The 115,343-nt window shown below is 39.7% G+C and carries 84 protein-coding genes (1 of these 84 running past the window's edge); 4 read left to right on the top strand and 80 right to left on the bottom strand.

Going from position 1 to position 115,343, the window contains the following annotated elements; all coding sequences use genetic code 11:
* Positions 1–430: 430 nt before the first annotated feature.
* Both ACY3XC_RS21740 and adhE read left to right on the top strand, forming a co-directional pair.
* On the top strand, positions 431–658 hold the full coding sequence (locus ACY3XC_RS21740; protein WP_179157788.1) for a hypothetical protein: 228 nt from the start codon (positions 431–433) through the stop codon (positions 656–658).
* A gap of 92 nt (positions 659–750) precedes the next feature.
* On the top strand, positions 751–3,354 hold the full coding sequence (gene adhE, locus ACY3XC_RS21745; RefSeq protein ID WP_464870412.1) for a bifunctional acetaldehyde-CoA/alcohol dehydrogenase: 2,604 nt from the start codon (positions 751–753) through the stop codon (positions 3,352–3,354).
* A 97-nt stretch (positions 3,355–3,451) separates the two neighbouring features.
* Here the strand turns inward: adhE and ACY3XC_RS21750 are convergent, their stop codons facing one another.
* The 38 genes from ACY3XC_RS21750 to ACY3XC_RS21935 form a co-directional block, all read right to left on the bottom strand.
* Positions 3,452–4,240: a 5-deoxy-glucuronate isomerase gene (locus tag ACY3XC_RS21750; protein ID WP_464870413.1), complete on the bottom strand. Its 789-nt coding sequence runs from the start codon at positions 4,238–4,240 to the stop codon at positions 3,452–3,454.
* Positions 4,241–4,255: 15 nt separating this feature from the next.
* Complete coding sequence (gene iolD, locus ACY3XC_RS21755; protein WP_464870414.1) at positions 4,256–6,175, bottom strand: 3D-(3,5/4)-trihydroxycyclohexane-1,2-dione acylhydrolase (decyclizing); 1,920 nt, start codon at positions 6,173–6,175, stop codon at positions 4,256–4,258.
* A 76-nt stretch (positions 6,176–6,251) separates the two neighbouring features.
* Entirely contained in the window at positions 6,252–7,718 is a 1,467-nt protein-coding gene (locus ACY3XC_RS21760) for a CoA-acylating methylmalonate-semialdehyde dehydrogenase (protein WP_464870416.1), read from the bottom strand.
* 53 nt (positions 7,719–7,771) lie between these two features.
* Positions 7,772–8,776 (bottom strand): 5-dehydro-2-deoxygluconokinase, encoded by a 1,005-nt coding sequence (iolC, locus tag ACY3XC_RS21765; RefSeq protein WP_464870417.1) that lies wholly within the window; start codon positions 8,774–8,776, stop codon positions 7,772–7,774.
* Between the two features lie 113 nt (positions 8,777–8,889).
* The gene (locus ACY3XC_RS21770; RefSeq protein ID WP_464870418.1) at positions 8,890–9,654 is read right to left on the bottom strand and encodes a sugar phosphate isomerase/epimerase family protein; all 765 of its coding nucleotides are present in this window, start codon (positions 9,652–9,654) and stop codon (positions 8,890–8,892) included.
* A 45-nt stretch (positions 9,655–9,699) separates the two neighbouring features.
* A complete protein-coding gene (locus ACY3XC_RS21775) occupies positions 9,700–10,674 on the bottom strand; it encodes an aldo/keto reductase (protein WP_464870419.1) in 975 nt (324 codons plus the stop codon).
* 83 nt (positions 10,675–10,757) lie between these two features.
* Positions 10,758–11,555: an endonuclease/exonuclease/phosphatase family protein gene (locus ACY3XC_RS21780; protein ID WP_464870420.1), complete on the bottom strand. Its 798-nt coding sequence runs from the start codon at positions 11,553–11,555 to the stop codon at positions 10,758–10,760.
* A 55-nt stretch (positions 11,556–11,610) separates the two neighbouring features.
* Positions 11,611–14,751: an alpha-mannosidase gene (locus ACY3XC_RS21785; RefSeq protein ID WP_464870421.1), complete on the bottom strand. Its 3,141-nt coding sequence runs from the start codon at positions 14,749–14,751 to the stop codon at positions 11,611–11,613.
* 39 nt (positions 14,752–14,790) lie between these two features.
* Complete coding sequence (locus tag ACY3XC_RS21790) at positions 14,791–15,699, bottom strand: metallophosphoesterase family protein (RefSeq protein WP_464870422.1); 909 nt, start codon at positions 15,697–15,699, stop codon at positions 14,791–14,793.
* Positions 15,700–15,721: 22 nt separating this feature from the next.
* Positions 15,722–16,618 carry a carbohydrate ABC transporter permease gene (locus ACY3XC_RS21795; RefSeq protein ID WP_464870423.1) on the bottom strand — a complete coding sequence of 299 codons (897 nt, stop codon included), beginning with the start codon at positions 16,616–16,618 and terminating at the stop codon, positions 15,722–15,724.
* A gap of 128 nt (positions 16,619–16,746) precedes the next feature.
* Positions 16,747–18,435 carry an extracellular solute-binding protein gene (locus ACY3XC_RS21800; protein WP_464870522.1) on the bottom strand — a complete coding sequence of 563 codons (1,689 nt, stop codon included), beginning with the start codon at positions 18,433–18,435 and terminating at the stop codon, positions 16,747–16,749.
* A gap of 33 nt (positions 18,436–18,468) precedes the next feature.
* A complete protein-coding gene (locus ACY3XC_RS21805) occupies positions 18,469–19,410 on the bottom strand; it encodes an ABC transporter permease (protein ID WP_464870523.1) in 942 nt (313 codons plus the stop codon).
* A 41-nt stretch (positions 19,411–19,451) separates the two neighbouring features.
* On the bottom strand, positions 19,452–20,936 hold the full coding sequence (locus tag ACY3XC_RS21810; RefSeq protein ID WP_464870424.1) for a CehA/McbA family metallohydrolase: 1,485 nt from the start codon (positions 20,934–20,936) through the stop codon (positions 19,452–19,454).
* Between the two features lie 105 nt (positions 20,937–21,041).
* Positions 21,042–21,548 (bottom strand): MgtC/SapB family protein, encoded by a 507-nt coding sequence (locus tag ACY3XC_RS21815; RefSeq protein WP_464870425.1) that lies wholly within the window; start codon positions 21,546–21,548, stop codon positions 21,042–21,044.
* A 65-nt stretch (positions 21,549–21,613) separates the two neighbouring features.
* Positions 21,614–22,639, bottom strand: coding sequence for a histidinol phosphate phosphatase domain-containing protein (locus ACY3XC_RS21820; protein WP_464870426.1), 1,026 nt, complete (start codon positions 22,637–22,639; stop codon positions 21,614–21,616).
* Positions 22,629–23,432: a DeoR/GlpR family DNA-binding transcription regulator gene (locus ACY3XC_RS21825; protein ID WP_464870427.1), complete on the bottom strand. Its 804-nt coding sequence runs from the start codon at positions 23,430–23,432 to the stop codon at positions 22,629–22,631. The genes ACY3XC_RS21820 and ACY3XC_RS21825 overlap by 11 nt, the downstream gene beginning before the upstream one ends.
* A 351-nt stretch (positions 23,433–23,783) precedes the next feature.
* The gene (gene lacD / locus ACY3XC_RS21830) at positions 23,784–24,791 is read right to left on the bottom strand and encodes a tagatose-bisphosphate aldolase (protein ID WP_464870428.1); all 1,008 of its coding nucleotides are present in this window, start codon (positions 24,789–24,791) and stop codon (positions 23,784–23,786) included.
* Positions 24,792–24,805: 14 nt separating this feature from the next.
* Entirely contained in the window at positions 24,806–25,732 is a 927-nt protein-coding gene (gene lacC, locus ACY3XC_RS21835; RefSeq protein WP_464870429.1) for a tagatose-6-phosphate kinase, read from the bottom strand.
* Positions 25,729–26,895, bottom strand: coding sequence for an N-acetylglucosamine-6-phosphate deacetylase (gene nagA / locus ACY3XC_RS21840; protein WP_464870430.1), 1,167 nt, complete (start codon positions 26,893–26,895; stop codon positions 25,729–25,731). The genes lacC and nagA overlap by 4 nt, the downstream gene beginning before the upstream one ends.
* 10 nt (positions 26,896–26,905) lie before the next feature.
* Positions 26,906–28,072 carry an SIS domain-containing protein gene (locus tag ACY3XC_RS21845; protein WP_464870431.1) on the bottom strand — a complete coding sequence of 389 codons (1,167 nt, stop codon included), beginning with the start codon at positions 28,070–28,072 and terminating at the stop codon, positions 26,906–26,908.
* Positions 28,073–28,086: 14 nt separating this feature from the next.
* Positions 28,087–28,956, bottom strand: coding sequence for an ROK family protein (locus ACY3XC_RS21850; protein WP_464870432.1), 870 nt, complete (start codon positions 28,954–28,956; stop codon positions 28,087–28,089).
* Positions 28,957–29,200: 244 nt separating this feature from the next.
* Positions 29,201–29,932, bottom strand: coding sequence for a GntR family transcriptional regulator (locus ACY3XC_RS21855; RefSeq protein ID WP_464870433.1), 732 nt, complete (start codon positions 29,930–29,932; stop codon positions 29,201–29,203).
* A 386-nt stretch (positions 29,933–30,318) separates the two neighbouring features.
* Positions 30,319–30,744 carry an RbsD/FucU family protein gene (locus ACY3XC_RS21860; protein ID WP_464870434.1) on the bottom strand — a complete coding sequence of 142 codons (426 nt, stop codon included), beginning with the start codon at positions 30,742–30,744 and terminating at the stop codon, positions 30,319–30,321.
* Positions 30,737–31,645, bottom strand: a complete 909-nt coding sequence (locus ACY3XC_RS21865; protein ID WP_464870435.1) for a fumarylacetoacetate hydrolase family protein — start codon at positions 31,643–31,645, stop codon at positions 30,737–30,739. Before ACY3XC_RS21865 ends, ACY3XC_RS21860 begins: the two co-directional genes overlap by 8 nt.
* Positions 31,646–31,660: 15 nt before the next feature.
* Entirely contained in the window at positions 31,661–32,434 is a 774-nt protein-coding gene (locus tag ACY3XC_RS21870; protein ID WP_464870436.1) for an SDR family NAD(P)-dependent oxidoreductase, read from the bottom strand.
* Positions 32,431–33,246 carry an SDR family NAD(P)-dependent oxidoreductase gene (locus tag ACY3XC_RS21875; RefSeq protein WP_464870437.1) on the bottom strand — a complete coding sequence of 272 codons (816 nt, stop codon included), beginning with the start codon at positions 33,244–33,246 and terminating at the stop codon, positions 32,431–32,433. The genes ACY3XC_RS21870 and ACY3XC_RS21875 overlap by 4 nt, the downstream gene beginning before the upstream one ends.
* Before the next feature lie 25 nt (positions 33,247–33,271).
* Positions 33,272–34,432, bottom strand: a complete 1,161-nt coding sequence (locus ACY3XC_RS21880) for a UxaA family hydrolase (RefSeq protein WP_464870438.1) — start codon at positions 34,430–34,432, stop codon at positions 33,272–33,274.
* A complete protein-coding gene (locus tag ACY3XC_RS21885; RefSeq protein ID WP_464870439.1) occupies positions 34,429–34,755 on the bottom strand; it encodes a UxaA family hydrolase in 327 nt (108 codons plus the stop codon). The genes ACY3XC_RS21880 and ACY3XC_RS21885 overlap by 4 nt, the downstream gene beginning before the upstream one ends.
* Entirely contained in the window at positions 34,752–35,606 is an 855-nt protein-coding gene (locus ACY3XC_RS21890; protein WP_464870524.1) for an amidohydrolase family protein, read from the bottom strand. Before ACY3XC_RS21890 ends, ACY3XC_RS21885 begins: the two co-directional genes overlap by 4 nt.
* A 154-nt stretch (positions 35,607–35,760) precedes the next feature.
* Entirely contained in the window at positions 35,761–36,339 is a 579-nt protein-coding gene (locus tag ACY3XC_RS21895; protein WP_464870440.1) for a YesL family protein, read from the bottom strand.
* Between the two features lie 126 nt (positions 36,340–36,465).
* The gene (locus ACY3XC_RS21900) at positions 36,466–37,647 is read right to left on the bottom strand and encodes a Gfo/Idh/MocA family protein (RefSeq protein WP_464870441.1); all 1,182 of its coding nucleotides are present in this window, start codon (positions 37,645–37,647) and stop codon (positions 36,466–36,468) included.
* A 25-nt stretch (positions 37,648–37,672) separates the two neighbouring features.
* The gene (locus ACY3XC_RS21905; protein ID WP_464870442.1) at positions 37,673–40,042 is read right to left on the bottom strand and encodes a glycoside hydrolase family 95 protein; all 2,370 of its coding nucleotides are present in this window, start codon (positions 40,040–40,042) and stop codon (positions 37,673–37,675) included.
* A 29-nt stretch (positions 40,043–40,071) separates the two neighbouring features.
* Positions 40,072–41,979, bottom strand: coding sequence for a right-handed parallel beta-helix repeat-containing protein (locus ACY3XC_RS21910; RefSeq protein WP_464870443.1), 1,908 nt, complete (start codon positions 41,977–41,979; stop codon positions 40,072–40,074).
* A gap of 78 nt (positions 41,980–42,057) precedes the next feature.
* The gene (locus tag ACY3XC_RS21915; RefSeq protein WP_464870444.1) at positions 42,058–43,710 is read right to left on the bottom strand and encodes an extracellular solute-binding protein; all 1,653 of its coding nucleotides are present in this window, start codon (positions 43,708–43,710) and stop codon (positions 42,058–42,060) included.
* Between the two features lie 61 nt (positions 43,711–43,771).
* Positions 43,772–44,614 carry a carbohydrate ABC transporter permease gene (locus ACY3XC_RS21920; RefSeq protein ID WP_464870525.1) on the bottom strand — a complete coding sequence of 281 codons (843 nt, stop codon included), beginning with the start codon at positions 44,612–44,614 and terminating at the stop codon, positions 43,772–43,774.
* A gap of 65 nt (positions 44,615–44,679) precedes the next feature.
* Positions 44,680–45,651: an ABC transporter permease gene (locus ACY3XC_RS21925; RefSeq protein ID WP_464870446.1), complete on the bottom strand. Its 972-nt coding sequence runs from the start codon at positions 45,649–45,651 to the stop codon at positions 44,680–44,682.
* A 225-nt stretch (positions 45,652–45,876) separates the two neighbouring features.
* The gene (locus tag ACY3XC_RS21930) at positions 45,877–48,177 is read right to left on the bottom strand and encodes a PDC sensor domain-containing protein (RefSeq protein ID WP_464870447.1); all 2,301 of its coding nucleotides are present in this window, start codon (positions 48,175–48,177) and stop codon (positions 45,877–45,879) included.
* 201 nt (positions 48,178–48,378) lie between these two features.
* A complete protein-coding gene (locus ACY3XC_RS21935; protein ID WP_464870448.1) occupies positions 48,379–49,617 on the bottom strand; it encodes an alpha-L-fucosidase in 1,239 nt (412 codons plus the stop codon).
* Positions 49,618–49,809: 192 nt separating this feature from the next.
* On the opposite strand from ACY3XC_RS21935, the gene ACY3XC_RS21940 reads away from it, so the two are divergent.
* On the top strand, positions 49,810–50,832 hold the full coding sequence (locus tag ACY3XC_RS21940) for a LacI family DNA-binding transcriptional regulator (protein ID WP_464870449.1): 1,023 nt from the start codon (positions 49,810–49,812) through the stop codon (positions 50,830–50,832).
* A 112-nt stretch (positions 50,833–50,944) separates the two neighbouring features.
* Here ACY3XC_RS21940 and ebgA (ACY3XC_RS21945) read toward each other — a convergent pair whose 3' ends face one another.
* The 28 genes from ebgA (ACY3XC_RS21945) to ACY3XC_RS22080 form a co-directional block, all read right to left on the bottom strand.
* Complete coding sequence (gene ebgA, locus ACY3XC_RS21945) at positions 50,945–54,154, bottom strand: beta-galactosidase subunit alpha (protein ID WP_464870450.1); 3,210 nt, start codon at positions 54,152–54,154, stop codon at positions 50,945–50,947.
* A gap of 572 nt (positions 54,155–54,726) precedes the next feature.
* Positions 54,727–55,317 (bottom strand): sulfatase/phosphatase domain-containing protein, encoded by a 591-nt coding sequence (locus ACY3XC_RS21950; protein ID WP_464870451.1) that lies wholly within the window; start codon positions 55,315–55,317, stop codon positions 54,727–54,729.
* Positions 55,314–56,171 (bottom strand): sulfatase-like hydrolase/transferase, encoded by an 858-nt coding sequence (locus ACY3XC_RS21955; protein ID WP_464870452.1) that lies wholly within the window; start codon positions 56,169–56,171, stop codon positions 55,314–55,316. Before ACY3XC_RS21955 ends, ACY3XC_RS21950 begins: the two co-directional genes overlap by 4 nt.
* A 43-nt stretch (positions 56,172–56,214) precedes the next feature.
* A complete protein-coding gene (locus ACY3XC_RS21960; protein ID WP_464870453.1) occupies positions 56,215–57,471 on the bottom strand; it encodes an anaerobic sulfatase maturase in 1,257 nt (418 codons plus the stop codon).
* Complete coding sequence (locus ACY3XC_RS21965) at positions 57,407–57,589, bottom strand: hypothetical protein (RefSeq protein WP_464870454.1); 183 nt, start codon at positions 57,587–57,589, stop codon at positions 57,407–57,409. The genes ACY3XC_RS21960 and ACY3XC_RS21965 overlap by 65 nt, the downstream gene beginning before the upstream one ends.
* A 78-nt stretch (positions 57,590–57,667) precedes the next feature.
* Positions 57,668–58,531 carry an ROK family protein gene (locus ACY3XC_RS21970; protein WP_464870455.1) on the bottom strand — a complete coding sequence of 288 codons (864 nt, stop codon included), beginning with the start codon at positions 58,529–58,531 and terminating at the stop codon, positions 57,668–57,670.
* Between the two features lie 107 nt (positions 58,532–58,638).
* On the bottom strand, positions 58,639–59,961 hold the full coding sequence (locus tag ACY3XC_RS21975) for a glycoside hydrolase family 125 protein (RefSeq protein WP_464870456.1): 1,323 nt from the start codon (positions 59,959–59,961) through the stop codon (positions 58,639–58,641).
* Position 59,962: 1 nt separating this feature from the next.
* Positions 59,963–62,671: an alpha-mannosidase gene (locus ACY3XC_RS21980; protein WP_464870457.1), complete on the bottom strand. Its 2,709-nt coding sequence runs from the start codon at positions 62,669–62,671 to the stop codon at positions 59,963–59,965.
* A gap of 15 nt (positions 62,672–62,686) precedes the next feature.
* Complete coding sequence (locus tag ACY3XC_RS21985) at positions 62,687–65,950, bottom strand: glycoside hydrolase family 2 TIM barrel-domain containing protein (RefSeq protein ID WP_464870458.1); 3,264 nt, start codon at positions 65,948–65,950, stop codon at positions 62,687–62,689.
* Between the two features lie 69 nt (positions 65,951–66,019).
* Positions 66,020–67,531: a sulfatase-like hydrolase/transferase gene (locus tag ACY3XC_RS21990; protein ID WP_464870459.1), complete on the bottom strand. Its 1,512-nt coding sequence runs from the start codon at positions 67,529–67,531 to the stop codon at positions 66,020–66,022.
* Positions 67,532–67,652: 121 nt separating this feature from the next.
* The gene (locus ACY3XC_RS21995) at positions 67,653–68,531 is read right to left on the bottom strand and encodes a sugar phosphate isomerase/epimerase family protein (RefSeq protein ID WP_464870460.1); all 879 of its coding nucleotides are present in this window, start codon (positions 68,529–68,531) and stop codon (positions 67,653–67,655) included.
* Positions 68,515–69,408, bottom strand: coding sequence for a sugar phosphate isomerase/epimerase family protein (locus ACY3XC_RS22000; RefSeq protein ID WP_464870461.1), 894 nt, complete (start codon positions 69,406–69,408; stop codon positions 68,515–68,517). Before ACY3XC_RS22000 ends, ACY3XC_RS21995 begins: the two co-directional genes overlap by 17 nt.
* 1 nt (position 69,409) lies before the next feature.
* A complete protein-coding gene (locus ACY3XC_RS22005) occupies positions 69,410–72,505 on the bottom strand; it encodes a beta-galactosidase (protein WP_464870462.1) in 3,096 nt (1,031 codons plus the stop codon).
* Positions 72,506–72,517: 12 nt separating this feature from the next.
* On the bottom strand, positions 72,518–73,546 hold the full coding sequence (locus tag ACY3XC_RS22010; RefSeq protein ID WP_464870463.1) for a family 20 glycosylhydrolase: 1,029 nt from the start codon (positions 73,544–73,546) through the stop codon (positions 72,518–72,520).
* A gap of 213 nt (positions 73,547–73,759) precedes the next feature.
* Complete coding sequence (locus ACY3XC_RS22015) at positions 73,760–75,343, bottom strand: extracellular solute-binding protein (RefSeq protein WP_179157818.1); 1,584 nt, start codon at positions 75,341–75,343, stop codon at positions 73,760–73,762.
* A 98-nt stretch (positions 75,344–75,441) separates the two neighbouring features.
* Positions 75,442–76,353, bottom strand: a complete 912-nt coding sequence (locus ACY3XC_RS22020) for a carbohydrate ABC transporter permease (protein ID WP_179157819.1) — start codon at positions 76,351–76,353, stop codon at positions 75,442–75,444.
* 12 nt (positions 76,354–76,365) lie between these two features.
* Positions 76,366–77,298, bottom strand: coding sequence for an ABC transporter permease (locus tag ACY3XC_RS22025; protein WP_256989004.1), 933 nt, complete (start codon positions 77,296–77,298; stop codon positions 76,366–76,368).
* A 290-nt stretch (positions 77,299–77,588) separates the two neighbouring features.
* On the bottom strand, positions 77,589–79,868 hold the full coding sequence (locus ACY3XC_RS22030; protein WP_464870464.1) for an AraC family transcriptional regulator: 2,280 nt from the start codon (positions 79,866–79,868) through the stop codon (positions 77,589–77,591).
* A gap of 228 nt (positions 79,869–80,096) precedes the next feature.
* Positions 80,097–81,176, bottom strand: coding sequence for a Gfo/Idh/MocA family protein (locus tag ACY3XC_RS22035; protein ID WP_464870465.1), 1,080 nt, complete (start codon positions 81,174–81,176; stop codon positions 80,097–80,099).
* A 130-nt stretch (positions 81,177–81,306) separates the two neighbouring features.
* Positions 81,307–82,095: an endonuclease/exonuclease/phosphatase family protein gene (locus ACY3XC_RS22040; RefSeq protein WP_464870467.1), complete on the bottom strand. Its 789-nt coding sequence runs from the start codon at positions 82,093–82,095 to the stop codon at positions 81,307–81,309.
* A 21-nt stretch (positions 82,096–82,116) separates the two neighbouring features.
* On the bottom strand, positions 82,117–83,328 hold the full coding sequence (locus ACY3XC_RS22045; RefSeq protein WP_464870468.1) for an MFS transporter: 1,212 nt from the start codon (positions 83,326–83,328) through the stop codon (positions 82,117–82,119).
* A gap of 99 nt (positions 83,329–83,427) precedes the next feature.
* Positions 83,428–84,705 carry an alpha-L-fucosidase gene (locus tag ACY3XC_RS22050; RefSeq protein ID WP_464870469.1) on the bottom strand — a complete coding sequence of 426 codons (1,278 nt, stop codon included), beginning with the start codon at positions 84,703–84,705 and terminating at the stop codon, positions 83,428–83,430.
* 26 nt (positions 84,706–84,731) lie between these two features.
* The gene (locus ACY3XC_RS22055) at positions 84,732–85,586 is read right to left on the bottom strand and encodes a sugar phosphate isomerase/epimerase family protein (RefSeq protein WP_464870470.1); all 855 of its coding nucleotides are present in this window, start codon (positions 85,584–85,586) and stop codon (positions 84,732–84,734) included.
* A gap of 58 nt (positions 85,587–85,644) precedes the next feature.
* Positions 85,645–86,637, bottom strand: a complete 993-nt coding sequence (locus ACY3XC_RS22060; protein ID WP_464870471.1) for a Gfo/Idh/MocA family protein — start codon at positions 86,635–86,637, stop codon at positions 85,645–85,647.
* 33 nt (positions 86,638–86,670) lie between these two features.
* Positions 86,671–89,835 (bottom strand): beta-galactosidase subunit alpha, encoded by a 3,165-nt coding sequence (gene ebgA, locus ACY3XC_RS22065; RefSeq protein WP_464870472.1) that lies wholly within the window; start codon positions 89,833–89,835, stop codon positions 86,671–86,673.
* A gap of 242 nt (positions 89,836–90,077) precedes the next feature.
* Positions 90,078–91,346 (bottom strand): anaerobic sulfatase maturase, encoded by a 1,269-nt coding sequence (locus ACY3XC_RS22070; RefSeq protein WP_464870473.1) that lies wholly within the window; start codon positions 91,344–91,346, stop codon positions 90,078–90,080.
* A gap of 64 nt (positions 91,347–91,410) precedes the next feature.
* Positions 91,411–92,790, bottom strand: coding sequence for a sulfatase (locus ACY3XC_RS22075; protein ID WP_464870474.1), 1,380 nt, complete (start codon positions 92,788–92,790; stop codon positions 91,411–91,413).
* A gap of 167 nt (positions 92,791–92,957) precedes the next feature.
* On the bottom strand, positions 92,958–94,541 hold the full coding sequence (locus tag ACY3XC_RS22080) for an extracellular solute-binding protein (RefSeq protein WP_464870475.1): 1,584 nt from the start codon (positions 94,539–94,541) through the stop codon (positions 92,958–92,960).
* 220 nt (positions 94,542–94,761) lie between these two features.
* Between ACY3XC_RS22080 and ACY3XC_RS22085 the strand changes: the two genes are divergently transcribed.
* Positions 94,762–96,984 carry a helix-turn-helix domain-containing protein gene (locus ACY3XC_RS22085; RefSeq protein WP_464870476.1) on the top strand — a complete coding sequence of 741 codons (2,223 nt, stop codon included), beginning with the start codon at positions 94,762–94,764 and terminating at the stop codon, positions 96,982–96,984.
* A gap of 37 nt (positions 96,985–97,021) precedes the next feature.
* On the opposite strand, the gene ACY3XC_RS22090 is transcribed toward ACY3XC_RS22085, so the two are convergent.
* The 14 genes from ACY3XC_RS22090 to ACY3XC_RS22155 form a co-directional block, all read right to left on the bottom strand.
* Positions 97,022–98,080 carry a Gfo/Idh/MocA family protein gene (locus tag ACY3XC_RS22090; protein ID WP_464870477.1) on the bottom strand — a complete coding sequence of 353 codons (1,059 nt, stop codon included), beginning with the start codon at positions 98,078–98,080 and terminating at the stop codon, positions 97,022–97,024.
* 80 nt (positions 98,081–98,160) lie between these two features.
* Positions 98,161–99,138, bottom strand: a complete 978-nt coding sequence (locus ACY3XC_RS22095) for a carbohydrate ABC transporter permease (RefSeq protein ID WP_464870478.1) — start codon at positions 99,136–99,138, stop codon at positions 98,161–98,163.
* 12 nt (positions 99,139–99,150) lie between these two features.
* A complete protein-coding gene (locus tag ACY3XC_RS22100) occupies positions 99,151–100,020 on the bottom strand; it encodes a carbohydrate ABC transporter permease (RefSeq protein ID WP_256988993.1) in 870 nt (289 codons plus the stop codon).
* Between the two features lies 1 nt (position 100,021).
* Entirely contained in the window at positions 100,022–102,298 is a 2,277-nt protein-coding gene (locus ACY3XC_RS22105) for a DUF5696 domain-containing protein (RefSeq protein ID WP_464870479.1), read from the bottom strand.
* On the bottom strand, positions 102,298–104,448 hold the full coding sequence (locus tag ACY3XC_RS22110; protein WP_464870481.1) for a YIP1 family protein: 2,151 nt from the start codon (positions 104,446–104,448) through the stop codon (positions 102,298–102,300). The genes ACY3XC_RS22105 and ACY3XC_RS22110 overlap by 1 nt, the downstream gene beginning before the upstream one ends.
* A gap of 26 nt (positions 104,449–104,474) precedes the next feature.
* Positions 104,475–105,392, bottom strand: coding sequence for a carbohydrate ABC transporter permease (locus ACY3XC_RS22115; protein ID WP_464870482.1), 918 nt, complete (start codon positions 105,390–105,392; stop codon positions 104,475–104,477).
* Between the two features lie 3 nt (positions 105,393–105,395).
* Positions 105,396–106,328 (bottom strand): carbohydrate ABC transporter permease, encoded by a 933-nt coding sequence (locus ACY3XC_RS22120; protein ID WP_464870526.1) that lies wholly within the window; start codon positions 106,326–106,328, stop codon positions 105,396–105,398.
* Between the two features lie 91 nt (positions 106,329–106,419).
* A complete protein-coding gene (locus ACY3XC_RS22125; RefSeq protein WP_464870483.1) occupies positions 106,420–109,407 on the bottom strand; it encodes an extracellular solute-binding protein in 2,988 nt (995 codons plus the stop codon).
* Positions 109,408–109,420: 13 nt separating this feature from the next.
* Positions 109,421–110,539, bottom strand: coding sequence for an ABC transporter ATP-binding protein (locus tag ACY3XC_RS22130; RefSeq protein WP_464870484.1), 1,119 nt, complete (start codon positions 110,537–110,539; stop codon positions 109,421–109,423).
* A 226-nt stretch (positions 110,540–110,765) separates the two neighbouring features.
* Positions 110,766–112,088, bottom strand: coding sequence for an ABC transporter substrate-binding protein (locus ACY3XC_RS22135; RefSeq protein ID WP_464870485.1), 1,323 nt, complete (start codon positions 112,086–112,088; stop codon positions 110,766–110,768).
* A gap of 256 nt (positions 112,089–112,344) precedes the next feature.
* Positions 112,345–113,139 (bottom strand): hypothetical protein, encoded by a 795-nt coding sequence (locus ACY3XC_RS22140; protein WP_464870486.1) that lies wholly within the window; start codon positions 113,137–113,139, stop codon positions 112,345–112,347.
* A gap of 53 nt (positions 113,140–113,192) precedes the next feature.
* Positions 113,193–113,933: a response regulator transcription factor gene (locus tag ACY3XC_RS22145; RefSeq protein ID WP_464870487.1), complete on the bottom strand. Its 741-nt coding sequence runs from the start codon at positions 113,931–113,933 to the stop codon at positions 113,193–113,195.
* Positions 113,934–114,222: 289 nt separating this feature from the next.
* A complete protein-coding gene (locus tag ACY3XC_RS22150) occupies positions 114,223–115,062 on the bottom strand; it encodes a YitT family protein (RefSeq protein WP_179157843.1) in 840 nt (279 codons plus the stop codon).
* Between the two features lie 175 nt (positions 115,063–115,237).
* Positions 115,238–115,343: the 3' portion of an ABC transporter ATP-binding protein gene (locus ACY3XC_RS22155; protein WP_464870488.1), read on the bottom strand. It continues 1,715 nt past the right edge of the window; the window shows 106 of its 1,821 coding nt (coding positions 1,716–1,821); its start codon lies off the right edge, out of view; its stop codon occupies positions 115,238–115,240.

The raw sequence follows: 115,343 nt of genomic DNA on the forward strand, positions 1-115,343 counted from the left end.
GGATAACTAGGTTCGATTACAAACCCCTTGACTTTTTGGCTCAGAGTCAAGAAATCAGTATGGAAAAATTATACTTAGAATCCATATAAAGTAATATTTGTATACCCTTGTGGATATTTTTGCAATGCTAGTGGAAAATCTCCGCTTATTTACCCCGAAACCAGCTCCATTCTGCATTTAAACGGAAAATCTCCGCTTATGTTTTATTTTTGCTGGTTACTCGATTTAGGACAAGACTTCTAAAAGACGTATTTTAAGAAAAGCACCTGATAACGGAACCAATTACACTTGATCCCCCCCTCCTCTTTAGGTAAAAAGTACCATTTTTAGTATATTTGTTAATATTTCAAAGTTTGTTCAATATTTCACAAACCATCATTGGAAATCGGTGTTATTATAAACTTATAAAAGGTTCAAGGAGTGATATGACATGATGGTATGTGAATGGAAATCCTTTTCAACAGATTCTGAAACGTATACACAAGAAACTTTCGAAGAAACTGTTGGTGATGAATTTGAGGCAATGATGTTCAAGGATAACGAAAACATTCCAACTTATATATGGACTGTAAACTTTGTCATCGTTGTAAAAAAATATTCAAAGGTCCTTACTGACATATCCTTTGAAAAGATACCACGAAACCCTGTATGCGAGTAACAATGTAAGTCATATAAATTCTGTTTGTTATTATTTTTTTACAGCTATATGTGAAATATATCACAAAGTTTTAAGAAATTGGAGGAATTAAAATGGCAGTGGCAGAAAAAATGAGCAAGGATATGCAAAGTGTAACTACAATGGTGGATACTTTGGTGGAAAATGGTCTAAAAGCGTTAGAAGAATTCCGCAGCTTTGATCAAGAAATGATTGATTCTATTGTGAAGCAAATGGCCTTAGCTGGTCTTGATCAGCATATGCAGCTTGCAAAACTTGCTGTTGAGGAAACTAAACGAGGCGTTTATGAAGATAAGATTATTAAAAATATGTTTGCAACTGAATATGTCTATCATAATATCAAATATGATAAAACCGTTGGCATTATCAACGAAAACGAACATGAAGGCATCATTGAAATTGCCGAACCCGTTGGCGTAATTGCAGGTGTTACACCTGTAACCAATCCAACATCGACAACAATGTTTAAAGCACTAATCTCTATAAAAACGAGAAATCCAATTGTTTTTGCCTTCCATCCATCCGCACAAAAATGCAGCAGCGAAGCGGCAAGAATCCTTAGGGATGCAGCGATAAAGGCAGGGGCTCCTGAGAATTGCATCCAATGGATTGAAACGCCATCCATTGAGGCTACACAAGCACTGATGAATCATTCAAGGATATCTATGATTCTTGCAACTGGCGGTGCAGGAATGGTCAAATCCGCTTATAGCTCTGGTAAACCAGCCCTCGGTGTTGGACCTGGAAATGTTCCATGCTATATGGAGAAATCAGCCAATATCCATCAAGCAGTGAACGACTTAATTTTATCAAAGACGTTTGACAATGGAATGATTTGTGCATCTGAACAGGCTGTGATTATTGATCAAGAAATTTATTCTCAAGTCAAAAATGAAATGATTGCAAATAATTGTTATTTTTTAAATGAAGAAGAAAAAGAAAAAGTTGAAAAATTAGTTATTAATGAAGTTTCATGTGCCGTTAATCCGAATATTGTTGGAATGGCTGCAAGTAAAATTGCTGCATTGGCAGGAGTAACAGTTCCAGAAAACACAAAAATACTTGTAGCTGAATTAAATGGTGTCGGACCAGGATACCCGCTATCAAGAGAAAAATTAAGCCCAGTCCTAGCCTGTTACAAGGCAAGTAACCTTGAAGAAGGCTTAAAAAGAGCAGAAGAAATGCTAGAGTTTGGCGGGTTAGGACATTCTGCAGTCATCCATTCCCAAGACCAAACAGTAATTAAACAGTATGGCTACCGGATGAAAGCTGGAAGAATCATTGTCAATGCCCCATCGTCACAGGGTGCCATCGGTGATTTTTACAATGCTTACATGCCTTCACTAACACTTGGCTGTGGTTCATATGGAGGAAATTCTGTTTCCACTAACGTTGGTGCGATTCACTTAATCAATATCAAAAAAGTAGCCCAAAGGAATGTTAATATGCAATGGTTTAAAGTTCCAGCCAAAATTTATTTCGAGAAAAATTCCACTCAGTATTTAGCTAAAATGCCGAAGATTTCTAAAGCATTCATTGTAACGGACCCTGGAATGGTGAAACTAGGGTATGTTGATAAGGTACTTTATTATTTAAGGAAACGTCCGGATTATGTTCATTGTGAAATTTTTTCAGAGGTAGAACCAGACCCATCCATTGAAACGGTTATGAAGGGCACCGAAATGATGGCTAAATTCCAGCCGGATGTAATCATTGCTCTCGGCGGCGGGTCAGCGATGGATGCTGCCAAAGGGATGTGGCTGTTCTATGAGAATCCAGAATCTGAATTCTTTGGGTTAAAACAGAAATTTCTCGATATCCGAAAACGAATTGTGAAATATCCTAAGTTAGGTGAAAAGGCACAATTTGTTGCGATTCCAACCACCTCTGGAACAGGTTCGGAAGTAACTTCCTTTTCCGTCATAACGGATAAGGAAGCAAATATTAAATATCCGCTTGCCGATTATGAATTAACACCAGATGTAGCGATTATTGATCCGCAATTTGTAATGACTGTTCCTAAACATATTACGGCGGATACTGGAATGGACGTATTGACCCATGCCATTGAGGCTTATGTGTCTTGTATGGCTAATGATTATACAGATGGACTTGCCATGAAAGCCATCCAGCTTGTATTTGAATACCTGCCAAGAGCCTATCGAAATGGCAGTGACGAATTGGCACGTGAAAAAGTTCATAATGCTTCAACGATTGCTGGTATGGCCTTTGCGAATGCCTTCCTTGGTATCAATCATAGCCTTGCCCATAAGCTCGGCTCAGAATTCCATATCGCTCATGGACGTGCAAATACAATATTAATGCCGCATGTCATTCGCTATAATGCTGCCAAACCGAATAAGTTTACAGCATTCCCGAAATACGCACACTTTGTGGCAGATAAGCGCTATGCAGAAATTGCACGAACACTTGGACTGCCTGCGAATACCACAGAAGAAGGAGTTGAAAGCCTAGTTCAAGCGATCATTCGCCTGGCAAAAGAGCTTGATATCCCAATGAGTATCGAAGCAAATAATATTGAGGCAGACACTTTTGAAAGCAAGGTTGACTACCTCGCAGATAAAGCATTTGAAGACCAATGTACCACTGCTAACCCTAAGCTGCCTTTAGTAACCGAATTAGCTGAAATTTACCGCAAAGCATATAAGGGAGTTTAAAATAGTTTTATGAAAAGGCCGACTTCTCCTTCCTATAAACTGGAAAGAGAGACGGTCTTTTTTTTCAATTCATCAAGAAATTGTAGGGTTTGATGCTTTACTTTTTCGGCCAGATTTTCGCATCCGGTTCTAGAAGCCACTTATGTTCTTCTTCCATCACGCGGTCTGTCCATGGATTGTTTTTGAGATGTCTAATCATCCAGCAGAAATACATGACATATCCTGGAGCGGTTGCCTGTGGGTGATCAAGGTCACCAGGGATGGTAATATAACTATTATGTTCAACCCGGTATGCTTCCTGGCCAACCATCGCACAGCCGAAGCCTTGTGGTTTATCAAAACGATAGTAATACACTTCAGGCTGATCATGATGATGTGGCGGGTAGCTTGACCAACGGCCCGGATAGGAGATTACTTCACCAATTACAAGATTCGAATACGGTGCATTATTGTAATCAAATATCGTTCGGATTACCCGCTCCGCCGTTCCGTTCCAAACCCCTTCCCCAGCCACTGTACTTTCGCATTCCTCTGGGGTATATAATTTTGCTTCAAAGCTGTTTTCATTATCTGTTTTTTGAACAAGCACTTCACTATCCGTAAATGCTGTGACGATGATATCTATACCTTTTGGAACATGAAGACACCATGGATTATCTTCAAAAACAGAACCACGGCAAATTTCAACTGATTCTCCATTCCATTCTAGACGAACATTTCCTTCAAGAAGGAGGACCGCTGTTTCCTTCCTGGTTTCGGAAATTGTTTCAGCTTTTCCTGCTTGCAATTTGTAAATGCCAATATCTTGCTGCATATCACCGTGCTTGCCGTCTATTTCAGTAATCGCTGTATAGCCCTCTTTTAATTCTCCAAGCTTTTCATACATGACTTTTTTCCTCCCTTAATAGGAACGTGCTTTCTGAAGATTTAATTCCTTTTCTTCCAATGCAGCTTTAATGCTTTCTTTTTCCGATACTTCTGCAACACCGACATGCCACCATGCCCCATAGCCGTTTGTCATCGTTTTTGGGAGGACTTTAATGTCAATAAGTGTACTGACGGTTTGCTTTTTCGAATCCCAAACGGCTGCCTCTAATTCCGCCATCGTTCGGACAGAGTATGTTTTTGCCCCATAGCCTGCAGCGGCCTTTGCAAAATCAATGGCCATGATTGGACCATCTAGTTTACCAGTTTCATCATTCCGTTTGCGGAATTCCGTGACAAAGCTGCCCATGCCATTCCCCATTTGCAAATTGTTAATGCAGCCAAAGCCTGAATTATCAAACAGGACAACATTAATCTTTTTCCCTTCCTGAAGCGATGTGACAAGTTCTGAATGAAGCATTAAATAGCTGCCATCACCTGTCATCGCATAGATTTCTTTATCTGGTTCCGCTAATTTCACTCCAAATGCCCCGGCAATTTCGTAGCCCATGCAGGAGTATCCATACTCCATATGGTATGTGTTGCGGGATTTAGAGATCCACATCCGCTGCAAGTCGCCCGGCAGACTTCCTGCTGCACCGACGATGACCGCTTGATCATCAAGCAGAGCATTCATCTTTGCAATTACGCTTGTTTGGGTTAGTTCCGTGCCGAGCGCTTCTTTGTACTCAGGCAATTGCTCATCAAGATGCCCGGCAATTTCCGGTGTGAAGTTCTCGCGATAAGAAATAGCAGATAGGCGTTTAAGTTCATCCTGCCAGCCCTGCTGTGCTTCCAGGATTTCATTTTCATAGGCGGATGTATAACCTTGAAGTTTCGCAAGGATCGCATCAAGCCCTGCTTTTGCATCAGCAACAACTTTTACCGCATACAGCTTTGATGCGTGAAACTCAGAAATATTGATGGTTACAATGTCTGCTCCGGCAAACAATTGTTTTGAGGCTGTTGTAAAATCGGTAAAACGAGTGCCCACACCAATAATTAAATCAGCTTCCTTGGCAATGGTATTTGCTGCCGAGTTGCCTGTTACACCAAGCCCGCCAAGGTTTAATCGATGATTGCTTTCCACACCGCTTTTCCCAGCCTGTGTTTCTGCAAATGGAATATTGAACGTTTCAGCAAATTGCAAAAATGAATCTGCTGCTTCAGAATACCGGACACCACCGCCTAAAATAATCAATGGCTTTTTCTTCGATTGAATAAGTTTCACTGCATCCTCTACGCTTTCAATAGATGGGAGTCGGCGCTCGATTCTATGTACTCGTTTTGCAAAAAAGCTTTGTGGGAAATCCCATGCCTCTCCTTGGACATCCTGCGGAAGTGCAACCGTTACTGCCCCAGTTTCTGCGGGATTCGTCAAAACGCGTATCGCATTCAGCATCGCAGACATTAGCTGCTCAGGGCGGCTGACACGATCCCAATATTTACTCACAGGACGGAAGGCATCATTCGTCGAAATCGATAAATCATGCGTTTGTTCAATCTGCTGCAGCACTGGGTCCGGCTGGCGGCTCGCGAAGACATCACCCGGCAGCAATAATAGCGGGATATTGTTCGCTGTAGCTGTCGCTGCAGACGTAATCATGTTGGCTGCACCAGGTCCGACGGAGGACGTACAGGCAAAAATCTGTTTCCGGTGTTTTTGCTTAGCAAACGCCATAGCTGCATTAGCCATCCCCTGCTCATTTCGGCCTTGGTATACCTCTAAATCGCCCGAGTTTTCTTCCAATGCCTGCCCAAGACCCAACACATTCCCGTGGCCGAAAATGGTAAAGATCCCTTTAATAAACCGTTCCTGTTCGCCATCAAATTCCACATACTGCGCATTTAAAAATTTCACCAGTGCTTGTGCAGTTGTTAAACGAATCGTACTCATTTACCTTCTCCTCTCTATATAAAAAAATGGGAAGCGGCACGGACAATTACCATCCCTCCTCTTCCCAATGATTGAGTTACTTCACATAACGCGCGGTAACCATTTTCTTTCTCGTGTAAAATTCAACTCCGTCAGGACCATTCGCATGGAGATCTCCGTAGAAGGAATCTTTATAGCCTGAGAATGGGAAAAACGCCATCGGAGCCGGAACACCAATATTAATGCCAAGCATACCTGCATCAATGGTCTCACGGAACTGACGAACAGCCGATGCGCTGTCTGTATAAAGGCATGCGCCATTCGCGAATGGCGAAGCATTTGCCCATTCCACTGCTTCTGCTAGGTCTTTTACACGAACGATCGAAAGGACTGGTGCAAAAACTTCATCCTGCCAAATCTTCATTTCTTGTGTAACGTGATCAAAGATGGTTGGTCCGACAAAGTAGCCGGCTCCTTGTACCACCTCGTCTTTACGGCCGTCACGAACAAGTACGGCTCCTTGCTCGACACCTGAAGCAATATACCCGAGGGTCCGCTCTTTATGGGATTCACGAATAACCGGTCCGAGGAAGACCCCTTCAACAAGTCCATTACCAATTACAATCTCATCAGCTGCCATCTTTAACTTTGCAACCAGCTCATCTGCTACAGACTCCTCTACCGCTACAACAGCCGCTGCCATGCAGCGCTCTCCCGCTGAACCGAATGCAGCGCTTGTAATTTCTTTCGCTGCTGCTTCAAGATCTGCATCCTTTAAAACAATCGAGTGATTTTTTGCCCCTGCAAGTGCTTGAACACGCTTAAGATTAGCAGCACCTGTCTTATATACATATTCCGCAACAGGCTGTGAGCCAACAAATGAAATAGCTTTAACGAGCTTATGCTCAAGAAGGCCGTTTACCACATCATGTGCACCATTTACAATATTCAATACCCCTTTTGGAAGACCTGCCTCTTCAAATAATCCAGCAAGACGAGAGGCAAGAAGCGGCGTACGCTCTGATGGTTTTAATACAAAGGTATTGCCGCATGCAATGGCCAGAGGGAACATCCAGCAAGGAACCATCATCGGAAAGTTAAAAGGTGTAATGCCTCCTACAACACCAATCGGATAACGGTACATGCCAGATTCTATATTCGTTGCAATATCAGGGAGATGTTTACCCATCATTAAAGTAGGTGCACCTGCAGCAAATTCAACACATTCAATCCCTCGCAGGACTTCGCCATGTGCTTCCGAATAGCTTTTGCCATTCTCTTTTGTCACGAGCTTTGCAAGCTCATCCCAATTTTCAACAAGTAGCTGTTGATATTTAAATAGAATGCGAGAACGTTTAGGAACAGATACCTGAGACCAGGTTTTAAATGCTACGTTTGCTGCCTGAACAGCACGGTCTACATCTTCCTTTGTAGAAAGAGGAACAATGGCAATCTCCTCACCAGTTGCAGGATTAACCACAATTTCCGTCTTTTCTGCAACTGAATCCACCCACTTGCCGCCAATATAGTTTTTCAATCGTATTTTTGTTGTAGTTTGGGTCATGTTAAATCCTCTCTTTCCTTTTTGAACATGTTCGTTAAACCCTGTTACATTCTTTATTGAACTGGTTCGTAAACCCCTGTTTTCATTTGATATAAAAGCTCTTCTATTGTCGGCATCGCTTCAGAGCAGCTGTGGCGCGAGATAACAATGGAGGCAGAAGCGCTGCCCATTTTCATTGCTTCGGAAACGTCTTTACCCTTCATCAATCCATAAATGAAAGCGGATGCATATGAATCACCGGCACCAAACGTTTTTAAAACGTTGGTTTGATAAATACCGCTGCGGTGGGACCTCCCGTCCTTCGTATAAGCGATAGATCCGGCACCTCCATGCTTGATGACAACCATCTTAGTACGGTATGTGAACCAGCGGGATGCCGTAAAATGATCATCTGCTTCCTTGATATTTAGCAATTTTTCCATCATATTAAATTCTTCTCTTGTACCAATAATAACGTCACATTTTTCAGCAAGCAGGTTATAATAAACGGCGGTTTCTGATTCGTCAGTCCATGTATAAGGGCGGTAATCTAAATCAAAAAACACAGTGACATGATGCTTTACTGCATAATCGATAGCGAGAAAAACAGCTTCACGTGACGGACTTTTTGCAAGTGCAGTTCCTGAAATTAAGAGTGCTTTTGATTGTTTGATATAGTTTTCATCTATTTCTAATGGGTGCAGCTTTAAATCCGCCACATTGTCCCTGTACATCAAAATGCTGCATTCACTCGGGCTTTTTATTTCTGTAAACGCAAGACCAGTAACGGCTCCTGTACGATCGATCTTCACACCCTTCGTATCAACCGCATTTTTTTCAAGATAGCCCGTTATAAACCTGCCCATTTGGTCATCAGCTACTTTGCCAATAAAGCCTGTCTTCTGACCGAGCCTTGCTGAACCTATCGCAATATTGGCTGGTGATCCGCCAACATATTTCGTGAACACGCTCGTTTCTTCCATCGGCCGGTTAGTTTCATTGGAATTTAGATCGATACAAAGTCGACCGATGGCAATAAGATCAAGTGGACGAGCTTTTTCAAATTTTAAGGGATTCATTTTTATCCGTCCTTCCGTCTTTTGTATTAGGAAGTTTTCTCTAAACACCATGTGATGGAACTATACCTTTGGGAAATTATAACAGTATTAACAAGCTTGAATTAAAAAACTTTCTAAAAGCCTAACCTTTGAGCCATTTTCACTAGATTCGTTAAGCTTATTTCTAAACTATCAAATGGGCTTCCAGGACAATAATCTTGTTCAACACAGTAATACTCTACCCCGTTTTCTTCACCCCATTGAAGAATAGGTTCGAAGTTAATGCTGCCCGTACCTACTTCAGCAAAATACTTTTTTTCATCATTGGTCATATCTTTAAAGTGCAAGATCGGTATTCGATTCGGAAATTGTTTGATATACTCTAATGGGTCTTGACCGGCCATTTTCACCCAATACGTATCAATTTCTGGAATGATAAATTGGTTGCCTTCAGGTTTCAGCAAATAGGAAAGGGCATAATCCCCATCAATTTCTGCCTGAAACTCAAAATCATGATTATGATAACCGACACGATATCCGATAGGAGACACTTTTCTAGCAACATCAAGCAACTCCCGTTTTGCACGCTTATATCCCTCTACACTTTGATATTCCTCCTCCAAGTAATGGCAGAAGAAATCAGTGGTTCCGAAAAGGTCCGCTTCTCTTAAAACCATTTTCAATTCATTATTCATCCGTTCAAGACTTATATGCATTCCTGCCACTTTTAGGCCTGTTTCTCTTAGTACAGCTGCAATCTCCTCAGCAGGATATCCAAATAGACCGTCGATTTGGACAGCCTCCCATCCCATTTCACTTAACTTCCTTAATACACCTGTAAAATCCTGCTGCAGCTCATTGCGTAAAGTATAAAGCTGTGCGGCAAATTTATGTTTCATTTTTCTATCACCCTTCAAGGGAAGTCTCCCTGGTAGAATTTATGTTTAAGATTGTAATAGAACAGGTTTTTTAGCTAATTTTAAATCAAGCCATTTTACTAAATCCTGATCAAGTGATTGTTTGGACCCCTCGAATGAGGAAAAAAGTTCAGCTACTTTTTCAGGTCCGATGATGGCTGCTGTAGGGAAGGATTGATTTAACACATAGGCAAGGGCGATTTGGATTGGCGTGACACCAATCTTTTCAGCAAGCTGCTTTGCTCTGTCATATCGTTCCCAGTTATCAGTAGAATAATAGACTTCCACCATTTCCTCGTTCTCACGATTTTCTGGTGTAAAGTATCCCGAGAAAAAACCACCCGCTTGTGATGACCATGACAGTAAAGGCATTTTCTTTTCTTCATGATATTCGATCATCTCTTCATCGGCAGAAACACAGCCTGGCCAACGTGGGATATTACATTTTGCAAGACTTAAGTTCGGGCTGTTAAATGTGAATGGGACAAGATTATGCTCCTTTGCATAAACATTGGCGGCTTCCAGGCGCTTAGTTGTCCAATTCGACACTCCTATAGCTTTGATGCGTCCCGCCCGAATATGCTCATTGAGTATTTCCACAATCGGTCCTACTTCAACCTCTAAATCGTCACGGTGAAGCGCATATAAATCCACATAGCTGGTTTGTAAACGTTCCAGACTTTCCATTAAATCCTTTGTAATCAACTTAGGATTGACACGCTTACCAGGTTCTCCATCATCGTTATGAGCGCCTTTTGTTAAAATTCTGATTTTTTCACGATTTTGCCGATGTGTCATCCATTTTCCGATAATTTCCTCACCACGGATATATTGATGGGCGGTATCAATCGTATTTCCACCAATTTCAAAAAATTTATCTAATAGAGCATTCACATCATCTGGATTGAATCTAAAAAAATCACCGGTTCCCAATATTAGCTGGGAAATTTCTATTTTGATAGATTGACTGTTTTCCGTTCCATCGATTGAAATATATTTCACCTATATTCCCCCATCACTTCCGAATAATTTCCTTATAGATTTTCAGGATCAGGTTTGACTTTACTAATATTTCCCTAGGGAGACTAGAGAGCGTGTTTTATTTTTAGATCCACAACGATTGGAAAATGATCGCTCGGAAAACAACCGTTCGGACAATCTCCTACGACCTTGGCAGACTCCACAGCGATATTTCCGCGTACAAGAATCCAGTCAATCCGTTCTTTCCCGCCTGAATGGTTACTAAAATCATTAAATGTTCCAAATTCTTCGTTATATCGCTGATCAGCCATAAACCATGAATCCGAAAACCGTCCATCCCCAACGATCACCTGATACGGTTCCGAATGTTCGTTCTCATTAAAGTCTCCAGTTAAAACAATCGGGATGGATGGGTCAATTTCCAATGTTTTTTGGACAATTAATTTAACTCCTTCTAATCTAGCTAATAACGAATAATTATCTAAATGCGTGTTAAAATGGTAGAATGGCTTGTACGTTTGCCTGTCAAGAAAGCGAACCCAGGTCACCATCCTGGGGCAGATATTTCCCCAGGTGCAGGAACCAATTTGAGAAGGATTATCAGAAAGCCAAAAATCGCCATACTCCAAAACCTCTAACCGTTCTTTTTTATAAAAAACTGCCGTGTATTCCCCTTTGCTTCCACCTTCCCTGCCTAACCCGACCCAATCAAAATCAGGCAGCATGGATTTGAGATCACGAACCTGGCGGAACAGACACTCCTGTGTACCAATAAGATCCGGAGTTTCTCTCAGGATTAGTTCTTTAATCAAACCTTTACGCTCATCCCATGAATGGGGGGTGGTTTCATCTGCATAACGCATATTGTAGGTCATCACACGAAGCATTTCAGATTCTGGCATAGCTATTCTCCCTTCCAACAATCAAGACAATTCGGTATTAATTTCCTTATCTGTTTTAAGCATTCCCGGCAACGTCAACAAGGAACGTTTTAATTTCATATGGATTTATCTCAAATTGAATGCTTCCCATCGAAACTAAACTGCCTATCGGGCGTTCCATTAAATCGCATTCCTGCCATGAGCTGATCGCCAAATCGCTTCGAATTTCGATTGAACCCCGTCGGCCGGTAAATTCGTGGATACGCAATAAAATTTTGTTCCTATCTTCTGCTTTCTTAATAGCATCAATCATGATATGATCCTCAGAAATACGGAATAGTGAGAAAGCGGACTTAATCGCTCTACCTTTTGAAACAGTGAGTGGATTATTTAAATCCCAGGCTTCTTGTACCGTATTCCCCTCAACCCAATCGCCTTGATGCGGCAGAAGTGAATACGTAAACTGATGATGTCCTTGGTCCTGCAAGTAATCCGGGTCTGTTGATGAGCGGAGTAATGTTAACCGAATGACATTTTCCTTGATATCGTGACCATATTTACAGTCATTCAAAATACTGACACCATATCCCCGTTCTGATAAATCAGCCCATTGATGGCCGACCGTCTCAAAGCGGGCCATATCCCAGCTCGTATTCCAATGGGTTGGACGCTTTAAATTACCAAATTGAATATCGTAAGTAGCTTCGGTCGCACGGACAGCTACTGGGAATGCTGCTTTTACCAGCTGATTCTGTTCATACCAATAAATATCGGTAAAAAAGTCAATCCGCGGGCTTAATGCATACAAAAACATGCTTTGTTTCACAGTTGACTCCATATAGGACCATTCAAATTCAACTGCCATACGGAGCTGGTTCACTTCTGTTACCTTTACCCTTTTTAAATCCGTTATTTCACGCATTTTTTCCTGATAGTATATATCAATATCCCAGGCATCAAAGTTCATTGGTTTGTCTTCAAACACTTGAAGTATATTCCCTTTTGCACCCTGTGCTAAAATTTCGCGCTTAGCAAGGCGATCATAAATCCTCGTTAACTGCCCTTGATCATTCCATTTTATTTCATAGAAAGGTGTTAAAACTCCTGATGGTAGAAGTTCAAAAGGAGCATGAGTATCATCCAGTACATCAGATGGTTCAAAATGAATGATGTCCATACCAGTAGAGGGTATTGAATTGACTTGGACAAGCCAATTTTCCCCTTCCTGACTGGCTGAAAGTTTCTCGCCCTTGGCGTTTTTCCATTCCCCTGTCTCCATGCCTTTTTCAGATGTAATTGAAACCAGACCTGCTTTTTCCCATGACGAAGAATTCAATACCGTAAACGTATTTTCTTCCTCCACTACAAGGGAATTCAAGGAACTGGAATATAAAGTATGGGCAAGCTCTTCCGCTTCTTGATATTCTAAAGTGCTATCCTCGTAAACTTCCCTAATGGATGTGCCTGGAATAATATCATGGAATTGGTTGCGCAGAATGATTTTCCAGCCTTCATTAATTTGTGAGGACGGATACTTTAAAAAGTTTGAAGCGAAGAGACTCTCCAAAACAGTCGCCCATTCAACTTCCCTATACAGTAACTCCAGCTTACGATTCATTTTCTTGTTATACGCCTGACTCGTATAGGTACCACGGTGATATTCAAAATAAAGCTCTCCATCCCATGTATGGACATACTGATCGGTTTTTTCAACCGTCTCTTGTAATCTCTTAAAATATTCATCAGCTCTTCCTGTCTCGACATGCGGCAATCCAGGCATTTCATTCAGGCGCCGGCGCATTTCCAACATTTCACGATTGACTCCCCCACCGCCGTCACCAAAACCATAAGAGAGCAATAATTCTTGATTAATGGACTTATCCCTGTACTCGGTCCAGCTGCCCATCACCGTTTCAGGCAAAATTTGACCGTTATAGGTGTAAATATGCTTCCAATCATCATCGGTATCGGTTGTGGTAATAAAATGGGTTAAAATTTCTGTTCCGTCAATCCCTTTCCATTTGAAGGTATCGTGTGGCATCCGATTGTATTGGTTCCAGCTGATTTTGGTTGTCATAAAGGTATCAATGCCCGACTTTTTCAAAATTTGCGGAAGCGCCCAACTATATCCAAACACATCCGGAAGCCATAAATAACTGCATTCCGCACCAAACTCTTCCCGGAAAAAGCGAGTTCCCATTAAGAGCTGACGGACGAGTGACTCCCCTGAAGGAATGTTACAATCCGCCTCAAGCCACATCCCGCCGCCGGCTTCCCAGCGTCCATCTTTAACGTAGGAACGAATCTTGTCATAAAGCTCTGGGAAATCTGATTTTATGTAATCGTATAATTGTGGCTGTGTTTGTAAAAAGATATATTCCGGATATCTTTCCATTAGGCGCATAACTGTTGAAAAGGAACGTGTTGCCTTTTCCCTCGTATGCTTCAAACGCCATAGCCAGGCAACATCAATATGAGTATGTCCGATTGCTTTAATCGTAACCGGGTGATGCTTCTTCATTTCTTTTAACTCTTTTTCCAATAACCCGCGTGCTCCTGCTACCGATTGATAAAAGCCACTGGAACCTGGTTTCGACCAATCCACCTGTAAAAAGGCACGGTCAATCGCCGCTAGTAGTGCTTGACGTTCCGGTGAATGCTCACTAAAGACATGGACCGTTTTTAGAACTGCCAATGCCGTGTAATAAAGATCATCTGCTGCTTCATCAAGCCAAACTAATTCCGCTTTTTTTATTTTATGCTCTTGGGGCTTAGGTTCGCCGCCCCCTTCCAGACCAGACCATAGTCGAAATGAAAGCTGAATGTTTGAACCAATAAGATCATCAGGCAAGAAAGTCTCCTGATGATTAGAATCCACGCCTTGAAAAGGCACACCATTTACATAAAGGAGTGACTCAAATCCAGAATTATTTCCATCGCCAGTCTTTCCAAAGTCAAATACGCCTACTACTGTATGCCCTTCCCAATTGTCAGGGATAAGAATATCTGTTTGCAGCCACGCATATGTATCACGCCCAGACCAACGATCTCCTAAATAGATTGTTGACCACTCGTTATTTTCCGGGGGACTTGGGACAATAACACCTTCTGTTCGATCCAATTGAAATCGGAACTCTGGAATAGCTATTCGATCACGGTATCGGTATTTTTCTAATTCCTTAATCCGGCCTGAAATCTTTTTCTCTGTCCAAAACAACTATATCCGCTCCTTCAAGTAGTTCATCAAACTACCTATCTATAATTCTCGTTTTTCCTGTACGACTAAAGTACCATCTGCTAATCGAAGGTAGGTTTCAAAGTCTGTTTTACTTTCCTGTAGTTTAATAATTCGTGCCCCGCGCGGGAATTTTTCATCCCCATAGCCGTTATAACCTGTCGCACGCCCATAGCATAATTTAATTCCATATAATTCACCGCAGAAATCATTTAAATGGTCATGCCCGACAAACGTCCCCTTGGCTGTACCCATTTCCACCATGGCAGAAAATAGTCCGGAATTGACTACAGGACTGCAAATTTCGCCCTCATTCATTGAACCAAAGCATGTCCCATTTTCCCAAACCTCTTTATACTCAGGAAGAGGGATATGAAAAAATAGGAGTTCAGAAGGTGACCCGTTTTGTTTTAAATTAATTGACTGTTTGACGTACCAATCAATCTGATCACGCTTAATAAAATCGTACCCTCGAACCAACTGGTTTGGATTATCCATGCCCGAGTCTAGAAAATAAAGGACCCATTTTGAATGAACCCCTGAGGATTCCATCACATGCAGCAAATAGTTACCCACACCGCTGACATTCCCAGCTTCAGTAAGGCAATAAGGCTCTGTTTGCATAACATTCAATAATTCCTCTTTCGTCACATTGCCTTCGGTATCATGATTCCCATACACAGCTGCCCATGGAATATTCCTATTTACGACTGGTTCCAATGCCCTTCGGAAAGCAGCTTTCGGATTCTCACTGCTTGGGCTATAAATCGTATCCCCTGTAAACACAACCAAATCAGGGTTTTCTTCCATTAAGATATTTTCCATTAACTGATTAGTCTTAAGGTCTAACTCATCCCCATTTTCCCAATGAAGATCAGTAAATTGAACAATCGTAAAGGTTCCGTCTTTTTTAAATTTCAATTGGGTCATCTAAGTCTCCTCCTTTCGACTTCTATTCTTTCACTGAGCCAATATTTACACCTTTAGCAAAATGTTTTTGGATAAACGGATAAATAAGGATAATAGGTGCCACAACAATAATTATCGTTGCCATTTTCAATGAATCACCTGTCACCGTAATTTTTTCTAGCGCCGCATAAGCACCTGAATTTCTTAACAATGCATCCGCTAATGCCTGCTGTCTCGTTAGCATTTCTTGTAATAGCGTGGCAAGTGGTTTTAATTCAGGATCCCTAACATAGAAGGCACCAGAGAACCAATCATTCCAATGGCCAACTGCATTGAATAGTCCTATCGTTGCGATTACTGGCTTGCTCATCGGTAGAACGATTCGGAAAAAGATTTGAAATTCACTGCAGCCATCAATTTTAGCAGCTTCTACTACACTGTCTGGTAATTGATTGAAAAACGTCCTCATAATGAGAATATTCCACACACTATAAAGACTTGGAAGAATATAGACCCAAATGCTGTTTGTTAAGTTAAGCTCTGTTAAAACTAAATAATAGGGAATAATGCCGCCACTAAATAACATCGTGAAAAAGATGAAGAATGTAATAACCTTTCTTCCCGGTAACGTCCTTGTTTTAAGGGCATATGCAGCCATTGCCGTCAGTAATACACTAATAACAGTACCTACTACGGTTCTAAATAAACTAATACCTAATGCATTCAGAACGGTTGATTGCTTGAAGACTTCTAAATAATTCTGAACACTAAATTCTCTAGGAAAAAAATAGATGCCGCCTCTTTGTGCATCTGTTCCCTCATTAAATGAAAGAGCTAGAATATTCAAAAAGGGGAGAATAATAGATAAGCAAAGTAACACCACAATGGTATAATTCAAAACCTTGAAGAAATTCCACGATTTTTTCCGTTGGTGCTGCATGAATATCCCTCCAATACAATAAAATGGGGGCTTCCTTTCACTTTCTAATTGAAAGGAAGCTTTTTAGCTGTTCAGCACAACGTCTTAATGACGAATAACACGTCACCAAAATTTCGCTTTTGCTTTTCTTAGAATCGGATTGTTGTTCCTTCTTTTTCTTTTTTCTCAAGAAGTTTGATATAATCGCTTAATCCTGATTTCTCAAGTAATTCTTTTGAATCTTTTAATATTTTCTTAGCTTCTTCTTCTGACTTACTATAGTAAGCACGTAATAGATTTTCATTATATGTGTCTAAAGCAATATTTAGGTTGTCCCCGTTTTCAAATTCAAAAATGAACGTTTTAGGTGATGAGCCGTCAACTACTTTTGCATTCTTTAACTTCTCATCATAATTCCACATTTCGATAATTTTTTCCGCGGCAGATGCATCTTCACCAGCAACTCTTGAACCGTACTCGAACTCACCAAAGTCTGCTAAACCATCCAAATCTGTATATCCAAGATGCTCCGCCCAGAAAGAACGAACACCTCTAAAACCTAGTTTCATAGCTGCAGCAGGATCATTCTCTTTTAATTCTAAAACCTCTTTTTTAACAAGAGGATTTTCTTTTTCATCTAACGTATAATCTCTTCCTTCGATTCCATATTGGCTCAATAATTTCCCTTCACGACTTGCCAAGAAGTCAGCTAGTTTCACAATATCTTCAGGGTTCTCTGTACTTGATGGAATAGACCAGCCTGCATATCCAGATTTGTAAGGTAATTGCATTTGATAATCGCCTTCAGCTGTATCAATTGGTCCAAGCGGGATATATTTCAAATCAAGATTCTCTGGAAGCCAATTGTGCATATCAGCAACGATTCCGAACGACTTATTAACAAGACCTTCCTTTGCTTTATTTTCTTCCATTGTGAAGAACTCAGGGTGAAGAAGGTCATCTGCTAACAATTCTCTAACGAAATTAACACGTTTCAAACCAAAGTCAGTTTGTGACTCATGCTTGATTTTTCCGTCTTTGTCCTTTAAGAACTTATCACCTTTAGAACCTGTCCAGACAAGGTCATTAAAGATGAAATCTCTGTCGGCGCCGCCCCATGCTGTTGGACCAATCGGTGTAATCGGTTTGCCATTTACGTCTTTAATGTTAGCAGCTTTAATTTTCTCAGCTAAATCACGTAATTCTTCATGAGTATCGATTTCTACAGGGTTAATACCTAATTGATCCACAATATCTTTTAAAATATAAGGGCCACCAACATATTTTCGCGATACAGTTCCAGGTTCACGAGGAATCGCCATATGAACGAAATAGCTGGCCCCTTTAAATTCTTCTCTGAACATAACATTGTCTTTCGTGTCTTTTGGCAGGTATCCTTCTTCAAAATACTTACTATAGATCTTGGTTTCTTTAAGCATCGGCGTTAAATCGTGGAACATCCCTTCACGAGCACCCTTTAATAAAATTTGCATTTCAGGACGTCCACTGTGATCCAAGTAGTAGGCAATAAAATCTGGTAAATCCCCTGCCGCTAACCCTGCTGTTAATGCTTCAGTAGAATCTTCAACAGTAATCCCCTGTAATTCTAATGTAATCCCTGTTTTTTTCTTTAATTCAGCAGCAATTTCCGGATTCATTTCAGCGGAAACGTCGCCATCGCTCATAAATACAAGCCCTTTAATGGTACGCTCAGCTATCCATGTATCTGGTGCTCCCTCAGGCTTTTCCCGATTTTCACTAGAGCTCTTTTCTTTATTTGTACAAGCAGTCAGTAACATTAACCCGATTAAAACAAAAGTTAAGAATTTGTATGAAATTTTCTTCATCTATTTTTCCCCCTGATAATTGGTTTACCATAATGATGTATTAAATTTCTTGCTTGCAAATCGGTTAACTAAAAGTACAACGATCAATCCAATAATCCCTTGCATCATCCCAACTGCTGTTGCATATCCAAATTGTCCGCTCTGAAGCCCGGTTCGAATGACATACGTATCGATTATTTCTGCAACCTCTGCGTTTCCTGGTGTTTTCAATAAATAGATTTGATCGAATCCTGCGGATAGAATATTGCCTAACGATAGAATAAATAATATTAAAATGGTTGGTCTTATTCCTGTTAAGGTGATATGCCAGATCTGCCTGAATCTATTTGCGCCATCAATAGCCGCTGCCTCGTAAAGGGCAGGATCAATGCCGGCAATAGCCGCAAAATAAATAATCGAGCTCCAGCCAATATCCTTCCACACATAGCTCCAAAACATGATTGAATTAAAATGCTTTTCTTCCATTAAGAAAAATGTACTTCCATCACCCCCCATAAATGAAATTACTTGGTTCAGTAATCCTGTATTTGGTGCTAAAATACTTTGGATAATCCCCACAACCACAACCCATGATAAAAAATGAGGCAAATAAGAAATACTCTGGAATAAACTTCTAACTTTATTATTTTTTATTTCATTAAATAAGAGTGCTAATATGATAGGAAATGGCATCGCTAAAATTAATTTCATCGAACTGATGATGAGTGTATTTTTTACAAACGTCCAACTTTGGGGGTCCTGAAAAAAACGCTCAAAATATTGCAGTCCCACCCAAGCTCCGCCAAATATTCCCGTATCAAACCGAAATTCTTTAAATGCTAGAACTAGACCAGCCATTGGTAAATAAGAAAAAGTGATAAAAAAAATAATACAAGGCAAAAGCATGATATACTGTGCGCGGTGTTTCCAAATGTTTTTCCAAGTAATCTTCATTGGTTTTACCTTTTTCTTTTTACTTTTTTTCACTGCTGCTTCTGTTCCAATTGTTTTTTCAGTCGTAACTTCCATTACATAAATCCTCCTTTCTCAAAATAAACTGGATTTGTTATTAAAATTCGGTTGAGATCTTCATCAAACACTGAAACTCTCAGCCACATCAAATCATCTAATTTTCCTATTCTGCAATCGATATCGAACTGATAACTTTCATATAAATCCCCCAAATTTGATTCGATTTTAACCAGATGGACTCCAGTTGATTGAGTGAGTAGAATTTTTATTTTCATTTCATTTCCATTATCTAAAGGAATCCTGTCTCCAATCGTCCATTCTTCGTTAATTGTCATATCCACTTGAGGCGCAAGGGTGATATAACTTCTGCCTAGTTTAACCGCCTCTAATATATCCTTTTCGGCCGTATCTTTATCTGCTAACACGTACAAAAAAGCAGGCAATTTAGTTGTATTTGAATGATGCCAATCCCTTCCGCATGTTGCGGGTATTTCAATCCCGCTATTCAAAAGCTGCGTCCATTTGGCAATCGCATCAGCATTCGAGAGAGAATAATGAGGATCCTCAGAGTTCCAGACTTCGATAAAATCGATATATTCAAGAGAATCTAACGCATATTGCCATCTGCATCCTGTGCAATAGGGACTTCCCACATCAAAAGGATGAGCGATACCGATAAGTAAACCCTGCTCATGCATTTCTTTTAATTTTTCATTTATATTCACTCGATTAATTAAGGTCCAATCAATTGGTGATTGATCTTGATAACCTAAGGTTAAAAAATGACCATGCAGTGTTGTCATTTCTAATCCTTTTATCAATTTGAGCGGTTGATTTCCTGTTGAAATGTCATCAAATGCACTAATCGTATTATGATCGGTGATTGCCAGCCAACCGATGTTTTGCTTTATCGCCTCAGTGATTAATTCTGTAGTTGTATGGCTTGCATCGCTATGTACCGTGTGTGAATGAAGCTCTACTTTATGATAATGAGAATGGTGTTTCCTCTCTCGCTCCCTCTTTAATCGTTCTTTTTTAATATCTGCTATTTGAATAGGCTGCTGCACGACGGTTGCTTCTTTATGTATAGCATGTATCGTACAATGAATTTCAGTTTTTTCCGTGACCAATGCATGGAAATTAAATGATATATCCCAAAATCCAGGATGAATTTCTTTTGTATGTATCCCAGGTGATGACTTAGTATTGTTAATAATGACGGTTCCTGTTGATTCAAACCGATGACAGCTCCCTTCGTATCCTTGACTGGAGCGAGCTGAAATCGTAATTAGATTTCTCACGGATTGGATATATTCACGATCGGAAGAAGCCATATTGTTATCTAGTTGATAACGTGAAAACAATTCATCCACCTTCACTTCTCCATTTTCTTCTGTTGGTGAGTAGGAGTAGGTGATCATGATTTCTTCGGTTGAGATAGGCACTTCCACTCGAAAAATAAGATGTGACTGATGGGATTCATGTGTAACCGCGACATAATAGTTTCCTAGGGTTGTTCTCATTAGCGATGTTTTCCCCATATTTATCCAATCCTTTACATTTAATTAATTCGATTTATTAGATTTTTAATTTAATCATTAGCTGAATCGGTCTTTTTTACTTAATTGGACCAGCCACGCCTTCCCTCATACACTCCTACGTTGTTTTTCTTTCATTTCCATCGACTGATTGTGCCTATCTTCAATGAATTGACTTATTTTCGCTGATAAGAAGGTAATGAATACAGAGGCTAATACAATCCCATAAAACCCTGCACCAATTCCAATCCCTACACCACCGGCGAAAAACACCATGGCTGCCGAAGTTAAACCTTTTACGCGTAATCCATCTTTTAATATTAGACCGGCACCTAAAAAACCTAATCCCGATACAATTTGAGCCGTTAGACGCATCGGATCCATTCGATTATTTATATTAGAATTGCCAAAAACCTCGGCGCTATAAATAGAAATAAGGGTAATTAACGTACAAGATACAGAAACGTATGTAAATGTTTTCAATCCCGCTGGTTTATTTTTTGCACTTCTGTCCCAACCGATAAACATACCTAGTAGAGCACTGATGACAAGCCGAAGATAGATCTCAATATTTTTTATAAAATGCTGTTCATATAAGAATCCTAATTGTTCCACTTCTTTCTCCTCCCTTTCAGACATTCCGTTAGTCGAAATCAGGAGACTCTAAATCTATCTTCCTATTAGGCGTTTTGAGTGATTTCTCGTGCCTCCCCTAAAGGTTTCATGGTTCTCTTTCTTTTTTCAAAGGTTGCTATTTCGGTTATGCCTTTGTTTAATAGTGTTTCAGTATTTACGTCGACAAATGCTCCGATGTAGTCAGGGAAATGAGAATCTGATGATGTGGTAAAGGATACCCCTTTGTTGATTAAAACATCTAGAAATATAGGGCTGGGGCACATTTCTTTGACCGGATAACGATAATATAATCCAGCATTTATTTCAGTTGCAGTATCGGTATCAATTAGTGCTTCTGCAATTTTTTCATAATGGTGAAGAAGGAGACTTTCGTCCGGGCGAAAGTTAAATACCTTAAGATTATCTAAATGAGCGACAAAATTAAATAATTGGCTGCGGATTGCTTTTTCTACTACGCTGAAAAAATCCCGATATAAACAATCCAAATCATAATTTAAAAATAGATGTTGTGTTTCAGGATTGTCGAACCCCCAGCCGTTAATAAAATGAACAGAACCTATAACAAAGTCCCACTCGTACGGACCAAGAAGATCTGTTAATTCTTGCTCCCCGCCTGGAAAATAATCTGCTTCAATTCCAAGTCTTAGAGTAATTCCCTCAGCTGCCCAGCGTTTTTTCGCTTCTGTTATCGCTGTGACAAAGTCTGCCATTGATTCCGTCATCACTTGGTTTAACCATTTACGTTGTTTATTTCCAAGTTCGGATTGACTAATATCTATATATTTTTCGAAATATGGCCTTGTTTCTTTAAAACGATATAAGTGATCTACAATCCCAACCTCACTCAGTCCCTTTCGTTTCGCTTCAATTAAATAGAGGTCAATCCAAGTTGAATCATAAGATCCCTTTTTTACTCGTTTAGATAAACGTTCCACACTATTAAACAGCCACTCATAAGTATGTTTCTGTTCACTAAGAGGATGAAAATGCTCTATTGCTTGATTCGTTCGATCGAGCCAGCGTAATGAATAGGGGCCTTCTTCAAGATGTAGATGGTAATCAACTTTCATAAACTGTCACTCCTTTTGCTGTGACCCATTCGATCATGGTATCCAGTTCCTTTTGTTTCCAAGATTTAGGCATGTCTTTATCAGAAATAATGTAATCAACTGTCGATAAGGGACAAATTCTATAAAAAGATTCATTATCGACTTTAGAGGAATCAGCTAACAGAAAAACTTGATTCGCCCTTTCAATCATGGCCGTTGAGACCAAGCTTTCCTCAAAATCGTAATCGCTTACATTATTAACGGTAATACCACCACATGAGAGGAATAACTTATCAAACCGAAATGCTTCAAGCATCTTACAAGTTAATGCACCTACAATCGATTTTTGTCCTGGATTTGTTGTCCCGCCAAGAACAATTACCTTCCCGTCAAATTCTAGATTTTCCAACTGCGTATTTAATTCCTCAGCCACAGCGAGGGAATTGGTTACAATCGTCAAGGACTTTATTCCAGAGATTGCTTTTGCCAGCTGAATGGTCGTTGTACCTACATCAATCATGATAGTGTCTCCATCTTGGATAAACTCGGCAGCTTTTCTTCCAATTGCAGCTTTTTCTTCCGCCATTACATTCATTTTTTTTACAAAATGTGGCTCATTATTTGTTTGAAGATATCGAACAGCTCCACCGTGGACTCTCTTTAATTTTCTTGCCTTTTCCAATGTGTCTAAGTCCCGGCGGATGGTTTCAGGGGCTACGCCTAATTCCTGAGCTAGAGTAGCAACAAATACTTTCTTTTCATTTTCCAACTTTTCTAAAATATAATATTGACGCTCGTTTAACAGTACATCCATAATAATTCATTCACATCCTGGTATTTTTTCAATGAAACCGATAAATAACAACTTCAAATATTTGTAAATTATTTAAAACTGTTTGTTTCGATTGTATTTTTCTTTGAAACAAACAAAAAGTAACATCAAACAAACTTTAAGTTTATATTATTACATAATGGAGTAATTGTAAATTGAATTTTTAAAAAACTTTTTCCAACTAATAAGGGGTGGGCTGCCCAATATGTCTCTAAAATATCCCCAGTTTTTGAGAATTAAAAAGGGGCTCCAAAAAGTCAGTTATCTGACTTTTTGGACAGCCCCTTTTTTTTTATAAATATCACTACTAATTTAATAGCATCGCCACTAAACTTAATAAGCTGCGAAGCTATTATTTTTAACCTTATCAAACCAAGAGCTGGCGGACTCTTTTAAAACACCATTTAGTTCTTCGATATTTTTTTTACCAAGGACTTGCAGCCATTCACGGCTGGCTTGCTCACCACCTGAAGCAAATGGGGCAACCCCGTCTTTCCAGGTGGCACGGCCGCATAACACCCCATTAAAGCTAGAACCGGAGTCTTTTGCAAATTTCAAAGTCTCTTGGAATAGCGCAGCGCTTACTCCTGCACTTAAAAAGATAAACGGAAGCTGTGTGGACTCACTTTGCTCTTTAAAATACGCAGCAGCTTCTGCCTGACTATATACGGTTTCACCTTCTGTATACCCTTCAACAAAATTCATATCCACGGGAACTTCTACTTTCAGCACATCAACTTGATATTGTGGCTTGGAAAACTCCCTCATGGCTTCAATCACTTTATGCGGCTTCACTTTTGCATACTCTTTACTTTTTACATCATCAATATTGGCATCATAAGAGACGATTTCCAAGAAAAACGGAATATCCTCGGCAGCACACTCGGAACCTACCCGTTCCATATATACATGTTTATAATCATTAATCTTCTCATCTTCATCGACATCATAGTACAATAAAAATTTTACGGCATCGGCACCTGCTTCTTTCAACCGTTTCACTGACCATTCTGGCAGTAAATCAGGCAGACGGCCCACAGCTGTTGCATCGTATCCGGTCTTTTCATAGGCGACCAATAAACCGGAGTCTTTGCTGCGGACTTTAGCCGCTGGCAGTCCATATTCTGGATCTAGTAGAATAGCAGTTGAATAAGGAGTTAATTCTTCTGAAACCAATTCTTTAAAGCGGATAATGCCTTCATCACCAACTGGTTTCGTACTTCCTGCAGCAATCATTTTTTTCAACGAACCGCGTTGATCAATTGCTAAAGCCCCAATAATACCATTTTCATCAGATAAACGCTTTAAAGCATCCAATTTGTTTTTTGTTAATTCTAGCATCGATATTCCTCCTATCAATCTATTTTTACCAAATCAAAATACTGTCCGAATTTTGCCATGTTAATGTATCCCGTAGCGTCTTCCATGGTATTGAGCATTCCCATGGTCATAGCCGTTTTCAACACAGTTTCTACCGATTGGTTTTGATTCAGTGCCACAGCTAACCCAGCAACCACAGAATCTCCGGAACCAACCGGATTCACTACGTCTATTTTTGGGAGGGTTACCCGGTAATCATCTGCACCATGCCTTACAAAGGCCCCTTCCCCGCCCATCGAAACAACAATCCATTCAATCCCTTTAAACCATTCATGATCTAAAGCTCGTTTTAAACTGCTTACCCTGCTATCTACTTCCACGCCAAGCAGCTGAGACAATTCCGTCAGATTCGGCTTAATTGCCAATGGTTTTACTTTATGTAACAAGGCTGCTTTTAACGGTTCTCCTGATGAATCCAATACAACTGGAATTTGCCTCCGATGGCAAATCGCTAACATTTGCTGGTAAAAATCCACTGGCAGACCCTTAGGTAAACTTCCTGAAATGGTTACCAAAGAAACTTTTGCCAATAGCTCTTCAAATTTCCCTAAAAAAGCTATCCCTTCTTCATTCGTTAAGGTTGGTCCAGATTCTAATATTTCCGTTTGCCTGCCTTGATGAAGAATAGCAATGCAATTTCTCGACTCTTTTTCGATTCTCAAAAAGTCATTCAGAATGTGACTTTTATTTAATTCCTGAACGATGTAATCACCGATCGTTCCGCCAATTACACCGGTAGCAAGGACTTTTTCTTCCATTTGTGCAATCACCCGGGCAACATTTAAACCTTTTCCGCCAGCTGTTTTCCGAACATTTTCCACACGGTTTACCGCATCTAACTTGAAATTATTTATCGGATAGCCAATATCAACGGATGGATTCATCGTGACAGCTAAAATCATTGCACTCCCTCTTTCTGTAAATGGTAACGACAGCCACCATCAAGGTAAGTCGCAAGTAACTCCAGATCAGGATTCAATACAATAAAGTCAGCAGCGTACCCTTTTGCAATTTTCCCGCATTCCACATCCAGCCCAATACTCTTAGCAGGAGCCGTACTCGCCATATAGATCGCTTCCTCTGGTGTCGCAATCCCCCAATCGACGACATTTTTGACAGCATCTTTCAGCTGCAATATACTGCCTGCTAAACTGCCGCCTTCAATCCGGGCCGCGCCTGTTTTCACCTCGACAGGGAATTCTCCGAGTTGATAGTTCCCTTCCGGCATGCCTCCAGCCATCATACAATCTGTCACCAAAACGGTTTGATCTCTGCCACGGGCATTCATTAAAATGTTAGCGGCACTAGGATGAACATGATGTCCGTCACAAATGATTTCGGCAAAAACATCTTTTAAATTCATCGCTGCCCCGACCATCCCCGGCTCCCGATGATGCATCGGACTCATTCCATTGAAGGTATGAACAAAAATCGAAGCTCCTTTTTCAACCGCCTGCTTTGCTTCTTCGTAAGTGGCGTCACTGTGGGCTAATGCCACTGCAATCTCTTCTTGCACTGCATATTCAATAAATTCCGCTGCTCCTTTTCGTTCAGGGGCAATGGCAATTTTTTTGATAAAATCATTGGATAATTTCTGCCAGACTTTCAAAAGATCCACGGATGGGTCACAAAAGTATTTCGTGTTTTGGGCCCCTTTATGCTTTTCTGTAAAAAATGGTCCTTCTAAAAAAATCCCTTTAATTTTTGCACCTTGCACTTTTTTATAATTGGCACCAATCATTTCAACTACATTATTCAAGGACTCTGACGAAGAAGTTAAGGTTGTCGGCAAAAACGAAGTGACCCCGCAGGATAGAAGACCTTCAGAAATCTGATTCAATCCTTCAAAATCATTATCCATAATGTCATGATTTCTAAAGCCATGAATATGTGTATCTACTAAACCAGGAGCGATCCAATGCCCTGCGTAATCAATAATTTCTTCCGCTTCCATTGGTCTGTTTCCTGAAAAGTCACCGAATTTCTCATCTCTTATTTCCAAAAATCCAGGACCTTCAACCTTTCCATCAAGGAAAAACTTATCTGCAAAGATAAACTTGGACATGCTTCTTCCCCTATTTAAATTCATAGATGGTTACGCCTTTAACGACACGGTTCACCGTTCCTGTCGGTGAAGGTGTGTCTGGTGTGTTGCCTACTTTTACCGAAGCAAGCAAGGAAACTGTCTGACCAATCATGACAAAAGGCAAGGCTAAGTAAGCATCCGGCACGAAGTTGGCCTCGCTGCCAAATCCAAACCTGTTCCCATCATAATTGGTATTGCCATCAACCTCGATTGAACAAATAATGCTGGCAGTGTTATCTTGCTGCATTTCTTTTAACATATCTAAATCGTATTGACGTGTATAAGGTTGGTTGGAAACAAACACAAAAACTAATGATTTTTCGTTCACAAAGGATTTAGGACCATGCCGGAATCCTAACGGTGAATCAAAGGCTGTGACAACTTTACCTGCAGTCAGCTCTAATATTTTTAACTGTGCTTCTCTCGCTAACCCTTCTAAACTTCCAGATCCCAAGTAAATAATTCGATCAAAATCATGATTGATCATCGCTTGAATCACGTCTTCCCTATCGATCACACTTTCACCCATTTGTTGAATCGTTTTTACAATCGTCGATTTTTCTTCAATGGATAAAGAATCAAAAACAAGTAAAGCCGTTAACGACATGCACGTATAACTTCCCGTCATCGCAAATCCTTGATCATTGGATTTTTCAGGCATTAATAGCAATAAATTATTTTCATCCCCTGCTGCCCGCTTGGCTAATTGACCCTCTTTCGCACAAGTAATTGTTACCTGATATAAATCAGTTACAATTTGCTCCGCTAATTGTACAGCTGCAACACTTTCCGGACTGTTACCGCTTCTCGCAAATGAAACGAGTACGGTTGGAAAATCTGCTTTTAAAAATTGATAGGGATTGGATACTAAAGTGGTTGTAGGAATACTTAACAATTCCCACTGTTTTTCATCAACTTTTTCTTTAAGGTATGGTGTGACGGTATCACCAACATAGGCAGACGTTCCGGCACCTGTAAAAATAACTCGAACCCGGCCGTGTTTGGTTGATACTTTCAGTAAAAACTCTTCAATCTCTCTGCTTTTCTCCAAATACAAAGCAAAGGCTTCTGCCCATAAATCAGGCTGCTGTTTTATTTCTGCTGTTGTGATCGATGCACCCAATGGCACTAATTTTTCTTGACTTAATGTAAACATCCGACCATTCCTCCTTAGAATTCTTCAAACGCGCGCAATCCCGCACCAACAACGCCATTATTTTGTGCCAATGTACTAATGCTCATTTGCTCTAACAGATGCTGTTGTTCAGGAAGTTGATAGATTTTTAGTTTTTCTTTGATTAATTCAAGCATGAAAGGGTTATTTACAATGACACTGCCGCCGAAAACCATTTTGTGTGGGTCTATTAAACTTGAGATGGAATAAAGTCCTTGGGCTAAATGGTCGGTAACTTCATCAATGATTGCCTGATATTCCTGTAACCCGTTTAAATATCCAGTAAAGACATCCTTGGTTGGAATCCCGGCTATTTTCTCGATTCCTGGGCCGGCAGCGAGTATTTCTAACCTTTCATTGCCTTCCTTCGAAAGAACCGGAATCAGCCCCACTTCCCCGGCAAAACCAGCTCCTCTAAAAAAGGCTCCATGATGGATGATCGAACAGGCGATTCCTGTACTGATTGTCACGTAGACAAAGGTCTCATTGGTTTTCCCCTTGGCCGCTTTCCACTCAGCAAAAGCCGCCATACAAACATCATTGTCAATGGTGATGGTCTTGGCACCAAATTGTTCCTGTAACCTGGCGGCAATCGGAAACTGCTGCCATGGCAAATTGTTTTGAAAAACGGCGATGCCATTCTCTCGGTCGACTTTCCCAGGTACCCCGACACCGATACCTTCAATCTCCGAAATTGATGTCCCTTCAAGAACTTGTTCCACCGCTGTTACTACTCGTGTAAACATGTTTTCGCGGTCAGAAGGATCACTTTTTACTTCGGTACGGTGAAGCAACTCTCCCGATTCCGTTATGATTCCCGCTGCAATCTTTGTTCCGCCGATATCAATACCGATGGACTTTTTCATCTCTCTTCACCTCTATAAAAAAATATCCAAAATAATCAAAAGCTCACCTATTGGTGGGTTGTTGGTACAAGTTAGGTTTTAGAAAAACTCATAGACAATAGACTATGAGTTTTTCTAAGTTCTTTCAGTATCGTAATAAGAGTATATCTATTTTTTTCAAAACGAAACTTTCAATCTTATTAATATAATATTACATCATCCTACTTGTTGGGTCAACCCAACGTAAGGAATAAGTGATCCTCGATTATGTTAATTCTGTATAAAAGCGGCACCGGTCGCCTCGGACAATGGATATACAAAATTCTACAGGCATACCGTTCGCATCAAAGGCTGTTCGTTCCAGCAGCAGTGCCGGACGGCCTTCTTCTGTTTGTAGATATTCACTTTCGTCAGCACGAATGAGAACGGGTTCAAACGCCTCTTTTGCTTTCGTCACTACCGTATTAAATTGTTGTGCAAAGAGATCATATAAAGATATCTCGCCCACCTTTTTAAGCTGCTCCTTATTGGAAACTACATGTTTCGGAATGAACGATGATTCCAAAATATACGGTTCATTATTGGCACAGCGAAGGCGTTTCATTTCAATCACATGCTCATTTTCTCCAAGCTGGAGTGCTTCTCTGATTTTGGCATTCGGTTTGACTTCTTCTATTTTTAGAATGATATCCTTAGGATTCAATCCTTTTTCTTTTAGGACTTTGCTAAAACTATAGAATCCCATCAATGACTGCTGCAATTTCGGTTTTGCCACAAAGGTACCCTTTCCTTGGATACGGTAAAGGATTCCGACCTGTACGAGCTCCTCAATTGCCTTTTTTGCCGTGTTGCGGCTTACGCCAAATTGGTCCATTAACTGATTTTCCGACGGGATTTTATCACCAGGTACCCAATGCCCTTTTTCAACCGAACTCTTCAATCTCTCCATTAATTGGTGATATAACGGGATTAAACTTTCATGCTGCAACGGTTCCATTATTCAATCGTGCCTCCAAACCATACTAACATTCATTTATTAAGCTAAATTATATCACCAACACTTGTGTAGTCAACCCAACAACTATTTTCCTGCACAGTAGAATATAGGAATGAACTCATCTAATCAAAACAAATTTTAACAAAATACCTTCTACCACTTGATAAGTAGCTTTTATCTGTCAATGAAAACCAACACCAAGAATCATTTCGATGTCTGCTGAGTTGCTTGGACCCTATTACTTTCATTTTCTTCGCTACCTTAAACCGAAACTAATCACAGCTTTTGATTTATCAAAAAAACCCCAATCCATATTATTTGGATTGGGGCCTTTTTATTCTCTCGGACTCCATAATTTTTTATGGTCAATTCTATCACACTCTCAACTAAAGCACGCCTTTTTTCAAAATAATGTTCGCATACAGAGCTCGTTCACTCGTAGCAATGATGGCATAGGCCGCTTTACTTCGTTCGTAGAAAGCCATCCTTTCTACTTTTTCAATCTGAACAGGAGTGTCGCTGCTATTATTAACAATCGCTTCGAATTCCTTCCAGATTTCGGGCTCCTTTTCATCCCCTTCAACCGGTTCCATCAGCATAACTGGATAGGTAACGTATGTATCGAGCGGAAACAATTCTAGTATGGCGGTCAAGAACGCTGCTACGCCATGCCCGTGACCATTCAGTAAAATGCTGGAATGGCTTGCAGCCGGAAAATTTCTGTCTGCAAGAACGATTTCATCCCCATGCCCCATCTCCATCAAAACCTTCATCAGTTCTGGTGAAATAATGGGCGGAATTCCTTTAAGCATGGACCAATGCCTTTTCTTCCACAAATTTATTCGTAAGCTTTCCTAACTTTTCAATTTCAACCGAGATTACATCTCCCGGCTGAATATAAACACGTTGATCAGCAGGAAGGCCAAATACTACTCCCTCAGGTGTACCTGTTAAAATAAGATCACCCGGCACCAAAGTCATGTGCTGAGAAATATAGCTGACAATCTCTGCGCATGAAAAGATCATGTCAGAAGTGTTAGAGTCTTGTCTTAATTCATCATTAACATATGTTTTCAAACTTAGATTGTTTGGATCCCCTACCTCATCCGCTGTCACTAAGTAAGGACCTGTTGGACTAAAATCGTCACATGTTTTCCCAAGCAGCCATTGATGTGTTCTCATTTGCAGATCTCTTGCTGATAAATCATTGACGGTACAATAACCAAACACATGAGAAAGCGCATCTTCTTTAGAAACATTTTTTGTCTTTTTCCCGATTACGATTCCTAATTCCACCTCATAGTCTAGTTCATTTGATACAGATGGAATGGCAATTTCACTTTGATGGCCTGTTAGCGTATTATCAAACTTATTAAACAGAATCGGAACTTCAGGATATGGCGTATTTGTTTCATCAGCATGTTTGCGATAGTTTAAACCGACGCAAATGATTTTATGTGGGCGGGTTACACAAGGCCCCCATTCAAGATCCTCTTCTTCTATAACTACCGCATTACCATTTGCTGCTGCCTCAATAACCTTATTCTCAAAATCCTGTAATTTTGATGGTTGAAACTGAATGACCTCCATAACATCTGTTATGACTTCTCCCCAGTTATTTTTCCTAGCCGTTTCTTCAATATCGATCAATTGATTGTCCAATTTCACTGCTAATCTTTCATTCTCATTCTTTATAAAAGTAGCTAATTTCATTTTCCATTCAGCCTCCTATGCATTTTTTCCAAAAACAACGCCGCCATCAATATAAAGAGGTGATCCCATCATGAACGAAGACTCATCGGAAGCAAGAAAGAGTGCCGCTTTTGCAACATCTTCCGGTCTTCCTAATTCCCCGCTTAATTGTCTCTTCTTAATCCCTTCGATTGCTGCTTCAGGATCATCGTAGGAAGTTCTTAAATAATTTTCAACAAAAGGGGTTAATATGGTTCCAGGTAACAAGGCGTTCACACGAATATTATATGGAGCATAGTCCACTTGCATCGCTTTGGTCAGTGCAAGAACCGCCCCTTTCGTTGCCGAATAGGCAGCCCGCTTTGCCAGTCCCATCTCAGCTGCGCATGATGACATATTAATAACGACTCCAGACTTTTGCTCCATCATATAAGGGAGTGTGTATTTAGAAGGCAGATAAACTCCCTTCACATTCACATTCATAATCCGGTCCCAATCATCCGGCTCTACTTCATCCACTCTTCCCACATTGCTGATCCCTGCATTGTTAAATAAAATATCTATTTTTTTATAGGTTTCTATTATTTGCCCGATAGCAGATTCAACCGCTTCAGGGTTTGCTACATCGACCAGATAAAATGCTGCTTTTCCACCCTGTTGTTCGATTTCAGATACAGTACCTTGTCCATTTTCTTGATGAATATCGGTAATGATGACGAAAGCCCCTTCTTTTGCGAAAAGTTCAGCTGTCGCCTTGCCAATTCCGCTGCCCCCGCCAGTGATAACGGCTATTTTATCAAGCAGTCTCATACAGTTACCTCCATATCATGATCCATGTGATCCTCAGGCTGTGCTGCTTTAACGGTTAATCCACCATCTACCATTAAAAGGTGCCCATTTATTTGCATCGCTTCTTCAGAAGATAAAAATACAACAGCATCCCCAATTTGTTTTTCTGTACCCAGTCTCTTCATTGGATTGGCTTCAATTTCTTTTGCAAGAATTTGTGGATCTTCGAGATATTCTTCGCACATATCTGTTGCTACTGTGCTAGGTCCAACTGCGTTGACATTAATATTGTATTTGCCTAATTCAATAGCCAATGCTTTTGTTAAATGACTAGCTGCTGCTTTTGATGATATATAATGCGGAATCACTGGGCTTGTCACAAGAACACTCGCAGTTGATGTAATATTAATGATTTTTCCATATCTATTTTTGATCATAGTAGGCGCAACTCTTTGGGAAGTTAAAAAAATTGATTTTACATTCGTTTGATACGTTTCATCCCATGTTTTTTCTGAAACACTTAAAAATGGTTCAAATGGGGCAATCCCCGCATTATTCACTAGGATTTCCACCGGCCCTAACTCTTTTTCTACTTCGCCGATCATTTGGTCAACTTCATCCTTAATCCCAACATTTGCTTTCACAACCATCGCTTTAATAGAAAACTGTTCTTCTACTCTTTCTTTTAATGCAGTTGCTTTTTCAAATGAACGTGGTGAAGTATAGTTGATTGCCACATTTGCGCCTTCTTCCGCTAACCTCATAACAATCGCTGCTCCGATTCCACGGCTTCCGCCTGTGACAAGCGCAGTTCGATTACTAAATTTCCCCATATCAATAAACCTCCCTTATGAATGTTTAGAGGCTGATACTGATTCTGCTGATACTAAATTCTTGATGACCTAAAATCTCAGCTTTTACCAGTTCACCCTGTGCAGCTTTAATAACTAATTCTAGAATACGATTGCCAGCTTCCTCGATTGTTTCTTTTCCTTTCATAACCGAACTGGTATCAATATCAATGTTATCGTTCATTTTGACAGCCGTATGTTCATTCCCGGTAATTTTGATAACGGGAATAATCGGATTTCCTGTTGGTGTCCCTCGTCCCGTTGTAAAGCAAACCATATGTACACCGGCTGCAGCCATACCTGATACACACTCAATATCATTACCTGGAGAATCCATGAAGTAATAGCCATTTCCCGGAATCTCCTCAGCAAATGCTAGTACATCCTTTAATGGAGCCGTGCCTGCTTTACTGATACAGCCAAGAGATTTTTCCTCGATCGTTGACAAACCTCCTTCGATATTACCTGGACTAGGATTTCCCCCGCGCATATCTGCTCCAATCCGTTCTACTTCTTTTTCAAACTGATCGACACAGGCATACAGCTTATTGGCCACTTCTTCATTGATAGCACTTTGTGCAACAATATGTTCTGCGCCGATAATCTCCGTTGTTTCCCCCATTACAATGGTGCCACCCTTACTTAAAAGGGCATCTGATGTTTTTCCTAATGCTGGGTTGCTACATAATCCAGAAGTTGCGTCAGAACCGCCGCATTTTACTCCAAGAATTAATTCAGATAGCGGTACATCGACCTGTGGGATTTTTTGAATCTCGGTAGATAATTGCTTCGCTATTTCAATACCTTGTTGAATTGATTTAACGGTTCCGCCTGTATCTTGAATATCAATCCATTCTACCGGCTTTCCTGTTTTTCTAATTTCTTCTTGCAACTCTTTTGCATTGATTACTTCACAGCCTAAACTAACTAACAGAACCGCACCGACATTGGGATTTTTCCCTGTTCCCGCGAGAATGTTGAATGTCCGTTCCTTGTCCTCACCAATCTGACTGCATCCATGCTGATGTGGAATCGCTACTGAATCTGGTACAGATTGCTGGATTCGATTCGCTACATGGTTCGCACAAACAACAGTAGGAATGATTAATAAATGGTTGCGGATTCCCATTTTCCCGTTTGCCCGACGATACCCTTTTATCATGTTCATGAATGGTGATCCCCTTTCTTTTTATCTCCTCTTCCTCTAATTCCCTCGATATTGTGAACATGTACATGTTCACCTGGGGAAATTTCTACAGTAGCTGCCCCAATCACTTGCCCATACTTCACGACATGTTCAGAAGGCTGAATGTGTTTGATGGCAATTTTATGCCCAAACGGAATGGCTTGTTTGGCTGTTAACGCTTCCTTTTTACCGTTAATCATATATTGTAAGCTTTCTCCGGCCTCTATTTCTTTTAAAAGTGTAGCTACATTATCAGACTCGGACATGACAATACTGGTTAATTCTTGTTCATTTGCGAGTTTCATATTTTTACACACCTTTCCTTCAGCAAATAAAATGATTTCACATTTGTTGAAAAAATTTGCTCTCTTTCTGTGTCTCTTAACGTACTTGGTAAGTTATCGGTAACAATCTGTATTGCCTTCTGATAACTTCCTCCCAATAAACTGACCGGCCAATCGCTGCCAAACATCACTCTGGAAGAACCAAATGCTTGAACCACATGGTGAATATAAGGCTTAAGATCATCAGTTTCCCAAGAATCCGCCAGTGTCATAAAACCAGATAATTTACAGCAAACTGCAGGAAATTTTGCTAGTTTGGTCATATCTGCTTCCCATTTTTTAAACCCATCTTTCGATATTTCCGGTTTTGCAATATGATCAATGACAACGCGTAAATCTGGAAGCCTCTCTAGTAAATCAACAATATAAGGAATATGTCTTCCGGTGATTAATAAATCAAGGGGCAGGTCATTTGCACTAAGCAGTCTCGAATTCTCTATTACCTGCTCCTGTAAAATCCAATCATCTTTTTCGATATCCTGTAACATCGGTCTTAAACCAACAAATCCTTGCTGCTGCATTAATACATCTAGGTGTTCCGGAAAGGTAGATGATGATAAATCTAACCAGCCCACTACACCGTAAATCCACTCATACTTTTCATATAACGATAAGAGATAAAGCGTCTCCTCATATGTAGGTGCTGCTTGCACAAGGATCGTTCCAGAGACAGAATTTTCTTTTAATGTAGGTTTTAAATCCTCTGGAAAATAGTCTCGATAAAGGATGCCCATATCTTCAGTTAACCAATCGTAATCTCCTCGCTCCAGCTTCCAAAAATGTTGGTGAGAATCAATGATTTTGATACCGATCCCTCCTTGTGTGTTAACTTAATGTTATCGATAACATTAAGTTAACAAATCAAGATACAATTGTCAATCAATTTAGTAAAAAGCTAGATTCTTTAAAAAGACAGATGGTCTCCAGTCCATCTGTCTCATTTAGTAATAAGGTTTTGTTCCGGCGTCATGCCGGAGTTTTATTTAATTGATTTTCCATATCTTTTTGTGGTAGTAGGTGTTTAAATTTAAGATCCGCAATCCAGTAAATCAGATAAGCGGAAACACTAAAAAAGAAAAAGAAAATAAAAAAGGAAAACCGTAATGATAGAATCGTCCATGCACTAAGAATAATCATACAAAAAATCGATAAATGAATTTTGTATAAGCCTACTTTAAGACTATTAAGACACAAGTTCTTAAAAGACGTGATCATATTGACCATCAGTGGATAAATACTTAAAAAGGATAAACCAACTATAAAACTAACAAAAAGGACCGCAGCCTGAATGAATCCTTTATAAGGTACATTCATTTGTTTTAAAAATAGTAAATCAAGAATTAAAAATGCTCCGATTATCGTGTATATAATCCCGACTAAATAACTTTGCTTCCAATTTTCAATAAACATTTCCTTATACTGAGAAAATACCGCTACTTCTTTCGTTATTCTCCACTTTCTTACTACTCCAAAAAGTGCAGCGATGGCAGGGAATATCGTAATAATCGGAATGCAGCTTAGAATAAATAGGATATTTAAATACATGAAGTTATACAACCACAAGCATACTTGATACAAGCGGCTATCTAAACTAAAAATCTCCATCACCCCATAACTTGGAAGTCTCCAATTTAATATTCTACCAATTCTAAATATTATAGCACAAAATCGTTAAGACCGGCATACTACATCTGCTTCCATAGATGTATTTGGCTTATGTCTTCCCTGGTCAATTGGCACAACTTTTCCGCCTGAGCGAATCGATTCTGTTGCTGCACATCCAACAGCGACACTCATTCGACCGGCAAATGGCGTTGTTAATGGCTGCTTATTATATAAAACTAAATTTACAAAATCCTCACAAATGCGCGGGTCTGCCCCACCATGTGTTCCAGGCATTTGCTTCATCACATAGGTGATGTCGCTCCCGCCCTGCCAGGATCCAGACTTTCTTGTTTTCACATAAACTTTATCATTTACATCGTCATTTTCGATGCGTCCCTTTGTACCGATAATGGTATAGTTGCGCGAATAATCTGGTGTAAAGTGACACTGCATATAGGACGCCTTAATACCGCCTTCTAGTTCCATAATCAGCATATTATTATCTTCTACATCGATTTCTTCTCTGAAGGCACACTTGGTTAACCTTTCTAAACTGGCATCTGGACAGGTATCCTTCAGTTCACAATCCGGACAATGTAAATCATTCGGTTTGTCTCCCCCATAATAATCCAAACTGCCGAAGGCCGAAACTTTAGTAGTGTAACTGCCCGTCAGCCAATGAATGACATCGATATCATGGGAAGCCTTCTGAAGCAGCAGGGATGTTGTATTTGCTGCTGTACCATGCCAATCATGGTAATAAAAGTATCCGCCAAGTCCGACAAAATGCCTTACCCATACGGCCTTAATATCGCCAATGACACCAGAATCGATGATTTCTTTCATCGTCTGGTACATGCTCATATAACGCATATTAAAACCGACCATTAAATGCTTCCCTGATTTTTTTGCTTCATCTAGAATTCTATCGCAAGCCTCTGGTGTAATAGCTAATGGTTTTTCACAATAAACATGTTTTCCTGCTTGAAGTGCAGCAATAGCATGTTCCTCATGCAGGTAATCAGGGGTTAATATCGCAACCGCATCGATATCCACCCTTGCCAGCAATTCTCTATAATCCGTTGTAACAAAAGCCTCATGATTAATTTCCTGTTTGAATTTTTCAAGTGCTTTCAAGGACACATCTGCCCCTGCAACTACGATCGAATTTCCCTCTGGTTTATGCCAATATTCAACAATTGTACTTCGTCCGCCTGTGCCTATGACACCAATTCTTGCTTGTTTCATACTATCCCTCATCTTCTAGATATTATTAAAATAGCAGCTGGAGTTGTTGGTCTTTGTTCATTTTAAGAGCGATAAACCCATCAATAGCTTCTATTCTTTTATCTTCTTTTCCTTCTTCACGAACAATGACAGCAGTGTCTATTTTGAGAATAAATTCGTTCCCAGTTTGACTTGTCACATCCAATTGTCTGACCTGCATCTTATCCCAAGAAATGTTAATCTCAAACCCGCCTCGAACCCGCACTCCAGATAATGATCCTTGCAGCCATGTGGAAGGAAGTGCCGGTAATAATTCAACATATCCTTTGTGAGATTGGATAATCATCTCGACAACCCCGGCTGTATAACTGAAATTCCCATCAATTTGGAAGGGAGGGTGGGCACCTAACAGATTTGGATACAATCCGCCTCCAACCATTACCTCCCTTTTCGCTGTACAAATGTTAAATAATTGATGAAGCAATGCATTTACCCGTTCCCCATCCTTCAAACGAGCCCAAAGGGACATCTTCCAGCCTAGACTCCATCCCGTTCCAGCGTCTCCGCGTCGATTTAATGTCTGCCTTGAAGCTTCTAATAACGGACCCTCAATAATTTGATTACCTGGATAGACTCCATACAAATGAGAGACATGACGATGATGTGGTTCGGCATCCTCATAGTCGAGGAGCCATTCCTGCAATTGGCCATACTTCCCAATCTGTAAAGGATGCAGGCGTTCTTTTGCTGCAGTTACTTGATGAATCCATTCATCGTCCACACCGAGGACACTTGCTGCCTCCACACAATTGGTGAACAAATCCCAAATCAGTTGCATATCCATTGTCGACCCCTTGGTAACGGATCCTTCTTGTCCATTTGTTGCATAGAAGTGATGCTCCGGTGATGTGGACGGTGAAGTAATCAAATAGCCATTCTCATCCTCCACCAGCCAATCAAGGCAAAATTGGGCTGAGCCTTTCATAATTGGATAGGCCTCTTCTCGAAGGAAATCTTTATCCAAGGAATAGAGATAATGCTCCCACAAGTGGCTGCACAGCCATGGCCCTGACATTGGCCAAAAAGCCCAGTTCGGATCTCCGTGGCGCTCGCCCCCAACAGGATCCGCATGTCTCCACAAATCGGTATTGTGATGGGCCGTCCACCCATTCATGCCATACCGCTCATTGACCATTTTCTTCCCTGTTACCGAAAGCTCTTGGATTGCCTTTAACAATGGACGGTGACATTCAGACAAATTCGTCACCTCAGCAGGCCAATAATTCATTTCTGTATTAATGTTCAATGTATAATTGGATGACCATGGTGCCCGAGTCAAGTCATTCCATATTCCCTGCAAATTAGCCGGTTGCGTCCCTTCTCTTGAAGAGGAAATCAGCAAATAACGGCCATATTGGAATAAAAGCTCGACCATCTCTAAATCATCCGCACGATATTTTTGCACTCTTTCATCCGTATCCAGCAGCACATCTGTCTGTTTATGTCCTAACGAAAAATCAACACGGTTGTAAAGAGTTTGATAATCTTGAATATGTGTTTCTTTCAATTGCTCATAAGGAATGCTCATCGCTTTTGATAGAATGGCCTCATTTTGCCCTGTTAATTCTTTAAATCCGACCCCAGGGAGTTGATCAAAGCCCTTAAATGAGGTGGAAACAGAAAAATATAGAACAACATTTGTTGCATTTTGGATGGATAGTCTTCCATTCGATGACTCTAGCTTTCCATCATCGATAACAACACCTAGTTTTCCTTCAAAATGAATCGCCTGTGTTTCACTAAACTCACCATATACAATGGGCTGTTCATCCTCATGAACATAGTTTGGCGCACACTTTTCAGGACAAATTCCTTGTAAAGCCAACTCTTCTGAAGAATTCGAAGTTTGATATTTTAACGTACTATCTAATGAAACGATCACGTTTAATTGGTTGGCAACGGAACTAGTTAGCCGGACTGCTAACACCTGATGCGGATGTGAAATAAAGGCTTCACGGGTATATTCTATTTTTCCCACTGTGTAGATAACATTTGAAATGGCTGTTCCAATATCGAGTGTCCGCTTATAGCTCCTTGTTGTGCCCCCATGAAGGTATTGAATCGTAAGGTTCCCTAGCGGCATATAGCTCTGTGTATAAGGACCAAACATATTCTTCGTTTCACTGATCGCCTCTTCATAATTCTCTTCCTTGATCAATTGCCTTACTTTTTGCAAGGATTCCTGATCGTTATATTCTCGGTCCCTCTCTGGCGGTCCTGACCACAATGTTTCTTCGTTTAATTGAAAACGTTCTGTTTCAACTCCGCCGAAGTGCATCGCACCGATTCTTCCATTTCCGAGCGGCAAAGCCTCCGTCCATTCATTTGCTGCTTTTTTATAGGTTAAAAGATTCATTAGGTAAATCTCCCATTCTCGAATATTTTTCACATCGATTCAAACAGATTTTTAGATTCAAACACAACAGTTTGTTCATTCTTAATCTTTAATTCACTTTCTTTCATATTGTTCACCCTCGTATACGGTACGAAGTCTCCTTCGTAAATATTTCCTTCTAGTGAAACATTCCTGCATGTGTCAAATTCAAATAACACATCATGAATCCCATCGTAATGACTGCTTGGACTTACCTTAACAATCTTATTTTCTTTAATGGTTAAATTTTCAACGTTTTCTGCGGAAACCACACATTCATGCTGCATATAAAACGTGTTATTTTCCACTGTAATATTTTTGTGAATCGGTACTGGCGATGGAATCTCACCTAATGGGATCGGATGAATATAAATTGCAGGTTTACGATAATCCCAATCTTCAACCGGATTTATATGAAAGATATTCCCTCGAATCGTCATATCTCTGACAGGTCCAGATTCATACCAATCGTTCGAATCATTGGAGATAAAGATTGTACTCATGGTTATATTTTGAAAGTGATTGCCTTCAATCAACACTTTTCTTCGTGTTGTGCAGAGGATTCCCCTTGTTGGAACATGGGCAAACCGATTATTTTTAATCACTACTTCTGGTGTATAAGTCACGTTTTCCATGACGTATAAAAATTCACCCTGCTCATTTTGCACGGTATCAAAAGGCAGCTCTTTGTTAAAGGATACTTGCATCGTTTGAAGATCATTTCCATCTTGTCCAGGATGTACAACCTTCGTTACTTCATACTCTTCCACGAATTCGCCGGCCATTGTTGCTCGATTGAAAAAGGCTACTTTATCACCAAGATGATATTGTGGGAATCCGCTTTGCTGCGGGTGTGCATAAATAACTTCTATTGTTTTTTCATTGATTATTTTTTGGACTCTGGTAAAAGTCCCATGGATATTAATAGGGTCATCATGGGGGTGCATAAACGTACACCCGTCCACAGTAATCACACCTTTAGCGCCTGAAACATGAATGGAATCAGCAAAGCTCGATCCATGCTTCCCCATGGTGCTATTGGGTATGAAATTAGTCGACTGGAACGTAATGTCCCCACTCATTTGCACCAGTAAACCGAAACCGTGTAGATAATGAATATCTATGTTAGATAATGTGATATTTTCACTTTCCCAAATAAACGCACCCGCAGTATTCCGATCACTCGCTTTACAAAATTCAAACACCCGCTTGTCAACAACTGCCTTTGGCAGGGAGTTGTTATAATGGATACGAATTTTTCCCTTCTCTAATTCTTCTATTTTCACTCTGTTATCAGCGAACGGGCCTTTATTCACAGAGAATCTTCTTTTCATTCCGTTCATCTCGTCAAACCCAACGACTACCCATTCATTTTTAGAGCCTTTGTCTTTCCAATAATATTTATTGGTATATGGACTTCTTTCACTTAACCAGTAAAAATCGAGCTGATTTTCACTAATTTCATATGGAACATAATCTTCTAATTTATAGTCCGCATAATAACAACCATTTTCAGCAAAAGTTTTCTGGACAACTAATTCTGATAGGGTTGAGACCTCATAATCCCAAGAGAAGTTTTGTAAACGGATATTTTTCGAGTGAAAAATCCCTAATCCCATCACATCCCCATGAAAATAAAAGAATGAACCATTTCCTTCAATCGTTAGATTCTCCTGTTCCTCGATTAGAAAGCAAACCGTCTTAATCGGATGTCTGCTCGTATCCGTATTTGATGTATGAAAGTTTCGTTTCGGTGCGTGATCAGGATAAAAATGATAGATTCCTTTAGGAAAAGACAGGATGATGTCCTCTTTTATTTCTTTTATATCTTGTAAAATTTTATGTACGATGGGGGAATAATCAATAATTGAGTTTGTTTCTCCCCCGAAGCTCCTTACATCTATGACTCTTGCTTTCATCTCTTTTTCCCACCTTAATAAAAAAAGAATACACGTCTGTACATGACTTTCGTGTATTCTTTTTTATTATGTTAGTTTTTATTTTCCTACATCATATGCTTTTTGATAGATTTCTAAATAACGGTCGACTTGTAAATTTTTAAAGCCATCAATATACTTATCCCAATCTTTTTCGATATCTTTTGAACCAGTCACAAATTGCACCATGTTCTCTTCAATGTACTTAGTCATATTGATTTTTAATAAGTTCACTTCATCTGCTTCTTTTGGATCAACCCAAGCCGCTTCAAAATTAAATTGTTCTTTCGGTTCAAATCCATCGTATTTCAATGTTGCGTTATACAATCTTCTTTCATATCCCTCTAGAGAGAATTCATCTTGTTCAGCTGCAATCGAGTCTCTAAGCGTTCTTGTCAATCCTAGTGGACCTCTTTCTCCCCATCCGAAATGTACCTTATCTTCCTCTTTCAAATCAGGTTCTGCAGGGATGATCGCATATTTTGCTTGTTTACCTGTTAAATCAATGTCTTCTGGACCACCTTTTTCCCAGTGAACACCTTCTTTACCTCTTGCAGTCATCATGCTGCCTTCTTCTGAATATAAGAAATCCGCCAATTTGATTAATGCTTCCGCTTTTTTCCCTTTTGCTTTATTCGTAATCGCAAAAGTGAAATTATTGACATTACCATAATCGGAAGGGGTAAATTGAGCACCACCTGGCCCTTTCAAAGGTGGAACTACATCGTATGCTTTTGAAGCATCCAAAGCGATATCCGAAATAATGGCCAAATGACTTGCTGCACCACCACCAAGGACAACATCACCTTGTGGCGTACCCAATTGTTTATACGCTTCTGGATTCTGTGTAAATGCACCTTGGTCAATTAATCCTGCTTTATATAAGGAATGAATATATTTCAATCCTTCCTTCCACTCTGGCTGTGTTGGTGCTAATAATAACTTTCCATCATTTACATTAATATAATCTTTACCATTATTCGGAATGAATGCATTCATAAGAAAGATAGTAGGATCATCACCAAGCATTGTGCTTTCGCCACTCAACGGAATTTCATCTTTTTTACCATTTCCATTTGGGTCATTGTTCTTAAATGCCTCCATAACGGTTTTAAATTCTTCAGTTGTTGTTGGCATTTCTAAATTCAGCTTGTCCAGCCAATCTGTATTAATCCACATTTTCCCGTACTTAGAGCAATGGAAACATTCATTTACTGGAGGCAGAGCATAAATATTACCATCCGGTGCAGTCATTCCTTTTTCTAAATAAGGAACCTCTGTCATCAATTTTTGAAGGTTTGGTGCATGTTCATTAATTAAATCATTTAATGGCAGGAAAACGCCTTCTTTCCCGTACTTTTGGGCTTCAACTTTAGATATATTATCTAACCAAGCAACTAGCAAATAAGCATCTGGATAGTCACCGCTTGCCAGCGACAATTGACGTTTTTCTTTTGCAGCATCTTGATTCGCGTCTTCCCAGTTAATTTTGATATTGAACTTTTCCTCAACCATTTTCGTAAATTCATTTTTCTCACGATCAAATACTGGATCGTACGAAATCGTTGGTGTGAAGATCGATACTTCGATGGGTCCATTTGGATCTGAACCTTCACTAGAATTGTTTGATGAGCTGTTCTTGCTAGGAACACAGCCGGCAAAAAGTAAAACTATTGAAACCAAAAGCAGAAAAATAGCTGATAACTTCTTCATATAAATATCTCCTTTGCTTTTTACTAACGTTATTTAATTTATAAAACGTTCCAAACTGTTTTTAACCCTTTACTGATCCAATTAACATTCCTTTCACAAAATGCTTTTGAACAAATGGATACAGTATTAAAACTGGTAAACTTGAAATAACAATTAATGAATACTTCATTAATTCTTTTAATCCTTGCATCTTCAAAATATCTTCTATATTTGCTGATGGATCGGTATTTAAAATGAGAAGACTTCTTAAAATGAGCTGTAATGGATATAGCTCTTCTGATTTTAAATAAATCAATGCGTCAAAATACATATTCCACTTCATAACAGCATACATGAGGACAAGGACAGCAATAATCGGCTTCGCAAGCGGCAATACGACTTTAAAGATAAAGCCAATATCACTGCAGCCATCCATTTCACTCGCTTCTACTAATTCATCTGGAATCGTAGATTGAAAGAATGTCCGGGCAATGATGACTTGGAACACGGCAAGAGCCGATGGAAGTAAAAGAGCCCAGACCGTATCGATTAAATTTAAATTTTTTACTACAAGATACAGCGGAATTAAACCTCCATCAAAAATCATCGTAAAAACGAGCAGGATCATAATAAGTTTTCTGCCATAAAACGATTTTCTTGAAAGAGGATACGCAAGCATAATCGTGATCGTTACACTAATAAAGGTTCCTACAACCGTGTAGAACAATGAATTCGAGAACCCTTGGAGAATTTGAGGATTCTTAAATACCGTCGTGTACCCTAATAGAGTTGGTTCTACAGGAAACAGCCATACACGCCCGGATGTTACCGCAGATGCACTACTAAATGAAGCGCTCACAATATAGATAAGCGGATATAGCACAGCGATTAAAATGAGAGCTAAGAACACATAAACAGCACCCATAAAAAGGCGATCGATTTTTGATTCTTTTATCCTTATATTTTTTGTTTTCTTCAAATCCTTCCCTCCTACCATAAACTAGATGACGAGAATCGTTTGGATATTTTGTTAGCAGTGAAAATTAATATGAAGTTAACAATGGAATTAAATAAACCTACCGCTGATGCAAAGCTAAAGTTCGCTCCAAGCAATCCAACTTTATACACATAAGTAGAAATAACTTCCGATGAATTCGTATTTAATGGATTTTGCAATAGATAGATTTTTTCAAATCCCATGGACATGATACTCCCCACATTAAGTATTAATAAGACAATAATAATCGGGAATATTCCTGGAAGATCGACATTCATGATTTTTTGGAAGCGATTTGCTCCATCGACCTTCGCCGCTTCATACAATTGTGTATCAACCCCTGCAAGAGCAGCTAAGTAAATAATCGTTGCGTATCCGGTGTTTTGCCATACATCTGACCAAACATAAATGGATTTGAAATAAGTGGGATTTCCTAAAAAGTTTATCGACTCAATTCCAAATAAGCCTAAAATATTATTAACAATTCCTGCATTTGGTGATAAAAACAAGATTATGATCGACACCATGATAACAGTAGAGATAAAGTAGGGTGCATAGGTAATCGTTTGTACGAATTTTTTGAAACGAGCATTTTGAACTTCATTTAATGCCAATGCTAATAGTATCGGACAAATAAATCCTACTATTAATCCGTAAACACTTAACCCAAGTGTGTTTTTTAATAAGAGAGAAAAGTTTGGACTCTGAAAAAACGATTGGAAATACTTCATTCCAGCCCATTCACTGCCAAAAATCCCCTTTACCACACTATAGTCCTTAAACGCAATAACAATCCCTGCCATCGGAACATACTTAAAGGTAATCAAAAAAACTAATGGAATCGCAACTAGAAAATACAATTGCCAGTGTTTCTTAATTTTTTTCCATCTAGAATGTTTTGAGACAACCTCTTTTTCAATACCAACATTTTTCAGTTGTTTTTGATCCAATACTTCTACCTTCATTTTACCCCCCCATTTTTTTGTTGCTTACTTTGCTGCAAATAATCTTAATCTTTTAAATGTTACCGCTATCATAATTGAAATTTAAAAAACGGGAAAGATACGATTTATTTCATAACGTACAATAAAAAACCCTTGATAATAAAGGGTTTTTTCAGCAATTGGATATGGAACCGTACAATTAATTTATAGGGTACAATTTTTTGAAAACGAGTATTTTTTCCTTTTTTAAGCACCTTTCATCATTTTTCGATATTCTGATGGCGAAGATCCAGTATTACGTTTAAAGGCACGCCGAAAGGAATGTGCGCTGTTATAACCGGAAAGCACAGCGATTTCATCAATACCGTCATCGGATTGAATTAATTTTGATTTTGCAAAGTTAATCCGTACGTCCTCAATAAAATCAGAAATGTTTACACCAACATGTTCTTTAAATATCGATGGAACCATTTTTTCAGGAAGACCAACAGCTTCAGAAATTTTATACAAAGTTAAATCGGGATCACTAAAATGCTGTTTAATCCATTCCTTCATCCTATGAATCACTTGCTGCCTGCCTGCGGACTTATTTTCATAAATACTCTGAGCAATTTCAATCATCATTTCCTTTATCTGCTCAAAATTTTTATGAAAACTGCTTTTTTTCAACAACAGTTCTTCTAAGCGTTCCTGTATTTCATCTGCCTTTGCCGTGTTCAATTGCGTATTTTTTGAAAGAATTCTTACAAGGGTCCCATTCAAACCTGCCAATAATTGGGTTCCTTTTTTGTGCGTTAACACTCTTCTTTCCACATTTTCAAGAAGTATTTTATCAACCAGCTCCATGACCTCATTTATTTCTCCGTTCTTTACAGCATTAATAAGGCGAAGTTCTACCTCAATGGGATAATAATAATCAATCGTATCCTCTTGATAAGAATGTTCATGTTTATGTTTATATAATGAGCCTTGACCTAGAAGGGATTGAATAAATGGTAAACTTACCTTTGCCTCTTCAAAGGATTGATGAATATCTGTTACCTGTTCAAATTGGCCTCCCATTCCAATATTCACTTTTAAACTATATTTCTTTTCCATTCGTTTAATAAACAACTGAAGTGACTCTTCCAACTTTTTCACTTCTTGAAGAGAAAGTTTTTTATCATAAGTTAATAGAAGAAGAACTTGGTCTTGATTGATATTGGAGAGCAGACCTTCTCCTTTAAAAAGATCCGTTAATTCATTTTGAATGAATAGTTGTGCGACATTCATTTCATCTAGCATCTCTTTATCTAGTTCATTCAACATATGAATAATTTGTACGATACCTACAAAACCAAAAGCCCCTTTTAACGGCAGGTTCGCTCGTTCCATTAACAGTTGTGCCTCTTTTGAAGAAGTAAGCTCTCCGGCGACTAATTTTTGAATCACCGAATCTTGCAAAATAGGTAATTGGTTTTGCATTTTAACCTTTAGTTGGTCATTATTAGCAATGATATCTTCCACATTGCTGTGGATGAAATCATATGGATCGGCTGCTTTTCCGATTTCTGTAATCTTCATTACTCCCAGAAGCCGATTTAGAGGAATGCTATTTTTATAAGAGAAAAGAAAGGCAGTAAATAGTCCGATTAGAATGGTCACAAATGCTAAGACCGAACTAATTGTTTGAATAAAACTGACATCCTCTGATAATTTCTCTTTCGAAATGAGTGCAACATACGTCCACTTATTATTATTAGACTTCGTTTCAATATACATATATTTATTGTCTTTATTCATAATTGAAAATTTACCCGTTGACTTGTCAAAAGAAATCATGTTTTTATCCATGTTATCGCCTGCAATTAAATTTCCTTTGTCGTCAAGAATAAAGGTTGAACCGTCGTATTGGGAAGAAATTCTATTCAATAAAGATGTGATTTCCGTTTCATCTATCAATATTACAATATTTGCTTTTGGACTTTTACTATTAAACGGCAGTGATTGTACATATGTAATAATGGATTCTGTCTTTTTCCCCATCTTTACATTTGCAGCGGGCAAATAATGACGGGAAAGATACGTTTGATTGATACTTTTTTTCCAATTCTCATAACTTAGCCCTTCATAGGCATGGTTATAATAATAGTCCTTCGTACGTACATACGATGACTCAGGAGATACGATGGTGTCAATTTGATTAAAATAGATATAAAATTTATTAAATAACTTATTCGTATACCAATACGGATTAATACTATTTTGAACTTTATAGATATCATAAGCGATATTTATATCCGTATTCGATTTTCGATGCATTAATTGATTAATTTCCGGATTTAAAGACATCTGGTAAACAAAGTTCTCAATCTCATTATTCTTTTGATCGATCATGTTTTTCGTTTGGTTGAGCAAGTTTTTACTGTTTTCACTTGCATAATCTTTTATTATATGAATACTAACTTGATAAATAACTAAACTAGCTAAAAGTGGAATGATTAGAATCAATAGATAGGATAATAAAAACTTTCTAAAAATTCTTACCTTTTCCAGTCTATCAAACATGGTTACATCATTCCTTCCGTAAAATTTAATAGCATTCAACGTTACTATTTTTTGATTTTTAATTCCTATAAAAAGTCAAGGTTCAAGTTTACTTATTACGATTAAAAAGATTCGCGTTATCGATAACACGAATCTAACAAAATTGCATTACTATATCAAACTGTTTCGAATTTTCGAAAGTGGTTGATAATTCACTTTACTCTATTCCTGAGAATAGTAACAGGAAAACTCTATTATGATCGGATCTTCCACCGCCTCAAGTACTTTAAGTTTCAATTCTCGTGTTGTTACTGGTGATACTTGTTTAATAAACCGGTGGCCAATGGCAGTACCTTCAGCAATTGTGACCCACTTTCCATCAACATACGCCTCTATTTCAAATTTCCTGACACGTTCACCCCATGCAATCTCCTCCATTAATTGGATATGATCGATGCATGTTTCTTTCTCTAACTCTAAAATGATTTCATTTCCACTCCCTGAAATTCTTCTAAGTGGATTTGAAAATCTTCTTTTTATTTCAGCACCAAATTCCAATAGTCTTTTCGCATCGACCTCAGGAATCAATCCCCGGTCATCAGGGGAAACATTCAACAATAAATTGGTCCCATGGCCTACCGAATGATAGTAGATATGCATTAATTCATCCAATGACAGCAAACTGTCTTCATCGTTAGGATGCCAAAACCAATGTTTTTTTCGGATCGGAACATCGCATTCTGCCGGGAGCCAATCCGGTGTCCCTGGAAGCCAGTCAACTTTTTCATTGGAAAACATACTGATTTTAGCTGCACTTTCTGTATTCCAACAAGGATATGGTGCCACCCCATCTTCGTTGCCCACCCATCGAATGGTTGGCTGCCCCATATTAAAGATCATCGCATTCGGTTGATATTGCTTTACAATTCCAATGATTCTTTCCCAATTATATTTTCTGCCTTCCGATCCTGCTCCATCAAACCAAACTTCTATTAATGGACCATACTGTGTCATCAATTCGGTAAGCTGCTGACAATAAAAATCATCATAGGCATCAATATCTGAATAACAAAGTTCATGCCGGTCCCATGGTGATAGATAGACACCAAAGTGGATACCTTCTTTTTGACATGCATTTGCACATTCACGGACGATATCACCTTTGCCGTCTTTCCAAGGGCTAGATTTTACAGAGTAATCTGTAGTCGCAGTCGGCCAAAGGCAAAAACCATCATGGTGTTTCGCTGTTAATACAAAGTATTTGAATCCTGCATCCTTTGCAAGCTTGACCCATTGCCCTGCATCTAATTCCTTTGGATTAAACAATTGCGGAGAATCTTTCCCTTCTCCCCATTCTTGATCACAAAAAGTATTGATACCAAAGTGACAAAAAATTCCCAAGTCTAAATTCTGCCAAGCGATTTGATCAGCTGTAGGCAGCGCAAGTTTAATTTTTTCCAATTTATCCACCCCTTTTTTTGTTATGTTATCGATAACATAAATATAACTTTTTAGAGTTCAGTTGTCTACCAGTTCCACATTATTATTAGTGAAAAATCATTTATTTAATGTTATCGTTAACATTATTTCCTTGATAAATGTTACCTAGATAATTACAATGAAAGAAAGTTTCATTTAATAGGGGGATTACAATTGGTAACAATTTATGATATAGCAAAAAAAGCCAATGTCTCTGCTATGACCGTCTCAAGAGTGATTAATCAATCTGATAAAATCAGTGAACAAACCAGGAAAAAAGTTGAGGCGGTTATTAAAGAATTGAATTATATACCAAACAGTTCAGCAAGAAGTCTTGTCTCAAAAAAGACGAAAATTTTATCGTTAATGATTACAGATATTTCGAATCCGTTTTTTACAAGTGTCGCGCGTGGTGCAGAAGACAAAGCCCTACAAATGGGTTATCAACTGTTGCTTTGTAACAGTGATGAAAATATTGAAAAAGAATCAAAATATATTGATATGCTTATATCAACAGGATCAGACGGTGTTCTGCTGGCTCCGGCGAGCGACTCTTCGAAAAAAAACATCCGTAAGCTGACAAAACACAATATACCGTTTGTATTAATCGATCGCTATATCGAGGATCTGAGGTGTGATCAAGTTCTGAGTGATAATGAAACCACCACCCGAAAGTTAATGGAACATCTAATTGAGCAAGGACATAGAAGAATTGCCATCATTAATGGTCCATTAGATGTTGCCACTTCTAGGGAACGTCATCAAGCGTATTGCGATACTCTTCAGTTACATGGGTTGCCGATTAATCAAAAGTGGATTCACCAAAGTCCTTTATTTCAGGATAGCGATGTTTCCAGTAAGATTAAAAAGCTCATTGATTTGCCTATCAGCGAGCGCCCGACAGCAATTTTCGCTACCAGTAACTTTTTGGGTTTAAATACAGTAAAAGCGCTAAAAAAGTACAACATAAAAATCCCTGAAGATATGGCTGTCGTTTGTTATGATGGAGTTCCTAATTATACGGAGAATGAACTTTTTCTCACAGCTGCCGAGCAGCCTTCCTATAATTTTGGTTATATGGGAACGCAAATGCTTATTGAAAGAATTGAAAAAACAAGCCCAGAAAATCCAAGGAAAATTGTACTTCCTGCAGAATTGCATATACGAGCATCTTCCCTTTATGAAATCAGAAAATAGCCTAGTATAAAAGCGTAAGTGACAGCCACTTACGCTTTATTCATGCTAATAAATCATTATTTTTCTTACGTTACGCAGCATGTTCTTCTAACGAACATGCTGCGTCATTCCTCTATACTACAGGAACACCGCTTTCCTTCTTGCTATACTTTGCTCGTAACGACTTGCTAATTTCCACTTGCGAATTCTCGTCAATGGAAAATGGCATAAAGCGAACAGCAAATTGGAACTCTTTATGTTTTAAGCGATAGTGTTCCGTCACATCTGGTCCGCAGCTGGCAGATCCGAGACCATGCTGCTGATGATCAAGGTTCAATGTAATAAAATCCTGCTTGATTAAATCATAGGTATGTTGAGCTTGATCCATGTTTTCCGTTGTATAATAGTGGGCACTGAAATCAAGCGTTGGCTCACCTGCTGCCACAAGGCCTATGCCGCCAGCATTTGTTAGCGATACCCAGCGAACCTCATGGCGATTTCCATTCTCCTGTGGAAAAATATATGGAGTGTATAGCTCTTCCACTTTTTTAGCATAAACACCTACGCGATTAGCCTCTCTGCTGTCACTATAGGCTTCGCCCGGTCCTCGTCCATACCAGGACACAGCATCTAAAGCAACCGGCAGCTTCATTTGCAAGCCAAGACGCGGGTAAGTTTCCGGTCCATTTCCTTCAGGGCTGCCTTTTACATCGATTGATAGCTCACCATTGCTATGTATCGTATACGTATACGTGACGTTAATTCCCCAAGCTAAAATTGGCGGGGCAATCCGAACGCTGGAAGTGATGACAACCTTATCGCCCGCTGTTTGCTGCCACTCGACCCCATTGACACGGTGCTGAAGCCAATGTAAGCCATATCGTTTCCAGTCAGCCGCCGAACGGTGATCATTGTCAATTAAAGCACGCCATAATTGAAGCTTTGGTCCTTCTTCCAATAGATTAACTCCTCGATAAGAAAAAGAATTCAGTTTTCCAAAAACGAGATCAAACTCAACTTGGAAATCTTCTCTTTGAACCAACAGCTTGTTATTCCATTCCTGACAATCCAGGTGCTGATGAAGAGAGTCAACCACTTTCCTTTCAACACTGCTTGTGACAGGTAATTCAAACTGCGCCCAAGCAATTTCATGCCCTATTTTTGCCCATAGCGTATCAGCGGCCAACGTAAATTGAAGGTTTAACCAATAATCCGTTTCCGGCTGGATTAGCTCTGGAAGCTTATACGGAATTGTCAGCGTCATCGTTTCGCCTGGTGCCACATCAGGAGCTGGCATCACGCCCTGATCTATAAGCTTGCCATCTGCCTCGACCGACCACGACAAGTTCAAATGATCTAAGGAAATAAAATCATAACGGTTCTTGATCACCACGTTACCGGTTTTCAAATCCACAGCTTCTACATGAACAGGTTCAATGACTTTTTTATACTCGATTAACCCCGGAGACGGTGTTCGATCAGGCATCACAAGCCCGTCAACCACAAAATTATAATCATTTGGCTTATCACCGAAATCGCCGCCGTAAGCGTAGTATTCCTCGCCTTCTTCTGTAAATTGGCGGATTCCATGATCACACCATTCCCAGACAAAACCACCTTGTAAACGTTTGTATTGGTAAAATAGATCCCAATACTCTTTAATGCCGCCAGGACCATTCCCCATCGCATGGATATATTCACAGAGAATATGCGGCTTGTTCAAATCCGTTCTTTGCCCCAACTGTTCCATTATCTCAATTGATGTGTACATTGTTGTATGCACATCGGAAACAGCTGGATCCCTTTTTGGATTATCGTCGTCTTGCATCATAATGCTTCTAACTTCACCTTCATAGTGAACAAGGCGTGTCGGATCATTTTCTTTAATCCATTTGCCCATTGCTTCATGGTTACATCCAAAGCCTGATTCATTTCCTAATGACCACATGATAACCGAAGGGTGGTTCTTATCGCGGGCAACCATCCGTTTAGCTCGATCGATATAAGCCTCTTCCCACTCAGGATCATCACTTAACTTGCCCCGATCACTATTCGCCTTTACCCAATCAGGATTATTACCTAGTAGAGCATTACCGGTATGTTCGAAGCCATGGGTTTCTAAGTCCGCTTCATCGATGACATAAAGACCATACACATCACATAGATCATAGAATCTCGGATCATTTGGATAATGGGCTGTCCTGACCGCATTGATATTATGCTGTTTCATCAGGATGACATCCTTCTCCATTGCCTCGAGTGGCACGGCCCGTCCTAGATCTGGATGAGAGTCATGACGATTGACACCCTTGAATTTAATGGCTTCACCATTTATCAGGATAACACCATCCTTCAATTCGATTGAACGGAATCCAGTTTTATTTGGAATTACCTCGATCACATTCCCTGCAGCATCCTTTAACGTAATCAATAAATGGTACAAATACGGATGATCCGCGGACCACTTTTCAGGATTTTCTACTGGAATGTCGATGGCAACGCTAACGAATTCATTTTTCGGCAGAAGCACCTTCTGTGAATTTCCTGTCACCAAAGTCCCGTCTTGATTAAGAAGGCGGTATTCAAGCTGGTAATTTTCCAACACTTGACTGGTGCCATTTTCAATGACTGTATTAACGGAAAGAGTCCCATTTTGATACTGTTCATCAAGGTTGGTGGTGACGAAAAAGTCTTGAATATAGACTCTTGGTTTTGCTACTAAATACACATCTCTGAAGATCCCGCTTAACCACCACATATCCTGGTCTTCTAAGTAAGTGCCATCCGACCATTGATAGACTTGAAGTGCTAACGTATTTTCTCCCTCATGGATATAAGGGGTAATATCAAATTCAGCTGGAATTCGGCTGCCCTGGCTATAGCCGACCTCCTGACCATTGACCCACAGATGAAACGCACTGTCTACACCCTCAAAATGCAAGATGATTTTTTGCTGCAGCCAATGAGCGGGGATATAAAAATTCCTGCGATAAGAGCCAGTTGGATTTTCCGTCGGTACATACGGCGGATCCACCGGAAACGGGTACACAACATTGGTATAATGAGGCTTTCCATAGCCATTCATCTGCCAATGGGAAGGAACGACGAGATCATCCCAGTCACTCACATCAAAATGATCTTGATGAAAATTCTCTGGAGCGAGTGCCGGATTTTCAGCATAATGAAACTTCCAGCTTCCATTTAACAGTTTAAATCCTTTGGAATTTCCTCTATCATATGTTAAAGCAGAACGTTCGTCGGAAAACGATAGAAAATACGCCCGTTCAGCCAATCTGTTTTTATGCAGTACAGCAATGTTTTCCCAATCATTTCTCTTAATCATTCAAAATACCTCCAAAAAATTCTTTTTTGAATAATGATATTTTCTTACGTTTACAACCTTCTGAAAACCCTTTCAACTACTCCTCCAAAGAATAGCATCATATTTCAATAGATTTATTGAAATTTCAGCTTTTGTTAAAATAGTTCTATTATTCATAAAAAAAGTCTTATCTCTTTTTGTGTTATCAATAACAAAATTTTAACATTTTAATCTTTTATGTCAATTCAAAACCTTATAAAAAATAATAGAACTCAGGCGAGTTCTTTGACTGTCGAGAAAAGGTACTTTTTCTCGGAATTATTTATTTTTATGTGCATTGAAGACAAATCGTTTGAGCCATCAGTCTAATTAGTCCTCAATACAGGGGCTTGGGGACAAATCGCATGAGAACCGAACACCCATTTGTCCTCAATACAGGGGCTTGAGGACGAATCGCATGAGAACCGAGCAAGGATTTGTCCTCAATACATCAATCGCACTAGCCCCTCTTTAAACCATTGTCAAAATCAAGAAATAAAGGCTGTCGAGACTTTCTCGACAGCCTGAGAACTCGGTCGAGTTCTACTATTTACTTATCTAGTATTCAACAAAGCTTTCGGCTGACAACCTATCATTAATCGAGTTCCGTCACTGTATCCTTCCTCTCTTCCTTCTAGTTCATGAACGAGAATATCTCTCAGGTATGCTGCCTTATCTGAATACCGATCATCCTGAATTAAGTTATGAATTTCTTTTGGATCATTTACTAGATCAAAATACTGTTCGACACCTGTTTGCGAGTACCATATATATTTCTCTTTGCCGTTTACGATATAATGATGAGATAAATCCCCATATGCATGCTCTCCATGGAGGTAAGGTCTCCATTCCGTCTCCATTCCTTTTGCGAGCGGAATAACACTTTTTCCCTCTACCGTTTCAGGTACCTTCGCATCCGCTGCCTCTAATAAAGTCGGCATTATATCACGCAATTCAATAATTTTGTCACAGGTTGTACCCTTTTGGATTCCAAGCTGATTTCCGGGGTCAGAAAGAATAAATGGGATTTTCGCACTCCCTTCATATGCCAGTGATTTAGCTAAAAAATGATGATCCCCCAGCAGTTCCCCATGGTCAGAAACAAACAAAATGACTGTATTATGATAAACCTGATATTCAATCATGGACTGAATAAACGGCCAATTTGATCATCAAGATGCGCTATTAATGCATAATAAGCTGCCCGGGCACGTCTAAGGCGCTGTTCCGGAACTACGCCTCTTCTTGTTGTAGGGAGCAGTCCTAATCCTGCCTCATCTTTAGCCGCCCATGTTCCAATCACCGGCTCATCTATCTCTTTACTCATATAGTAATCTAAATAGGCTGGTGGCGGATCAAACGGTGGATGCGGGCGGACAAATGACATTTTTAAGAAAAATGGTTTTCTTGGATCTCTGCGTCTCAGAAAATCAATTGATTGGGTAACAACCCAATTCGTTGGATGATACTCCTCCGGCAAATGCCAAGGACGGCTCATACCAGACGCATTACAATCCAAACCAATATCCGTTAAATCTCGATGACCGCCAAGCCGCTCTCTGAGCCAAGGTAAATAGTCATCCGTTTGTTCAAACGACTCTTGGTATGGTGTGTTTTTAAAACGATTATGGTGCAAATAACCATCATGTAAAATGACATTGTGAAAACCACATAAATTCCTCGATGGATACACATGCATTTTCCCGACACATTGTGTATGGTAGCCAGCAAGACTCATTTCCTCCGGCAGCATATGTGAGTAATCCCATGGGACTCGCTCTTGATACCCTACCCGTCCCGTTGAACGCTGTGATATACCTGTTAATACAGCAGCACGTGCGGGGACACATGTCGGCGTTGCACTGTAAGCATTTCCAAACGTAACACCTTCCGCTGCTAATTGATCTAGATTGGGCGTTTCAACGATTGGATGACCCGCAGAGCTTAAACAATCAAATCTCATTTGATCAACCATGATCAATAAAACATTGGGCTTCATTTCTATCCTCCACCTTAACCTTCTATTGAACCAGCAATTTTCATTAGTCACTCAGGTCTGCACAGCACTGTTTGTATTTTCTCCCGCTGCCGCACGGACATGGATCATTCCTCTTTGGAGATTTCCCTTTAAAATAACGTGCCACATTTTGCTGGAACAAGTCCGCCCTAACTGTATCCACAAGCTGCTTCATCCGTTCATCTGCATACCTGTAAATTTGCTTGTAACTCGAACAAAAATAGTCAACCTCTGATGTCGAACGATCAGCACTCCATTTCCGATTACGAGGGCATCCTCCATGGCAGAGCTTCTTCCATTCGCACGTTTTGCAAGGCTCCGGTAAGGTTGGCTTCATTTTTAGGAAGGTATCATATAATGGGTGGGATAATAGTTTATCAATCGAATCTGTTCCGACATTACCAATCTTCCATTCTGGATGAATAAAAAAGTCACAAGGGAAGGCGTCCCCATTTTGTTCTAGAATAATTGTTTGCGGGCATGAAGCCATATGGATACAGGAACCGGCCTCCCGGTTCACATAAACAGAAAGCATTTCATCAAAGAATCGTATCGAAGTCCTTGGTTCGCCATCGTTATACCAATAATCAAAGGCTTCACAAAGGAAGGAGCCGTACTCTTCCGGTGTAATATCGTAAACACCGGGACGGTTAACCTCTTGAGCGCGAAAGTCCATACATGGGATAAACTGAACAAAACCGAACCCCTCAGATTCAAAAAATTTCATCATCTCTGCTGCTTTCCCAACATTCCCCTTGTGCACGACCGTTAAAATATTAAAATCTACCCCATGCCTACGCAGATATCCGATTCCCTTCATAACCCGGTCAAAGCTGCCCTGCCCTCGGGAATCCACTCTTCGGGCATCATGAATTTTCTTTGGTCCATCCAAACTGACTCCAACTAAAAATTGATACTGTTTTAAAAAAAACGCCAATTTATCAGTTAGTAACGTTCCATTGGTTTGCAGTGAGTTGGAAATGATGGTATTCTTCGGTGCGTATTTAGCTTGAAGGGAAACCACTTCCTCGAAAAAATCAAGCCCGGCTAATAACGGTTCTCCCCCTTGCCAGGCAAAGGAAGCAACCCCATTTGACCTCTCCATATATTCCTTAATAAATTTATCTAAAATCTTAGAATCAATTCGATTAATTTTCTTCCCTGGTTTTCCGCCACAAGTGCTGTAATAACAATAATCACAAGCTAAATTACAATCCTCAGATACCGTCTTCCACATCACGCTTATATTTCGATGTTCTGTCGTCAAGCAGCCAATGCTCATTAGATCCATCCCTTATCCCGATAAGCTGAAAAGCCCTGACATTGACATTAGGGCTGCAGTTAAATTCAATTTTCCCTATAGTTTTTGTTTCATATTCAACTAGATTATTTACAATCATGATGATTGCTCCTTTTTGGTCCTGGAATTCCCCCGATTATGTGAAGGAAGTACCATAATACAGGCTGATAAACAAACCTTACAATTCATTTAATGCCTGTCGGGCAAGCAATAGAGAGCCTGTGATTCCGGCATTATCCCCCAATCCAGGACTTACAATATAATTTTCTAGTTCAGGTAGAGTAACGTAATCATTCAATAACTCTTTCAAATTGCTGTAGATAGAATCGAAGACCTGCTGTTGATGCATGACACCGCCTCCGAGGATAATCTTCTTTGGCGAAAGGATGAGCACATAGTGCATCAGTGCCTGAGCAAGATAATAGCCTTCCATTTCCCAAACTTCATTTCGGTCAATAAGGTCGACACCCTTCGCTCCCCAGCGTGCTTCAATTGCCGGACCAGCCGCCAGACCTTCTAAGCAATCACTGTGGTATGGACACTTTCCTTGATAGTCATCTTCCGGGTGCCGCCTTACCAGAATATGCCCCATTTCAGGATGAGACAATCCTTGAAGCAGCTGCCCCTGAACAAGCGCTCCTGCTCCAATACCGGTTCCAACCGTTATGTACAAGCAGCTATCCAGTCCTTTGGCCGCTCCTAAAGTGGCTTCACCGAGAGCCGCTGCATTTACATCTGTATTAAAACCGACTGGAATGGCAAATGCACCCTGAATGGTTTGAACAAACGGATAATCCTTCCACCCTGGTTTTGGTGTAGAAGTGATAAATCCATAGGTAGGGCTTTCCCTGTTTACATCAACTGGACCAAAGGATCCAATCGCAATTGCTTTGACAGGATATTGCTTAAAAAACTCGATTACCTTTGGTATGGTTTCTTCAGGAATAGTTGTAGGAATCTGTTCGCGTGCAAAAATTGCACCTGTTTCATCCCCAACGGCACAAACAAACTTTGTACCACCAGCTTCAATCGCTCCTAACATTTTTATATCTCCCCTTCAAAAATGGAACATTGCTCCCATTATGTTAGCCTCGATATTGACAGGCTTCAACAGAGATATCTATTGTTGAAGCCTTCTATAATAGCTTCTTACGCTTTATTTTTCATAAGCTGGTAATAAAGTGGACTTCCTTTAACCGCTTTTCCAGTAAGAGCTAATACAAATTCGCTAAACATCGTGTTGGCCCAAGCAAACCAATCCCTTGTAAATTCTTCAGGAGAATCGGCATTAAAGCCTTCGTGCATAAATTTAGTTCCGCCGTCCGTATTTTTAAAATATGACAAGATCTTTTGCTGCTCCGCTGCGTCAGTTGTTGTCATCCCTTGAATCGCAAGAGCAATATGCCAAATATAATGATCAGGGGTATGCGGACTGCCGATTCCCTTCGCATATTTTCCTTCATAATAATACGGATTATCTCTGCTTAAAAGGAATGAACGAGTATTTACATACGTCGAATCATCAAATGGGAGATACCCTAAATATGGAGCCGCAAGCAAGCTTGGAACATTGGCGTCATCCATCAAATTGACGCGCCCTTCGCCATCGGTTTCATAGACATACATGTCACCGTAAATAGGATGGTCAAACTTCGCATATTGTTCAACCCCTTTTTGAATCTCAGCACGGAGCTTTACGCATTCCTCTTTTAATGATGTATTGTGTAGAACTTCCTCGGATATTTCAGCTGCATAACCTAAAATGACAACCGCAAACATATTTGCCGGTACAAGGTATCCATAGGTGCAGGCATCATCACTCGGCCGGAAAGCACTCCATGTCATTCCCATTGGAACAACACGCCCTCCTTTACCATCGCGGATTAACGTATCCGACTGACGGCAATCAGAACGCTCGAAGCGATAAGGAGATCGTTTTTCATGATCCTGCTCGGTCCGCCAAACTGTGATTATCGTTTCAATGACATTTTGAAACGTTTCATCAAGATGCGTGGTACGTCCTGTCGATTTCCAGAATAAATACGCTAACTGGACAGGGTAGCAAAGAGAGTCAATCTCGTATTTCCGCTCCCAAATATGTGGTGTCATCTCTGTAAGGTCGGTTTGATACCCATGGCCATTTGCACTTTCATTAAAGGCATTGGCATAAGGATCATGCAAGATAAAAGCAAATTGCTGGCGGATAACCCCTTCCAGTAAATCAGCCATTTCTTGATCCTCCTCAGCAGCAAGCAAATATGGTCTTACCTGTGCGGCTGAGTCCCGCAGCCACATCGCTGGAATGTCCCCAGTAATCACGAACGTTTTTCCATCTTCTTGTTTTTTCATCGTTGTTTCGTACGTATTAACAAAGCATTGTTCAAACATTTGCTGGAGTTTTTCGTCATGAGGAAAAAATTCCTTCACATGATTAATTAGCTTTTTTAAAGATTGAGGGATCGTAACTGTCATTTTATTCTCTCCAATCACTTTTTTGGAAACCAAGTGTAATAATTTCGTGACCTTCTACTTTATATTGCTCCTGTGATTCTTCCGTTTTTTCCTCTAGAATCGTACTTTTATAGGATGTCTGATTCATAGGAATATAAGCCTTCAGAAAATCGCTTTTTCCTGCCGGGTTAAACCAGCGGATCATTACATCATCCTGCTCCTCTGCCACCTTCATCGACGACCATACAAGAGCTCCCTGCTCGGAAGTAACAAACTGATAAGAGCTCGGCAGTGTGCCTTCATGACAATCGGTTTGTACTGTGTAAAGAGGTACTTTAAATTGATACGCCTCAACGAAGGCCTTTGACGTAATAACATCCTTTTCATGGGGTATAACAAGCCATTCTGCCGTCTGGATTCCTAAGCATTGCGCTTCCGGAGTCGGGAAGTATCCCCAATCCCCAAGTTCAGCAACCGAACGGAGTACTGTTATCGCAATCGTTCCATCCTCTGGCAAAATTTCATATTCTTGCAGACCATCGGTGGCAACCGTCAGCCCCACCTTTTCATCTGCTAAGCTGGCAAATCGCTGCAGATGGTGACAAAAACTAGGATTCTTCCATTCCTTTTCCGGTGTATTTGGACGATTCACAATCTCAAATACACTGTCTGCTTGATGAGTTTCTGTTTTTAACCCCGTTGGGAATAGGACACGGAGACGGTGATCATTTGCTTGATTGTCGATATTGAGCTTGAAGGCTGGTCCTTTCATTCCTTTTTCAAGCGTAACGATGGTCTTAAGAGAAATCGCGATCGTTTCACTTGATCTTCCCGCTTGTCTGTTCGTATACCAAATCATTTTATGGCGTTCTGTGGCGAAACGGTCGTCTGCAGAAACCGGAATCGTTAACGTATGTTCAAACTCTAGAACTGTTCGCAGTGCACTTCTTTCCACGAATGTAAATTCCGCAGGAACACCTTTTGTCGTGATTGGTGCAAGCCCAGCTGCTTCCTTGAACATATATTCATTTCCGATATCCCCTGTATCCTCGTAAATTCCGAGACCTTGGAAGGTTTGACCTGTTTCCTTAGAAGTCAAATCATACGTACCATCCTCATGGAACAAGAGATGGACAAATTCATTTTCCATTTCAACAGCTTCAGCCTGAGACTGCACCTTTGGTTGTTCTAACGCCTGCTCATCAGGAACGAAATAGAAAGTCTTATATCCGAAGGCAGGAATATCTTCCACATAGAATGATAGCGTCGCTCTTTTCGCATAGTACGGCTGGCGGAATTTATCATCTGGTAAATCGTAGCCAAATTCCACCTTCGTGTTCTCGAACTGAAATTCGCAAACTTTCCCTTGGTCATCAATTAGCTTGTATCCAGGCAGTTCTTTTTCTTCTAAATAGGCTGGAATTTTCCCTAACGGCATTTCTGAAAAATATACTTTTTCAAGATCAACCATTTTCGTGACAACCTCGTTTTTGTTCCATCCTGTTGTATTCATAACGATAAGCGGAATACCGCCATCCGAAGTCTTAGAAGTATCAACCGCCGCTGCAAGCTCTGCTGCCTGTTCTTTTACGAATACCTCACCCATATGAATGACACTTTCAAAGCGTGTGACCATTTCACGGTGAACCTCATCGACACTGCAGCCACAGATGCTGTCATGTGGATGATTTTTCATCAGTGATTTCCACATAAACCGGATATATTCCCGCGGATACGTTCCATTTGCTAAGAAGCCAAATGCTGCAAGCGGTTCTGCGATTTTTTCCAATAATGTTTGGCAGCGATGATTCCATTGCTTTAAGTAAATACGTGCTGACGCCGTATTAACGAGAGTGGACCAGCCGTCTGTCCGCTGATTCCGTAATTCGCCTTTAATGACCTGCAGCTTATCGGGCAGATTCTGTTTTAGTGCTTCTGTATATTCGTCAAAGCTGGAATGTTTGAAGTTGTAATCTGGATAAAGGGCAGCCGCTGTTTCGATGGCTGCTGGAATTGTTTTTTGCAGCGGCTGGTGATCACAGCCATTCATGAATAACAATTGATTGGTCGATGCATATTTTTCAGCATCTTGAAGCTTTCGATCCCAGAACACTTTCGCCTCCTCTTCATCAACAGGAATCTCATTGCCGTTTGAATACCAATTGGCAAATAATATCCCTACTACACTAGAGCCATCAGGCGATTTCCAGATCATTTCGGAAAATGGTGATTCAAATCCAGGTGAGTCTGAAACTGTATTATTAAAGCCAGTCGGTTTTACTCCTCTTCCGAAGGCCGCTGTATCAATACCCGCTTGCTTTAAAAGCTGGGGCGCCTGCCCGTATATACCGAAAGTATCAGGGAAATAACCAATTTTTGAAGCATGCCCATAGGCTTTTGTATCATTCAGGCCAATGAGTAAGTTCCGGACATTGGCTTCAGAGCTGGTTAAAAAAGCATCCTGCAATACATACCACGGTCCAATATAAAGCTTTTTCTCTTCAATTAATTGTTGAATGATGTCACGTTTTTCCGGATGAACCGCAAAATAATCTTCTAGAAGTACGGTTTGGCCATCCAGATGAAAGGATTGAAACGCATTTCCTTCCTTTTGAAACTGATTAATCAGTTCATTTATAAGCTTAATAAAGTAATAGCGATGTTTTTCAAAAGGCAAATACCACTCTCTGTCCCAATGGGAATGGGAGATAATATGGGCTGTCTTTTTCAAGCGACTTCCCCTCCTCTATTTATTCGTTGGAACGCTTTTTCCATCAACGTTCATTTCAATCCTTGGTTCCGTTCTTACTTTTGGCCATTTCGAGAATACTTTGATTTCGGTGATGGCTATCCCTTTGCCTGTTTGTGCAGTCATCTCTACTCTTATTGCCGAGGTTTTTACGTTGTCAAAAGTATACTCGTTAGCCTGATCTAGAGCTGGAAATTCTGGTTTACTCTTTAAGTTGGATACATCCTTCCAGCTATCTCCTAATTTATACTGAATTTTTAAGGATGCTGGATACGATGTAACGGAATCAGCGAACCAGTGAATTTCCATATGATCGATATTATATTCCGTTGGTTCATAGTCTCCAAAGGTAATAGAAACCCAGTCACCTGAACGGGGAACAGGATGCCAGTTCGTCCAGCGATTGTGCGGGACAGCTTCATAGGAGATGACATCATCATTGATTGCTTCAACTCTGTCATTCGAACCAGGCTCTTTGTTCGTGTATGAAGCTTTAGCCTTCGGATATTCATAGCCATTTTTTGCACGGCTGATATTCTGTTTGCCAAAGGCCTCATCGGTTACCCTAATCGTGGCGACCGCTTTCAGCTCTACGCCCTTTACTACGCCTTTAACCTTAAACTCACCCACATGTTCAAGGTCATCTTGCAGAAGTTCCTCCCAATTTACTTCAACAAATTCTTCCGTCTCATCACTATAATAAACCGTGACTTTATTGGGCAGCACAGGCATTTGCTTGAGCAGCACATCCGCCGAAACGTTTTCAATCGCAGTGGCACTTTTCTCGACAACCTTTTCCTCCGCATTAATCGTTGTCCCTGTACCTTTCGTAAACACCGCTGCCTCAGTCACATCGATCCAGAAGGCAACATTGTTATCAACGTCATCTGGAGCTAGGGTAAAAATCTTTTCAGACCCGCTTGCGAGTCCGTCAGCAGAAGCATTGATGGTGATATCTCCAGGAAGCTTATTTGATTGGATAATTGCTAACGCTTTTCCGTTAAAAGCCTTGCGGTCCTTACCCTTGAATCTCTCTACACTCGATGCGTTTCCATTGTCAACACCGGCTAATTCGCCCTGGCCAAATACGTTGAACGTAATCAAATGATTGGCATTTGGGACGGCAATCCCTTTACTGTCAACGATTTCCGCCGTAATAAAAGATAAATCTGTTCCGTTCGCACTAATCTCCCTGCGGTCTGCTGTCAATCTGACAGCTGCCGGTTCACCAGCGGTTATTACTTGATCACAAGCAATCTCATTGCCATTTTCGTCCTTGGCTAGTGCAGCTAATGTACCTGCTTTAAATGGAATGGCCCACTCAAGATAGGTTTTTCCATCCTTCGTTTCCTTGTATGGAGCACCCCATGAAGTCTTTTTATTCTCATATCTCCGCTCACCTACTGATTCTCCATTTAGAAAAAGTTCTACCGTATGGGCATTGGTATAAGCCAGGACACGGACCATATCCCCCTCCGACCAGTTCCAATGCGGCAGTAAGTGCACCATAGGTTCATTTTTCCATTGGCTTTGATAATAGTAGAAGATATCCTTAGGAAAACCGGCTGTATCGACAGCACCGAAATAGGAGCTTTTTGCCGGATAAGAATTGTAGTAAGGAGTCGGCTCGCCAATATAATCAAAGCCGGTCCAAATAAATTGCCCAGCAATATGCTTTAGATCACGGTCGTATTTCCAGGCATCCTCCGTCGTACGGCCCCAGGCAACATAATCATTGTCGTAGGAGGATTGCTGCAAGTCCTCGTACTTTGTGCTTTGATTATCCTGAAATGCATGGGTGTAAACACCGCGTGAACGAGTTGCCGATGATGTTTCTGATCCATATAACTTCCAGCTTGGATTCTGTTGGTGGTAGCCCGCATAATTGTTCTCGCTATAATTTAGTCCGACAATATCAACGATATTAAAAATTTCGTTAATGTAATGATCGATTGGTGTGATATTTACCTTATCTCCCCGTGTTTTATCCTCCCCAATCGTCGTCGGCCGTGTTGTATCTATTTCCTTGACCCATCGGACCAAATTACGCGCTATTTCCACACCGTCAGCACTTGTCGTATCATAGATTTCATTTCCAATGGACCACATAATAATGGCCGGCTCGTTTTTGCCCCGGTCGACCATTTCCTTAATGTCATGCTCTGCCCAGACAGTAAAAAACCGTCCATAATCATATTCCTTCTTCGACAATGCCCAGCAGTCAAAGGCCTCTTCCACAATCAATAAACCTAAGTTATTGGCAGCTTCAAGCAGCTCCGGTGATGCAGGGTTATGTGTGACCCTGATCGCATTGACACCCATATCCTTCATAATCTTCATTTGTCTTTCCACGGCTCTCGCATTTGTGGCAGCACCCAGGCCCCCAAAATCATGATGCATACATACACCATGAAGCTTCATATACTTTCCATTTAGTGAAAATCCTTCGTTCTCATCAAATGTAAAATATCTTGCACCAAAATGAGTTTCATATGTATCCACAGTTTCACCGCCAACCAGGACCTCAGTAACAAGCTTGTACCGGTAGGGATGTTCAATGCTCCAAAGCGTTGGCTGCCCAATGAATGCGTTGGCTTCAAAAGTAATGGTTACGCCCGCTGCCGCTGTTTTTCCCTCTGACTTCACTGTTGACACTGCTGCTCCTTCTGCATCATAAATCGTCGACTTTACTTGAATCTTGGCTGATTCACCCGACTCATTACTAACCTTCGTTTTGATATTGATATCGGCCCTTCCCTCAGCATATGAAGCTTCCAAATTCGGTGTCGTGATAAAGGTTCCGTACCTTGCAACATGAACCGGGTTTTTCACGGTGAAATGCACATTTCGGTAGATGCCGCTACCAGAATACCAGCGGCTCGAGGGCTGGGTATTGTTAACCTTAACAATAAGGACGTTCACCCTGCCGTCAAAATAGAGTTTTTCACTAACGTCATAAGAAAAGGCATTATAGCCAAAAGGATAGGTCCCTAACATTTCCCCATTTAAATAGGTGGTGCTGTTCATATAGACCCCATCAAAATTGATAGAAATACGTTTTCCCTTTACTGATTCTGGCACAATAAAGGTTTTTCGGTACCAGCCGATTCCGCCATCCAAATAGCCTCCCTCATGTGTTACAAGTGAATATTTGTTAAAATCTAACTCAATACTCCAGTCATGCGGCAGATTCAATTGCCGCCAGGAAGAATCATCAAATTCAGGTTTCTGCGCTCCAGCAATACTGCCACTGGTTTCCAACTTAAAACGCCAATTCTCGTTAAAATTAATCTGTCTCTCCCCCTCATATAGAAAAAGCTTTCGAAATCATTATGCCCCAGAGATTCTTGGCATCCACATTGGCTCTTTTTTAAGCTCTGCCCAAATATAATGTAACAATAACTGCTCTCGAAGATCACGATACTGAGGATCATTCCATAAATTTTGAATCTCTTGCGGGTCCTCTTGCAAATCAAATAATTCGCCGTGGGTTTCGTTACAATATAAGGTGATTTTATACCGTTCCCCAATAAATGTTCTTTGGTGAACTTTTGTCGGCTGGGTGCGATATTCGCAGATCACATGATCCCTTGCCATTACTTTCTTATCCGACCAAACTTCTTTTTGATCAACTCCAGTCATTTTCCGCGGGATGGGAATTCCTGAATAGCTTAAAAAGGTAGGGGCTAGGTCAACAAGCGACTGCATTGAATCACTAATTTGACCTACGGGCACATTACCTGGATAACGAACGATAAACGGAAGTTTTACCAAATCTTCATAGTGAAAACCTCCCTTATCATGGAGTCCGTGCTGTCCGAAAAAATGTCCATGATCGGTTGTAAACACAACAATTGTCTTTTCCGTCAGCCCTAATTCATCTAATTTATCGAGAATTTTGCCAATGTATTTATCAAGCATACTAATCATTCCGTAATAAACTGCCATGTTCTGTTTGGCTTCAGTTTCGGAAATGTGCACATGAGAACGAAAACCGATATTTCCAATTTCACCTTCCACATAGCCAGAAAAATCCGGATTCTTTTCTTGTGTCAATTGAAAATGTGGAGGGTTATTCTCATGTTCTCCAGGTACAACTTTTGGGACAGTTAATTTTTCAGGATTGTACATTGTGTCCCACGGCTCCGGTACAAGGTATGGCGGATGAGGATCGAAAAAGCTGGTCCATAAGAAAAAGTTTTCATTATTATCTCTGTAGTTTTCGAGTGCAGCATTCGAACGCTCAGCAATCCAGGTATTATAATGATATTCTTCCGGTATCGGCCATTTATAGCGAATTGAAGGATCCATCGTCCCAGTGGGAGGTAAAAAGTAGTCTTTCCAATTTTCACAGCCCTTTTCTTCCATCCATAACGCATAATGCTGGCCTGCATGGGCTTCATTCACATGGTTCCGCGCTAATTCCACATGATCAAAGCCATAAAACGGTCCGTTAAAATTCCTCCAAAACTCTAAATCTTGCATTATAGGATAGGATTCCAACGATGAATATTCATCGTTGGATGTTAAAGGCTGGAAGTGAGCCTTTCCAATCAGAGCCGTCTGATAACCTCCATCCTTTAATTCATCACCAAGTGTCCGAACATCTTCAGGCAGTTTCGTACCTAACGACCATGCCCCATGCTGGCTGGGATACATCCCAGTAATAATCGATGACCTGCTAGGTGTACAAGTAGGGTTTGGACAATAAGCCCTCGAAAATGTGGTACCCTCCTGAACCAAACGGTCCAAATTGGGAGTTGAAATCTCATTATTAAACGCACCTAGTGTATTCCAATGCTGCTGATCAGTTGTTATCAGCAATATATTAGGGCTGCTCATTGACTTGTCTCCCTTACTATGAATTATCGAATTCTTTTAAAACACTGCTAGTAATTCAATAGAATAGGGCCGGACTATTTTTCGTCCTGCCCTTCTATTTCTGTTATAGTTTTTTCTTTACCTATTTAAAAGTTCGGATATACTTTATGGCCTCATCAATATCATAAACAGGGTTCGTCCCAACTTCCCTTTCTATTGTTAAGTACCCATTGTAACCAATCGATTGTAGTGCAGCGAAGTAATTTACAAAATCCACTTTCCCCTCACCTAACGGCAGCTCGCGGAAATATTCCCCTTCGGTCACCATCTTGGCAATTTGTTCATGATCCACTCCGCCGCCGTAGCCAAGCGCACCATATACATCACGCGGATCTACTGGCTTATATCGGACCCCATCTTTCACATGAGTGTGGACGATGTAATCCTTCAGCAGTTTTACACCTTCAACAGGATCATCTCCCGTGACCATGACCATATTCGCTGGATCAAAATTGACGGAGACACCATTTGTGCTCAATGTATCTAAAAACGTTTTCAATCTCAATGAAGTTTCCGGACCTGTTTCAATCGCAAAGTAAGCATTTAAGCTTTTGGCATATACCCCTAATTCGTCACATGCCTTTTGCATCGACTCATACACACGAGTGGCAGGATCCTCCGGAATAATCCCAATATGCGTAGTAACAATATCCGTTCCTAATTCAACGGCCAAATCTAGGATTCTCTTTGATTTCTCGATTTTTTGCAGATTCATTTCCGAATCCTGAAATCCATGTCCTCCAAGATCGCCGCATAGAGCAGATATTTCTAACCCTATTGAAGAGATATAATCTTTTAATTCCTTCCTTGCTGCAGAAGTTAAATTTTCAGGAGCCATCTCTCCATCCACCGCATAAATTTGGACACCGTCTGCTCCCAGCTCCTTAGCCATTTTTAACCCTTCACGAAGCGGCAGCCGAAGACTGTCCACAATAATTCCGATTTTATTTGATAGTTTCATAAACTCTCACCTCATCCCAAAGTCTTTTTACATTTTCCATCCCAATCTTCGTACCAACCTGACAATCTTCCATACCTTCAAATTCGACGGTAAGATAGCCGTCATATCCTGATTCCTTTACAAGCTTCACGAGTTCACGGATATTTAAATCTCCATGTCCAACAATCGCGCCGCGCATATAATTGCCATTTACCGTACGGAACCACTCCCCGCCGCCTGGATTCTCATAATAAGGACGAATATAAAAATCTTTAAAATGAACGGTAGCAGCATAGCCAATATTTTTCTTCACTCCCACAAGTGGATCTTCATCAGCACAAAGGAAATTCCCTACATCCACCGTACTTTTAAAATTTGCTCGGTCGACAGCATGAATCACCCGCTGGACTCTGTCACTTGATTGCACATTGAATCCGTGGTTTTCGATTGTAGTTGTGATTCCAAATTGGGCGGCATAGTCTGCAAGCAATTGACTGCCTCGCACCATTTGCTCAAAATGCTTTTCAAAATGATGAATCGTCATTTCTTCTGGTTCAAGACGAAACGCAGTAACATCATGGCGCATGATTTTGATTCCCATCCGATTGACGATGTCTACATGCTGCTTAAGGCGCTCCACTTCCGCTTGGAACGCTTCCTCAGTCGGCTGAATAAAATTAGCTGGCAATGAATACCCAGATAGTTCGATTCCGACTGCTTTTGCTTTTTCCCTGATTTGGTCGGCCAATTCTGGCTGATCGACAACCGTAAACCCATAAGGCACAAGCTCAAGGTGCTCACCGCCATTATCGGCCACCCATTGTACGACATCTAAAATATCCAGTTTCCCAGCATTAATATCATTTAATAGACTATAAGAACTAATTCCAACTTTCATTTTAAAACACTCCTTTTACCTGCATATTTTCTATTTTCACTTCATCCTCACGGTATGTACCAATAATTTCTCCCGTTTTGGCAGTAGCGAATAAAACACTTCTTTCAGATTCTAGTAAAAACTTGTACGTCTGGTCTGTTCTAGGATCGGTAATCTTCACATTCGTATTAACGCCAAATTCAGAAACAAAGATAAACAAGCTGCCATTCTCAAATTCTAGTTTCCGGCCATAAACACCTGGAACATCCCCTTCATGCCAGATTAAATGCTCCGAAACACCAGCAAGATTTAAGCTATATTGATACAATTCACGAATGGACTTATTTCTTTCATTCAATTCAACGGGAAGCGGGGACCAGATAATTTTTCCTTTTCCACAGTTATACTCCTTCACTTCTAAAATACCTGCTTCGGAGACTTCCTTAACCACTTCCGCAATCCGTTTATCACCAAATGAAAATGGCAGGGTCATGTTATCAACCACTAGTTGTTCTTCGCGAAGAACATTTACAAGTTTGGTCGGACCCGCTATTTCTTCCATCCGATCGGTTTCGTTCCAGTATTCATCAAGACTCATAGGTCCAGTAAAAAGCAACGTAACATCGTGAGTTTTCACAAATTCTAGCAGTTCCGCTAAAGCCTCTGATTGAAAGTTATGTGGACTTGGAACCATAATCACCTTTGGAGGTTCTCCAGCTAAGCTCGATAGATCATATTCACTTAACGCCCTGAATGGCTGGTTAAGTGAGTAGGCTAATATCCTCGTTAATTTCGTTGTTGCATCAAAAGCAAGCCTGCGATTGGAAAAATCATTGGAATATGGAAAAATCACCACAATCTCTTCAAGCTTTCGTTTTTCAAATAAATGATTAACTTCCTTTATAAAACTGCCAAAATCATAAGAAACATTGGTTTCCGGCTTTTCGGTCCCATCGGCACGAAGCGCCCCAATATTCGATTCATTAATATTGTTCATGAAATAATTGGTATTCCAGAGCCATTGAACCGCACCCGCACTTCCGGAAGCGAAGGCATAGGCATACTTTCTTTCCAGAATATTACGCAGCTCTTCCTCGGAGCGTTTCGCTTGGTTATTTGGCTTTTCTACATACATGATCCCGGTTTCCGAAATTAAATTTGGTTTATCAAACGTCTTGGTAAAAATGCCATCCCAAAGTAAATTATCCATTGACCACCAGGTATGATTGGTTGTGTAATCAACCGCTTCTCCATAAAAGAAGGGAGATGGCCGCTGACCCATCAATGCTTCATCCTGGCCGACCGTGACTAACTGATCTTTTGCCAGGTACTTAATCGTCCCGGATAGTTTGCGAATCCACTCATTATGCTTATCCATCGTATATAACGTGTAATCTAACCATTTCAATCCTCTTTTGCCGGCAGCCATATCTTGAATATGGGTATTAATTTCCCTAATTTGCGGCGGCCTTACATGATCAAATGACGGCAGCTCATTCGGTGTCAGATTCCAGCGTTCTTGAAGCTCAGCAATATCACGATGTCTTGCCTTTAACCACTTCCTATACTCACTCGCATCAAAGTGGTCTAGAAGCGTCCTTGGTCCAGCAAATGTTTGCTTAGGGTCAAACAGAGACGGTTCATTGATTAAATCCCAATGAACATTTGTAGTTGTCTTGTGTCTAGTAACAATCGCAGTAATAAATCGTTTCTGCGCCTCGACACTTCTTGGATCAAGATAAGGGTTTTTCCCTTCCCATTCCTCCGGTGTAAACGAGAAAAAGTTAAACGTTAATTCGATGTCATATTGTTTCGCGGTAAGTACAAAAGCATCAATTGCTCTTAAAATACTCTCTTCCATATGGCCGTCCACAAACATTATGTTCCGCCATGCCGTCCAGATTCCTGTCCTGACATAATTGATGCCGGCTGCTTTCATCGCAGAAAAATCTTTATTCCAGACACTTGGATTAGGAAGGAACAGAAAATACCGGGCAACATCTGAGGTCATGTAGGTCATGCCAACCACCGGGAAAGGCTGATTATTTTTCAAAAAATAATCTCTGTCGCAGACAAGCGGCTGTCCGCTTTCAAGCAGCGCTTCATCCTTAAACCAAAAACCTTGATGTATGACTCGTTCTACTCCAAAATCACTCGTTACTCTAAAGGTTAGTTCATAAAAGCCAGGCTCAAATTCCTTTTTATTTAAATAGATTTTCTGGATACACAGCTCTTTCGTAATCGAAATTTCTAAGCTATGTTTCTCAAGGGAGCTCCCTTCCTTTGAGAGAGTCAGATGTAAACTCCAATTCGATTGTTCTTGAAGTAATGACTGTGCTTGAAAAGTAAGGATAGGGACCTCAAACTGCTCATACGCGGCGTAATTGGTTTTCAGCCATAGCTCTGTCACACCTCTAGAAGCGAAATCCGCTAACTTCAGTAAGAAACGGCAGCCCTTATCATTCCAAAACTCACTGGAAAACAACTGATTAATAAATACCCATCTGCCGCCGGTAAACGTCCCCTTATAGTTTTCGATTAAAACCGCCGGGGCCGCAACCTCCCGCCCGCCCTTCGAAATCCCCTTCAATAAAGGGTATATTCGGGCATCCATTGGACCAACCGAACCCATTTCGTGTTCTATCGACGACGACTTCGTTGGATGAAGAATAAAATTGGCTGTATCCTGAACTGTAAATAGTTCCTCATACTCTTTAAAAACAGGAAATTCATTATGATGAATCAATTTCTCGATTGGTTTTCCATCAACCTTTAACACTTCATGAATATTAAGCTCAGCATGGTAAGCGGTTTGCTCCCGCTCGGGGATCCATTCGTCATTTACTAGATTGCATGGCTTTCTAAAAGGGGCACCGCCTATCCCGACAAACCCTTTCCCCTCTTTTAAATAAGAGGTTAGAGAACCCCAAGCGTTTTTTGGAAAATAGGATCCGTGTAAATGAATGAAACATTCTATTCCACTACTAAGAGTACTTTTTAACTCAGCAGCATTGATAATAGAAGCCTGCTCTTCCCATTTTTCCAGTATCTCTTTTGATGGCCTTTGTCCGTCAAAAGGGAGGGCTTCATCATAAAATATCACAACTTTTGAGACCAAGATTCATCCTCCTTATTGAAGCTCTTTCGTGACGAAATCGAGAGTGCGATAAAGCTCATCTAATACTTCTAAATCTTCACCTCTATTAAAAGAGGAAGAAGTCATGCTGATAAATTTTGCAAACTCTTCTTGACCCCAGCCATTCCAGGAGGTAACAGCCATCCCAAGCATTCCTTCCGGTTTAGTGGATTGATTTGCCTGCTCCTTGCTGGCTTGTAGAAAATCGAGGGCCGCTTCTGTTTTATACCAGCAGGATGGAATCACCAAAAATCCCTTTTCTAGAAAAATACCAATCGAAGGATAGGAATCTAGTTTATCGTAATGCCAATCCATCAAAACAATATCATTTGGAATTTTGGATATCGCTTGATGAGTGCCGAACGTATCTCCTTCCCATTGGTTGTAACCGGTTGCCTCGCTGTCATTGAAGCGGTCAGCCCACATAAACATCTGAACCCCGCGTTCTTTTACTAGATATCCATGGAGATCATTGACGGCTTTTGCAAATAGCTCTGCCCGGTTCTTCCCCTTACAGCGCGGGCACTTATCATCTGCAATCGCATACACTTCATCCATACCGACATGGAAGGCATCCGCTTCAAAAGCATCGATTAACTCTCCTAGGAGATCAAAAGCAAGAGCATTTACCTCAGGGTGTAACGGGCACCAGCTTCTGCAGAAAAAGTCAGGCCATTTTGCATCTAATGGAATATGGGGAGTTTCATCAAATTCAGGATAGGCTTTTAACAGGGTATTCGGCGCCCCTCCCCAGCCTTGATGGCCCAAGCATTGAAACAAAGGGATGACACGAATACCATGTTGCTTGCAAACGGCAGCGACTTCCTTGGCATCCTGTTTCGTAAGTGTTCCTCCAGTAACCTCTGGATGTTTCTCAAATACAAACGAAGTGTTGCACTCAATGATTAAGTGATTAATGCCCTTTGGTGCTAAGACTTTTTCAATAAACTGTATGAATGGTTCGACAAGTTCATGTGATCCAAAACGCAGATGAAACGCTTTTACAGGTTCAGTGTTCTTCACTCGTTCCTACACCCCTTCTTGGTTAATTTAATTTAAGCATACTTCCGCCCTTGTCCAATCGTAAATATGTGAAATTTGTCAGCGTTGTCTTAGGCACTTTGGCCAGCCATTTAGCTGTTTATCATGATATGTATTTTTTGCATTCTATGTCGTTTCTTACAAATGATAAAAAAGAAGGAAAGAGACAGTTTATCCCTTTTCCTTCTTCTGCTCTTACTTATTCCAGCGATCGTAGGCATCTTGATAAATGTTAACCAATTTATCAAGGTCCATATTATTCATTGTTTTAATATATTTGTCCCAATTGGACAGAGGCTCGGTACCTGTAATAAATTTCGCTTCCATTTGTTCAATGTAAGTATCCAAATCAGCGCGGATTCGTCCTACTTCTTCTTGTTCTTCAGGCGTTAAATAAACTAGTGGATATGGAACCTTTGCATATGGCTTAATTTTTACATCTGTTTCGGCATTCGTAAACTTCGTAAATTCTGTTTCAGGGAAGCCCTCAATTTTATGACGTAATGCAGGAACATTGATACCAAAATCAGGTGTTGTCATACCACGGTAGTCTTCAATCGTTTTCCCTTCAACTGGTGAATCCAGCAATTTTCTAGTACCGCTGGCTTCATCTACCCAATCCCAAACGTCCCCTGCCTTACCGATATTTAGAAGTTCATTTCCTTCTGTTGAATAGAGATAATCAACCCAGCGAATCGCAGCTTCTGGATTAGCTGTTTTATTGGTAATGGCAAATTGACCGCGGTAGATACCCGGGCTTAATGGCGCCACGGCTTTATCAGTTGCAGAACTTGAGATTGGCTGATACATAGGGTCATCAAGTGCCTCTTCTTCCTTATCTCCAGTGGTGAAATAGGAGAACCAGTCCTGGAATAATCCAAGTTGATTGGCTTGTCCTTTTGCTTTCTTCTGCTCATTGGATTGTGAGAAAGTTTCCGGATCCATTAATTTCTCATCATAAAGCTTATTCATAAATGTAAGATAATCCTTATAGCCATCTTCTGCCGGTGTATACACGACCTTACCATCAATTTCTTCAATTCCCCAGTTCGTGAACCCAAAAGCACCTAACAGCCACTGACGAGAATCATCTAAAGCAACTGACGAGAATGGAATTTCATCGGCTTTTCCATTACCATTCGGATCCTCTGTTTTAAATCGTTTGAACAAGGTATACAGCTCATCTGTTGTTTTAGGTAATTCTTTCACACCTAAGGCGTCTAGCCATTTACCGTTATACCATAATGGACCCATATACCAAACGGCATTCTTGTCCACCATCGGCAGTGCATAAATATGACCATCAACTGTTGTCACTGATTTTTTTACATCAGGGTTTTCTTCAAACATCTTTTGGATATTTGGAGCATATTTTTTAATCAAATCTTCTAATGGAATTAATACTCCTTCTTTTCCATACTTAACTTCCTGCTCCGCTGTTAAAGCAGCCCCAAAAAGAACATCTGGAATTTCGCCGCTGGCAAAGGCAAGATTTAATTTTGTTGGAAAATCACTGTTTGGCGGTGTTGTAAATTCATAATGTACATTCGTCATCTTTTCCATTTCTTTAAAGAAAGCCATATCCTTCCACTTTGCTTGACCAATATCCGGTCCCATCATGGACATTGTTATTTTTTCATCAACAATCGGATAACCTTCTTTGTTTATTTCTACCTTGTTTTTTTCGACATTCTCTTTTGAATTAGATTTAGAAGTACACGCAGCCAGCATCGATAAAACTAAAACAAATGATAGCATTATAAGAATAGCTTTTCTCATTTTCCCTCGACCCCTTTCGTTTATGAAAAATTGCAATTTTATCCATATGCTAATTTAATTTTTGCAAACCACCTCCTCAAAATCCAGAAGAAATATTTTCATCCCTTTACGGATCCAATCATGACCCCCTTAACAAAATAACGTTGTAAAAATGGATACACGATAATAATTGGTAATGTAGAAACAATCATGACACCGTATTTAATGATTTGGGCCAGCTCTGCCTTCGAATTCTGCGCTTCCGCTACGGAACCCGAAATTGCTCCGCCAGCCATTTCCGAGGTCATTGACTGGAGCACAAGGATTTCTCGCAAGACCAGTTGAAGTGGATATAATTCTTTATTAGAAAGATAGATCAACGCATTAAAATAACCGTTCCAATGTCCGACACCATAAAATAAGGCCATAACAGCAATAATAGGGGTAGATAAAGGTAAAATTACTTTTATAAATAATTTCATATTTGTACAGCCATCTATCTCTGCTGCTTCTTCCAGTTCCTTCGGGATGGTTACTTGGAAAAAGACGCGGGCAACAATTAAATTCCAAACCGCAACAGCATTAGGTAAAACCATGGCCCAAATAGTATCGATTAATCCAAGACTTTTAATTAATAGATACGAAGGAATTAATCCTCCGCCAAAAAACATCGTAAAGACGAAAATTCCCATAAAAATATTTCTTCCTACTAAATCCCTCCGAGATAATGCGTAAGCTGCCGGCAGTGTAAACAATAAATTGATCAAAGTGCCGAGCACAGTATAAAAAATCGTATTTAAGTAACCCTTCCAAATGAGATCATTTTGAAAAATAAGCTCATACCCTGCTAACGTAAATCCTTTAGGCAGTAACCACATTTCACCCGAGTTAACTGTAGAGGGATCACTGACCGATGCGCTGATAATATAAATCAAGGGGTACAAGACAATGACCATTGCCAGCAGTAAAAAAGTATAGTTGATGATTTTAAAGATTTTATCAGCTTTTGTTTCGACTATTGCTGAATTCATTGACTTTCCTCCTTACCATAGACTCGTTTCGCTTTTCTTTTTCGCAATTTGATTCACCAACACTAATAGAATTGCACTGATCACAGAATTAAATAATCCTACGGCTGCCGCAAAACTGTACTGGGCATCCAACAGACCTGCTTTATAAACAAAGGTCGCAATGACATTTGAAGAATCCATATTGAGCGGATTTTGCAGCAATAAGATTTTTTCAAAACTAACAGATAGAATGCTGCCAACATTTAAGATTAATAAGATAATCATCGTCGGAACAAGTGAAGGGATATTAATATGCCAAATTCTCTGCAATCGAGAAGCACCATCCACAATCGCTGCTTCATGCTGCTGTTGATCGACACCAGCTAGTGCTGCAAGATAAATAATCGTTCCCCAGCCAGTTCCCTGCCAAACACCTGAAAGTACATATACCGATTTAAACCAAGCAGGATCACTCATAAATGGGATTGGTTCAAAACCTAGCGCAGCAATCAAATGGTTAATGACACCTGTCGCAGGTGACAAAAAGGCGATAATCATCCCCGCCATAACGACGACGGAAATAAAATGAGGCGCATAGGTAATGGTTTGAACACTGCGTTTAAACATCCCATCCTTTGCTTCATTTATCGCAAGGGCTAAGATGATAGGCAGTGGAAATCCAACGAGCAGTTCATAGATGCTTATTCCGAGAGTATTCTTTATTAGGTCCCAAAAATAATAGGATTCAAAAAAATGGGTAAAGTGCTTAAAACCGACCCATTCACTTCCCCATATTCCGGTAGAAGGAACAAAATCTTTAAAGGCAATTTGAACCCCATACATTGGAATGTAATGGAAGATAATAAAGTAAGCCAATGTTGGCAGGAGGAACAGGTACAATTCCCAATTTCGTAAAATCTTCTTTACCTTTTTCTTTCTTACATTCCTTTTTGCCTCTAACAGCAGTGTACTATTTGAGCTTACCTCTACATTTAATAGTCCCTGATTTTGACTCGCAGTGACTTTGCTATCATGCACTCACATCTCCTCCTTCAGTTTTTCTGTATAGTATTAAACTACATGAAAGAAAGCGTTTTAATATATATGTCTTTTTTGTTTAGTGTTGTAAAAACAAGGAAAAGATAGTGTTGATAATGCCTTCAACGGTCATTTCCTCCGACAAATATGTCCTTTTTGTCCTGCTATGTAAGTCTTTACTAGAATAAAAAATAGAGGAAGGCTGTAATAGCCGTCCTCTATAGGGCTGTATCTTTTTCGATATTAGTTTGTATATGACTTCGTTCCGGTGCATAAAGCAGTCGATAGTTACCGGGTGTAACTCCTTCTGCTTTTTTAAATTTCCTCGTAAAATTAGCTACATCCATATACCCCGCTGCAATGACGATTTCTTTAATCGTTTCATCTGTGTCAGTTAATTTCCTTTTTACTTCCTCAATACGTAAATGCCAGACATATTGGGTAAAGTTTACACCTGTTTGTTCTTTTAAAAAACGGCTTAGGTAGGAAGTGGACAGTTTAAATTTTTGAGCGATACTTTCTAGACTCAGATCATATTTAGCATAATTTTCACGGATATAAGCTAAAATTTTATTACAAAGCTCACTGTTGCTTCTTTCATTTTTCCTGCTTACCTCACGACAAATATCGATAATCAGTGGGTGCAAATGTTTTTCTAATTCACCAATAGAGTTGAAATCGACAACTTTATTCATGTCATAGTTTTTTTCACCCAATCCCATTTCTACAGCCACTTTTAAAACGGTATTAATAATATCAAAACAAATACACTTGACCATCTGGACAGAAAGATCTTTATTGATTACAACTTCAAAAATATGTTTTAGTGTCTCGATGGCGACAATCTGATCTCCTTGTTTTAAGCTTTGAACAAATTTAATATGTTCATCCTTTGGATAGCCAATCGTCTTTTCAGATTGATTGCTGATGTCTTCAAAATACGTAATGCTTTTCCGTTCATTCATAAACCGATACTCTAATGCGGCTAAAGCCTCGATAAACGAGCGGTTAATTTTACTTTTTTCCGCCACATAAGTCCCTGCAGAAATAATCGGATCAACGTTTATTCGATCCCGGATTAGCTGTCTCAACTCCTCAACAACTTTTCTAGCTTCTCCTGGATACGGGTCCTCCATGCTGACGATTATGGCAATGCAATCTTTAAAACCAATCTCCATACCGTAGGAGATTGACTTATTGAAGGATATGACCGAAAGAGTGCGGATCATTTCCTCTCTTTTTTGCAGAATTTCATTTTTTAATGAGACAACCGCCACAAAAAATTGATCCTGTTTCATTGGCAGATTAATGGATTCTAGTAATTTATTTATCTCTCCCTCATTAACTAAACTTCCATTTAACATCCTCATTAAATATTGATCTCTTACAATAGGAGCTTGGTTATCAACCTTTTCACTTAAACTTTCATGATCCTTAAATACTCTTGCCATTGTCACTTTTATCCGATCAAGTTCATTAAATTCCTCAATATTTGTTACACGCTTATCGTTCTTATTAAGAAAATCTAAAAGATTGTGGATTGGCAGGTATTGTTTTCTTCCCAATAGAATCGAAACTCCGATACCCGAGAGGAGAATGGAAATAATGATCATCATTAAAAACCTTTGTAAATTAACTACCTTGCCCAAAAACTGATCCGTTGGCATAACGGTGACAAATGTCCATCCACTTACATTAGACTTTACTGAAACAACGGAGTACTCTCTGCTTTGCAATTGAATACTTGATACACCGTTTTTGATTTCAGCGAGTTTCTTACTGTCGTTTTGATTAAACTCGTTATCATTGATAGTGGATGTAAAGACGTGGTTATTCTGATCAAATATGTATGCGTTTCCTTGAAAATCACCAAGAGTATCCTTAATCAAACTCGTTACCGCAGATTCTTCGATCAAATACATCACCGTGCCGTATGGAGTGACAGTGTTTCGTGTAATCGGATACAAATAGGTGATCAATCGATCCTCTTTATTATCATTGACTCTCATAGAGGCAGCAGGATAAACGACTGGCAGATTACTTTCTAATTCTTCCATAATTTTTTTGTCTGATTGATGAAAATGATACATTTTGTTAAAAGTATCTAGTGAATACGCCCCGTTTCCAGAGTAAATATTACGATCTCCGCGATAATAAAGAAATAATTCCTTAATAATGGAACTGTTTGCCTTATATTTATTAAGCTCTTCTATCGCTTCTTTTCCATAAAAACCATCGTTAACCTTGTACGGTGTTAAACGATAATCATAGGAAATCCTTAATGCAAGCTTTTCTAATTCCTCCATCCGTTCATCGGTCATATTTTTCACTTGGTTTAACTTGTCAATATTCGATTGTTCAATACCTTCTCTTAAGCTTACAACGGAATTTTTATAGATAATAATTCCCATAATCACTAACGGAATGAAAAACATAAGCATATACGACAGGATGTATTTGTACAATAATCTCGATTGTATTCTTCGTAAACCAAACAAATAGATGACCCCCTTACACAAATAGTTTGAATAGAAAATTTGGTAGGAATATTGTATATATAAAAACGAGAGCGCTTTCAAAAATTAATGCATATTTTTAAAGATATAAAATAATTAAAATAATGTCAATCTTTGTAACAATAGTATAAAAGAAAAATAGACTATTTCTATGGTTTTTCCATAAAAATAGCCTATTCTCGACATTCAAGTAACGATTCCTTTTTTCATTTACATGGTCACATTCGATCGTTCAAAGGTGATTTCCTTACCCGTTTCACTAGATTCATAGATACCGCATAATATTTTCATCAATTCCACACCGTCTTCCACTGGACTGATGGTTTGTTCTTCTCCCTTGCAGCACGTAATGAAATGGTTAATTTCATTTTGGAATGCTTGATTGAAATCAAAAGATAGAGAATCAATTTGCGGCTGGCTATTTAAAATTGTATTATTTTTTTCTGTGACAATCACAAGCTCCGGTTCAATCTCTGCCCCGCCCTTATTGCCAAAAATCTTAATCGATGTTTCATCCTTCTTAAGGTGAAGGGTAAAGCTGACATCGATCATTAAGGATGCACCATTTTCAAATCGGATCAGGGCATTGGCAAGGTCTTCTACTTTATTAATGCTAGGATCATAGTCCGCTGCTTGATAGAAAGATAGGTTTTTAATATTCGCTCGATTTCCAAGCTTCGAATAGGTGTTTCCACTAATGGATTTTACCTTTGGTTTCCCCATTAAATACCAGCATAAATCGATGATATGTACACCGATATCGATAAGAGGTCCGCCGCCCGATCTTTCCTTATCGGCAAACCAGCCGCCAGGGTTTCCTAAACGCCTTAGTATCGAAGCTTTTGCATAATAAATTTCGCCTAGATCACCCGAATCAATAAAAGATTTCAAAACGTTCGTATTCGTTCCAAATCGACGGACGAAACCTACCTGAAGAACCTTCCCACTTCTCTTCACTGCATCCTCTACCCTTAACGCTTCTTCTACCGTTTTACATAAAGGTTTTTCAACTAAAACATGTTTGCCTGCATTCAAAGCTGCAATGGCAATTTCCGCATGAGAATTATTCCATGTACAAATACTCACGGCATCTATTTGAGGATTGTTCAATAAATCCTCATACTTCGAGTAAATCAGTGCGGCATTATATTTGTTCTTCTTTTCCTCTGCTCGTTGCTCATTCAAATCACAAACGGCATAGATTTCAGCCTGTTCATTTTTGGTATAGGACTGAAAATGAAAATCTGAAATGGAACCAGCCCCGATTACACCAATTTTTAATTTTTCCATCTTTTTTAATCCTCCTTCTAATGATTCATACATATATCAGATTACTAGTGTTCCTGTGTTTGTTGATATGTCATTTTTTACTGCGCTATGTTTTTTATTACAACCAGTGATATTTACCTAGTTTCCTCTATTATTTTAGGTACACATTTGCGACTACAGGATAGTGGTCACTCGGAAAGCAGCCATTTGGATGATCTGCTATAATTCCGACAGACTCGACAATCATGTTACCTCGAACGATTATCCAATCAATACGCTCTTTACCGCCATAGGGATCCTGAAAATCATTGAACGTGCCTAACTCTTCGTTAAACCGCAAATTTGTCATATTCCATGTATCCGATAATGCACCTTCGCTTAATAAGACTTCATACGGCTTCGAATTGATGTCCTCGTTAAAATCACCTGTCAAGATAATAGGAAGATTGGGATCAAATTGGTCTATCATTTGAATGATTGATTTTGCACTTTTCACCCTGGAATTTGATGACTCATGGTCAAAATGTGTATTCATATGATAGAACTGTAGATTTGTTTTCACATCAACAAATTGAGCCCAAGTCATCATCCGGGTGACGATATTCCCCCAAGTAGCAGAAGCAATGACATCTGGAGTGTCAGAAAGCCAGAAATGATCGTACTCCAAAATTTTAAAGCGATCCTTTTTGAAAAAGATTGCGGCATATTCGCCCCTGCTTCCCCCTTCTCTACCCAAACCGATCCAGTCATATTCCGGTAACATCTCTAATATGTCACACACTTGACCATATAGGCATTCCTGAGTTCCAATTAAATCCGGAGATTCACGCTGAATTAAGTCTCTTAACATTCCTTTACGTTCTTCCCATGAATGGGGTGGTACATCCATTGCATTTTTTACATTGTAAGTCATAATTCGAAGTTGATTATTTTCAGTCATATTTTTCTCCTCTAGTTTTATCTACTGACCTTCCATTAGCCCTGTCATCCTTACTTCCTTTTTAAAAATAATGAACCAATATACGGCTAGTGGCACGATGATGAAACTAGTTAACCAATAAAGCGATTGAATTCCAAAGACATCTATCATAACAAACCCTAATAATGGACCTAAAGCTGCGCCAATATCAGAAAAAAGTGTATAAAAAGTAATGACTGTAATTTGTAAAGGACCTGCGGCGAAATCGGCTGCAATCGAATCACTCATCGTTATTAATACGGTAGTTGTCAGTTGAAATAACAATATCAGTGCGATAAAAAGTACCATCGGCAATTTTAAAGAAAAAAGGCTCAGGCAAACCGCAGCAGCTAGTAAAGCCAGGATTAAAATAGGGATTCTTCCCCATTTTTGGTCAGAAATTCTTCCAAGATAAGGTGCGAGAAATGGATCCCATCCTGTCCGGAGCGCTTGAATGAAACCGGTAATCGTTCCGGCACCAATAGTTAAACCTATTATTATACTCATTTGTAATTCTATTAATTTACTTAAAGTCGACGCAAAAACCCCATATACGACAAAAGCAACGATTAACCCCGTAATAAAAGAAGTTACAATCCGTTTATTTTTCCAAATCATGAAATCTTTCTTTCTGTTCACTTGAGGAGTCTCTTCCCTCGTGTTGTTGGTAAATCGTAAAATAAATGGAATGCTGCTGATCGCAAGGATGGAGAAAAGTGCAGTAACGGTTTGAATCCCAATAAGTTCTGCAAGTAATCCGCCAAAAAGCATTCCAAATAAGGTTCCAAGGCCCCATAGTCCGTTATACAAGCCAACGAACTGACCTCTCGTTTCAGGTTTACTAGAAGAAAGAATCGTTAAATAGCCGCCGATACGAAAAAAAGACCAGGCGATTCCCCATAAACATCGGGCGATTAAGAGCAGCCAAAAACCCTTTACCATGCCATAGGAAAACGTGGAGGCAGCAGCTAACACAACGGCTGCGATGATGCACGATCGTTTCCCAATCCGGTTGTAACACCAACCAACAAGCGAATTAATCGGGATCCTGATAATTCGATTAGCCGATAATAACACACCAACCTGCCAGAGCGATGTCAGTCCAAAATACTTCCAATATAATGGCATCACAATAAACAGCATTTCGTTTCCCAACATACAAACTGCTGTAACAAGGGCAATGACAACAATTGGCTTTCTCGAAGGATTACTCATAGGTGTCGATCCCTTCTAATACGATTTGAGATAAATCATTCGGCTTGTCATTTTTTGCTCCTACGAAAAACCTTGCTCCACATTTGACGGAGTTAACTGCTAATCGATTAATTCAAGTTCAATTACGGTATCCATTTCATCCGGCAGCTGCGCTCCCGATAAATGAATAAATGCACCATTTTCTATATCCGAATACTGCTCAGCCATCCACGGAACCTCAACCTTCAGTTCACTTCCATCGGCTAGGAGCCTTGCCTTTTTAATCCTGCCTTTTAACCCTTGAAAATAAATCGGTCCGATTCCGCGGTCAAATACATGGGCATATAAATAGTTCCCTTTTTGGGTATACCTTCCCCACTCCGGCTTTGGCAAATTAGTGGAGGTGCATCCATGGATGCTTTCCCCATTCTGCCTTATCCACTTTCCGACCGCCTGTAAAATATCCAAAGACTGTTCAGGAATTTCTCCTTTGGCATTCGGACCGACATTTAGCAATAGATTACCACCCTTACTGACACACTCGACCAATGTGCGAATTACCTGCTTCGGAGATTTGTAATTCAAATCCTTCGCATGATAACCCCAATGATCATTCAAGGTAATACAGGCTTCCCATGGGATTGGCTTATTATCCTTATTAACAATCCCGCCTACAGGAATAATTTGTTCCGGAGAGTAAAAATCCCCTGCATAGACTTCAGGCTGAGCTAACTTAATATTGCCGCCCAGACGGTTATCAATCAGAATTTCCGGCTGCAACTCGCGGATCATCTCCATAAGCTTCGTTGCTTCCCATTTTTCGCCCGTCATATCATCATAGGAAAAGTCAAACCACAAAATATCAATTTTTCCATAGTTCGTTAATAATTCTTTAACTTGTCCATGGAAATAGGCAAGATATCGCGAAAAATCAACTTCTTCCTTTTTATATTCCTCATTATCGCGCATCGGGTGATAGCGGTCCCCATACTTGGGAAAATGCGGGTGATGCCAGTCAATAATAGAATAATACAGACCAACTTTTATTCCTTCCGCCCGAAATGCCTCAACATATTCCTTAATTAAGTCGCGGCCTGCAGGTGTATTGGCTGCCTTGTATTCGGTTAATTGACTATCAAATAGACAAAACCCATCATGGTGCTTGGCTGTTAACACCGCATATTTCTGTCCGGCTGCTTTAGCTGCTTTTGCCCATTCGCGAGGGTTATAGTAGATGGGATTAAATTCCTCAAAAAAGGGCTGATACTCCTCAATTGTTAACCGTTCATTGGTACGGAGCCATTCTCCTCTCGCCGGAATCGAATACAGCCCCCAATGAATAAACAAACCAAAACGATCCTCCATGAACCACTTTACTCTTTCTTCTCTTGCGTTCATTATTTTCACCACCATACTCTAGTTAACTAAACTGCTTCCCAAATTCTTTTTACATTGTCTAAGCTAATTTTCGCGGCTTTTTTGCATTCTTCCAACCCTTCGAATTCGATAGAAATATAGCCGTCATAGCCTGATTGTTTGATAACCTTTAAGACTTCAGGCAGATTGATATCCCCATGTCCTGTGATTGCACCTCTTAGGTATTTGCCGCTGCTTGATGGGAACCAGCCTTCTCCAAGACCAAGCGAAGACGACCTCTGGTAAAAATCTTTAACATGAACCATCGATGCGTACGAGATATTATTCTTTACTGCTGCAACTGGGTCTTCGTCAACACAAAGGAAATTTCCAGTATCTAATGTGGTCTTAAAATTTTCTTTATTGACCGCATGAATCAGCCGCTGTACCCGGTCACTAGCCTGAACATAATACCCATGATTCTCAACGCTTGTCACAATACCAAACTGAGCAGCATAATCGGCGATAACTTGGCAGGCTTCCGCCATCTTTGGCAAATCCTGTTCAAAGTTACGAATCGAGATTTCATTTGGCGCCTTCCACGCAACATCATGCCGCATGAGCTTTACACCAAGGCGGTGTGCGTTATCGACTTCTTTTTTCACACGCTCGATTTCTTTTTCAAAATCATCGGTCAGGAAGTTTGCTCCAATGGCATAATTAGAGATTTCAATTCCTACTTCTTCCGCTTTTTGACGGATGGCATCAGCCAATGACAAATCCTCAGTCAAGCTAAACCCCATTGGGACAATTTCCACATGCTCCCCGCCCTGGTCAGCGACCCACTGAATAACATCTAAAATACTCATTTCTTTCGAATTAATAGCACCTTGTAAGCTATACGAACTGATACCAAGCTTCATTTGATATAACCTCCATAATATTATTTCGTGAGTTCTAGATTACTAGAATCGGATACCTTTATTTAATAGCCAGCTTTCCTAAATCAGCCACCTTCACCGGAAGTCCTGTTTCATAAGACTGATTGGCGGCCAACGTTACGGCAAGTGTCTTTAAGCCATCCTCGTAGGAGGATAAAATTAAGTTTTGGTCTCCTTTGATAATAGCCTCAATAAATAAGCGGTCTTGTTCTCCATAAACATCCAACTCTGACTTGAAGTTTAAAGCAGCAACCCCTTTTTCAAGGATTGTCAAATTCCCCCCATCGATGACCACACGGAAATCTTCCCCAAACAATTCAATCCCCATTCGATGGTCAAACTGTGCAAAAGTGCTGTCGATATGCCCAACAGCCCCAGAGTCATACACGAAATTTAAAGAAGTCACATCAGGAATATTGATATTCGGGACATTCCGATGAACCTGCAGGCTCATATTGGCATAGACCTGTTCAATCTCACCGCCTAAATATCTTGCTAAGTCAACGATATGAGTCGATTGCTCCACAAGCTGGCCGCCGGATTTATCCCATTCAATATACCAAGGTGTCGGAACAATCGATGATAAATAATAGCCGCGAACCATAGCTGGTTTTTTATCCTTCAAAAATTCCTTTGCCTTCGCGACCGTTTCCCAGTGACGCAAGCAATAACCTGACCCGTTGATAATACCTGATTGTTTTATCACCTTAGCTTTTTTAGCAGTGGTTTGATAGTCAAGCCCCAAAGGTTTTTCCACCATTAAGTGGATCCCCTTTTTCGCCGCTTTTTCTTCAATTTCTCCGTGGGCAAATGGCGGTACGGAAATAAATAAGGCATCTAACGTTTCTTTTTCAAGCATCTCATCCACATTCGTGTACACCGCTCCGCCAAATTCCTTTGCTCTTTGTAGCGCTGTTTCTTCGTGAATGTCACAAATCGCCGTAACCTCGGCCAGTTCATTATTACTGATATGCTGCAGGTGGACATTTGCAATTCCGCCCGCACCGACAAATCCAACCCTAACGTTTTTCATAGGTCTGCCACCTCTTTAATAAAATTCAATTTCCTAGATTGCAGTGATACTAAATTTTGGTTTGCCATTCTTCGCTCTTAAAGACTTTCCAATCTCAACTTGCGATTTCTCATCTGCTGAAATAGGCTTTAAGTGAACTGTGAAATGGAAATCGTTATTATTTAATCGGTACGGTTCCGTCACATCTGGCCCACAGCTGGCAGAACCAAGACCATGCTGCTGATGATCCAAGTTAAATGTAATAAAATCCTGCTTGATTAAATCATACGTATGCTGGGCTTTATCCAAGTTTTCCGTTGTATAGTAATGGGCACTGAAATCAAGTGCCGGCTCACCTGCCGCGACAAATCCCAATCCGCCGATGTTCGTGATGGATACCCAGCGGACTTCATGGCGATTGCCATTTTCCTGCGGATAAATGTATGAGGTATACAACTCCTCGACTTTATTAGCGTAAACACCAACACGATTTGCCTGCTTGCTATCGCTGTAAGCTTCTCCTGGTCCTCGGCCATACCAGGAAACATCATTGAAACGGGCTGGAAGCTTCATTTGCAAGCCAATCCGCGGGAAGGTTTTCGGTCCATTTCCTTCTGGACAGCCTTTCACATCAATGGAAATTACCCCATTATTAGAAATAGTGTACGTGTAAGTGACGCGAATTCCCCATGCTAAAATCGGCGGGGCAATCCGAACGCTTGACGTAACCACTACCTTATCGCTCTCCGCTTGCTGCCACTCGACGGCATCGACTCGATGCTGAAGCCAATGCAGGCCATATCGCTTCCATTCAGCCGCTGAACGGTGATCGTTATCAATTAAAGCCCGCCAGAATTGAAGCTTTGGTCCTTCCTCTAATAGATTTATCCCCCGATACGTCCATGAATCGATCGTGCCGTAAACAAGATCAAACTCCACCTGGAAATCTTCTCCCTGCACCAACAGCTTCTGATTCTTTTCCTGACAAGAAAGATGCTGATGGAATGACGGGACAACTATACTTTCAAACGTACTCATGACAGGCAATTCAAACTGGCCCCAAGCAATTTCATACCCTGTTTTTGCCCAAAGTGTGTCGGCTGCCAAAGTGAATTGCAGGTTTAACCAATAATCCGTATCCGGTTGGATTACCGCAGGAAGCTTATATGGAATTCCCAGCGTCATTGTTTCACCTGGTGCAACCGCAGGAACTGGCACCACACCCTTATCAATGAGTTTGCCATCTGCCTCGATCGACCATGACAAGTTCAAATGACTCAAGGAAATAAAATCATAGCGGTTGGTGATTTTCACCTCACCTTTTTCCAAATCCACTGCCTCCACATGAACCGGTTCAATGACTTTCTTATATTCGATTAAACCAGGTGATGGTATCCGATCCGGCGATACAAGCCCATCAATGACAAAATTATAATCATTCGGGGAATCACCAAAATCGCCGCCGTAAGCAAAGTATTCTTCACCCCTGTCGGTATATTGGCGGATACCATGATCGCACCATTCCCAGACAAAACCGCCCTGTAATCGTTTGTATTTATAAAAAAGGTCCCAATATTCTTTGATTCCTCCAGGCCCATTCCCCATTGCATGAATATATTCACAAAGAATATGCGGCTTACTTAAATCCGTTCTTTGCCCCAATTGTTCTAACAGGTCAATCGCTGTGTACATAGTTGTATGTACGTCAGATACAACAGAATCTCTTTTTGGATTGTTCTCGTCCTGATTCATGATGCTTCGAGTTTCACCTTCATAGTGAATAAGGCGTGTTGGATCATTTTCTTTGATCCATTTTCCCATCGCAGCATGGTTACATCCAAAGCTGGATTCATTTCCTAATGACCACATAATAATCGATGGATGATTCTTATCTCTTGCGACCATCCGTTTGGCTCGGTCAACATAAGCCTCTTCCCACGCGGGATCATCACTCAACTGGTTGCCATCACCGACATATTCAAAGCCATGAGTTTCTAAGTCTGCTTCATCGATGACATAAAGTCCATAAACATCACAAAGGTCATAGAATCTCGGATCATTTGGATAATGAGCTGTTCTTACAGCATTAATATTATGCTGCTTCATCAGCAAGACGTCTTTTTCCATTGCTTCGAGAGGTACAGCCCGTCCTAAATCAGGATGGGAATCATGACGGTTAACACCCTTGAATTTGATTGCCGCACCATTCACAAGGAGCACGCCATCCTTTAATTCTATTGAGCGGAATCCTGTTTTATTCGGAATCACCTCAATTGAATTTCCAGAAGCATCCTTTAGCGTAAGCAATAAATGATACAAATATGGATGTTCCGCAGACCATTTTTCAGGATTTTCCACTGGAATATCGATGTGAACGCTAGCATTTTGATTAATTGGCAGAAACACCTGCTTTTGTTTTACTGAAACCAAGTTTCCTTCTTGATCAAGCAGGCGGTATTCAAGCTGATAGTTTTCCAGCGCTTGATAGGTGCCATTCTCAATCACCGTGTCGATGGAAAGAATCGTATCTTTATACTGTTCATCGAGGATGGGTTTGACGAAAAAGTCTTGAATATGAACCTTTGGTTTTGCTAATAGGTACACATCTCTGAAAATACCGCTTAACCACCACATATCCTGATCTTCTATGTAGGTGCCATCTGACCACTGATAGACTCTGACAGCTAGCGTATTATCTCCTTCATGGATATAGGAGGAGATATCAAATTCAGTTGGAATCCGGCTGCCTTGGCTGTACCCAACTTCCTGGCCATTGACCCACACATGGAATGCACTGTCCACACCCTCGAAACGTAAGATGACTTTTTGCAGCAGCCATTCAGTTGGGATGTAAAAACTCCTTCGGTAGGAGCCGGTCGGGTTTTCTGTCGGTACATGCGGCGGGTCTACCGGAAAAGGGTACTGAACATTGGTATAATGCGGCTTGCCATACCCATTCATTTGCCAATGGGAAGGAACCGCAAGCTCATCCCAATCACTTACATCATAACCAGCTTGAAAGAAATGCTCTGGGGCGAGCGCTGGATTATCAGCGTAATGAAATTTCCAGTTTCCATTTAACAGTTTAAATCCTTGAGCATTTCCTCTTTCATACGTAAGGGCAGAATGCTCGTCTGTAAACGATAGGAAATATGCCCGTTCAGGCAATCTTCCTCTTTGCAGGACAGCAAGGTTTTCCCAGTCATTTTTCTTGATCATTCAAAATACCTCCAAAAGTTCTATTTGAAATACGATATTTTCTCTAGCTTACTGTCTTCTGTAATCGAAGGTAAATATGTGAGATTTGCCGCGGTTGTCCAGGGCAATTCAACAGGGTGTAAGGCATGGAAATAGGATATGTAATTCTTGTACAGTATGTTGTTTCTTATATAAATAGCTAAATCTTCTTAAATTTGATTGGAATCTTACAGAGCCCCTAATCCTATTTCTGTATTGATATCCTACTTCAAACAAGCGCTTTCTAAGTCAACACAGCATTGTTTGAATTTTTTTCCGCTGCCGCACGGACAAGGATCATTTCGCAATGGCGGCTTTCCTTTAAAATAACGAGCGACATTCTCCTGAAACAAACGTGCTCTTACTTTGTCTCCTAGCGGCTTCATTCGTTCATCTGCATAGCTGTAAACTTGCTTATAACTGGAGCAAAAATAGTCAACCTCTGAGGCCGAACGATCAGCGTCCCATTTCCGATTTCGTGGACATCCGCCATGGCAGAGTTTTTTCCATTGGCAGGTTTTACAAGGGTCAGGCAGCGTTGGCTTCATTTTTAAAAAGGTATCGTATAAGGGATTCGATAAAATTTCCTCGATTGAATGAGTGGCTACATTGCCAATCTTCCAATCCGGATGGATATAAAAGTCACATGGGAAGGCATCTCCGTTTTGCTCTAAAATAATGGTTTCCGGACACTGAGCTCGGTGGATACACAACCCGGGATCCCGATTTATATAAACATTAAGTATTTCATCAAAGAATCGGATGGAAGTCCTTGGTTCCCCTTTGTTATACCAATAGTCAAAGGCTTCACAAAGGAAAGCGCCATACTCTTCTGGTGTAATTTCGTATACGCCTGGATGGTTTATCTCTTGAGAGCGAAAATCCATACAAGGAATAAACTGAAGAAAAGGGAACCCCTCTGATTCGAAGAAGCTTAATAATTCCGCTGCTTTTGTAACATTTCCTTTGTGCACAACTGTCAAAATGTTGAAATCAACTTGATGTTTCCGCAAGTGATCAATCCCGCGCATCACACGGTCAAAACTCCCTTGCCCAAGAGAGGTAACCCTGCGTGCATCGTGAATCTCCTTCGGCCCATCTAGACTGACACCAATTAAAAATTGATAGGTTTTAAAAAAATGAGCCCATTGATCATTAAGCAACGTCCCATTCGTCTGCAGGGAGTTGGAAATGATAGTATTCTTAGGTGCATGTTTAGCCTGAAGTGTCACTACCTCCTTAAAAAAATCAAGCCCGGCCAGTAAGGGTTCACCCCCCTGCCAAGCGAAGGAAGCTGCCCCTTCGGACCTCTCCATGTACTCCTTGATAAACTTTTCCAAAATTGAAGACTCAATCCGCTTAATTTTACGTCCTGGCTTCCCGCCGCATGTGCTGTAATAACAATAATCACATGCCAAATTGCAATCTTCCGAAACCGTCTTCCACATAACACTGATATTTCGATGCTCAGTCGTTAGGCAGCCCGTGCTCATTGGCATCTCCTCCTTTGGTTAGCTTAAATGGAAAGCCCTGGATAGTAATCAGGGCTTTTGAAGATTATTTTTTGAATTCCTTTGCGTGTGTTGGTCCGCCCTCATTCATCACGGTCCATAATGGGTCAACATCATAATCCATCGAAGACATCATTTCATCATGCCATTCATTAAGGATATAAACCGCTTCCTTACATATGTCGCGCCTTTCCTCGGCAAGATTTACTTGTTCATACGGATCTTCAGTTAAATGGAACAACATCTCTTTTGGGAAATTATTATGTCCATCATGATACGAGCGGATATATAACCAATCACCAAAACGAACACTTCGCTGACAAACATGGGCACATTGCGATAGAACCAAATATTCTCTACCTGCAGACTCTCCCTTTACAATACTGTCCGAATAGCTTTGTCCATCCCAGGATCCAACCTTTGGCGCTCCTAGTAAACTAGCAAGTGTTGGTGCAAGATCAAGATGATAGTGCAATCCCTCATCGACTGTTCCCTTTAACCCGTTTGGCCAGCGGAAAATCATTGGAATACGACACGTTCCTTGGTCAGCGGTTCCATGCTCAGAGTAAATGCCTAATTCCCCCATATTTTCCCCATGATCAGCGCTAATCAGGATTGCCGTATCTTCCATAACTCCTAATTCTTCTAACTTCCGCAGTACCTGTCCGACATGATCATCCATATAACGGATGGCACAATCGTAATTGTCAATGATCATTCTTAAATCGTCGTAGGCTTCAATCTGCTTGCTATGTCGAGGCCAACGGTAATAATGTGTCTTTGCAAGCTCATTCATATGGTCAATACTGTGTTGATTCACCTTCTGTTGGTGAAGCTTAAAGACCTCTTCCGTTAACCATTCAGGCATCGGTTCATTGGCAAATGGATTGCCATAATTATCAGGTGTTCTATAAGGCGTATGCGGATCCCAGAAATTCAAATGTAAAAACCAATTATCTGCATCGCCATTATCCTCAAGCCATTTAAGCGCAACAGGAAGAACTTGTTCAGCCGATTCTCCGCCGCCTCTGCCGATATTTAATACTTCATTAAAACCTGCATTGAACTTCCAAGCAGAATGTCTCTCAGCAAATGTACTAATCGTAGCGGTTTTAAAGCCAAGTTGACGCAATGAGCCTGGAAGACTTTCCCGGTTTAAACGATCGTTAAAACCGCGTCTTGGTCCTTCATGCCTCATATCAGCTGCAGTTCCGCCATGACCAACCACTCCATTATGAATCCCAAATTTTCCTGACATTAAAGCGGACCGTGATGGCAAGCAAGGTGCATCAGAACAATAATAATTGGTAAATCTCACGCCTTCCTTTGCAATCTCATCAATATTTGGCGAAGTATTGCGCTGATATCCATAGCAGCCTAAGTGATCGGGACGCAGTGAGTCTAAATCTAAATAGAGAATTCTCATTAAATAATCAACCACCCTTGATCATTAATTTTTATAGAGCATTTTACATAGAATCACTCTATATTTTCTCAAGCTTACAACTCACTATAAAAGAACGTAAATATGTGGTATTTGTTTACTTGTCTTTTGCATCACTGCAGGCTGGAAAGGCTTACAAAAATGATATATTATGATTCCGCATTTACAAATCGATCATAAGCGGTTTGATATACTTCCACCAATTGATCGACACCAAACTCCTTAATTGTCTTGACATAGAGATCCCAATTAGAAAGGGGTTCTTCTCCAGTAATAAATTTCTCTTCCATTTGTACTACATAATCATTTAAAACCGTTGTAATACCTGTAATTTGATCCAATTCTTCCGGTTTTAAAAATACTTCCGGAAATGGGACTTGGCCGTTTGCAATGATTTTCGTTTCGGTTTCCCGATAATTGAACTCCGAAAATTCATTTTTAAACGATTTCGCATATTCACTATGGGTCCAATTCGGTACATTAATTCCATAATTCGGTGTTAAGGTTCCGCGATGATTTGGCGGCAGGTCAGAAATATATTTCCGTATCGTTTTTTCCTTATCTGCCCATTTCCATATATCCCCTTCATCTAAGGAATGCAGGAAGATCGAACCCTCTGAGGAGTATGAATAATCAATCCAGCGTATGGTCGCCTCTGGGTAAGGATTGACTTTCGTAATCGCAAACTGGCCGACACTTTGACCACTGCTGATCGGAATCACAGGCTTGGTAATAGCAGGGCCTGTGACAGGCTGCATCATGGGATTTTCTAAGTTATCAGGCATTCCTAAAAAAGCCCCAGGACCCCAGTTCGCATACAGACCGACTCGATTGGAAAAACCTTTTGCATATTTTTGCTCATGAGATTGCGAGAAGGTTTCATGGTCGAGAAGTCTCTCTTCCCATAATCGATGCATAAATTCTAAATATGCTTTATACTCCGGCTGAATCGCTCCATACTTGACTTGACCGTTATAAACTCCATGATCGCTTGAAACAATGCCAAAGAACCCCATAAACCATTGGTTGATTTCCTCCATTTTCGCAGCTGTTAACGGGATTTCATCCTTTTCCCCATTCCCATTGGGATCTTCATTTTTTATTTTTTTTAATAATTCATACAATTCGTCGGACGTCTCAGGGAGTTTGGTTACATTTAAAGCTTTTAGAAACGAACCATTGTACCAAAGCGGACTTCGATACCATCGAAGTGAGCGGTCAACGGATGGCAGTGCATAAATATGACCATCAGAAGCAGTAATTGACTTTTTAATATCTGGATGTTCTTCAAATAGTTTCTGGATATTCGGTGCGTGTTTTTCAATTAAATCCTCCAGCGGAATCAGGTGTCCTTGCTTGCTGTATGTAGTAATTTCACTATTGCTTAACGATGATGCATAAAAAATATCCGGCAGCTCATTACTTGCAAAAAGGAGCTTTTTCCGGGTTTCGAAGCTTTCAAGCGGCGGAGTGTGAAAAATAAAATGAATATTCGTTTTCCTCTCCATTTCTTTGAAATACTTCATGTTCTCCCATTTCGCGACCCCGACATTGGGAGCAAACATCGTCAGCGTAATTTTCTCATCGACAATCGGGAATCCTTTTTTATTGATTTCTATTTTTGGCTTAGAAATCGTCTCGTTCTTTTGACTTTGGGCGCTTCGAGATGTGCAGGCTGATAAGACACTTAATAGAAAGAAAAAGCTCAACAATATCAAAAATCGTTTTTTCATCCTGTAAACCCTTTCATTTTAAATATATTAAAAGCACTTAAATATCAAAGATTATTCTATTAAGAATAACATACATAAATTGATAGATTTATCTCACCTTATCAAAATAATTAAAATTTTTCTATAATTCATAAATAAATTTTTAGTTTTTCTGGACTTTTCACTTAAAATATTCTTTATAATGGTAGTATCTTATTTTTGAAAGAAAGGTGAATGATTGTTGTTCAAGGTTTTTTCAAGATTGCAGCTAAAATACATACTCTCTTATATGTTAATTTTTCTAGTTCCATTTTCAACAATGGCTTTTATTTTTTATCAAAACTCTGTCAGCAGCTTACGAGAAGAAATTGAGCTTTCGAACTTGAATAATTTAAATAATATTAAAACCATAACGGATAACCGCTTAAAAGAATTGGCAAAGACAGCACATCTCATATCATTTAATCCTAAATTAACACCTAATGTAATTAGGAAAAACGAATTTCAATCAGAAGCGATTAAACAACTTAAAAAGTATAAAGAAACCAGTTCTATTATCACGGAATTACATCTTTTTTATCAAAATCAAAATTTGATTTATTCTTCAAAGGGGCTAATGTCCAGTGATATTTTTCTAAAAAACCGGATTGCTAATCAAAGCCTGACTGAAGATACGTTAGCTAGTGAGATCATGAAAATTGATTCTCCACATGTGTCCACCAGCTTAAAATTATTTTCTCATCATCCCGTATTTTTGTATCCGCTTTCCTCTGGTTCAGGAAATACTTATGGAACTTTGGTACTTGAATTGGAGGAAACCTTTTTTAAAGAGATGACTCAAAACACGCTCGGCAGCTTCGAAGGAAATGTGTTTATTTTTAACCAAAATAATGAGGAAATCGGGACGTATTCGAATAACGAAGATTCCAGTGTGAAGACTGCTGATGTTATTAAAATCGTAAACAACCAATCCGGTATCAGTGAAATCAAGATAAATAACGTGAATTACTCCATTTCAACGGTCAAATCTGAAACAAGCAGCTGGTCATTCGTTACTGTTATACCGACGGAACAGTTTTTTAGCAAAGTCTCAGAGTTCAAAACGTTTATTTTCCTAGTGATTGCCTTTATTGTGTTTGCTACTACGATCATTTCAATCTATATTTCACTAAGACAATCTAGACCAATAAAGAAGCTAATTGAATTTGTTCAAAGAAAAGATCTTGACTATCAAGTAACGAGTAAGAATGAATTCGCCAGTCTGCAGCAGTCCATCGAGAATGTCTTTAAAAGCCATGAATATTTAAATGATAAATTTGCCAAACAAGAACCGTTAATCCGTGATCAATTTCTAATCATGCTTCTCCAAGGTCAGATGAAGGCTGTAGAACATGCAAAGGAATTGTTCGAATCCTTTGATTTCAATTTTGATGATTCTTATTTTTTTGTGATGACGGCTTCCCTCCCGCAGTCACATTTAAGTGAAATAAATTTAGAAGAATTAGAGTTTAGGACCAACCAGTTGCTGGCCGATACAACGGTGTATGAAGTGGAATTAATTAATGATAATTTACTTGCTTACATAGTGAAGCGGAAAAGTGATAACCTGACTGAAAAACAGCAATTTTTAGACCGGTTTGAACAATTATTATTGGGGCTTGAACCTTCCATCATCATCGGAGTCGGAGAAACGTATAAAGGGAAGGAACAAATCAATCGTTCGTTTATTGAAGCATCGGCGGCACATGAAAGCGGGAAGCTGAAGGAAAAGCAAGGGATTACCTCCTTCATTCAACTTAAAGGATCCCAAGAATCCCTTTGGCTGCCAAAAGAGCAGCTGCTTAAATTATCTCACAGCTATAAACAAGGAAATGCTGAAATAGCGAAAGAATCGACGAAAGCTCTACTTACTTGGTTAAAGTACAATCAATCATCGATCCTGTTATTTAAGCACATGAAATACGATATTATTAACACTATCTTTAAAACCGTTACAGAAATAGACATCACCTTTAATCTTGAAAAGTTATATTACTTAACTGAAATAGAAGCTCTAGACCAGCTAGAAGAGAAACTTACAGTATTTACTGACGAAATCTGCTTTAAAATAAATAAAAACAAAGAAAATCAAAAATACGAGCTGCAATCTAATATTTTTAAATATATTGACGAGCATTATAATCAATATGATTTAAGCTTGGAGAATGTAGCTAATACATTTAACCTTTCTACCTCCTATTTAAGCCGCTTTATAAAAGAAGAAACAAGTATTACTTTTTCCCAATATGTATGGGAATTACGGCTTAATGAAGTGAAGAAACAATTAATAGAAACGAAAATGCCAGTGAAGGATATTGTTTCAGAAGTTGGCTATATCGATGTCCCGAATTTTACGAGAAAATTTAAAAGTGCCGTCGGAATTACTCCAGGTGAATATCGAAAATTAAAATCTGAAATACATTAGACAAAAGGCTGTACCCAATGGGTGCAGCCTCTTTCCTTTATTCAAAGACGATTTCTTGTTGTTTTCCAGCTGATTCGTAAATAGCAGTTAAAATTTTCATCATTTCAACGCCATCATCGATCCCGCCTATTGGCTGCTCACCAGTTAGACAGCAATTGACGAAGTGATTAATTTCATTCTGAAAGCTATCAGAAAAATGAAACCATGGGTGATCAATTTGCGGTGTGCTATTCAGAATTGTATTGTTCTCCTCATGAACAATAACAAGACTAGGGTCAATCTCCGCACCGCCTTTATCACCAAAGATAACAACACTAGATTGATCCTGTTTCGCATGAAGCGTAAAGCTGACATCAACCATTAAAGACGCACCATTCTCAAAACGGATTAATGCATTGGCTAAATCTTCAACATTATTTTCCGGAGAGTAATCAGCCGCTTTATAAAAGGAAAGGTTTTTAATATTTGTGCGGTTACCTAGCTTGTTATACGTATTAGCGCTGACAGTTTTGACCTTAGGCCGGCCCATTAAGTACCATAACAAATCGAGGACATGGACGCCAAGATCTATTAATGGACCGCCTCCGGAACGGGATTTATCAGAAAACCAGCCCCCTGGATTTCCAAATCTTCTTAAGTTTGATGCTTTCGCATAATAAATTTCACCTAATAAACCATTATCGATATACTCTTTTAAAACAGCAATACTAGAAGCATGACGACGGACATAGCCAATCATAAATTGTTTATGGTTCCGGTCCGTTGCGGCTTTAATTTCCAGCGCCTCATCATAATTAATACATAATGGTTTCTCACATAACACATGCTTTCCCGCATCTAATGCAGCGATGGAAATTTCCTTGTGTGTATTATTCCAGGTTACCACACTAATGGCATCCAGCTCTGGGTTTTTCAGCATTTCACGATAATCTGTAAAGACATTAGCAATCGAATACTTATTTGCTTTTTCGGAAGCACGTTCTTCTACCAAGTCACATATAGCGGCTAATTCCACATCAGGATTATTTTTATAGGCTTCCAGATGTGCTTCTGACAATGAGCCTGCTCCAACTACGCCAACCTTCAACTTTTTCACTTTTTTCCTCCTCTATAAAACATCATGATTTATAAATTTCTCCCAACACATCAACAAAGCACAGGATGATAGATTTGTCATTATTCCACTAGCCCTGTACGTTCCACCCCTTCTACGAAATGACGCTGAAAAATCATAAATATAAGTAATGGAGGCAAAATTGCAAGGAAGCTTGCTGCCATTTTAATCGCTCTAGCTTCGAAGGATGTAATTTGCTGGCTCTCAATAAAACTTGTTATAACTCGATCCATCTGAAGCAATTCACTGGCCAAAGGTAAACTTTTTGCATCTGCTAAAAACATTTGCGGGAAATAAGTATCATTCCACGTCCATACAAATGAAAACAGAAATACAACTAAAATTGCGGGTTTAGCTAATGGGAGCATGACCTTTAAATAGAATTTTATTGCTGTTGCCCCATCAATTTTAGCCGCTTCTTCGAGCTCCTTTGGCTGAGTGAGAAAGAATTGGCGGAAAATAATGACGAATAATGCCCCTTTTACTCCAAAGCCAAAAATAGATGGGATAATTAAGGTTAGAATCGAATTGTCCAGCCCTAAATTTCGAAATGCTACAATTGTAGGCAAAACAATCACCTGAGGAGGGATAATAAATGCCAATAACAATAGCCCAAAAACGAGTTTCTTAAACGGAAAATCCAATCGAGCCAAAGCATACCCAGCCAATCCCGTTGAAATACAATGGAAAACAGCTGCAGATAATGCCACGACAAAGCTGATTAAAAAGGACTTTGTATAATCAAGCATCTCCCACGCTTTTTCCATATGTCCAAAATAAATCTCCGTAGGAATCCAAGTAACCGTTGGATCAATGATATCCTCAGTGGTCATCAACATGTTAACCATCATTTTCAAAATAGGGTTAAGATAAATATAGGAAGTTGCAATAAAAATCGTGTATAAGAAGGCCTTGAAAAGAAGGCCCTCATTTATTTCTCTTCCAAGCACCGTATATTTAACGGACCTTAAACCTCTTGTAAGGAACGGATTGTACTTTACTTTATTCGCGGCTTTTTTTATTTCAACATTAGCATTCATGGTCTTCCCTCCTTAACCTTTTGATAATTTCTGACCTCTGTTCAACCGCATAAATATCATCATGACGATTAACAAGAATACAATAATGATAAGGAAATAAATCCATGCAAGTGCGCTGCTATATCCATAATTCCCTGTACCTATTAAATCAATGATCGGATTGAATGGGAAAGTAAACATATCGACAACGGTATAAATTAAATTCAAAAAGATAAACGGAGTCATAGCCGGCAAGGTTATTTTCCAAAAAACCTCCCATGGAGAGGCACCGTCTATCCGTGCTGATTCATAGGCTGAATTTGGGATTGTCTGACGGCCCGCCAAGAAAATCAAGATTTGTACACCCGAATACCATAATACTAATACGAAGCGATTCAATAATGTTTTAACAGGCTGGGCCCATGAACTGTTACCCAGGAAAGTATCTAAATACGCACCAATGGAAAAACGTTCTAAAAACCCTAAGCTTCCTTCTCCTTGATTAACAAACTCCGTTAAAAGATATCCAGTAGTAAAAATGACCGGAAGGAAGAAAATTGCCCGAAATAAAAAACGTCCACGTAAATTTTGATTTAATAAAATCGCAATTAGTAGTGAAAAAATCAAAATAATCGGTACCATGATGACAACTTCTTGAAAATAAGGAATTAACTCATCATAAAAGGCAGAGCTGTTAAACAAGATTTCTCGATAGTAAGCAATTCCATTAAAGTCGTATTCCATACCTGAAGGAAGAACTTTTACCTTGTGGAAGCTCATATAAAGTGAAAATCCAAGTGGAAATGCTAGAAATATCATAAATCCCAATAACCAGGGAGCTATAAATAAGCTCCCTTCTAGGTTACGGGAAACCTTTGCACTTAATCTTCGACTTCTTTGCAATTTATTCCCCTCCTTCCAGTACAACGAAATCCTCAGCACCAATTTCAATTTCATCAATCGTGAAAGGATCTTTATTGTAATTGACCAAAATGCGTTTACCATTTTCATAGATTGTTTCAAATACGCCATCCGCAATCATGCGGTGATCTGTAATAAACTGGCTTTGAACATCTCGAAGGGCATCATTAAATTGTTGATATTGTGTTGCAATCTCTTTTTCCCAATCTTTAAAGTTCGTACTATAAAAGCTGCGCATAGACCTTGATTCCAATAATTTATTCGATTGTTCATAGGTTACTAGAAATGAAGGATTGGCCCCGTATTCAATCCCCTTTAAAAAGGATTCCTTTACATTTCCACTCATATTACCGTAATCAAAGGAGTAGCCCACTAAGCCATGAAGTGCGATTTGTTCAAACGGCACGACTCTATCTACGAATAAGCCAAAGGAGTAGTCATGATCCATTTGATCAATATGACTGCTATTATTTAGCGCATAAAGGTTTCCAGATGTTACTCGAACATCCCCAAGCACTTCTTTTGTTTTGTCAAAAATATCTTGTTGAATTTCTTTTGCTTCATGCCTTGAAGCGAAATGTCGATCATTGAAATCAGTCGCAAGCATTGTGCCAATACCGGATCCGTATAAATAACCGTCTACCCCTAATTCCTTTACTTTCTCCAAATCTTTGAAAATGACATCTTTCATAAAGCGCGGACTAACAAAAGTTGTTTCCATTCCAGATCGTTTAAATTCAATAATCGAAGACCCTAAATCACGCAGGCCATCTCGGCTTTGTCGAAAACCATCTTTTCCGGTATTGTTAAAGGAATAGGTACTGGCGTCTAAGAAAACTGACATTCCTTCTGAATGAGCGTAATCAACAAAGCTCTTCATCCCGCTGTTGCCGCCTAAATCTCTTTCTACCGGGAAGTGCCCCCCATATTTTCCATAGCCGCCATTTTGCCAGCCAATATAAGTAATAGCCATATCCTTAATACCTTGCTTACTAAGGTCTTGCACAATCTGTTTTGCCTGGTCCGTTGTAGTCAATGACAAGAACGAATCTGTGATAAAGCCATTTTTTGTTCCGCCGCCCAGAATATTTAATTGCAAATCAAGATTCTTTTTATCACTTTTTATCCGCTCAAAGCCGTGATTTTCGATTAAATATTGGCGATATCGTTCAGCCAAATCCACATAATCCGGATTTTCCTTCGCAATCATATAGTAACGGATAACACGCTTCGTTCGTTGGATGTCTTCTGTGTAGGTGAAATAGCCTTCAGTCTGCTTCTTATTCGTAGGCTGAAAAACTTTAAAACGAAATAAATGTTCACCAGTTGCCCAATTATATTGGCTCATTGACTGTGATGGCGCTGATACAATACTTGAATAAGACTCACCTTTATGAATAACTCCCAATGTTGCTTGGTCACCCGCCACAATACCAAACACCGGCATCCTTATCGGAAGACTGGAAGAAAGATTCGAATTGGCTGCAAAAGCAATATCCTCGCCATATACTCTTTCACTATATAGATTAGTTGTACTTGAACGATTCTTTTTAAAGTCTACAAGTACGCCTGAGCCGTCTGGCAGAAGTATAAAGCCGTTTTCCTTTTCAGATGTTTCAGCACCAAGAAAAGGAAATAGTCTAAGTGAAACAAGCCGCGCCATTGGATCATTCATCTTCGTATCCTTTTGTTTAACATCGACAATATCTTCCGATAGAACAGTTGTCTCTACAAAATCCTTTTCTAGACGGACTTGGATTGGAATGACAAAACCAACTTTCGGAAGATTATAGGTTACTTGAAACCCGTTCTCGATCTTTTTGAAATCCACCTCTCCATTTTGACTGATAAGATTGGATTCTTTGACCATGTCTTTTCGTACGTTCATTTCCACGTATGAAAACATGAATGGTGACTGGAGGTGAGCTTTCCATGCACTAGACGTTCCCTTTTGCTCCCAGCCATCTGGATTAGGAAAAGACCTCAATACCGCATTTGTCTCTTTATTTATAACGATAAAATGACCTGTCTCCGAATCCGCTTTGAGAATAAAGCCATCGTTTTCCGCTACATCCTGAAAGGTATTTGTATCTGGCAGTGCGTTAGGTTTATCATTTTTCGAAGATTTTTGTTTTTTCAACCCTATTTCTATAGTTGGCTTATTTGCTTGCTTTACATTATTCTCAGCAAACGCAGGGATTACCCAGCATGAAAGAAGAACCGCAAGTATCAAAATTATTAAGGTTTTCCTCTTTCTCATCACATTGTCACCTCCCGATAAAGGGTTAAGAAAAAGTCAATGGTCTCTGATGAAAGACCAATCACAATAAAAACTAAAACCCATAACATAATCATTGAAAACATGGATAGTAAACTAGTAATAATCGTTTCCCCAACTGAATAATTTTGCAGCGCCTGAATCATCCAAAAAAACAATGCAGCACTCCAAATAATCATCAGCACGTTGAAAAATCCGTAGATAGAAGATTCATTTAATGACATCAGGTTTGACAGTACCGCCAATGGTATACCGAGGAGAAGCACCGGGAATAGCGCATAGGCACTGCCAACAAACACATCTTTAAACCGTGCTTGCCCTTGCTTGATTGAACCAATTAAATAATGACAAATGACCCAAGATACCCATACCGTTGTAGAAACAGTCAAAATAGAATCAATATTTATGCTGCCAACAGCCACAGGTTGGAACGTAAAGCTAGTAAAATACATTTTGACAAGTACCATAACAATAACCATTAAAAGGATGATGATAGCGCTTGTATATCCGCCCTTATTTCTGTAACGAATATCAGCAAAGCCATCCAATGGATGTCTAAGGATATAAAATGCATGTTTTAACTGTTCAAGCAGTTTTATTTCCTTCATCCATTCAAGTTTTTTTAGAACGGAATCCTTTGCCCTCTTTCGTTTGCTTCTCCGACGATATTGTACTCCTGCAATGGATGTCAGTCCTATGACAACAAAGGCATTGGCTAAATAGGTAAAGTTACTTTGGAACCAATTTAAACGAAGCTGCCAAAAGGAATCAGAGTACCCTTGGTCATCACCAGCGAGCTTATATAATTCTTTCGATTTTTCAAAATCCTCACGATAAAAGGCAGCTCGGGCAAGTCCAGTATAGGCAGGAGTAAACAGAGCGTTTTGTCTGACAATTTCACTCCAATACTTCTCACTTTCTACGTATTTGCCTTCCTGTGTCAGTATATATGCGTCTTGAACAGTTTTTCCAAATTGTGTTGGTACAAGGACCTGAACAAGATTTAACGAATCATCGAGAATGAAGATTTTGTTCTCAGAGTTTGTATCAAGTGCAACCGGGCTTTGATTAACACCTATTTGAGCTGTCCCAGAAGTACTAGGAGCACCCCAAAAAAAGAGTAATTCTCCGTTTTGGTTGAATTGTGTTACTAAAGCATTGGCTTTGTCCGCAACGGTGACAATTCCATTTTCATCAACGGTGACATCCGTAAGGTCCGTACTTACTCCGGCCTGCCCTTCTTCTTTCACTGTGGAATCTTCTCGTAAAAAGCTTACATTTACATTTTCACTAAAAGAAAAATCCTTCCATTGATTCTCACCGCGAATGTTTAATTTTTTTATTTCCTCTGACTTGTCCTTAGATACGGTATAAATATATCCATTTTTATCAATTTCGACGTTACGGATCGGATTTGGAAGTAATCGTACCTGCCTTGCTAACTGTTCTTTTGTATAAAATACTTTACGAATTCTGTCCATGAGTGACACTTCCGATACATTGGTGCCATAAAATCCATAAAAGCCTCCATCAGGATAAAATTGAATAATCCCTTGGAATGTTCCGCGCGAAACGACATAAACGAAGCCGCGTCTATCAACAATCATATTGATCGGTTCATAGACAAACTTCTGATTAATATATTTTGATTCTGGACGTAAAAACTCCTGAATCATATTTCCTTCCTTATTTAAGCGAATGACCCTCTTATTCCCTGTATCTGCGATATAAATATCCCCATTATCGGTAATAAAAACACCTGTGGGCTCTTTCAATGGGCTTTCTGGCACCGTCAGGAACCTTACAAGTTTCCCGCCCTTGTCCAAATGAACAATACGATTATTACCCGTATCGGCGATATAGATATCATCCTGTTGATCAATAAATAAATCCTGGGGCTTATTTAATGGTGAGTAAATTTTCTCTCCATTTTCATCAACCATATAGATGTCCCGAGCTATGACTCCTTCAGGTTCATAAGCTGGCTGGGTAAAGATCGTTCGTCCAAAACCATCTACACTAAACGTATCAAACGGTGTGTCTGCCTTGACCGTTAATGAAGATGATAGGAATATGGTTAACAGGCAAAGAACAACCATTATTGAATACCAATTTCTTCGGTTTTTTTTCATTGTTAAACCTCCGTTCCCCTTCTGGCTTATTTAATTCCAGAATGTGCCATTGTGGCAATAACTTTTCTCTGGAAGAATAAAAATATGATGAACTGAGGTAAAAACATGAAAAGCGCACCTGCTGCTGCAGCCCCTTGCCTCGCAACGGTATTTGCCAAATTTGCTGTAAGGGACATCATATAATATGGCAATGTTTTCATCGATTCATCTTGCATAAATAACTGTGAAGTTTCTACGTTACTCCAAGCTGATTGGAACGATATAATGCCAATCGTTGCGATGGCAGGTGTAACAATCGGCATGACGATTCGCATAAATATACCAAATTCCGATGCACCATCTAGTTTCGCTGCCTCTAATAATTCATTTGGTACTTGATCAATAAATTGTTTCATTAAAAATACGCCAACTGGCATCGCAATCACAGGCAATACATGACCCCAATAGGAATTCATGATTCCTAAATTCTGTACGACCACATATCTCGGTATTTGCAGAACCTGTGGTACAAATAGAAGTGAAATCATGATTAATGAAAAGACAAGCTTGGCACCTGGGAATGGATGTTTCGACAATGCGTATGCACAAAGTGCACTCGTGATAACCATGGCAATCGTTGCAAGTACGGTAACGACCACACTGTTAAAAATGTATCTTGAAACGGGTACAAATGCGCTTGATGTTAATGACATGAGCTCAATAAAGTTCTGAAAGGTCGGATTTTGGACAATAAATGTTGGCGGAAAGAGAAATAACTCATGTAATGGCTTAAAAGCATGGTTGAAAATGTAAACAATCGGGAGCAGCATGAAGATCGATGCTACTGTTAGAAAAAATAGGATAATATATTGTGTTCGATCCAATCTTTTTAATTCTATTAAGAAATTGGTCCATTTCCACTTGCTTTCTTTTCCAAAATTCGTGAATGCTTCTATAAATCTCATTTATTACTTCCCCTCCTTTTCTTCTAATAGAAAAAAGAAGATACGACTTAATAGGAACATCATAACCAATAGAACAACAGAAATCGCACTTGCATATCCTAACTCAAAGCGGATAAAACCATAATCATCGATATGACTAATCATTACCTGACCGGCGTAGTTGGGAGTAGGATTAGAGCCAGAAAGCTGAACACCCAGATTTCCAGCCTGTAATGTATGAATGATTGACATAACACCAGCAAATAATAATTGCGGTCTCATCATCGGAACCGTGATATACCATATTTCTTGCAATCTATTCGAAATGCCATCGATTTTCCCTGCATCGTAAAGCTCTTTATCCACATTTAACAAACCTGCCAGCATCGCTAAAAATCCGATGCCCATACTTGACCAGATGGAAACCACAATCATAATATTTAATAGCCAATCTTGATCCTGTAAGAAAATGATTGGTTCCGTAATAAATCCCCAATTTAATAGGAAACTATTAATGTAACCAGTTCGGTCTCCAGAGAACATGACTTGCCAAACTACAGTCATAGCAACACCTGCTGCCAGCGATGGGACATACATAGCTAGTGCATATCCCATACGCAAGGTGTTTGGGAGCTGTGCAATGAACCAAGCTAGAAGAAAAGCAAGGACAAAACCAACCGGACCAACAAACAATGAAAATTTAAAGGTGTTCGGCAGGACATTTTGTAAAAATACAATATCCTGTGAGAATAAGGTTTGATAATTTAACCATGCTGACCATGTCGGAAATTGGATTGAGTTAAAATAGGTAAAGCTTAAACCTATGGCCGCTAAGACAGGAATAACAATAAAAATGGTAAACAAAATCATAAATGGTGCAATAAACAAATAGGATAGGCGGTATTCCCATATATTTGCCAATGTCTTGCTCGTACGGAAAGCAACTTCATCTTTCATTCTAGTTATTTTCGTTGTTTTGATGGTACTAAGATTTCGTTTTTCAATTGGTTTTTCAATTGGTTTTTCAATTGGCTTTTCAAGCTGAATATCATTGTTCATCCTGGTTCACTCCTTCCCACGGTTCTGTAATGATTGGTACATCCAAGGGATTCAATACCTTATTATTGTTATCAATAAGATTAAACTCCGATTGCTTTCTATTTAACTCACGGCTTATCGCTTTGATGGCTTTTTCCAATTCAATCCTAGGAACTCCGCCTTCGAGGACTGTTTGGTTCCAGGCAAATTCTAATTGCCTTGTGGTCATATATCCTCCAGGGACGTTGGCAATATCCTTCACCCATTGCCATTGTTCTAAAATGGCTTGTAAATCAGGCTCCCTCCAAGGCATTTTTCTAAATGCCTGAACATTAGCTGAATTCCATCTAAATGTCTCCCCACGAAATTGTTCGAGATTTAGGCCATATTCCGTTTGAACCTCTGGCGATGAATACCACTTAATGAACTCCCATGCAAGACTCTGTTTTTCTTCAGACGTATCGTTAAACAGCATCATGCTCGTCGTGTCAACCCCCGTTCCCCCAGCCCAGCGGACATTCTCGCCTGATTCATTGATATGTCCAGGAATTGGTGCGATACCCCATGTGTCCAGAATTTCTGGGGCAGCAACGAGCAATTGCATATATTGGTTAAAATCTGCTATGCCGATAGGAAATGTTCCTTTCCGGAATTGTTGATAAAAGCTTTGAACCTGTCGATCCATTCCATGCAAATTAAAGAGATTTGTCCACTCCTCAAATGCCTGAAAAGCCTCAGGCTGGTCTAACCCTGTCTTCAATCCGTCAGCCGTATATAATTCAACATCATTTTGATAAAGCATATAGGAAAAATCTTTTGGATCGACAAAGAAATTCAGGTGATTTTGCAATAATGTCGGAAGCATATCATAGACATCTTCCCATGTTTTAGGCACCTCTAATTGAAGTTGATCCAAGATATCTTTTCGATAAAATAACACTTTAAAATTAATTGTTTCTGGAATACCGTAGGTTCCTCCATCGTAATAGTAAGGAAGCATTGTACCTGGTGCATATTGTTTCAATAATTCCTCTGCACCCGGCATGGTTGAAATATCTTTAGCTGCTCCACGAACGGCCATTTCAAATGGCATCCCGCTTGGAACACCCAAGGCAACATCTGGCATGATACCCGCAGCTTTTGCCAATATTAATAAATTCGTATCTTGTATTAAGTTCACGTTTACCTTAATACCATATTTAGGTGTAAATTGTTGGTTTGCCAGCTGTTGAAGCTCTTCTGCATAATCTCTTCCCCACATCATCCAAACATTTAATTCTTTGTCTGATTGCTGCTCTAATTGATTTTGATCAGAAAAGGAGTAGAGTAAAGAATTAAAAGTCCCATTTATTTTCTCGAACCAATTTGCCGTCATAGGAGGAAATTCTGTCTTGTCTGGAGCAATGAAAAACTTGTCTACCTGCAATGGACTATTCATTAATTCCTGCCTCTGAGTTTCCAGTTTATCTTGCAATGCGCCTATTCTTACTTGGCTATTAGGAATTTCACCGGGTTCCTCCAGCAAGAAGGAGATATCTTGAATAATTGATTCCAAGGCTTGGGAGACATTGCTTTGTTCACCATTTATCGCTAACATTTGTTTTGCTATTTTTTCAAACTGTTTCTTCATTGTTTTTAATTGGTCAAGCAATCCTGGAAGCTCTTCCTCTACATTCCAGACTCTAAACTGATCCTCTTGGTTACCTGATGCAAGCCGAAGTTCTTGTGATATCGCTCTGATTTCATTGGCTAATTCGTCCATTTGAGCAATTAGCGGAACAAACGGTTCATAGGTTGCTTCAAGTGTAAGGGTATGCTTACCTTTATCTAAATAAAAGGAATAAGGACTTCCACTTTTTTCATTAAGAATAATCTCTTGCCATCCTGTGGCATATGAAATTTGATAATTCTTCATTTCTTCAAAAGGTATTTGTCCATCAATATAAATCGTTCTGAAGGTAGATAAATTTTTCCTGAAATTTTGAAGTCCACGAAATCCAATCTTGTAGATTCCACTTTCAGGAACTTCAAATTCCCAAGTAACAGCCTGTCCGCCTTGATACCAGTTCGCGCCACCCAATGTATTAAACTTAATCATTTTAAGTGATTTCGGTGTGGTTAAAGGGTCACGGTCATATTGAACTTGAATAGAGGTGGAATTCTTCTTGTTAAACTTTTCGGCTTCAATGGTAATGAACTTCCCAGATTTTGAGGAATTTGAAGGATATGTTTCCTTTACTTCCTGATAAGTCTTGGATGATTCTGGTGATTTAATCTCAACGGATTTCAGGGCAATCGAGTCCCTTAGGACTTGTAAACGAATACTATTTTCTCCCTTTTTCAAATGAAACAATAACGGTTCAACATTTACACCCCCCGAATCGCGAAGGGCTTCAGTCTTCCACCCCGTTACTTCTTTTACAAGTGACCTAATTTGGTTCCCATTGTCATCATATTGGGGCTTCTCGTCGCGAAATTCCCTTTTTAGCTCTATGGATCGGGATTCCCTATATGGATAAGAACCATTAAGCTGGACATTAAAGATCACTGATTGCCTAGTACCTCCATCCGCTTGTAATAAGGGGGTATATTCCAACGCAATTTCATATAATCCCTCATTCTGAACATCAACAAGGTATTCCACCCAGCCCGTTGGTTTTGACCAAAGTAATACATTATCTTTTCCGCCATAAGATTCTAAAGTAACACCAGCATCAGTGGATTTATTTGAAAAGCTGCCCGCTTCTATTTGCAAATTGTCGGTCCCTTGATTTACCCCTTCACTTTCCCACTTTTGTTCCATTTCGTGGTAATAAGGCTCCAGATTCCTTTCAAATGTGCCTGTACTCGCAGTTTCCTTTGTATTCTTATTCTCATCAGCGTATACGGTCTGACTTTGATTGTTAGAAAAAGGCAACATTGTACTTATGATTAAAACGATAATTAAACCAATACATAGTAATCTCTTACTATGTGACTTCTGAATTTGTTGTGCCATCTTTTCACCCCATTCAAATTGGCAGCAATTTTTCTGTTTTACTATTAAAAAACAATACCTTATCCATATCTATGGCTACCCTCATCTCTTCGCCTTCCCTAAATGGGATTCTAGGATGGGCACGGACCGTAAATGACTCTTTTCCTTGTGTCGTAAGATGATAGTAGTGATCGGAGCCGATAAACTCATTAAATTGTAATACCCCTTTCATCGTGGCATGAGGGTATGTATCGAACATTTCCTTTTCAAAACTAAAAAATTCTGGTCTTATCCCCATAATAATGGTGTAACTAAGACCGCGTTGTTCATTAAACAATTTCGCTTGGCGATCGGTTAACCTAATGCTGAAGGTTTTTGCAGAAAAAGTTAAATAACCGTTTATTTCCTCTAATGTGCCTTCAAAAAAATTCATAGGCTGATTACCAATAAACTTTGCTACAAAAATATTTTGTGGTTTATTGTATATTTGCTCAGGAGAATCCACCTGCTGAATGATTCCTTTATTCATAACAACAATTCGATCTCCCATCGTCATAGCTTCGATTTGATCATGGGTAACATAAATCGTTGTTACTCCCATCGTCCGATGCAGCCTAATTATCTCAGCTCTCATCTGAACACGCAGTTTGGCATCTAAATTAGACAAAGGCTCATCCATTAAAAATGCCTGTGGCTGTCGCACGATTGCCCTCCCTAAAGCAACACGCTGTCTCTGACCGCCGCTTAGTTCTCTTGGTTTACGATTAAGAAAGTTACCTATTTCCAGTACGTCTGCTGCTCGTTTCACCGCTGCTTCAATTTCATGTTTTGGTATTTTTCGAATCCGGAGCCCAAAAGCGATATTTTCATAGACTGTCAAATTAGGATATAAAGCATAGTTTTGGAATACCATCGAGATATCTCTATCCTTTGGCGGATAATTATTCACCAAGGTATCCCCAATATAAATCTCACCTTCAGAAATATCCTCAAGTCCTGCGACCATTCTAAGAGTGGTCGACTTCCCGCAGCCAGAAGGGCCTAAAAATACTAAAAACTCTTCATCTTCAATTTCCATATTAAAATTATCTACTGCAAGTTCTTTGAATTTACCGTACCGTTTTGTAACATTATTCAACAAAATTCTTGCCAATGAAGTAACCTCCTAAGACAAAGTTTTCCAATATTTGATATTTTTTATTTTACATATCTTTGTGTGAATATAGTGTGAAAATTAGAGAAAGGCGACACCCTGAGGTTAGATTCGGACTGATCTATTAATCTTTAAAATACTTAAAAGGAAACTCTGCAATGATAACCATGCAGAGCCTCCGTTTATTTTAATTTTTTTTGCTTCTTCATCTTGAGTAAAAGGTGATTTACTCTGATTCCATTTGTGTTCGTACATTTTCCTCAGCTGTTTCTTGAAGAATACGCAAAAACTCATTGATATCTTTTCCAGAGTTAACATATTCGATAGGAGCTGTCCATAAAACATCGTCACTGTATTTCGCACTCTTTTCTGGACCAGTTGCATATTGATGAATAAATAGCGATTCAAGATTTTTTTCATGGAACTCTGGTTTATTCTCAGCATACGCAGTATGAATATCTGGATTTACTAGCACTGAAGCTCCACCATCTTTTGACATTTCCAACTGTACTTCGTCAGAGAATAAATATTCGATAACCTCTAATGCTGCTTCCTTATGTTCACTTGGTGCAGTAATGGCATGTCCACTGCCATTTGGTGCAGGGGCAATTCCTTCCAAACCTTCCCATACAGGGAAAGACACAATATCAACATTCTCCTGTGCTAACCAGCCATGGTGAGTCTTGGCAGGTGCCATGGCAACATTGCCTTCACCGAATGCTGCTCCCCAGTTATGAAGAAGACTGCCAGGCTCCTCTGCAGGGTAATTTCCTGGAATGGAAGTGACTGCTTTCACCATTTCCAAATATCTTCTATATGCTTCTGATTCTGTTATTAATACTTCGTTTGTTTCTGGATCAACTGAATTTTGACTAAATTGAGTATAGGCATCATAAGGAACGTCAAGATCCAATCCTCGGTACTGTACACCATTCATTTCACGTGTTAATTCTTTGGCTAGTTCCGTTACTTCTTCCCATGTCATATCATCAGTTGGATAATCTACACCAAGAATATCGAAAACATCCTTGTTATAGTGCAGTGCAAAAGTAGCACGGCCAGTTGGAATTGTATATAATCCACCTTCTTGTTTTGGATCTTGGTTACGTGCAAATTGAATGATTGATGGGTCAAAACGTTCTAAATCAAAGCCTTCTTTTTCCATTAGCTCATCCATATTGTAAGCCAGGCCAATGTCTTCCAAAAACGGCGTATGTGTCATGAGACCCATCGTTACGATATCAGGACTCTTTCCTGCAGCTACCAGCTGTTCAAGGGTTTCAGCATTGTCTGTCCCAGCTTCCTGTAACTCAATTGTGATGTGAGGGAACTTTTTTTCAATATACTTTCCGATACTATTCTGGAAAGTCTCTTCCCCCCATTGATACGCCCATCTTAATGTAATTTGTTCGGGTTCCTTTTCCTTTTCTTTAGCACCTTTTTTATCATCAGCGTTCGTTGGTGCTGATGTATTGCTGCAAGCAACAATTATGGAGAGAGTTAACAATACCGTGAGAACTAAAAACAAAGCTTTCTTCATCTTTTTCATGATTAGGATTACCCCCTTTGAGTTTTAAGAAAATTTTTAAAAATAATTACTAAAATAAAACAAGCAGCGATAAATCTTTTAAACCTCCTCCCAATTCAACCATTATTTTTTTTGGCAATTCACTAGTGACCCTTGCCTTATTCGCTTCCATATGTAAGCGCATACCAAGATACTACTCTATAACTTGTGAATTTAGTGTGAAAATTCACTCTATACCTAATTCGCTATTAAAATGGGTATTTTCACTCATATTTACTTAAGCAGCCTTAACACCATTAGTCAGCTTATTCCTAGTTCTGCACAATATGGTCATAAATAAGGTTTGAACCACACTCATAACATACCCATAAGCAAATACTGATCCTGCCATCATCAATGGTCCCCAGAACCAATGAATGAGGAAGCTAATCAAACTGGATGTTATATACATAATAAAAATGAGAGTAAATGAAACGAACAGAGAGTTTTTAAGATATCCTCTGCTCAATTTCAATGCTGCTGTAATACTTACACGGTCCACTACAATGGTGAATTCCAAATAAATGAACAAGATCCGCAAACATATAAAAAAAACAAGCGCAGCAAAAATCCCAATCATATTAAACATTAGAACTAAAAAACTAGTAACAGCAATTTTGCCAAAAAATAGAATGATTCCTAGAAAAATAAATTGCAGCCAACTTTTTTTTCCAGCATGAAAGAATTGTGATAAGTTAAAATTCTTTCCACTGACGATGGAATACAAGTAATGAATGTATCCACCTTGAAGAAAGGCCCCCATGACGATCATTATTATGACAATCAGCCAGGTATAGACTGCTAGATTAGGACTATTTAAGAAATCGATATTATTCGCGAACAGCGGAATATTCGAGACATGACTGGCAGAGGGCAGTCCCATTTCTAAAATTAACCGAATGGACGTCCTCTCTTTACCATCCATACCGACAATCGACCAGCCTATTACAAATGCAAGCAAATCATACAGTATCGGAAATAAAATGAGAGTGATATGGTGGTGAACTTTCCTGAATGCATCAACAAGTAACATGAAAACCCTCCAACTCTTATGTCTAGTGGTTCGTTCAGCCCTTAAATAATAAATTAAGAGCTTTCGGCTAAAAGTCCGGAACTTTCGATTATTGGGGCCTGATCGACTAGACAGTTGAATTTATACCCCGCCCCTGTTTTTGTGACGATATATTTAGGAGTACGCGGGTTCTTCTCCAGTTTTTTCCTTAAGTTTTTAATATGTGCATCCATTGTTCGCCCATCACCAATAAAACGGTACCCTTGAACAATATAGGACAAGTCTTGCCTGCTAAATACTTTTCCAGGTTTTTGTGCAAACGCATGCAGGATTTTAAATTCAGTAGACGTTAATTGGACAGATTTCCCTTCCACCTGCACTTCTTGTGTTTCAAAATTAATCACAAGGCTTTTTTGATTAAAGCAAATCACCTTTTGGCTTTTCTTTGTAAACCTTTCAATTCTCCTAATCAATGCTTTTATGCGTGCCAATACCTCATTAATGCGGATTGGCTTAATAAGATAATCATCTGCCCCGATATTCAGCGCATGGATGATATCCTCTTCTCTCGACCTTGCAGACATAATCAAGAGCGGTACATTTGTTATTTTTCTAATTTCTTTACAGACTGTATCACTTGGTAACTTCGAAATCATTGGGTCTAAAAGAACTAAATCTACTTTGATCTTTTGAATTTTCTGCAAAGCTTCTAATCCGTCACTGGATGTCAAAACTCTCCAACCCTCGCTTAAGAAACTATTCTTTAAAAGATCTCTACTTAATTCATCCTTTTCGATAATTAGAATATTCATCATAAGCCCCCTAATCAATTAATGTTTGCTTTCCTCTTTATGTTGAGGTAACTTGAAAATAAATTTGATGCGCAACGAATTGTAAATATTCTGTTAAATGCTGTCGATTTGATTATAGGATGGCTGAAAAGAAAAGGTCGATATGTAGGTTATCCTTTATGTGTTTTCTTTGCTAACGCTTTCAACCCTTTTATAAAATTGTCATTTAAGAATTGCTTTTGTGAATGACAATTTTTGATTTTAGGAACAAAAAGGGGAGCCCTATTGAATGGGGGCTCCCCTTTTTTTGGTATTATGCTTTAGAAATATCAATAAATCCTTCTCCAAATACATCTCGTACATCGTGGATTGCAATAAATGCAGTAGGATCGGTAGCTTGAACAATGCGTTTCAGCTTTATGACTTCTTGCTTACTAATTACAATATAAAGAATCTCCTTGGGGGTTTTTGTGTAATAACCATGACCCGAGTATACAGTTACACCTCTATCCATTGATGTCGTCACCTGTTTGGCAATGTCATTCGGTTTATCAGAAATAATCGTAATGGCCTTTTTCGGATTTAAACCTTCAATCACAAATTCCATTACTTTCGTACCTACATAAAGCATAATAATGGTTAACATCAGCTTTTCTGCACCGATGATAAAATAAGATGAGAAGGCAACAAGTAAGTCGAAAAACAATAGACCATAGCTAATACTCCATCCTAAATACTTATGTGTAATTCTTGCTAGGATGGTAGTTCCTGCTGATGTTCCTCCAACTCGAATAATGAAGCCTATTCCAACCCCGATAATTACTCCGCCAAAAATGGCATTCACCATTAATTCATCAGAAGCAATCCTCCAGCCTTCTGTCAAATGAAGAAAAAGCGAATTAAAAACTACTGCAATGATCGTATAAATCGTCGTGACCTTATTTAAAAATTTGTAACCAACCATTAACAAAAAGGCATTCAATATTAAGCTGACCAAACCTGGCGACCAGCCAAATAAATAGTAGGCAATAATAGTGATACCCGTTACTCCGCCTTCCCCAAGCTCGTTCGGAATAACAAATAAATTAACACCTAACGCAAACAAAAATGCACCAATAATGATAAAAATGATGTCTATCGTCCCTTTTTTCATACACTACCTCACTGCTAATTAAAATATAGATTCACACACAGACTCTCATCATTATATCGTGGCACATTTAAATCGTACAATAGATTGTTTTTACAATAGTCGCTGCTGCCCTAAGAAGAGGCTGTGCCAAAAAGTCTTTTTTAGTCGACATTTTGTACTGCCCCCTATTAAATAATCAACCAACACCTAGCATTTTGTATTGTGCTTTTACCAATTCGTAGTAAACTCCTTTATTGGCCATCAGCCTCTCATGATTACCTTGTTCCAGGATGTTACCATGT

It is taken from the genome of Bacillus sp. CZDM1, from assembly GCF_055502545.1.

Bases quoted from the DNA above. Each gene is read 5' to 3' on its own strand.
- ACY3XC_RS21740 (WP_179157788.1), top strand. From the start codon at position 431: ATGATGGTATGTGAATGGAAATCCTTTTCAACAGATTCTGAAACGTAT.
- adhE (WP_464870412.1), top strand. From the start codon at position 751: ATGGCAGTGGCAGAAAAAATGAGCAAGGATATGCAAAGTGTAACTACA.
- ACY3XC_RS21750 (WP_464870413.1), bottom strand. From the start codon at position 4,240: ATGTATGAAAAGCTTGGAGAATTAAAAGAGGGCTATACAGCGATTACT.
- iolD (WP_464870414.1), bottom strand. From the start codon at position 6,175: ATGAGTACGATTCGTTTAACAACTGCACAAGCACTGGTGAAATTTTTA.
- ACY3XC_RS21760 (WP_464870416.1), bottom strand. From the start codon at position 7,718: ATGACCCAAACTACAACAAAAATACGATTGAAAAACTATATTGGCGGC.
- iolC (WP_464870417.1), bottom strand. From the start codon at position 8,776: ATGAATCCCTTAAAATTTGAAAAAGCTCGTCCACTTGATCTTATTGCC.
- ACY3XC_RS21770 (WP_464870418.1), bottom strand. From the start codon at position 9,654: ATGAAACATAAATTTGCCGCACAGCTTTATACTTTACGCAATGAGCTG.
- ACY3XC_RS21780 (WP_464870420.1), bottom strand. From the start codon at position 11,555: ATGCCAGAATCTGAAATGCTTCGTGTGATGACCTACAATATGCGTTAT.
- ACY3XC_RS21790 (WP_464870422.1), bottom strand. From the start codon at position 15,699: ATGACCCAATTGAAATTTAAAAAAGACGGAACCTTTACGATTGTTCAA.
- ACY3XC_RS21795 (WP_464870423.1), bottom strand. From the start codon at position 16,618: ATGCAGCACCAACGGAAAAAATCGTGGAATTTCTTCAAGGTTTTGAAT.
- ACY3XC_RS21810 (WP_464870424.1), bottom strand. From the start codon at position 20,936: ATGGGGAAAACATCGCTAATGAGAACAACCCTAGGAAACTATTATGTC.
- ACY3XC_RS21820 (WP_464870426.1), bottom strand. From the start codon at position 22,639: ATGAAAGTTGATTACCATCTACATCTTGAAGAAGGCCCCTATTCATTA.
- ACY3XC_RS21825 (WP_464870427.1), bottom strand. From the start codon at position 23,432: ATGGATGTACTGTTAAACGAGCGTCAATATTATATTTTAGAAAAGTTG.
- lacD (WP_464870428.1), bottom strand. From the start codon at position 24,791: ATGCTAGAATTAACAAAAAACAAATTGGATGCTTTAAAGCGTTTATCT.
- lacC (WP_464870429.1), bottom strand. From the start codon at position 25,732: ATGATTTTAGCTGTCACGATGAATCCATCCGTTGATATTGGCTATCCG.
- nagA (WP_464870430.1), bottom strand. From the start codon at position 26,895: ATGTCCAAGTTTATCTTTGCAGATAAGTTTTTCCTTGATGGAAAGGTT.
- ACY3XC_RS21845 (WP_464870431.1), bottom strand. From the start codon at position 28,072: ATGTTTACATTAAGTCAAGAAAAATTAGTGCCATTGGGTGCATCGATC.
- ACY3XC_RS21850 (WP_464870432.1), bottom strand. From the start codon at position 28,956: ATGAAAAAGTCCATCGGTATTGATATCGGCGGAACAAAGATTGCAGCG.
- ACY3XC_RS21855 (WP_464870433.1), bottom strand. From the start codon at position 29,932: ATGGAACCGTTGCAGCATGAAAGTTTAATCCCGTTATATCACCAATTA.
- ACY3XC_RS21860 (WP_464870434.1), bottom strand. From the start codon at position 30,744: ATGCTTAAAGGAATTCCGCCCATTATTTCACCAGAACTGATGAAGGTT.
- ACY3XC_RS21865 (WP_464870435.1), bottom strand. From the start codon at position 31,645: ATGAAATTAGCTACTTTTATAAAGAATGAGAATGAAAGATTAGCAGTG.
- ACY3XC_RS21870 (WP_464870436.1), bottom strand. From the start codon at position 32,434: ATGAGACTGCTTGATAAAATAGCCGTTATCACTGGCGGGGGCAGCGGA.
- ACY3XC_RS21875 (WP_464870437.1), bottom strand. From the start codon at position 33,246: ATGGGGAAATTTAGTAATCGAACTGCGCTTGTCACAGGCGGAAGCCGT.
- ACY3XC_RS21880 (WP_464870438.1), bottom strand. From the start codon at position 34,432: ATGAACATGATAAAAGGGTATCGTCGGGCAAACGGGAAAATGGGAATC.
- ACY3XC_RS21885 (WP_464870439.1), bottom strand. From the start codon at position 34,755: ATGAAACTCGCAAATGAACAAGAATTAACCAGTATTGTCATGTCCGAG.
- ACY3XC_RS21895 (WP_464870440.1), bottom strand. From the start codon at position 36,339: ATGTATTTAAATATCCTATTTATTCTAAGCTGCATTCCGATTATTACG.
- ACY3XC_RS21900 (WP_464870441.1), bottom strand. From the start codon at position 37,647: ATGAAACAAGCAAGAATTGGTGTCATAGGCACAGGCGGACGAAGTACA.
- ACY3XC_RS21905 (WP_464870442.1), bottom strand. From the start codon at position 40,042: ATGAATCTTTTAACCTATAAAAAAGCAGCAAATGAATGGACGGAGGCT.
- ACY3XC_RS21910 (WP_464870443.1), bottom strand. From the start codon at position 41,979: ATGAAAGCAAGAGTCATAGATGTAAGGAGCTTCGGGGGAGAAACAAAC.
- ACY3XC_RS21915 (WP_464870444.1), bottom strand. From the start codon at position 43,710: ATGAAGAAGTTATCAGCTATTTTTCTGCTTTTGGTTTCAATAGTTTTA.
- ACY3XC_RS21920 (WP_464870525.1), bottom strand. From the start codon at position 44,614: ATGGGTGCTGTTTATGTGTTCTTAGCTCTCATTTTAATCGCTGTGCTA.
- ACY3XC_RS21925 (WP_464870446.1), bottom strand. From the start codon at position 45,651: ATGAAGGTAGAAGTATTGGATCAAAAACAACTGAAAAATGTTGGTATT.
- ACY3XC_RS21930 (WP_464870447.1), bottom strand. From the start codon at position 48,177: ATGTTTGATAGACTGGAAAAGGTAAGAATTTTTAGAAAGTTTTTATTA.
- ebgA (WP_464870450.1), bottom strand. From the start codon at position 54,154: ATGATTAAGAGAAATGATTGGGAAAACATTGCTGTACTGCATAAAAAC.
- ACY3XC_RS21950 (WP_464870451.1), bottom strand. From the start codon at position 55,317: ATGATTGAATATCAGGTTTATCATAATACAGTCATTTTGTTTGTTTCT.
- ACY3XC_RS21955 (WP_464870452.1), bottom strand. From the start codon at position 56,171: ATGAAGCCCAATGTTTTATTGATCATGGTTGATCAAATGAGATTTGAT.
- ACY3XC_RS21960 (WP_464870453.1), bottom strand. From the start codon at position 57,471: ATGAGCATTGGCTGCTTGACGACAGAACATCGAAATATAAGCGTGATG.
- ACY3XC_RS21965 (WP_464870454.1), bottom strand. From the start codon at position 57,589: ATGATTGTAAATAATCTAGTTGAATATGAAACAAAAACTATAGGGAAA.
- ACY3XC_RS21970 (WP_464870455.1), bottom strand. From the start codon at position 58,531: ATGTTAGGAGCGATTGAAGCTGGTGGTACAAAGTTTGTTTGTGCCGTT.
- ACY3XC_RS21975 (WP_464870456.1), bottom strand. From the start codon at position 59,961: ATGACAGTTACGATCCCTCAATCTTTAAAAAAGCTAATTAATCATGTG.
- ACY3XC_RS21990 (WP_464870459.1), bottom strand. From the start codon at position 67,531: ATGAGCAGCCCTAATATATTGCTGATAACAACTGATCAGCAGCATTGG.
- ACY3XC_RS21995 (WP_464870460.1), bottom strand. From the start codon at position 68,531: ATGAAACTATCAAATAAAATCGGAATTATTGTGGACAGTCTTCGGCTG.
- ACY3XC_RS22000 (WP_464870461.1), bottom strand. From the start codon at position 69,408: ATGAAAGTTGGAATTAGTTCTTATAGTCTATTAAATGATATTAATGCT.
- ACY3XC_RS22015 (WP_179157818.1), bottom strand. From the start codon at position 75,343: ATGAGAAAAGCTATTCTTATAATGCTATCATTTGTTTTAGTTTTATCG.
- ACY3XC_RS22020 (WP_179157819.1), bottom strand. From the start codon at position 76,353: ATGAATTCAGCAATAGTCGAAACAAAAGCTGATAAAATCTTTAAAATC.
- ACY3XC_RS22035 (WP_464870465.1), bottom strand. From the start codon at position 81,176: ATGGAAAAATTAAAAATTGGTGTAATCGGGGCTGGTTCCATTTCAGAT.
- ACY3XC_RS22040 (WP_464870467.1), bottom strand. From the start codon at position 82,095: ATGACTGAAAATAATCAACTTCGAATTATGACTTACAATGTAAAAAAT.
- ACY3XC_RS22045 (WP_464870468.1), bottom strand. From the start codon at position 83,328: ATGAGTAATCCTTCGAGAAAGCCAATTGTTGTCATTGCCCTTGTTACA.
- ACY3XC_RS22050 (WP_464870469.1), bottom strand. From the start codon at position 84,705: ATGAACGCAAGAGAAGAAAGAGTAAAGTGGTTCATGGAGGATCGTTTT.
- ACY3XC_RS22055 (WP_464870470.1), bottom strand. From the start codon at position 85,586: ATGAAGCTTGGTATCAGTTCGTATAGCTTACAAGGTGCTATTAATTCG.
- ACY3XC_RS22060 (WP_464870471.1), bottom strand. From the start codon at position 86,637: ATGAAAAACGTTAGGGTTGGATTTGTCGGTGCGGGCGGAATTGCAAAT.
- ebgA (WP_464870472.1), bottom strand. From the start codon at position 89,835: ATGATCAAGAAAAATGACTGGGAAAACCTTGCTGTCCTGCAAAGAGGA.
- ACY3XC_RS22070 (WP_464870473.1), bottom strand. From the start codon at position 91,346: ATGAGCACGGGCTGCCTAACGACTGAGCATCGAAATATCAGTGTTATG.
- ACY3XC_RS22075 (WP_464870474.1), bottom strand. From the start codon at position 92,790: ATGAGAATTCTCTATTTAGATTTAGACTCACTGCGTCCCGATCACTTA.
- ACY3XC_RS22080 (WP_464870475.1), bottom strand. From the start codon at position 94,541: ATGAAAAAACGATTTTTGATATTGTTGAGCTTTTTCTTTCTATTAAGT.
- ACY3XC_RS22095 (WP_464870478.1), bottom strand. From the start codon at position 99,138: ATGAATGCTAATGTTGAAATAAAAAAAGCCGCGAATAAAGTAAAGTAC.
- ACY3XC_RS22105 (WP_464870479.1), bottom strand. From the start codon at position 102,298: ATGAGAAAGAGGAAAACCTTAATAATTTTGATACTTGCGGTTCTTCTT.
- ACY3XC_RS22110 (WP_464870481.1), bottom strand. From the start codon at position 104,448: ATGAAAAAAAACCGAAGAAATTGGTATTCAATAATGGTTGTTCTTTGC.
- ACY3XC_RS22115 (WP_464870482.1), bottom strand. From the start codon at position 105,392: ATGAGATTTATAGAAGCATTCACGAATTTTGGAAAAGAAAGCAAGTGG.
- ACY3XC_RS22120 (WP_464870526.1), bottom strand. From the start codon at position 106,328: ATGAAAGATGAAGTTGCTTTCCGTACGAGCAAGACATTGGCAAATATA.
- ACY3XC_RS22125 (WP_464870483.1), bottom strand. From the start codon at position 109,407: ATGGCACAACAAATTCAGAAGTCACATAGTAAGAGATTACTATGTATT.
- ACY3XC_RS22135 (WP_464870485.1), bottom strand. From the start codon at position 112,088: ATGAAAAAGATGAAGAAAGCTTTGTTTTTAGTTCTCACGGTATTGTTA.
- ACY3XC_RS22140 (WP_464870486.1), bottom strand. From the start codon at position 113,139: ATGTTACTTGTTGATGCATTCAGGAAAGTTCACCACCATATCACTCTC.
- ACY3XC_RS22145 (WP_464870487.1), bottom strand. From the start codon at position 113,933: ATGATGAATATTCTAATTATCGAAAAGGATGAATTAAGTAGAGATCTT.
- ACY3XC_RS22150 (WP_179157843.1), bottom strand. From the start codon at position 115,062: ATGAAAAAAGGGACGATAGACATCATTTTTATCATTATTGGTGCATTT.